The organism is Marinobacter sp. (assembly GCF_033722735.1).
In the GTDB taxonomy this organism is placed as follows: Bacteria; Pseudomonadota; Gammaproteobacteria; order Pseudomonadales; family Oleiphilaceae; genus Marinobacter.
On record NZ_JAWVYN010000002.1, the window covers coordinates 113,440 to 228,782 of the forward strand.

At 59.5% G+C, this 115,343-nt stretch carries 92 protein-coding genes and 1 other RNA gene (2 of these 93 only partly in view); 70 read left to right on the plus strand and 23 right to left on the minus strand.

The genetic code is table 11. The annotated features are described in order from the left end of the window. Together R3175_RS02390 and R3175_RS02395 are read left to right on the plus strand one after the other, a co-directional pair. On the plus strand, positions 1-924 hold the 3' portion of the coding sequence (locus tag R3175_RS02390; RefSeq protein WP_318942128.1) for a polysaccharide deacetylase family protein. Its footprint begins 45 nt before the window's first position; 924 of the gene's 969 nt are visible here — the last part of the coding sequence; the start codon falls outside the window, past its left edge; its stop codon occupies positions 922-924. A gap of 11 nt (positions 925-935) precedes the next feature. Then, positions 936-1,883, plus strand: a complete 948-nt coding sequence (locus tag R3175_RS02395; protein ID WP_318942130.1) for a glycosyltransferase family 2 protein — start codon at positions 936-938, stop codon at positions 1,881-1,883. Between the two features lie 264 nt (positions 1,884-2,147). Here the strand turns inward: R3175_RS02395 and R3175_RS02400 are convergent, their stop codons facing one another. After that, the gene (locus R3175_RS02400) at positions 2,148-3,263 is read right to left on the minus strand and encodes a hypothetical protein (protein WP_318942132.1); all 1,116 of its coding nucleotides are present in this window, start codon (positions 3,261-3,263) and stop codon (positions 2,148-2,150) included. 483 nt (positions 3,264-3,746) lie between these two features. Here R3175_RS02400 and R3175_RS02405 point away from each other — a divergent pair, with 483 nt between their 5' ends. Further along, positions 3,747-5,069 carry an O-antigen ligase family protein gene (locus R3175_RS02405; protein ID WP_318942134.1) on the plus strand — a complete coding sequence of 441 codons (1,323 nt, stop codon included), beginning with the start codon at positions 3,747-3,749 and terminating at the stop codon, positions 5,067-5,069. A gap of 62 nt (positions 5,070-5,131) precedes the next feature. Then, on the plus strand, positions 5,132-6,280 hold the full coding sequence (locus R3175_RS02410) for a glycosyltransferase family 4 protein (RefSeq protein WP_318942135.1): 1,149 nt from the start codon (positions 5,132-5,134) through the stop codon (positions 6,278-6,280). A 12-nt stretch (positions 6,281-6,292) separates the two neighbouring features. Here R3175_RS02410 and R3175_RS02415 read toward each other — a convergent pair whose 3' ends face one another. After that, positions 6,293-7,819, minus strand: coding sequence for a lipopolysaccharide biosynthesis protein (locus R3175_RS02415; protein WP_318942136.1), 1,527 nt, complete (start codon positions 7,817-7,819; stop codon positions 6,293-6,295). A gap of 549 nt (positions 7,820-8,368) precedes the next feature. Between R3175_RS02415 and R3175_RS02420 the strand changes: the two genes are divergently transcribed. Together R3175_RS02420 and R3175_RS02425 are read left to right on the plus strand one after the other, a co-directional pair. Then, on the plus strand, positions 8,369-9,394 hold the full coding sequence (locus R3175_RS02420) for a GNAT family N-acetyltransferase (protein WP_318942138.1): 1,026 nt from the start codon (positions 8,369-8,371) through the stop codon (positions 9,392-9,394). Between the two features lie 89 nt (positions 9,395-9,483). Next, complete coding sequence (locus R3175_RS02425; RefSeq protein WP_318942140.1) at positions 9,484-11,043, plus strand: exosortase/archaeosortase family protein; 1,560 nt, start codon at positions 9,484-9,486, stop codon at positions 11,041-11,043. 15 nt (positions 11,044-11,058) lie between these two features. Here the strand turns inward: R3175_RS02425 and R3175_RS02430 are convergent, their stop codons facing one another. The 7 genes from R3175_RS02430 to R3175_RS02460 form a co-directional block, all read right to left on the minus strand. After that, positions 11,059-13,014, minus strand: a complete 1,956-nt coding sequence (locus R3175_RS02430) for a PA14 domain-containing protein (RefSeq protein ID WP_318942141.1) — start codon at positions 13,012-13,014, stop codon at positions 11,059-11,061. Between the two features lie 254 nt (positions 13,015-13,268). Continuing rightward, a complete protein-coding gene (locus R3175_RS02435; protein ID WP_318942142.1) occupies positions 13,269-15,974 on the minus strand; it encodes a tetratricopeptide repeat protein in 2,706 nt (901 codons plus the stop codon). Positions 15,975-15,997: 23 nt separating this feature from the next. Then, the gene (prsR, locus tag R3175_RS02440; protein WP_318942144.1) at positions 15,998-17,383 is read right to left on the minus strand and encodes a PEP-CTERM-box response regulator transcription factor; all 1,386 of its coding nucleotides are present in this window, start codon (positions 17,381-17,383) and stop codon (positions 15,998-16,000) included. Between the two features lie 105 nt (positions 17,384-17,488). After that, entirely contained in the window at positions 17,489-19,621 is a 2,133-nt protein-coding gene (gene prsK, locus R3175_RS02445) for an XrtA/PEP-CTERM system histidine kinase PrsK (RefSeq protein WP_318942146.1), read from the minus strand. A 138-nt stretch (positions 19,622-19,759) separates the two neighbouring features. Then, entirely contained in the window at positions 19,760-20,707 is a 948-nt protein-coding gene (locus tag R3175_RS02450; RefSeq protein ID WP_318942148.1) for an SDR family oxidoreductase, read from the minus strand. Further along, positions 20,707-21,522 carry a lysophospholipid acyltransferase family protein gene (locus R3175_RS02455; RefSeq protein WP_318942150.1) on the minus strand — a complete coding sequence of 272 codons (816 nt, stop codon included), beginning with the start codon at positions 21,520-21,522 and terminating at the stop codon, positions 20,707-20,709. Before R3175_RS02455 ends, R3175_RS02450 begins: the two co-directional genes overlap by 1 nt. Further along, entirely contained in the window at positions 21,519-22,433 is a 915-nt protein-coding gene (locus R3175_RS02460; protein WP_318942153.1) for a D-hexose-6-phosphate mutarotase, read from the minus strand. Before R3175_RS02460 ends, R3175_RS02455 begins: the two co-directional genes overlap by 4 nt. Positions 22,434-22,663: 230 nt before the next feature. Here R3175_RS02460 and ffs point away from each other — a divergent pair. The 20 genes from ffs (at position 22,664) to R3175_RS02560 (ending at position 41,083) form a co-directional block, all read left to right on the plus strand. Beyond that, positions 22,664-22,760: signal recognition particle sRNA small type (ffs, locus tag R3175_RS02465), an RNA gene on the plus strand. A 132-nt stretch (positions 22,761-22,892) separates the two neighbouring features. Further along, positions 22,893-24,773 (plus strand): DNA polymerase III subunit gamma/tau, encoded by a 1,881-nt coding sequence (dnaX, locus tag R3175_RS02470; protein ID WP_318942155.1) that lies wholly within the window; start codon positions 22,893-22,895, stop codon positions 24,771-24,773. A 44-nt stretch (positions 24,774-24,817) separates the two neighbouring features. Beyond that, complete coding sequence (locus tag R3175_RS02475) at positions 24,818-25,141, plus strand: YbaB/EbfC family nucleoid-associated protein (protein ID WP_318942156.1); 324 nt, start codon at positions 24,818-24,820, stop codon at positions 25,139-25,141. 36 nt (positions 25,142-25,177) lie between these two features. Then, entirely contained in the window at positions 25,178-25,780 is a 603-nt protein-coding gene (gene recR, locus R3175_RS02480; protein WP_318942158.1) for a recombination mediator RecR, read from the plus strand. A gap of 32 nt (positions 25,781-25,812) precedes the next feature. Beyond that, on the plus strand, positions 25,813-26,934 hold the full coding sequence (locus R3175_RS02485; RefSeq protein WP_318942160.1) for a ribonuclease D: 1,122 nt from the start codon (positions 25,813-25,815) through the stop codon (positions 26,932-26,934). Next, positions 26,931-27,224, plus strand: coding sequence for a YcgL domain-containing protein (locus tag R3175_RS02490; protein ID WP_318942162.1), 294 nt, complete (start codon positions 26,931-26,933; stop codon positions 27,222-27,224). The genes R3175_RS02485 and R3175_RS02490 overlap by 4 nt, the downstream gene beginning before the upstream one ends. Next, a complete protein-coding gene (locus tag R3175_RS02495) occupies positions 27,221-27,667 on the plus strand; it encodes a YcgN family cysteine cluster protein (RefSeq protein ID WP_318942164.1) in 447 nt (148 codons plus the stop codon). Before R3175_RS02490 ends, R3175_RS02495 begins: the two co-directional genes overlap by 4 nt. Then, positions 27,668-28,009: a hypothetical protein gene (locus tag R3175_RS02500; protein WP_318942166.1), complete on the plus strand. Its 342-nt coding sequence runs from the start codon at positions 27,668-27,670 to the stop codon at positions 28,007-28,009. It abuts the gene before it with no gap. Between the two features lie 31 nt (positions 28,010-28,040). Then, positions 28,041-29,966: a VWA domain-containing protein gene (locus R3175_RS02505; RefSeq protein WP_318942168.1), complete on the plus strand. Its 1,926-nt coding sequence runs from the start codon at positions 28,041-28,043 to the stop codon at positions 29,964-29,966. Between the two features lie 113 nt (positions 29,967-30,079). Then, positions 30,080-30,922 (plus strand): MoxR family ATPase, encoded by an 843-nt coding sequence (locus R3175_RS02510; RefSeq protein WP_318942170.1) that lies wholly within the window; start codon positions 30,080-30,082, stop codon positions 30,920-30,922. Between the two features lie 84 nt (positions 30,923-31,006). Beyond that, positions 31,007-32,185: a VWA domain-containing protein gene (locus tag R3175_RS02515; protein ID WP_318942172.1), complete on the plus strand. Its 1,179-nt coding sequence runs from the start codon at positions 31,007-31,009 to the stop codon at positions 32,183-32,185. A 330-nt stretch (positions 32,186-32,515) separates the two neighbouring features. Further along, positions 32,516-33,076 (plus strand): AraC family transcriptional regulator, encoded by a 561-nt coding sequence (locus tag R3175_RS02520; protein ID WP_318942174.1) that lies wholly within the window; start codon positions 32,516-32,518, stop codon positions 33,074-33,076. Positions 33,077-33,130: 54 nt separating this feature from the next. Next, positions 33,131-34,732 carry a hypothetical protein gene (locus R3175_RS02525; protein WP_318942176.1) on the plus strand — a complete coding sequence of 534 codons (1,602 nt, stop codon included), beginning with the start codon at positions 33,131-33,133 and terminating at the stop codon, positions 34,730-34,732. Beyond that, positions 34,729-37,539, plus strand: a complete 2,811-nt coding sequence (locus tag R3175_RS02530) for a tetratricopeptide repeat protein (RefSeq protein WP_318942178.1) — start codon at positions 34,729-34,731, stop codon at positions 37,537-37,539. Before R3175_RS02525 ends, R3175_RS02530 begins: the two co-directional genes overlap by 4 nt. After that, a complete protein-coding gene (locus R3175_RS02535; RefSeq protein WP_318942180.1) occupies positions 37,529-38,158 on the plus strand; it encodes a tetratricopeptide repeat protein in 630 nt (209 codons plus the stop codon). Before R3175_RS02530 ends, R3175_RS02535 begins: the two co-directional genes overlap by 11 nt. A gap of 1 nt (position 38,159) precedes the next feature. Continuing rightward, the gene (locus R3175_RS02540; protein ID WP_318942183.1) at positions 38,160-38,477 is read left to right on the plus strand and encodes a hypothetical protein; all 318 of its coding nucleotides are present in this window, start codon (positions 38,160-38,162) and stop codon (positions 38,475-38,477) included. Positions 38,478-38,494: 17 nt separating this feature from the next. Beyond that, a complete protein-coding gene (locus R3175_RS02545; protein ID WP_318942185.1) occupies positions 38,495-39,139 on the plus strand; it encodes a MotA/TolQ/ExbB proton channel family protein in 645 nt (214 codons plus the stop codon). Between the two features lie 15 nt (positions 39,140-39,154). Beyond that, positions 39,155-39,670 (plus strand): ExbD/TolR family protein, encoded by a 516-nt coding sequence (locus R3175_RS02550; protein ID WP_318942186.1) that lies wholly within the window; start codon positions 39,155-39,157, stop codon positions 39,668-39,670. Then, entirely contained in the window at positions 39,667-40,161 is a 495-nt protein-coding gene (locus R3175_RS02555) for an ExbD/TolR family protein (protein WP_318942188.1), read from the plus strand. The genes R3175_RS02550 and R3175_RS02555 overlap by 4 nt, the downstream gene beginning before the upstream one ends. Continuing rightward, positions 40,154-41,083 carry an AgmX/PglI C-terminal domain-containing protein gene (locus tag R3175_RS02560; protein ID WP_318942190.1) on the plus strand — a complete coding sequence of 310 codons (930 nt, stop codon included), beginning with the start codon at positions 40,154-40,156 and terminating at the stop codon, positions 41,081-41,083. Before R3175_RS02555 ends, R3175_RS02560 begins: the two co-directional genes overlap by 8 nt. A gap of 11 nt (positions 41,084-41,094) precedes the next feature. Here R3175_RS02560 and R3175_RS02565 read toward each other — a convergent pair whose 3' ends face one another. Beyond that, a complete protein-coding gene (locus R3175_RS02565; RefSeq protein WP_318942192.1) occupies positions 41,095-41,580 on the minus strand; it encodes a MaoC/PaaZ C-terminal domain-containing protein in 486 nt (161 codons plus the stop codon). A gap of 296 nt (positions 41,581-41,876) precedes the next feature. Here R3175_RS02565 and R3175_RS02570 point away from each other — a divergent pair, with 296 nt between their 5' ends. The 3 genes from R3175_RS02570 (at position 41,877) to R3175_RS02580 (ending at position 48,866) form a co-directional block, all read left to right on the plus strand. Beyond that, the gene (locus R3175_RS02570; RefSeq protein WP_318942193.1) at positions 41,877-43,550 is read left to right on the plus strand and encodes an AMP-binding protein; all 1,674 of its coding nucleotides are present in this window, start codon (positions 41,877-41,879) and stop codon (positions 43,548-43,550) included. A 142-nt stretch (positions 43,551-43,692) separates the two neighbouring features. Next, on the plus strand, positions 43,693-47,616 hold the full coding sequence (gene hrpA, locus R3175_RS02575; RefSeq protein WP_318942194.1) for an ATP-dependent RNA helicase HrpA: 3,924 nt from the start codon (positions 43,693-43,695) through the stop codon (positions 47,614-47,616). A gap of 128 nt (positions 47,617-47,744) precedes the next feature. Further along, positions 47,745-48,866, plus strand: a complete 1,122-nt coding sequence (locus R3175_RS02580) for a beta-ketoacyl-ACP synthase III (protein ID WP_318942195.1) — start codon at positions 47,745-47,747, stop codon at positions 48,864-48,866. 4 nt (positions 48,867-48,870) lie between these two features. On the opposite strand, the gene R3175_RS02585 is transcribed toward R3175_RS02580, so the two are convergent. Then, entirely contained in the window at positions 48,871-49,281 is a 411-nt protein-coding gene (locus R3175_RS02585; RefSeq protein WP_318942196.1) for a thioesterase family protein, read from the minus strand. A gap of 97 nt (positions 49,282-49,378) precedes the next feature. On the opposite strand from R3175_RS02585, the gene R3175_RS02590 reads away from it, so the two are divergent. The 5 genes from R3175_RS02590 (at position 49,379) to dinG (ending at position 56,436) form a co-directional block, all read left to right on the plus strand. Then, entirely contained in the window at positions 49,379-50,146 is a 768-nt protein-coding gene (locus tag R3175_RS02590; protein WP_318942197.1) for a VacJ family lipoprotein, read from the plus strand. A 54-nt stretch (positions 50,147-50,200) separates the two neighbouring features. Beyond that, a complete protein-coding gene (locus R3175_RS02595; RefSeq protein ID WP_318942198.1) occupies positions 50,201-51,688 on the plus strand; it encodes a DUF3336 domain-containing protein in 1,488 nt (495 codons plus the stop codon). 107 nt (positions 51,689-51,795) lie between these two features. Continuing rightward, positions 51,796-53,520: an AAA family ATPase gene (locus tag R3175_RS02600; RefSeq protein WP_318942199.1), complete on the plus strand. Its 1,725-nt coding sequence runs from the start codon at positions 51,796-51,798 to the stop codon at positions 53,518-53,520. A 1-nt stretch (position 53,521) separates the two neighbouring features. Then, positions 53,522-54,277: a general secretion pathway protein GspB gene (locus tag R3175_RS02605; RefSeq protein WP_318942200.1), complete on the plus strand. Its 756-nt coding sequence runs from the start codon at positions 53,522-53,524 to the stop codon at positions 54,275-54,277. Next, positions 54,277-56,436 carry an ATP-dependent DNA helicase DinG gene (gene dinG / locus R3175_RS02610; protein WP_318942202.1) on the plus strand — a complete coding sequence of 720 codons (2,160 nt, stop codon included), beginning with the start codon at positions 54,277-54,279 and terminating at the stop codon, positions 56,434-56,436. The genes R3175_RS02605 and dinG overlap by 1 nt, the downstream gene beginning before the upstream one ends. Before the next feature lie 295 nt (positions 56,437-56,731). Here the strand turns inward: dinG and R3175_RS02615 are convergent, their stop codons facing one another. Then, entirely contained in the window at positions 56,732-59,419 is a 2,688-nt protein-coding gene (locus R3175_RS02615) for a LuxR C-terminal-related transcriptional regulator (protein ID WP_318942203.1), read from the minus strand. A 472-nt stretch (positions 59,420-59,891) separates the two neighbouring features. On the opposite strand from R3175_RS02615, the gene cysB reads away from it, so the two are divergent. Further along, a complete protein-coding gene (gene cysB, locus R3175_RS02620) occupies positions 59,892-60,869 on the plus strand; it encodes an HTH-type transcriptional regulator CysB (protein ID WP_318942204.1) in 978 nt (325 codons plus the stop codon). Between the two features lie 70 nt (positions 60,870-60,939). Here cysB and R3175_RS02625 read toward each other — a convergent pair whose 3' ends face one another. Beyond that, positions 60,940-61,662, minus strand: a complete 723-nt coding sequence (locus R3175_RS02625; RefSeq protein ID WP_318942206.1) for a phosphoadenylyl-sulfate reductase — start codon at positions 61,660-61,662, stop codon at positions 60,940-60,942. A gap of 304 nt (positions 61,663-61,966) precedes the next feature. Between R3175_RS02625 and thrH the strand changes: the two genes are divergently transcribed. Beyond that, positions 61,967-62,578, plus strand: coding sequence for a bifunctional phosphoserine phosphatase/homoserine phosphotransferase ThrH (gene thrH / locus R3175_RS02630; RefSeq protein WP_318942208.1), 612 nt, complete (start codon positions 61,967-61,969; stop codon positions 62,576-62,578). 45 nt (positions 62,579-62,623) lie between these two features. On the opposite strand, the gene R3175_RS02635 is transcribed toward thrH, so the two are convergent. Further along, positions 62,624-63,955: an anthranilate synthase component I family protein gene (locus R3175_RS02635; protein WP_318942210.1), complete on the minus strand. Its 1,332-nt coding sequence runs from the start codon at positions 63,953-63,955 to the stop codon at positions 62,624-62,626. A 160-nt stretch (positions 63,956-64,115) separates the two neighbouring features. On the opposite strand from R3175_RS02635, the gene R3175_RS02640 reads away from it, so the two are divergent. Both R3175_RS02640 and R3175_RS02645 read left to right on the plus strand, forming a co-directional pair. Then, a complete protein-coding gene (locus R3175_RS02640; protein ID WP_318942212.1) occupies positions 64,116-64,703 on the plus strand; it encodes a hypothetical protein in 588 nt (195 codons plus the stop codon). A gap of 184 nt (positions 64,704-64,887) precedes the next feature. After that, entirely contained in the window at positions 64,888-65,898 is a 1,011-nt protein-coding gene (locus R3175_RS02645; RefSeq protein WP_318942214.1) for a DUF6160 family protein, read from the plus strand. Positions 65,899-66,020: 122 nt separating this feature from the next. On the opposite strand, the gene R3175_RS02650 is transcribed toward R3175_RS02645, so the two are convergent. Beyond that, entirely contained in the window at positions 66,021-66,638 is a 618-nt protein-coding gene (locus tag R3175_RS02650; RefSeq protein ID WP_318942216.1) for a hypothetical protein, read from the minus strand. 242 nt (positions 66,639-66,880) lie between these two features. Here R3175_RS02650 and R3175_RS02655 point away from each other — a divergent pair, with 242 nt between their 5' ends. The 10 genes from R3175_RS02655 to R3175_RS02700 all read left to right on the plus strand — a co-directional run bounded on the left by R3175_RS02655 (position 66,881) and on the right by R3175_RS02700 (position 77,838). Beyond that, positions 66,881-67,867: a DUF58 domain-containing protein gene (locus R3175_RS02655; protein WP_318942218.1), complete on the plus strand. Its 987-nt coding sequence runs from the start codon at positions 66,881-66,883 to the stop codon at positions 67,865-67,867. Further along, positions 67,864-69,927 carry a DUF3488 and DUF4129 domain-containing transglutaminase family protein gene (locus R3175_RS02660; RefSeq protein ID WP_318942220.1) on the plus strand — a complete coding sequence of 688 codons (2,064 nt, stop codon included), beginning with the start codon at positions 67,864-67,866 and terminating at the stop codon, positions 69,925-69,927. The genes R3175_RS02655 and R3175_RS02660 overlap by 4 nt, the downstream gene beginning before the upstream one ends. A gap of 40 nt (positions 69,928-69,967) precedes the next feature. Further along, positions 69,968-70,975, plus strand: a complete 1,008-nt coding sequence (gene holB, locus R3175_RS02665) for a DNA polymerase III subunit delta' (RefSeq protein ID WP_413231716.1) — start codon at positions 69,968-69,970, stop codon at positions 70,973-70,975. A 99-nt stretch (positions 70,976-71,074) separates the two neighbouring features. Next, the gene (locus R3175_RS02670) at positions 71,075-71,425 is read left to right on the plus strand and encodes a PilZ domain-containing protein (protein WP_318942224.1); all 351 of its coding nucleotides are present in this window, start codon (positions 71,075-71,077) and stop codon (positions 71,423-71,425) included. 50 nt (positions 71,426-71,475) lie between these two features. After that, positions 71,476-72,393, plus strand: coding sequence for an alpha/beta hydrolase (locus R3175_RS02675; RefSeq protein ID WP_318942226.1), 918 nt, complete (start codon positions 71,476-71,478; stop codon positions 72,391-72,393). After that, positions 72,386-73,282: a DUF4892 domain-containing protein gene (locus tag R3175_RS02680; RefSeq protein WP_318942228.1), complete on the plus strand. Its 897-nt coding sequence runs from the start codon at positions 72,386-72,388 to the stop codon at positions 73,280-73,282. Before R3175_RS02675 ends, R3175_RS02680 begins: the two co-directional genes overlap by 8 nt. A 23-nt stretch (positions 73,283-73,305) precedes the next feature. After that, entirely contained in the window at positions 73,306-74,490 is a 1,185-nt protein-coding gene (locus tag R3175_RS02685) for a patatin-like phospholipase family protein (protein ID WP_413231717.1), read from the plus strand. 155 nt (positions 74,491-74,645) lie between these two features. Further along, entirely contained in the window at positions 74,646-75,551 is a 906-nt protein-coding gene (gene prmB / locus R3175_RS02690) for a 50S ribosomal protein L3 N(5)-glutamine methyltransferase (RefSeq protein WP_318942232.1), read from the plus strand. Between the two features lie 37 nt (positions 75,552-75,588). After that, a complete protein-coding gene (aroC, locus tag R3175_RS02695; protein ID WP_318942234.1) occupies positions 75,589-76,683 on the plus strand; it encodes a chorismate synthase in 1,095 nt (364 codons plus the stop codon). A gap of 66 nt (positions 76,684-76,749) precedes the next feature. Beyond that, the gene (locus R3175_RS02700; protein WP_413231718.1) at positions 76,750-77,838 is read left to right on the plus strand and encodes an MFS transporter; all 1,089 of its coding nucleotides are present in this window, start codon (positions 76,750-76,752) and stop codon (positions 77,836-77,838) included. 64 nt (positions 77,839-77,902) lie between these two features. Here the strand turns inward: R3175_RS02700 and R3175_RS02705 are convergent, their stop codons facing one another. Together R3175_RS02705 and R3175_RS02710 are read right to left on the minus strand one after the other, a co-directional pair. Beyond that, complete coding sequence (locus R3175_RS02705) at positions 77,903-79,060, minus strand: PilT/PilU family type 4a pilus ATPase (RefSeq protein ID WP_318942236.1); 1,158 nt, start codon at positions 79,058-79,060, stop codon at positions 77,903-77,905. Between the two features lie 28 nt (positions 79,061-79,088). Beyond that, positions 79,089-80,018 carry a LysR family transcriptional regulator gene (locus R3175_RS02710; RefSeq protein WP_318942238.1) on the minus strand — a complete coding sequence of 310 codons (930 nt, stop codon included), beginning with the start codon at positions 80,016-80,018 and terminating at the stop codon, positions 79,089-79,091. Positions 80,019-80,146: 128 nt separating this feature from the next. Between R3175_RS02710 and leuC the strand changes: the two genes are divergently transcribed. From leuC to cobA, 20 genes are all read left to right on the plus strand, one after another. Further along, the gene (leuC, locus tag R3175_RS02715; protein ID WP_318942240.1) at positions 80,147-81,565 is read left to right on the plus strand and encodes a 3-isopropylmalate dehydratase large subunit; all 1,419 of its coding nucleotides are present in this window, start codon (positions 80,147-80,149) and stop codon (positions 81,563-81,565) included. A gap of 20 nt (positions 81,566-81,585) precedes the next feature. Then, entirely contained in the window at positions 81,586-82,233 is a 648-nt protein-coding gene (gene leuD / locus R3175_RS02720; protein WP_318942241.1) for a 3-isopropylmalate dehydratase small subunit, read from the plus strand. 16 nt (positions 82,234-82,249) lie between these two features. Beyond that, the gene (gene leuB, locus R3175_RS02725; RefSeq protein ID WP_318942243.1) at positions 82,250-83,323 is read left to right on the plus strand and encodes a 3-isopropylmalate dehydrogenase; all 1,074 of its coding nucleotides are present in this window, start codon (positions 82,250-82,252) and stop codon (positions 83,321-83,323) included. A 177-nt stretch (positions 83,324-83,500) separates the two neighbouring features. Beyond that, complete coding sequence (gene asd / locus R3175_RS02730) at positions 83,501-84,616, plus strand: aspartate-semialdehyde dehydrogenase (protein WP_318942245.1); 1,116 nt, start codon at positions 83,501-83,503, stop codon at positions 84,614-84,616. 386 nt (positions 84,617-85,002) lie between these two features. Further along, the gene (locus R3175_RS02735; RefSeq protein ID WP_318942246.1) at positions 85,003-88,188 is read left to right on the plus strand and encodes a FimV/HubP family polar landmark protein; all 3,186 of its coding nucleotides are present in this window, start codon (positions 85,003-85,005) and stop codon (positions 88,186-88,188) included. A 140-nt stretch (positions 88,189-88,328) separates the two neighbouring features. Beyond that, positions 88,329-89,234: a tRNA pseudouridine(38-40) synthase TruA gene (gene truA, locus R3175_RS02740; RefSeq protein WP_318942248.1), complete on the plus strand. Its 906-nt coding sequence runs from the start codon at positions 88,329-88,331 to the stop codon at positions 89,232-89,234. Next, positions 89,231-89,860: a phosphoribosylanthranilate isomerase gene (locus R3175_RS02745; protein WP_318942250.1), complete on the plus strand. Its 630-nt coding sequence runs from the start codon at positions 89,231-89,233 to the stop codon at positions 89,858-89,860. Before truA ends, R3175_RS02745 begins: the two co-directional genes overlap by 4 nt. Then, entirely contained in the window at positions 89,853-91,061 is a 1,209-nt protein-coding gene (trpB, locus tag R3175_RS02750; protein WP_413231719.1) for a tryptophan synthase subunit beta, read from the plus strand. The genes R3175_RS02745 and trpB overlap by 8 nt, the downstream gene beginning before the upstream one ends. A 66-nt stretch (positions 91,062-91,127) precedes the next feature. Next, complete coding sequence (gene trpA, locus R3175_RS02755; RefSeq protein ID WP_318942255.1) at positions 91,128-91,940, plus strand: tryptophan synthase subunit alpha; 813 nt, start codon at positions 91,128-91,130, stop codon at positions 91,938-91,940. Positions 91,941-91,986: 46 nt separating this feature from the next. Then, positions 91,987-92,913 (plus strand): acetyl-CoA carboxylase, carboxyltransferase subunit beta, encoded by a 927-nt coding sequence (accD, locus tag R3175_RS02760; RefSeq protein ID WP_318942256.1) that lies wholly within the window; start codon positions 91,987-91,989, stop codon positions 92,911-92,913. Continuing rightward, a complete protein-coding gene (folC, locus tag R3175_RS02765; RefSeq protein ID WP_318942258.1) occupies positions 92,897-94,198 on the plus strand; it encodes a bifunctional tetrahydrofolate synthase/dihydrofolate synthase in 1,302 nt (433 codons plus the stop codon). Before accD ends, folC begins: the two co-directional genes overlap by 17 nt. A 160-nt stretch (positions 94,199-94,358) precedes the next feature. Continuing rightward, a complete protein-coding gene (locus R3175_RS02770; protein ID WP_318942259.1) occupies positions 94,359-94,988 on the plus strand; it encodes an SPOR domain-containing protein in 630 nt (209 codons plus the stop codon). A gap of 121 nt (positions 94,989-95,109) precedes the next feature. Beyond that, complete coding sequence (locus tag R3175_RS02775; RefSeq protein WP_318942260.1) at positions 95,110-95,655, plus strand: CvpA family protein; 546 nt, start codon at positions 95,110-95,112, stop codon at positions 95,653-95,655. A 35-nt stretch (positions 95,656-95,690) separates the two neighbouring features. Continuing rightward, on the plus strand, positions 95,691-97,208 hold the full coding sequence (gene purF / locus R3175_RS02780) for an amidophosphoribosyltransferase (RefSeq protein WP_318942261.1): 1,518 nt from the start codon (positions 95,691-95,693) through the stop codon (positions 97,206-97,208). Positions 97,209-97,252: 44 nt separating this feature from the next. Then, positions 97,253-98,476 (plus strand): O-succinylhomoserine sulfhydrylase, encoded by a 1,224-nt coding sequence (locus R3175_RS02785; RefSeq protein ID WP_318942262.1) that lies wholly within the window; start codon positions 97,253-97,255, stop codon positions 98,474-98,476. Between the two features lie 74 nt (positions 98,477-98,550). Continuing rightward, positions 98,551-101,121 carry a DNA translocase FtsK gene (locus tag R3175_RS02790; protein WP_318942265.1) on the plus strand — a complete coding sequence of 857 codons (2,571 nt, stop codon included), beginning with the start codon at positions 98,551-98,553 and terminating at the stop codon, positions 101,119-101,121. 10 nt (positions 101,122-101,131) lie between these two features. Next, positions 101,132-101,779, plus strand: coding sequence for an outer membrane lipoprotein chaperone LolA (gene lolA, locus R3175_RS02795; RefSeq protein WP_413231710.1), 648 nt, complete (start codon positions 101,132-101,134; stop codon positions 101,777-101,779). After that, a complete protein-coding gene (locus R3175_RS02800; RefSeq protein WP_318942268.1) occupies positions 101,779-103,125 on the plus strand; it encodes a replication-associated recombination protein A in 1,347 nt (448 codons plus the stop codon). The genes lolA and R3175_RS02800 overlap by 1 nt, the downstream gene beginning before the upstream one ends. Positions 103,126-103,273: 148 nt before the next feature. Continuing rightward, a complete protein-coding gene (gene serS / locus R3175_RS02805) occupies positions 103,274-104,548 on the plus strand; it encodes a serine--tRNA ligase (RefSeq protein ID WP_318942270.1) in 1,275 nt (424 codons plus the stop codon). Positions 104,549-104,598: 50 nt separating this feature from the next. Continuing rightward, a complete protein-coding gene (gene cobA / locus R3175_RS02810; RefSeq protein WP_318942271.1) occupies positions 104,599-105,387 on the plus strand; it encodes a uroporphyrinogen-III C-methyltransferase in 789 nt (262 codons plus the stop codon). A 62-nt stretch (positions 105,388-105,449) separates the two neighbouring features. On the opposite strand, the gene R3175_RS02815 is transcribed toward cobA, so the two are convergent. Then, the gene (locus tag R3175_RS02815; protein ID WP_318942273.1) at positions 105,450-106,517 is read right to left on the minus strand and encodes a 3-deoxy-7-phosphoheptulonate synthase; all 1,068 of its coding nucleotides are present in this window, start codon (positions 106,515-106,517) and stop codon (positions 105,450-105,452) included. A gap of 401 nt (positions 106,518-106,918) precedes the next feature. On the opposite strand from R3175_RS02815, the gene R3175_RS02820 reads away from it, so the two are divergent. Both R3175_RS02820 and R3175_RS02825 read left to right on the plus strand, forming a co-directional pair. Then, the gene (locus R3175_RS02820; RefSeq protein ID WP_318942275.1) at positions 106,919-108,742 is read left to right on the plus strand and encodes a DUF1631 family protein; all 1,824 of its coding nucleotides are present in this window, start codon (positions 106,919-106,921) and stop codon (positions 108,740-108,742) included. A 49-nt stretch (positions 108,743-108,791) separates the two neighbouring features. Further along, entirely contained in the window at positions 108,792-109,193 is a 402-nt protein-coding gene (locus R3175_RS02825; protein WP_318942277.1) for a PilZ domain-containing protein, read from the plus strand. 65 nt (positions 109,194-109,258) lie between these two features. On the opposite strand, the gene R3175_RS02830 is transcribed toward R3175_RS02825, so the two are convergent. The 5 genes from R3175_RS02830 to R3175_RS02850 form a co-directional block, all read right to left on the minus strand. Further along, complete coding sequence (locus R3175_RS02830) at positions 109,259-110,044, minus strand: enoyl-ACP reductase (RefSeq protein WP_318942279.1); 786 nt, start codon at positions 110,042-110,044, stop codon at positions 109,259-109,261. Between the two features lie 64 nt (positions 110,045-110,108). Further along, a complete protein-coding gene (locus tag R3175_RS02835; RefSeq protein ID WP_318942281.1) occupies positions 110,109-111,743 on the minus strand; it encodes an ABC transporter ATP-binding protein in 1,635 nt (544 codons plus the stop codon). A 1-nt stretch (position 111,744) separates the two neighbouring features. Continuing rightward, positions 111,745-112,773: an ABC transporter permease gene (locus tag R3175_RS02840; protein WP_318942282.1), complete on the minus strand. Its 1,029-nt coding sequence runs from the start codon at positions 112,771-112,773 to the stop codon at positions 111,745-111,747. A 1-nt stretch (position 112,774) separates the two neighbouring features. Beyond that, positions 112,775-113,854, minus strand: a complete 1,080-nt coding sequence (locus R3175_RS02845; protein ID WP_318942284.1) for a microcin C ABC transporter permease YejB — start codon at positions 113,852-113,854, stop codon at positions 112,775-112,777. A gap of 3 nt (positions 113,855-113,857) precedes the next feature. Then, positions 113,858-115,343: the 3' portion of an extracellular solute-binding protein gene (locus tag R3175_RS02850; RefSeq protein WP_413231711.1), read on the minus strand. It continues 332 nt past the right edge of the window; 1,486 of the gene's 1,818 nt are visible here — the last part of the coding sequence; its start codon lies beyond the right edge, outside the window; the stop codon is at positions 113,858-113,860.

Below are 115,343 nucleotides of genomic sequence, written 5' to 3' on the forward strand. Positions count from 1 at the left end.
GTCCTTGAAATGGCCCGGTTCCTATCACGAACTCACCCGCGGATTCTGATGTATCACCGAATTTCCCCTGACGGTGCTCCGGGAACAATCGGTGTCACACAGTTTCGCGAGCAGATTCGTTTAATCAAGAAATCGTTCGTTCCTATGGGGATGGACGAAATGTTCTCGGCATTCCGTAAAGGCAGGCTTCCCAACAACTTGGTGGTGGTGACTTTTGACGATGGTTATCACGATTTTGCCGAGCATGCATTTCCGGTGCTGCAGGAGTGTGGCGTACCGGCAACGCTGTTTCTGACCACCGGGTTCGTGAATGGGGAATTGTGGCTGTGGCCGGACCTTGTTCGATATGCCATTGAAGAAACCGATTTAAAACAGTTGGCCGTTACGCAACTTGGCGAGACACTAGACTTTGAACATCATCCAGACCAGGCTTGGCATACTGTTTGTGACCATTGCCTCCTGCTGGATAACCGCCAAAAAATCGATTTTGTTGACAACTTTTGTGGTCTGCTGAACGTTTCGATTCCCCGGGAGCCTGTACCGGAGTTTCGAGCTGTCACTTGGCCACAGGTTCGAGGCATGGTTGAAAAAGGGCTTGAAGTGGGCAGCCACACAGTCAGTCATCCGATACTGACCAAGCTTGATCCATCGACACTGAGGTTTGAAATCGAGAGTTCCAGAGACACGATTGCACGAGAGATTGGGGTTCCTCCAAAGGGCTTTTGTTACCCAAACGGGATGCCAACGGATTTCGATGATGCAGTTAAGGATACCGTCAGGGACGCCGGTTATGAGTATGCCCTGTCAGCGTTTCCAGGGAGCAATCCCATGGCGGACCGCTGGGCAATCAACCGGTATCCAGCGAACAGCGAGTTTGCAACCTTCGAGAAAAAGATCTACGGGCTGGAACAACTGATAGGTTAAAAAAAGATTCCATGGAAAAACGCTTGCCCAAGTGTTCAATCGTGATTCTCACCTACAATAGACCGGATGAGATAACACGCAACGTCAGGGAGCTGGTGGCTGAGTTTGATGACGATGTTGAAATCATTGTTGTCGACAATTGCTCGGAAACAGAGGTTTCCCGCCTTTTGACGGCATATTCATCCAGGATCAAGGTCATCCGATTGGCCAGGAATATGGGGGTTTCTGGTCGCAACGTCGGCATATCCGCCGCCGTTTCCGAGATCATTGTTTCGCTGGATGATGACGTTTTCGGGTTCTCCAGAGAGTCGCTGGAGAAGGTAGTGTCCCAATTTGAGAATTCAAAAAGTCTGGCGGCGCTCAATTTTAAGGTGGTAGACGATAAGACATTGCTTCAGATGAACTGGATTCATCACCGAAGGATTGAGCACTGGGGAGACAAGCCCTTTGAAACCTATGAAATCAGTGAGGGCGCGGTCGCGTTGAGGAAGCGTTCGTTCACAAAGGCGGGGGGCTACATGGACGATTTCTTCATCAGCCACGAAGGCCCGGACCTTGCCCTGCGGTTGATGAAGGCTGGAGAAACGGTGGAATACAATCCCGAGATTGTGGTGAGACATGCGCATTCGTTAGCTGGCAGAGAATCCTGGCGTCGTTATTACTATGACACCAGGAATCTTATATGGCTCACGTTACGCCATTTCCCGGTAGCACTGTTAGCTAAGAAAATGCTGGTTGGCTTAGGTGCTCAGTTTATTTATTCGCTCAGGGACGGATACTTTAAATATTGGTTGAAAGGAATCGTTGACGCCATCAAAGGGATTAAAAAAATTAAAAAGACCAGAGATCCAATTAACGGTAATGTACTTCGGGAGTACCGCAGGATTGAAAGCTACAACCCTGGGTTACCCTATATGATAAAAATAAGGCTGTTCAAAAAAGATGGCATAAAAATCTGAGGGCCGAATCCGCGAGAGTAATAAGGCAGCGATCTGTAGATCCTTGTACCTGAAACCTGGAGGGCCACCACCATCTCATCTTCGATAGCACGAGGTTGTACTGGCTATCTGACACCGTCAGAAGCCCCGGGATATTTTGAAAGGTAAAGCGGCTGTCGGTTCGAGCCGCTGGGGGGAGAGGAGTACAATTCACTCCCATGAAAGGTACTCCCCTTTAGCTAATATGCCTATCCAGGCCAAACTGACCAGTGGTGATGACCTTCGCTACTGGATGACCGGGTTGGATGGAGGGCTTGGGCATTGTGGGCAGGATGAGGTGGGCACTTCATCCAATGGATAGCCTTGGCTTGTCATATTCCCCGATGAGTCTGAAACATGAACGTACAGGTTTGACCAATCAGGAATAACATCGGCGTTTACCTGAATCTGTGAACTTCCCCAGTTGGAAGGTGGCACAGTGATCGAGCGTGTACTGTTTGATATTGTGGAAGAGTTTGTGATCATTACCCTGGAGAGAGAATTATTTCCGACCGCGATGTAAATATTGTCGTATATGCCTGAAAAATTGCTGTTATCACCGTTACCCCACCAGCCTGGCATATTGATGCGATCAAAGGTGCCGTTGCCGCCAAGTTTCGAGGACGATTCATTACCTGACCGGGTATGAAAACCTTTGCCCGAGTTGAAGTTTAAAACCCAATTGATGGAGCTTCCGTAGTCCATGTAATAGGAAATATCATTGAAGTCGGTCCAGCTCCACCACTGATCACCGTCATCAACCCAGGACAACACGCCGTCATTACCACCTACCTGAAAGGCGCCATAGCCAACATGAGTGGGAATACACAAATCGAAATTTCCGTCGCCACTGTTGTAGCCGGTGCTACCGGACATTAACCAGGACAGTTTCCAGGAACTGACGTTGGGAAAACTCTTTGGCGAAGATGATCCGGCGAAGGTATTGCCCTCCGGCACTTTGGCGGAAAACGAGAAGTATATGGTGCTGTAGGATCTGTCAAACACTTTTATTAATTGCGCCAGTCCCTTGCCGCCAGCAGCAAAGTCCCTGACATAAAATCCTGTATTCCCGTCTGATTCCTTTGCGTACTTGGCTTGTCCGTCGCCGCCATAGGACGACCAGGTGCCGTAGTTAGGACTCTCTAAACCAATCGGGGCTCCATCTTGAGATCCGGACTCAAAATTATCGAATAAAACGACATTCGGGCCAGAGGAGAAGCCGCTACCGTTAATTACAATGCTATTGCCATCAGAGGACGTCGAAATATTGGAGATGGATGGTGCGCTGTGGGCGGCAGTGGAAGAGAGAGCTATGACCAACAGGGAAGGGAATAATTTGCGAGCTAACGGAATCTGTGACATGGCGCTTTCCTTACCTAAACGATGGCGGTCATCTTTAAAAACTTTAGCAACGGCTCAAAGTTCAGAATAATACTTTTTTTGACTGAAAGCAGGTTAAGTAAAGCCTAATCGAATAAAAAGGTGCTCGATAGCTAACTGCTATCTTCCTGCCATCAGTAATTGGGTGATTGCCATCTGTGGATTGACATTGGAAACAGCAAGGTGTCTCCAAAAAATCGTGTGGACCCTTGACTGCGTAGAAACGCTTTCCTCCCAGAATCCTCAACGGCTTTGCGTTGTGGGCTTGCCGTTTTCTATTCCAAGATCAGGTATTATATAGGTGTTGTCCAATTTCCCGTGTGAAAGAGATCAGATTCGTGGGCTTGGGGCCCCAGGGGTTACCTTCGGGTCACGGTTGCAACCAGGTAGGGTTGGACTTTCACCAATTCGTGCTGTTAGAGATGGACTGGGTTAATGAGTCACTCAATTAGGAAATCGAGAAACGTGTCCGCTGACCCTGCCAGGGAAGGTAAATGGGCCTACCGTCTGTTCCTGCTATACCTCGTCAGTTTTTTTCTTCACCTACCAGCAAGGCTTCCCATACTCGGATCCATCAGGTTTGAGGTGATTCTTGTAGCCTTGATCAGTTATCAGATAATTGTGTCGAAAAAACCGGATGGCTCAAAACTGGATGCCGCTTCCAAGTATTTGATCGCAATTCTGGCGTATTCATTCATTACTTTACCTTTCGTTGAATGGCCGGGCTCCGTCATTTCCAGTGGGTTCATGGAGTTTATTAAGGGCGCTATTTTCTACTTTTTTACTGTTAACTTGATTATTACCGAAAAACGGTTAAAGGTTCTGATACTTGTTTTCTTGTTCTGCAACCTGTTCAGGGTACTTGAGCCATTATATTTACATATAACTGAGGGGTATCTAGGATCGCAAACCTATTTGGGGGTAGGGGAGTTCGCCGGTCGTTTGTCGGGAGCGCCCTCTGATGTAGTAAATCCAAATGGTTTGGCATTTATCATTGCCACAATTATACCGTTCTTTCATTACTTGCTGGTTTCCGCGAATAGAAAGAAAACCTTATGTTATCTGTTGTTGGCTCCCGTTCTGGTTTACGCGATGGTATTGACCCTTTCCAGGTCCGGCGCGCTTGCAATTGGAATCATTGCTAGTGGGATATGGCTTAAGAGTAAGCACAAAATTACCTTGGCATTAATTGGTATTGTTGGACTTGGGGTAATTTACGCGAACCTGAGTGATGTGCAGAGAGATCGCTATCTGTCCATCGTCAGCAGTGACGCGCGCCAGTCCGCTTCGGCGGAGGGAAGACTGGAAGGCTGGACGACCGACTTTCGTGTCGCCATGAACCGGCCATTGCTCGGACACGGACTTGGTACCTCGAGGGAAGCCAATTGGAATGTCGCGGGGAAAGATCAGATTTCCCACATTCTGTGGGCGGAGGTCTGGCAGGAGATTGGCTTGATCGGGCTCATCATTTTTGTGCTCTATGTAAAAACGATCATCCAGAATTTCATTACTGCCGGTCGGTTAGTGAAAGAAAAACTTACTTCGGATGATTTTCTTTACCGAACGGTTCAGGCCATGCAAGTCTGGTTGCTGATGAACCTTCTTTTCAGTTTTGCCAGTTTTGGGTTGAAGAGCTACGAGTGGTATTTCTTTGGCGGGCTTTCCGTTGCTCTCTATAGGCTCACCGTCCAAAGAGTTGAAGGAGAAAGGAGTATTGAGATATCGGCTTCAAAGGCTGTGGGATTCCAACGTAGACCACGCATCAGGAGAATAAGAAAAAGGGTATAGTTCGAAAAGTGGATGTTTAGAATTATGTCATTTTCTAATTACTTAAGACATGGATAGATAGCATGAATATTGTTATGACGGCTCTACAGCCAGGCGGAGGGATCCGCACGTTTTTCCGGTATGTCTACAGTCAGCCGGCCTTTATTGATTGCAGGTTCTTACTCATTGCCCCGGACGAAGGGTTAAGTGATTATTTAAGGCGGTTTCTTCCCGAGGGCCGGATTGAGCTGATACCAGCGCAAGCAGGAACGCTGAGTTTCGTTAAGCAGGTCCGGTCGATAGTTCGGGTTGAAAACCCGGACTTGGTTCACTCCCATGGGTTCTCTGCCGGCCTCTTAACCGAGATTGCACGTACTGGTTCCCAATGCCCCCATTTGATGACCGCCCATGACGTCTTTACGGCAGCGCAGTTTCCCGGGATAAAAGGCAGGTGCAAGCAATGGCTGCTGGCCCGAATCTTCAGGCGAATGGACGCCATCCATACGGTAACCGAAGATGCTAAAGCCAATTTCCTCGAGTTCTTCCCTTCAGTTAAGGCTACGCGCATACACGGGATATTGCATGGCATCGACACCGAGTACTTCTTGGAGGGGCGGTCCCGGGATTTCAGGGGCGAACTCGGCCTTACGGATTCCACGCCCCTGATCGGTTTTTTTGGCCGGTTCATGGGTCAGAAAGGGTTTCGAATTCTGGTGGATGCGATGGAACAGATGTCTCAGCGTGTCCTCCCGGGACGCATGCCCCACGTGTTGACCTTTGGTTGGGGCGGTTACGTTCGAGAGGATTACGCCTACCTTAAGGCGAAGGGACTCGATCAAGTCTTTCACCAAATGCCACAGACCGACGATATGCCGTCAGCCTTGAAGGGCGTGGACGTGATAGCAATGCCCTCACGCTGGGAGGCTTGCGGGCTGCTAGCGATGGAAGCGTTATCGGCCGGTGTACCCATTGTGGGCAGTGATTGTGTAGGTCTCAGAGAGGTGCTTGAGCACTCACCGGCGCAATTGATAACGACAGGCAGCAGTGAGTCACTGTCCAATGCCCTGGTGCAGGAGTTGGCTAATCTGAAAGGGCGGAGAGATGAGTTTGAGCGATTCCAGGAAGTCGCCGCCAGGAAGTTCAGTATTACTCGGCCCTCCAACGAATTGAAAGGATTGTACGAGTCGATACTGGGAAAAAGGGCCCTTGATCGTCGCCTGTCTGCCGAGTGACCCCTGATCAACTCAACGATTGCTGGGGATAAGATTGATCAGCCGCCTTGGGATCAACTTCTGCAGGTCTGATTTTTCCTGGTTTGAGAATCCGAAGATTACGCCCGAAACCACACAGAGCAGCGCCATAACGGATCCAAACACCAGTATGTCCGTGTAGGTCTCCGGGGCAACGGTAGTCATGCTGTAGAATGTCAGGCCTATGATAGGTATTACCGCCACCATGGGGCGAAGCATACTACGGTAGAAGGTGAAGACCGGAAGCTCAATGGAACGGCAGCCATAGATTGGTAAAACGATCAGGTGCAAGGCGACCATGGGGATGAGTGTCCCCATGGCCACGCCCAGTATTCCATAATAATGAACCAGAATGATGCTCAAGGGGACATTCAGTGTGACATCAACGATGTCGGCCTTGGCTACGATATTGTGTTTGCTGGCAGCCAGCATCGCTGACTTTAATGGCGTGTTAACGATATCGATCATCCGGCCTATCACCAGTACGACCATAACCCAGTACGCATCCTGAAAGTCCGGCCCCATCCAGCGATCGATAAAGGCGCTGCCGAAGATTATGAGTCCGCCGCTCGCGATCATTGCCAGTAGCAGATTGATTCTAGTGATGAACAGTAGTTTTTGATGCAATAGCTCGCGGTTATCCTGAGCATGATAGCTGGTGAAAATCGGCAGGAACATGTTGGTGGCCTGGTTCAGGAACTGGGCCAGATAATCGACAAGCCGCAGCCCTATGGCATAGTGGGTCACGCTTGAGGCTGACAGAAATGCCGCAATAACGAAATTATCAACGTTGTTTCGGAGTTGATAGGAAATTGCCATGATGAAAGACCAGGCACTATAGCCAAAGAGTTCTTTGCTTTTGCTCTTCGAAAAGAACCGAAAGCTCAGCCTCAGTTGAGGAAAGGCCGCTTTGCAGATAATAAAATACAGGATGCTCGAAACTCGGGCGGTACAAAAGGTAATCACCGCCAACGCCAGCACTCCGTATCCTTTCGAGATGAAATACCAAGTAAGGGCGGCCCCCAGGAGCGTGGCGAATATGCGTGCCAAGGCAACCTGATGGAACTTAAGCTTGGCGTTTGGCACGCCCGCCAAGGCATTGAAGGGCAGCTCAAAGGAAATGGAAAGCCCGACAATCAGTACCAGCTGCTGAACCAGGGTTTTGTCATCCGGACTGTCAATGAAAAGCCGGGATACAAAACTTATTGCAATGGTAATAAACACAATCCCACATGAGATGGCGATATATATGAACAGGGCTGTGTTGATTGTTGCGTTGGCCTCCGTGCTGTCATCCAGGCTGAAGGCGTGACTCACGTAGCGAGTGACAGCGCTGGCCATGCCAAGGTCGAATAGGTGATAGGCGGCGGCAAGGCTGCCAATGACGGTCCAGACGCCATACCAGTGGTCACCCAGTTCGTGTACCAGGAAGGGCATCATGAAGAATGCCACAAGGATACTGGTAAAGGTCTGGGATACCCGGGTGACTGACCCTTTCAATAATTCGGAGGCTGTTGTCATAAAAGCAGGCTTACGATTTTACCCATAGCATGGTGAGTTGGTATGGAAAGCGTGTCAGAGCATACCAAACGCCATACTGTAGCCGTTTTGGCAAATTACTTGGAGGGAGCAGAGCATTTAATTCCACTTGAATTAATTAAACTGTGCTCTCGCTTTCCATTCGCTTTTGCCGCCGTCTCATGGCGGTGTTGCCTATCCGGCTGATCAGGGAGGTAAGCGTCGTCAGGAACGCATAGCCATGGTCATTACCGAACCTGGCTACCAGAGTCCCCTCGGTGATTGTCGAGATGCAACCGGATGCTGATGGAGGTGACCCGGATGAGTTCAGTGGAGAGGAATTCGCCATGGGCTTATCAGGTATTATAGATCATCCTCAAGCGACGGGATTCACCCTCGGACCAAATCAAACTAGACTCAGGGTGTCGTAAAGGGTTCGCCCTAGTCCGTTTCATCAATAAAGGTGCGAGGCAGCCCCAAGGGAGATTAAAGCGGCTGTTGGATTAACCAGGCAGTTTCGTGGCAAATTCACGCAAAAGGAGTTGAGGTAGCATGGATGGGACATCGTACCCCGGATTATTTCAGACCGACGCATGGCAGACGGCATGGTGGTCCGAGTGGGGCAGCACGACTGGGTTCCAACTCGTCAAGGAACAGGGGTTCGGTCGGTCCGGGATCTATCTGGATTGCTACCGATACAAGAGGGTCATCCCTATCCGTTGTCTCCAGTTTGTAGGAACCAATTACCGGAGGCTGTCTACGCCCCGAACCGAATACAACACACTTATCGGACGTGATGGTCACCTGACAGATGGGGCGAAGGCATTGCGGGAACTGCTTTTGGAAGCACCATGGGATGAAGCGGTTTTCCGTGATCTACGGGGGGATCGTGAAGAAAAGCAACTGCTCGAAGAGCTTGCCAAAGAGTGCGGTTGGCTCTTCAGGACCGTAGCAAGGGATACCGCCTACGCAGTGAAGACCGTTGGCTCGTTTTCCGACTACCTAAGGGCGCTCGGTTCCAGTACCAGGCTTAGACTCTATAACCGGCGTAAAGTGTTGGAGTCCTGTGGAGATATCAGGGTAACCAATGCTTGGCCGGATCAGGTGGATGATTTTTTTGAGCGCTTGAATCGTTTCCATTCAAAGCGTTGGGGCCAGCCATGTTTCAATGAAGCCAGTGTGCGGTTTCATAAAGCGTTTCTTGAGCGTGTTGGAAAGGAAGGGGGGGTGCCGAAGCTATCGGAACTAACGTGCGACGGGGAAGTGATATCCCAGCTGTACAACGTTGAGTATTTGGGGTGCCTGTATAATATCCAATCCGGATTTGTTGAAGGATTCCACAAAAAAATCGCCTTGGGGACCCTGCACATTGGTTACAGTCTGGAGGAAGCTTTTGAGTCTCGCGACGTTAACGTGTTTGATATGTTGGCCGGGCAGGGAAAGAATGAAAACTACAAAGCGAGAATGGCCACTTGCAGCCAAACGCTGGAATCGGTCATGCTCGTTCAGAGCCCTGTGTTGAAGTTTCTTTATGGTCTGAAAGAATTTCTGGCTAAAAGGCATCGTCTTATTGGGTGAAGCAAGCTAATGCCAATAATGTGGTTGGGGCGTATTTTCTGCTTGAAATATATCCTTGGCCTGAACGTTAAAAAGAATGGAAGTTGGTCATGGAGCGTCGGTTAGCTGTTACCGTCCGGGACAGTGTGGTACCACTGGTTTTTATCTCTATCGTCATAGTGGGATTATGGCCGACGATTGAAGGGCTGGTTTCACGCTGGCTTAAGTTTGACGAAGCCTATTCCCATAGTTTTCTGGTTTTGCTCGTTTCGCTCTATCTGGGATACCAGAGTTGGGGCAGGGAACGTCCAAGAGTGGGATTTTATGCCATCTGGCTGATACCTTTTTTGTTATCGGCCGCCCTGTATCTGGCGGGTGTTTTTTTACTGATTGAGGTTTTCCAACAACTGGCTATTATTCCGCTGATTGCCAGCGGATTGCTGGTCATTTGGGGATGGAGGCAAACTAAGAGGTTTATTGTACCAGTTGGGTTGCTCGTACTGACCTTGCCAGTTTGGGACTATCTAGCCTGGCCACTCCAGCTTGTTACGGTTTCCATGACCCAGTTATGGCTGTCCTGGCTGGATATCGAGTTCGTCGTAAAAGGCATTCTGGTTTATTTTCCCGGTATTGGAGCATTTGAAATTGCCCATGGCTGTTCAGGCCTTCGATACCTGATTGTATGCCTGTTCATTACCGTTGTTTATGGAGAGCTTAGCTACGACAGAATAGACAGCAAAATCATACTGTCGCTGGTTGGCATATTCTTGGCGATGGCAGCCAACTGGGTCCGGGTGTTTCTGATCATCTTAATTGGATACAACTCGAAAATGACCTCATCGCTTGTCCATGAACACGATTTCTTTGGCTGGCTGATTTTTGCGGTAACGCTTATTCCGCTCTTTTTATTGGCCCGTCGCCTGGAGTCACAGGACAACGATGGCAACAATCAATCACCAAGCCGAGACCAGCATAACAAAGTGGTCCCATCGCCTTATAATCTGGTGGGGGCGGTCACCCTGACCCTGGTGGCCCTGGGCTTCACCGCGATGGTTTGGTGGGCCGTGCCAAGGGATGTCTCCCGCGCATACTCTGATCCGGTGTCCCACCATATTGAGGTCTTTCCTCCCGCTGAATGGTTGCCGCTTTTTAAAAGCAACCTGTCTGGTTGGGCTCCGGTCGTAGCCTGGCCCGACCGAACCTTTACCAAAGTGGTTATGGAGCGCTCGAATGATGACACTGGGCCTCTCGATAACCAGGAGGTTTTCATCGGCCTCTACAGCTACGATTACCAGCGACCGGGCAACGAGCTGATTCAGTATGAAAACCGGCTTTATGATTCGGGGAAGTTCCTGCCTGTAAAGACATTTACCCTGAATACCAGGGACGGCGTTGAGTTGGCAGGGTTGAGCCTGGAGGCCATAGAAGGGGGCCAGCAGGTTCATATCGCCTATGGCTACTATGTAGAGGGGCAGTGGGAGAGGGACGAACTACAGGCAAAGCTTGCTCAACTGCCGGGTATCTTCAATGCTCGTACGGACGCGACGCTGGTGGTATTGGGGTTGACTTGCAGGGAATGTGACGAGGAAGTCCGTCTGGAGAAGTTGGCGCCCTCAACTTATAAGGCGGTCCAGGAATACCTGGACCGCCTTTATCAACCTGACGTCTAGGACAGCCTTGCCTAATCACTTAACCGATCCGGCTATCACCTCTGAAGGCTCGCTGGCCAGCCCATCTGTGTCGAAGGTGGTGACAGAGAAATACCAGGTACCGGAGGCAAGACCGGTAAACTGATACGTGTCCTCGGCCCCATCAACGGTTATGGATTGATCAAGGTTGGACGAAGACTGACCGTAATGGATCTCATAGGAAGCGATTTCGCTTAGCGAGAGAGAGCTGCCGTCAACCCGGGTGGACGGAGCGGTCCAAGTTAGCGTAATGGACCCTGATGTGCCCCCTGTGCCTGTGTCCCCCCCTGAGGTGTCGTCGCCGACCGGTTCCAGGGTATAGGGGTGAAGGCCCGACTCATAGGCCTCAAGATTGGTTACGCCACTGGTGTTATTGACTTCACCAGCATCATGCACAAAGGCATTCAGTCCATAGCTGAGCTCCCAGATATCAGGGATGCCGTCCGCGTCAGTGTCCGCACTGCTGGTTCCCGACAGGTCGGGGCTTTGAATGCCGATGTCGTGACTCACGACTTCGCCGGTACTGGTATTGGTAATCGCCAATTGAGCGACGGCACCGTATTTGTTCTCATAGTATTCGACAACGATTGGCACCATGGAGCCCGCAGCCAGTGAAGTTTGATAGCTGTAGGAAGTGGGCGCCTGATCCACCCAGGCATCAATGACAGTGGCGGAATCCAGCATCAGACGCATACCGTCATCGGTGGTTATGGTGAAGTCGTAGGTTTGGTTGCCCGAACTGTGAGGTGGTACAAAAAAGCCACTCCAACGAACACTGAAACGGTCCTGTTGCATGCCGCTCAACGGAGCGCTTCTGGACCAATCAAAGTTTACGCTCTCGCCCGTACGCGTGCCGTAGAGGCTTCCAAACCCCATATCATCAAAGTACTGGCCAACAAAGGCTTGGACGTACTGCGCCTGCTCTTCTTCCGGGAAGCTCTCGGGATTATCGAGTTCGGTGCCAGCTTGATATTCCTCCAGGTTGGTGTAGCCATCACTGTCAATATCTCCAGACGCATCACTGGGGTCGAGTGGGTCCATCTGATAGGCAAATTCGGTACCGTCAGGAATACCGTCATTGTCGGAGTCGGCGTTATTTTCCCGGGTACCAATCAGGAATTCATCGGCAGCCGACAGGAAATCACCGTCCGGATCCGAAGTGGCGTCGCCGGAGTTGGTGGGGTCCAATCCGTTGACCACTTCCCAATTGTCGTAAATGCCATCCTGGTCTTGATCCAGCGGGGGAAATGAAGGAGTGAAGGCAAGGCCTTCGGTTCCGTCGACGAAGCCAACCCGATAACCCAGTGAATAGGCCTCCTGTGTGCTCTCGAGATCGCCTATCTGTGATTCTGCATAGCTATGAAGGTAAGGACCGTCTATAACCTGCTGAGAAATGCCGGGGCCCTCCCAGGCGACGCTAAAGTGATCCCCATAGCTGCCTTCCTTGTGCAATACCTCAAAATAATATCGTTGCCCTGCGGATAAAGAGAGATAGGCAGACGTCTGAGAGCTATACTTTGTGTATTCAAGATCTGAGCTGTAGCCAGGAACCGTGGCAACCAACGCCTTATCATCAGGTGATGTTGAAGTACTTAACCAGAACTGGGTCTCGTCATCGCCACTGGTGAAAAAACGGTAACTGCCGTCGACAGGAGGTTCAATATATCCCCTGATAAAAGTGCCGTAGTCATCACCTCGCCGCGCAGATTGGTGAAGGGATGTGAAATCTGCGATTTCAGTTGGACTGTCGGGATACGCAGAGGCGCTGGTGAGGTCAGAGACCTTTATGCCACTGATGCCGTCATAAAACCAAGCCTGAACCTTTCCCGGCTCACTGGTTTCGGGTAACGCGGCAGGCGCGTCGAGATCTCCCAAATCACCGTATTGCCAACTTTGACACCCAGCGAACACGGTTATTGCGCTTGTTAAGACGAGTAACTTGGCTGAGTACATAGTTCACCTGTTAAACCGGGCCTAGTTTACTAGGTAAGTATTGAGGCTGATTGCCGTAGCTGCCACTGAACCATTGGAACGTTTTGATATTTAAGTGTCAGCGTTATATCGAAGTGAAAGAGGCCGATAATTCGGCTTGAAGCCAAGTATTTCGCTTGAAGCACGATGGCGGGGAGCCACTGAGTCAGGGATACAGTTCGGGAGCCCGAGGGCTCCCGACAATTTAAGAAATGGATTGCTTTAATATGGATGGGTTACATACTTTGCAGTAGGGCACGAGCTTGCTCCTCTCGCCCCGTCGCCTTATAGGCCTCTGCCAGATGAAAGGCAATGTCGTCTGTATCGGGGTCCAGTTTATGGGCCTTCTCGAGAAGCGCAAGACTTGCTTCGTGCTGTCCGGATTTAAAGAGAATCCATCCGTACGTATCCACGATTGCCGCGCTTTCCGGCTGTATGTCATAAGCTCTCTGGGCCAGCGATACCGCTCGGTCGTCACCCTGCTCAAAGTATATCCAGGCCAGATTGTTCAGCGCCAATGCGTTGTTGGGAGCCGTCTCAACCACCACCTCATAGGCTGATCGGGCCTTTTCAATCTGGTTATTGCCCTGATAGAGCAGGGCAAGGGTCAGTTGAAGCTGGGGTTGCCGCGGGGCTTGCTCAACGGCGGTTTCCAGTACCCTGATTGCCTGGGTGGGTTGGTCGGAAAGCTGAAGCACCCGTACGTAGGCCAGGGTTATCCCTGGCTCGCGGGTTTTGGACGCCGCGATTTCCAACAACTCGGCAGCCTGTTTATACGCTCCCTGGTTTTCCAGATAGGTCGCCTCTGCGACAAAGGGTCTGGGCGACTCTGGATTGGTACGTTTCACGTCCTGCAAAATGGCTCTGGCTTTCTCAGGATCCTCTGAGCGAAACGCCAGCATGGCAGACTGGAGGCCGATATCCAGATTCTCCGGGAACAGGACACGTCCCCGGTTTAAAGTCTCCTGGGCCCGGTCCAGTTTTCCTTCCTGTATCAGAAGTTCTCCAACACCGCTGTAGATGGATGCAACCAGGGGCGCTGTTGGTGCGGGCTGGTTTTCGCTAGTCCATTCCATTAATTCAGCCGTCAACTCGTCGGCTTGACGAGCGTCACCGTTTTCAAGCGCGGTTTCAAGCAGAACGAGCTTGGGACCGGTGGCGTCGGGCTGGTCCTTGAGGATGTTTTCCATGAGTGTAATGGCTTGATCTCGCTCAAACGTCGTTGCTGCTCCCCGCAGCGCCGAGCGATTGTCGGGCGTCAGTATCACCGCCTGGCGAAAGTATTCCCGTGCCTCTTCGAGCGATCCCTGTTCTCTGGCAAGGTTGCCCAGGGCGATGAGTGGATCGGCGTTGTCGGGCGCAGCTTCCGCGGCTTGCTCAAAGTAGCGGCTCGCCTCTGCGAGGTCACCGGTCTTTGCGGCCAGGTCACCGCGGGTTAGCAAGGCGGGAACACTGTCAGGCTGCGTCTTGACCCAATCATTGGCTGACTCGATGGCCGCATTGGTCTCGCCCATGGAAAAGTAGGTGCGGATCAAGACCAGCTTGGCCTGGTCATGATCCGGCCGAGCCGCCAAAATCTGTTGGGTGAGTTCAATTGCCTTCTCAGGCTGGCCCCGCTGCGCCAGGTAGGCGGCATAACGTAGCCGCAGATCGTGATGGTCGGGCTTGAGTTCGAGTGCCTTTTCGATGAACTCCTCTCCCGCCTGACTATCCCCGCTCGCCAGGGAGGCAATGCCCACCAGGGCCAGAATGTCAGGGTCGGACTGATCCCCTTCAAGGTCTTCAAGCAGCGCCCGGGCGCCTTCCGGGTCCCGCATTTCCAGTTTGGTGGCCGCCAGCAGTTTGTTCACCGCAGTGGAATCGCCGTACTCAGCCAGTGGAGCCAGTAATGCCTCCGCTTCCTCAACCCGTCCCTGGCGAAAGCGGATCATCCCCAGCAGTAGGGTGCTCTGTTCGTGAGTCGGAGTTTGCGCGAGGATCTCTTCGAGGTAACGCGCTGCCGTTTCCAGGTCGCCCTCGCCAAACGCATCCCGGGCGGCGGCCATATTGCTTTTTATGGTGCCCGGCGCCGACTTGGCCAGAATTTCCTCGTAGACGAAAGCTTCGGAGGATTTCCCCTGTTCCCGGAGCACGCGAATCAGCGCCGACATGGTTTCATACTTGCGGTAGGTCATGACATCGTATTGTCCGATGTCTTCCAGAGCCTTGATGTAGGCGTCCTCGGCCACTTCCCAGTTACCGTTGGCTTCGGCAAACTGTGCCTTCCAGAGCCACAGCTCCGGATCTTGTGGGCTGATGCTGTTGGCTTGGTCGATGAGTGAGCGGGCCCGCTCGGGGTTGCCGTTGGCGAAGGCGACACGTGACAGGCCCACGAAGGGCTGGACCGATTCACTGTCCAGGGCCTGTGCCGCTTGGTAGGCTTTCTTTGCTTCGGCGAGCAGGCCGCTGGCTTCGTAGATTTTGCCCCGCATAAGTTCAACTTCAAGCTGTTGGGCCCTGTCCGGATTACTGACCTGATTCAGCGACATCAGCGCGGCATCGAACTCCCCCTGCATCAGCTCGGCTTCCGCCCGTAACAGGGCAGCCCGGTTACCGACCTGTTCGGTGAAAAAGCTGTCCGGCATCATTTCCCGGAGTTGGTCGAGTTGACGTTGGGCGTTGACCGCATCGCCGGCGGTGACCAGGTTGCGAACAATAATAAAATAGGGGTCTGACTTGCCCGGCTCCAGTTCGATGGCGCTGCGGGCCTCCAGGGTGCTGGCCTTGAGTTCACCCTGGCGCTGAAAAAAGCGGGCCTGGTCCAGATGGCTGATGTACTGGATTTCCGCCTGGCTCATGTTGTCGTCGTTGCCACAGCCGGTCAGACCAATGGCCAGTGCAGTGGAAACAAGCGCGGCCCGTAACAGCGGGAGGGGCTTAACGGGCGCATTCCTTCTTGTCATGGCTTACTGTATCCCTTTGTTGCCTAATGTCTGGTGCTGTTCGCTTCCGCAGACGATTCGATTTTATATTTATCCGTCAGGTTGTAGAGGGTTGGACGGGTAACGCCCAACAGGCGGGCCGCTTGGGCCATATTGAAATTGCTGGACTGCAGGGCCTGCATGATTGCCTGACGTTCAGCGGTTTCCCGAACCTGGCGCAGGTTAAGCTGGGTAGCCAGGGGATTAACGGAAGTATCCAGCTGAAGCTCCAGGTCTGCGGCGGTAACCCGCTTACCCTCGGCCATAATGGTCGCTCGTTTGACCTTGTTGATCATTTCCCTGACGTTACCCGGCCAACCGTAACTGCTGATGGCGGCTACCGCATCCTCCGTAAAGGAAAGGGCCGGGCGGTCCATCTGTTTGCCAAGGGTCTTAAGCAGCGACTGTGCAACCAGCAGTGCATCGCCATCCCGATCCCGCAGAGAGGGGACTTCCAGCGTTATTTCGCTGACTCTGTAGTAGAGATCTTCCCGGAAATCGCCGGCATCGATGAGCGCGCGAACATCCCGGTGTGTGGCGCAGACCACCCGAACGTCCACTGGAATTGGGTTAATGCTGCCAACCCGGTCGATCACCCGTTCCTGAAGAAAACGCAGCAGCTTGGCCTGCAAGGGCATGGGCATGTCACCAATCTCGTCGAGGAAGAGCGTGCCGCCATTGGCGCTTTCAATCTTGCCCTTCTTGCTTTGCGTTGCGCCGGTGAATGCGCCCTTTTCATAGCCGAACAGCTCGCTCTCAAGCAGGGTTTCGGGGATTGCTGCGCAGTTGATAGCGGCAAACGGTTTGTCGGCACGGTGACTGAGGTCGTGGAGTGCCCTGGCCAGCAGCTCTGTGCCGGTGCCCGTTTCACCGGATATAAGCGTGGTGACGTCCGTCGGCGCAACTTTCTCGATGGTTCGGCAAATGGTAAGCATCTGGGGACTGGCGGCCACAATGCCTTTGATGGACGTGCCGTTGGAGCCTTGGCTCAGTTCCTGGTTTTCCCGTTCCAGCTCTGCCAGGCGCAAAGCCCGGTTGACAACGAAGGTGAGTATGTCCGCGTCCAGGGGTTTTTGGTAGAAGTCGCTGGCCCCCATGCCGATTGCCTTGACGGCGTTCTCCTTGTCTTCTCGTCCGGTGACCACAATCACTTTGGTCTGGGGGGCAAGACGGAGAATGTCCTCAAGGAGGGCAAAGCCTTCCGAGGCCCCGCCAGGGTCCGGGGGAAGACCAAGATCAAGGGTGACAACATCCGGTTCCAGTCTCCGGAGTGCTGCCAATGCGGAGTCGCGGCTATCCGCGACAGTGACTTCCAAGTCATCGCTGAAACACCAGCGCATCTGGCTTTGAAGTCCAGGATCATCTTCAACGATCAAAAGTCGTTTACTCACAACCGCCACAAATCCTTTTTATACCGTGGAGCGTTCAACTAATAAGTGTTAGCCGTACAGTGACATAATGCAATCTCGACCGCCAGACTTTTTCTAAGTTGCCAATTATTCGGCAGTTTTTGCCTGGGAATAGGGTTGGGAATCCGGCGTTTGGGGGTGGTGTGCAGGATGTGTCTTCGGGGGCTGCGCGATGGGGAGTCTGACCGAGAAACAGGAGCCGATGCCCGGCTCGCTGGTGACATCAATGTTGCCACCTATCTTGCGCGCGTATTCGCGAGCCTGGTAGGCACCGATCCCCATTCCGGTCAAGCCCTTGGTGCTCTCAAACGGTTTAAACAGCTGAAACTTGATGAAGTCCTCGGTCATACCGCAACCGGTGTCCTGGATAAACAGGACGGCCTGCCCATGCGAGGTTTTCAGCGTCACCGTGACCTCCCCATCCGGTGGGGTTGCATCCTGCGCATTCTGCACCAGGTGACTCAGCACGTTTCTGAGTTGTTCGCCGTCCGCCTTGATCAATACTCGATCGGTAGCGCCGATAAAACGGGGGGCGGGTCGGCCACTGGCATGCTGTTCCATCAACCGGGTGACCGTCTCCTGAAGGTCAACCAGTTCCGAATCAACGGATTGATCCGCCGGCTTGCGAATGTGTTTGACCAAATTCGACATCTTTTTGATGGCGTGTTCGGTCGTCCGGATCATATCATCAATAAATTCCGGGTTATTCCGGTGCTTGGAGGCGTTATTGACCAGCAGGGTCAACTGGGCGATCAGTGTCTTGAGGTCATGCACCATAAACGCCGAAGCCTTGTTGACTGCCTCAAACTGCATCGCTCGGGACAGTCGATTCTGGGCATCCGCCTGGGCAAGCAGGTTACAGGTCTGGCGGGCGACTACCTTGATTAGGTCAAAGTTTTCCCAGTTCAGTTCTATCTTGGCGTAGGGGCTCCCCACCAGTGCCAGCCCATACAGGGCGTTGTCCAGGTACATGGGAATAATCAGCCAGCCCTCGCTGAACTTGGTAATAGCGTCCGGGATTTCCAGCAGTTTGTAACGTACCGGGTCCCGGCGGTACTCATGAAGGTTGATGATCCATTCCCGTTGACCGAGAAAACGGATCAGCTCCGATTGGCCGTCGATGGTGGTGTACTTGGGGGGCGTCATGTTGGTGGCTGCCTGCAGGGCGAAGTTGCCGTCTTCGTCCTTGAGCCAGAGGACACCGGCATTACTCTCCACCAGCCCCGCCAGTATGCGGATCACCCTTTCCGGCAGCGGCGGAGAATCGCCGAGATCCGCCAACTCCCGGGTCATTTTCAGCCATTGTTCCCGGTAGTCGTACTTGTAGTCGAAGAAGTGCTGACTGATGAAAATCATCAGTCGGGCACGTACCCGACGCGACGTGATCAGGGTGGCGAAGAACACCATGGACAGGGTAATAAACAGCACTTGCAACGCTTCGCCCCAGGCGCCTCCCATCACCTTGACGTAATACCCGCCCACCGCCAGGAAGATCAGGTAAAGGCCGGCAAAGGTAAGCGTCCCGACGTGATAGACGGCGCTGCGGGACAGCTGGAACTCCACCGGTTGCTTGCGGGTATTCACTACGTTGACCGCAAACAGGGGGACCAGCAGTGCGTTGACCAGGCCGCGAGCCGTCCAGAACGGATCGGATATTTTGCCGAACAGCAGGGCGTCGGCGTACATGAAGAAGTCGAACGCCATCACGGTGGCGGTGCCAATGCAGATGTATTTGAGGCTTGAACGACCCATTTTGCCGGCATTGCGCCAGATTTGCTCCACCAGTGAGAGCGCGAGCAGGGACAGCGCGATCTGACCGACCACTTTGGTTTTTCCGTCAAGCACGGACAGGCCGAAGCTGTACTCCAGAATGCCGGAAACCAGTAGCAGCAGAAGGAGTGAAACCGCGGCGGTGCTGAGCACAGTTCGAATCTTGCCGATGAAGTGGCCGGTGCGGGCAGCGTCCCTCAGCAAAGCAAGTAACACCGCTATCCAGGCCGCATCCCGGATGATCTCAAGCAGGTAACGTATAAAGAATCCAGGCTGTTGCCACAGCGCCTGCCCCACAAGCGAAAATGCCCACATGGCGGACACCAGGGCAGCGAGTAGCATCGTGCGGTCAACGTCACGACGGAGGTACTTGCTGGCTATCAGGACGGCCAGCAGCAGAAAAGCGAGGACTGCCGAACCATGGCTGATTACGCTTAAATTGGTCACCATCCCGTACCACAGGTTGAGAGATGAATGCGGCCTCCGATGTGGTAACGGCGAAGCTGTACGTCCATGAACAGCGATTCGCCCGCCGTGATCTGACCCGGAGGCTGTCGGGGAGCCTAAACCTTTGGTTGAACCAAAGACTTAAACGGGCTTCTTGTTCTCCCGATAATAGCGGAAAATTTCCTTCAGGGGTCGCTTGGGGGTAAACCCGAATTCCCTGGCGAACAGCCGGCCGTCGATAACCACCGGGTATTTAAAGAAGTTCATCAGGTAGGAAGGAAAGCTTTTCAGCTTCAGTGTCCGCAGGATAAAGGCGCTCAGTCCCGGCGGAATCGAAGGGATTGGAATCCGTTTGCAGCCACACAGCTTGAGCGCATGCTGAAAGGCGACCCAGTCGTCGGCAGCGACATTGAAGATGCCTTTCTTTTTCTTCTGGTACGCCAGCACAATGGCATCCGCCATGTCGTCGATGTGTATGAACTGCATCATCGGCGAGAAGCCCGCCAATACCGGGGCCCGTTCGTTCGATAGGAGCGTGCTGATGGAGTTCCGGACGCCCGGGCCCACGATGTTGCAGGGACGCAGGATGGTGATGTTCAGATCCGGGTAGCGCCACAGATAAATGTTGGCGAGGTTCTCCAATTCCACCGAATCCACCAGATCCATGGTCAGGCCGGCGCTTTTTAGCGGTGCGTCCTCATCGATCAGCGCCGGATTGTAGGCGACCGCACCATAGACGTGGTAGGTGGACAGCACCACCACTCGCGAGACACCGTATTTGTGACTCAGATCGAGCAGTTTCTGAGTGCCCAGCACGTTGGCATTGTAACGGCGCATACGGGTCAACTGGCTGGACTGGATACGTCCCAGGTGAATCACGCCATCGAACCGGTAGCGGCGAAACAGGTCCTCGAATACCCGCTTGTTGAAGTCGATGCAGTAACTGGGAATGTCGTCGCCCAGGTAAACCTGTTCCCGGAAGTCAACGGCCACCAGGTCGCAGTCGTCCCGGAGCCGGTTGATCACCTGTTGCGCAAGGGCGCCTGCCGCGCCAGTGACAAGAATGTGGGGCCTGCGTTTTTCCGTCATCAGAACAGCCTTTTCCTTTCGCTCAATCCTTTATCGATCAGTTCGCTGATGGCCGTCTTTACCTGCTCCACCCGTTCCGTGACCTGTTCCTCCTGGATGTCGGCATCGTCGAACATCATGGGATCGCCAAAGTTCAGGTAGACCTTTGCGGGCAGGATGGCGGGCAAGGCCACCGGGGCATAGGGGACGCCCAGCAGTTTGGCCAGGGGCTTGATATTGGCAATAGCGGGAATGGTCTCCTCGCAGCCAACCACCCCAACGGGGACAATGGTGGCCTTGTACTTCATGGCCAGGTGCATGAAGCCATTGCCGAAGCGCATCAGCCGGTAGCGATCCCGATAGAGCTTGCCCGAGCCCCGGACGCCTTCGGGGAACACAATAACCGCCTCGTCATTGGCGAGCATCTTGGCGCAGTTGACCGGGTCGCCCAGCACGGCTCCGAATTCGTTGAGCAGGTTGCCCAGGTAGGGGACCGTGGGGAAGAAGCGTTCGATCATGGCGCGGGGGATGCGGGGGTTCTCCGCCCGGGAAGCCAGCGCGTAACCGATCAGCAGGCCATCGATGGGAAGCTGGCCGCTGTGGTTGGCGATAATCAGTACCGGTCCCTCGGCTGGGATTTTTTCCACACCGGAGGCCTGGACCCGAAAATACCTTTCATACAGCTGCTTGGTCAGGGAAAAACCAAGCTTGACCGACTCGTTGTTGTACCCCCAGGGGTCGTAACCCAACGAACCAATGGGCTTTCGGATTCGATTGATCTGCTCATCCAGAGCAGGGGAGACAAGTTTTGATTTGATCAGTGATGCAAGGCTCATGAAAATTCCTTGGTCCCATCAGAGCGGGTGAGCATGACGCCCAACGTATGGCTTTGTCCGTTATTGAGCAGTTTGAAATCGTTCAGCGCATTGGCAGTTTCGACGCATATCATCGATTTCCAGGCCTGTGCCGGAAAGTCCGACAAGCGCGCGGCTTTCTCAGGGCCAGGATTCCAGACCACGGTGGAGCCACTGCCGTTGCTCAACAAAGTCATCCGGTGGTCGTCCGACACTACGTCAATGGGGTCACCGCCGGTCTGGTAGATGCGATCGACTTCATCGCGGATGGTCAGCTCGCCCTGTTGGCGGAAATGGCACCAGTCCCGCAGGGTGTCGGTGAAACTGGTGCCCTCCAGGCCGGTAATGACGGTCTCGAAAATGGGGGTCGGCAAATAGGTGTGTAGCGCCTGTGAGAACGCCAGCGTTGTCTTGCCCAGATTGGTAGTGGTGAGGGCGATCTGGCAGCTGCTCCCGGAGAACCGAAAGGTAATCAGGGCGCTGGCGTGACCGCGCCAGTGCGCCGCGAAATCGCCGTTGGCCATCAGGCTCAGGCTGACCTCCACCGAATCGGCCGATTCGACCACATCCTCCAGTTGCCAGACTTCGGTGCGGGCGAATCCGTGGGCTGAAGCGCTGAGGATGTGTTCCCGAACATCCGGGGGATTGCGGTCGGGCACGCCAAACCAGGGCCAGCATACCGGGATACCGCCACGAATGGCTCGCCCGGTTTCAAACCGGGCGGTATCGCTTACCCAGAGCCAGTTGGGCTGGCCAGTTGGGGCGTAATGGGTCAGGTGGGCGCCCTGCAGAAACAGGCGGGCGTGGAATGAGGGGTGACGGATTTCCAGGGCTTCCAACTGGTTGACGGTGGTCCACCGGGTAAACGACCACTGGCCTGGGACTGTTTTCAAGACAAACCTCGTTACAGCTGACGACAACGTGTGTGGCAGACAAGCTCCACGCCTGAGACTTCCAAGTATAGCGGTAGGTTAGGGGAATCATAGTCCCCTGGCGTCCGGAGATTGGCCGAACCTGGGTGGCTCAAAGAATGAATGCGTAATTTGGGATTGATCGCCTCATCGCGGCCTGTTAACATGCGCGCCGCATCTGAACGAGCAGGTTCGGATCGTTATGGTGGCCCCGCTGGTGCCTCCGCAACAATAAACCGTGAACCCGGTCAGGCCCGGAAGGGAGCAGCCGCAGCGGTGGACTTGGGTGCCGGAGTGTTGCTGGTGGGGTCACCCCCAGATTCCCGTATTTGGCTTCTTTTCCCCACGTCTTTTCAGTCAGTTGTATCCCGTGTCATTGGCTTCTTATCGAGCCGGGTCCATGCTATGGTTGAGCCCGTTCTCAATTGCAGTTGATTAAAAATGAGCTACCAGGTTTTAGCCAGAAAGTGGCGCCCCCAGACGTTTCAGGACATGGTTGGTCAGGAGCACGTGCTCCAGGCCCTGGTGCACGCCCTGGAGAACCAGCGCCTGCATCATGCCTATCTGTTTACCGGTACCCGCGGGGTTGGCAAAACCACTATCGGTCGCCTGCTGGCCCGTTGCCTCAACTGCGAGATTGGCGTCACACCCACACCCTGTGGGGAATGCACCAGTTGCCTTGAAATCCAGGATGGCCGCTTTGTCGATCTGATCGAAATCGATGCGGCCTCCCGCACCGGTGTGGATGACATGCGGGAACTGACGGACAACGTGCAGTATGCGCCCAGCCGGGGACGTTACAAGGTGTACCTAATTGATGAGGTGCACATGCTCACCAACCAGTCGTTCAACGCCTTCCTTAAAACGCTGGAAGAGCCGCCGGAGCACGTAAAGTTCCTGTTGGCAACCACCGACCCGCAGAAATTGCCGGTAACCATCCTGTCCCGTTGTCTGCAGTTCAACCTCAAGCGGATGACGCCCGAGCACATTGCCAGCCACCTGAGTCATGTACTGACCGCGGAGAACATCCCCTTCGAAGAACCAGCCCTGTGGTTGCTCGCGCGGGCCGCTGACGGCAGCATGCGGGATGCCCTGAGTCTGACCGATCAGGCCATTGCGTTCGGCAATCAGAAGTTGGCGGCCTCCGATGTCAGCAGCATGCTGGGGACCATCGACCAACGGGACATCGAGCGGATCGTTCAGGCCCTGGTGACCAATGACGGACCGACCCTGCTGTCCGAGATCCGACGAATCTCGGATTTTGCACCGGACTATGGCGTGATCCTGTCCGATCTGTTGTCCCTGTTTCACCGGGTCACCCTGGAGCAGGTGGTGCCCGGAAGTGTCGATAATGCACTCGGGGACGCCGAGCAGGTTCAGGCACTGGCCCGTCAGTTAAGTGCCGAGGATGCCCAGCTGTTTTATCAGACCGCGCTGATCGGTCGGAAAGACCTGGCGGTGACGCCGGATGCCCGGATGGGCTTCGAGATGACGCTGTTGCGGATGCTGGCATTCCGCCCCGGGGGGGAGCGGCGGGCACCACCCACCCTGCCATCCGGGGATCGCGCTGATTCCGCGTCGCAGGATGATCCCGAGCCTGCCACCGACGTCGCCACGCCCACGCCCCCCATAGTGGAAGAGCACCCCGCAGCGGACTCCCAGCCCCCGGCACCTCCGACACCGTCCGTTGACCCTCGCACCGACGGGGATCAGGGCGAAATCCGCCCAGCCCAGGCTGAGGTTGTGTCTCAGGAAGGGAGTGCACCTTCTGCCGGTTACAGCGACACCGTTGAGACTGGCCCCCGGGGCGAGCGGAGCGATTCATCCCTGGCCGCTCCGTCACCATCGCACAATGCGGAACCAGTTACAGCGACCCTCGCCGGTGAAGCGCCCGCACCATTGGCCACCGGGGAGACCGGCGCGGTGCCGGCTTCGCCGGGGGATTTCCTCTGGCCCCGGGACTTTCGCAGTCTGAATATCATCGGAATGCCTGGCAATCTGGCCAGTCACGCCGCCATGACCCGGCAAGGGGACGAGGTCGTGCTCACCCTGGACCAGGGACACGAGCGCCTGCTGACCGATCGGCATCGCGAGCGGATACTGGAGGCGTTGAAACACCGGTTTGGCGACCAGACCGTGTTGAGGGTCGAGCAGGGGCACCCCGGCGAGGATACCCCGGCGGCCTGGGAAGAACGCGCCCGACAGGCCCGCCAGCAGGCGGCTGAGGAAGCCATCCAGAACGATCCGCTGGTGCATTCGATCGTTGAACGATTCCAGGGGCGGGTGGTCGAAGATTCAATCAAACCGCTGTCCCAGGACTGAGCGATGGGCGCGGCGGTCAATGGCAAACGCAAGAGGTAGGCCAAATGATGAACGGTATGGGCGATCTGATGAAAAAAGCCCAAAAGATGCAGGAAGAGATGCAAAAGGCCCAGGAGGAAATTGCCAAGGCCGAAGTGACCGGCGAGTCTGGGGCCGGCCTGGTCAAAGTGACCATGAACGGACGACACGACGTCAGCAAGGTGGACATCGATCCGTCGCTGCTGAGTGAAGAAAAAGACATTCTGGAAGACCTGCTGGCGGCTGCCGTCAATGATGCCGTGCGTCGTGTCGAAGCGAACCAGAAGGAAAAGATGTCCGGTATGATGTCCGGTATGGGCATGCCCCCCGGCTTCAAGATGCCGTTCTGATTTCCCGCCCAATTGGTAGTCCTGTGAGGTTTAACCATGGCATTTAGCCCGCTGGTGGATGAACTGGTGGAATCCCTGCGCTGTCTGCCCGGCGTGGGCCAGAAAACGGCGCAGCGCATGGCCTTCCATTTGTTGGAAAAGGGACGGTCGGGCGGCGAACGACTGGCGGATGCCTTGCGGGGCGCAATGGAAGGGGTTCGGCGTTGTGAGCAATGCCAGAACTTTTCGGACACCCCGGTGTGCGGCATCTGCGCCAATCCCCAGCGCCACAATGGCACCATCTGTGTGGTGGAGAGTCCCTCGGATCTGCTGGCCATCGAGCAGGCAGGTGACTATCACGGCGCATATTTCGTGCTAATGGGGCATCTGTCGCCCATCGACGGTATCGGTCCGGCGGACATCGGCATTGAGAAACTGCTGGAGCGGGTGAGCGCCGAAGGGGTCTCCGAGCTGATCCTGGCCACCAACCCCACCGTAGAAGGGGAGGCGACCGCCCATTACATCGCTGATCGGCTTGATGGTCGCAACATTCTCCTGACGCGCCTGGCCCATGGTATTCCCGTGGGTGGCGAGCTGGGCTATGTCGACGGATTTACCCTGACCCATGCCTTTCGCGGGCGCAAGCCGCTTCAGGACTGAGCCCCTGCCATTCATTCAACTGACTGTGTGACATGACGTCTGAGACTTCATCCCAGGCCCACTGGATTACCGACCCGGCCGAGTTGGACCGCTGGCTGCTCAAGCATGCCGGTGAACCGCTGGCGCTGGATACCGAATTTGAACGGGTTTCTACATTCTACCCCATACCGGGACTGGTGCAGGTCGGCGCTGGCGACGGGCTGTACCTGATCGATCCCGATGTAGCGGCGGCATCGAATCAGTTCCGCCAGGTGCTGGCCGATCCCGACACCCCCAAGCTGTTGTATGCCATGAGCGAGGACCTGGAGCTGTTTCGCCACTGGCTCGACATCCGGCCCGCCGGCGTACTCGACCTGCAAATCGGCGTGGCCTTGGCCGGGGCAGGGTTTTCGGTGGGCTACGCCCGCATTGTCGAAACCCTGTTCAACCAGTCCCTGGACAAGTCGGCGACCCGTTCCGACTGGTTGAAACGCCCGCTCAGTGCCGCTCAGCAAGCCTATGCTCTCGAGGATATCCGCTACCTGGCACCGCTCTATGACTGGGTTTGCGAGCAACTCCAGGCGAAGGGATTGATGAAGGCCCTGGCAGAGGAATCCACCCGGTTCGCCGACGACCTTTACCAGCAGGACGATCCCGCCAGTCATTACCTGCGGCTGCGGGGGGGCTGGGCCTTGGACGAGCGAAGACAGCAGGTGCTGCAACGAATTACCCAGTGGCGAGAGCAGGAGTGTCGCGACCGGGACCGGCCACGAAACCGGGTCCTTCCCGATGCGGTATTGATTGCCCTGGCAGAGCGTCTGCCGCGTAACAAAGCCGAGTTGCAGTCGGTAAAGGACATGCCGGCTGTGGTGGTGCGGCGGTTTGGTGACCGCCTGCTGTCGTTGATCCAGGGCAATGGCGAATCGATAGACGCCTTTACACGAATTCGACCTCCATTGACCCGGGAGCAACAAAAGCAATACAAACAGCTCAAGCAGGTTTTTCATACAATAGCTGAAGCCAATGCAGTGCCCATAGAGTTGCTGGCCCCGCGTAAACGTTTGGAGAACCTGGTCCAGAGCAGACAAATCCAGGCCGGTCCATTGCAGGAGGGCTGGCGAGCGGCGCTGATCGCACCGGTCAGCGACAAGATTGAGGCAATACTGAACCCATGAAAGACAAAGAGTTTGTCTCCGTTTTTCGGAGTGGCAAGAAGGAAGATACTTACATTTTTGTCCGGCGCGGACAGTCCTGGGAGGAGTTGCCCGAGGCCCTTCGATCGGTGTTCGGTGAGCCTGTGCATGCCATGGACCTGATTCTTACCCCGGAGCGCCGGCTGGCCCGGACCACCGGCAAGGCGGTACTCGACGCCCTGGAAGCCCAGGATTTCTACTTGCAAATGCCCGAGGAACAAGAAGGTTACGTGGTAGAGTTCAAGCAGAAAATCAGGAAGCACCGTGAATGATAGCAGCCATCCCATTCTGGCAGCGCAAGCGCCTGCACGAGATGTCTCCTGCGGAATGGGAAGCGCTCTGCGACGGCTGTGGCAAGTGTTGCCTGGCCAAGCTCGAGGATGAGGACACCGGTGAGGTCTACCACACCGATCTGGTCTGTCGCTACATGGACAGCAAGACCTGTCGCTGCACCGTGTACCCGGAGCGCCTGCAGAGGGTACCAGGATGCACCGTCCTAACGCCTGATTCGGTAGGCAACTATGGCTGGTTGCCTTATACCTGCGCCTACAGAACGCTGGCGGAAGACCGACCCCTGGCGGCTTGGCACCCGCTGGTATCGGGAGACCCGAACTCGGTCCACGAGGCCGGAGTCTCGGTTCGTCATCGTGTCATTTCCGAAGCCGATGTGCCGGAAGATGACTGGGAAGAACACATAATACACTGGATTCTATAGATGAACGCTGACGCTCAAATTGCGTATGGAATTTTCTGGGCAGTCTATGTCGTGGGCTTTCTGCTCTTTTTCCTGATGATCAGCCGGCTGTTCCGGCTGGTTCCTTTCTATGGCATGAGGACTCTGCTGCAGGCCGTATTGGTGGCGGTATTGCTGACGCCGGTGGAATCCTCGGAAGTGGCGGGCTGGTGGATACCGGCCTGGTTGCACGGTGGTTATGAGGCCATTCTCGGTAACACCGAGGAATCCGTCAGGGCCTTTTTCAACATGGGACTGGCGGGTCTGGCTGTCCTGTTGGTCTGGATGCTGGATCTGCTGCGCTACCGGCTGGTATCACGCTAAATACATTCAAACCGCTTTCCACGGAGCTGCTATGGACCGAGTTGGACGTTACCTGGTCATCCTGGCGCTGGCCAGTCTGTTGAGCGGCCAGGCCGCCGCCCAGTCCGGGCAGAACCCCATCGACGTGCGGGTGGTGGTAGACATCTCCGGCTCGATGAAGAGTAACGACCCGTCCAACCTTCGGCAGCCGGCGGTTCGCCTCCTCGCCAGGCTGATTCCCCAGGACGCCACGGCCGGTGTCTGGACTTTCGGCCAGTACGTCAACATGCTGGTACCTCATGGCGAGGTCGATCCCGCCTGGCGCAATCGAGCCATTGATCGTTCCAGCGATATCAACTCGGTGGCCCTGCGTACCAACCTGGGGGAAGCCCTGGAGGTCGCCAGCGAGAGTTACTACAGTGGCGGCAGCCTGGAGCACACCCATTTTATCCTGCTGACCGATGGCAAAGTCGATGTCTCCGCACAGGCGCCGGACAATGAACGGGAACGTCAGCGTATCCTGGAGGAGGTGTTGCCGGGTCTTGAGCAGGCCGGCGCAACCGTGCATACCGTTGCGCTGTCCGACAACGCCGACCTGGCGTTACTCGAGGCATTTGCCGATCGCACCGGGGGCAGTTACAACTTTGCCGAGACCGCCGAAGACCTGAACAGGGTCTTCCTTCGCGCCCTGAATGCCGCAGCCCCGCAGGATCAGCTACCGATTGAGGGTAACCGGTTCCTGGTGGATGCCGGCGTCCAGGAATTTACCGCCCTGATTTTCTCCGGAGAACAAGCCTCCGCTGCAGGCAATACCGCCTTGACCCTGGTTGATCCGGACGGGCAACAGATAACGCCGGCCAAGCCGGGAGACGGCGTTCGCTGGGTTCAGGAAGCTGGCTACGACCTCATCACCATTGTCGGCCCCAAGCCTGGCGAATGGCGGTTGCGAGGGGAACTGGGGCAGGGCAGCCGTGTGACGGTGGTCAGCGATCTGCGTATGGTGGTCCCGGCGCTGCCGCCGCGTTTTCGGCCCGGTGACACGGTGACCGTGACGGCACACTTTGAGGAGAGCGAGCAGATCATCACCGACCGGGATTTTCTCGGCGTGATCGAGGTGACACTTACCCTGACCGACCAGCACGGTCGTTCCGGTACCAAGGCCCTGTCGCCAGAAGTCCCGCCGGACGATGGGGTCTATCGCGACGAGATCACCCGGTTGCCGGAGCCCGGCGACTACCGGCTCGAGTTGGTTGCCGATGGCCAGACCTTTTCGCGTAAGTTCAGTCAGGTCCTGACGTATATCTTGCCCGCCGGGGACGACCGGCCGGTCAGCAGTGCAGATACCCCGGAACTGGCGGAGTCCCTCAGCTCGGAACCCTCCGCCCAGCCGGCGGGCGAGAGCGCGGATGAGCCCTCGCCAGAACAGCCAACGGAGCCGGCAATACCCGATGGCGGGCCCATTGACCTGTCGGCAGTTGAGCCACCGCAACCCCTTGCGCCGGAGGCGCCGGACGTCGACAGGGACTGGATCCTTTACTATGCCGTGGCCGGCTCGCTCGGCGCGCTGGGACTGATCGGAGCTGGCCTTTGGTTCTGGCGCAGGAAACGGCGCGAAGACCCGGAACACCAGCCCGTGGAGGAAGCCCCGAAGGCCGTGGAGGACGTCTCTGACGAACCGGAGCCGTCCGGGGAACCCGGGGAAGAAAAGGTACCATCCGAGGAGGAGGCGAAACCGGCCGAGGACGAGGCAGAAGTGGAGCAGGAGCCTGAGGCCGAGGTGGATTCCGGGCAGGACCAGACGGAAAAAGAAACGGAACAGGAACAGCCGCCGGCCGAAGAGGAAGAGGACTTCGGGCTCGAGGACTTCGACCTCTCCGAAATAGAGGATCTGGGCGATCAGGAAGACGAAAAAAATGCGTCGGCGGATGGGGCCGAGGCTGACACTAAAGAGCAGGAAAGTGACGACGAGAAAAAGTAGCCGGCGTTTACGGGTCCTAAGAGTCGGCTGAAAGATAGCATCCTTATCAAGCGGCCTGTGAATCGATATACTCCCTCCCGGCACAGATCATCAACCGAACAGGAACAGACATCATGAAGTTCACCGGTACCGACAACTACGTAGCAACCGACGATCTGCAAATGGCGGTGAATGCCGCGATTGCACTGCAGCGCCCGCTATTGATCAAAGGCGAGCCCGGTACCGGGAAAACGTTGCTGGCCGAGGAAATGGCATCGGCACTGGGGATGCGCCTGATTCCCTGGCACATCAAGTCCACCACCAAGGCCCAGCAGGGACTGTACGAATACGACGCCGTATCCCGTCTGAGGGATTCCCAGTTGGGTGACGAGAAGGTCAAGGACATCCGCAACTACATCGTCAAGGGCAAGCTGTGGGAAGCCTTCGAATCGGACGAGCAGGTGGTATTGCTGATCGACGAGATCGACAAGGCCGACATTGAGTTTCCCAACGACCTGTTGCTCGAACTCGACCGGATGGAATTCTTTGTCTACGAAACCCAGCAGTTCGTCAAGGCAAAGCATCGGCCCATTGTGGTGATCACCAGTAACAACGAGAAGGAACTTCCGGACGCGTTCCTGCGCCGCTGTTTCTTTCATTACATCAGTTTCCCCGACCACGACACGATGAAGAACATCGTCGACGTTCACTTTCCGAACATCCAGCAGGAAGTGGTGCGGGATGCCCTGGAAGTCTTTTTCGACGTACGCAAGGTGCCCGGGCTGAAGAAGAAGCCCTCGACATCCGAGCTCATTGACTGGCTGAAGCTGCTGATGGCGGACGAACTGTCCGCCAAGGTGCTGCAGCAAGGAGAGGCCAGCTCCGCCTTGCCGCCATTGTATGGCGCCCTGGTCAAGAACGAACAGGACGTCCACCTGTTGCAGAAACTGGCCTTCATGGCCCGGCGTCGAGGCTAGGCGCATAAAGGCGTAAACTGACGGCGATAGCTTGGCCGGTTTTCCGGAAAGCGACCCAACTCAGCGACAGACCAGGAACACACGATGCTCATTGAATTTTTCCTCGAAGTCCGACGCGCAAAGGTGCCGGCCAGTCTCCGGGAGTTCCTCGACCTGCTGGAAGCGTTGAAGAGTCGGTTGGCGTTCGCCGATATGGAAGAGTTCTACTATCTGGCCCGCTTGTGCCTGGTCAAGGACGAGCGCCATTTCGACAAGTTTGATCGCGCCTTCGACGCCTACTTCAAGGGCATCGAGAACCTCGACGCTCTGCTGGAGGCCCTGATTCCCGAAGACTGGTTGCGGGCCGAGTTTGAGAAGCAGCTGTCGGAAGAGGAGAAGGCGGCGATTGAGTCCCTGGGCGGTCTGGAAGAGCTGATCGAGGCGTTCAAGCAGCGCATGGAAGAGCAGAAGGAGCGCCACCAGGGGGGCAACAAATGGATTGGCACCGGTGGCACTTCGCCTTTCGGGGCCAACGGTTACAACCCGGAAGGCTTCCGCATCGGACAGAAAGACGGCCGCCAGGGACGGGCGGTGAAGGTCTGGGAAAAGCGTGCCTTCAAGGACCTGGATGACAGCCTGACTCTGGGTATCCGCAACATCAAGGTGGCGCTCAGACGCCTGCGCAAGTTTGCCCGGCAGGGCGCGGCCGACCAACTGGATCTGGATGACACCATTGCCTCCACCGCCCGCAACGCCGGGTATCTGGACCTCAAGATGGTGCCGGAGCGACACAATGCGGTCAAAGTGTTGATCTTCTTTGATGTTGGCGGCTCCATGGACCCTCACATTCGAGTTTGCGAAGAGTTGTTCTCCGCAGCCCGGCTCGAGTTCAAGCACATGGAATATTTCTATTTCCACAACTTTATCTATGAAAGCGTGTGGAAGAACAATATCCGTCGCATGAACGAAACCACCGATACCTGGGACATTCTGCATAAGTACACCCCGGACTACAAAGTCATCTTTGTGGGGGATGCCACCATGGCTCCCTACGAGATTTCTCACCCCGGTGGGTCCATTGAACACTGGAACGAAGAGGCCGGGGCTACCTGGTTTCAACGGGTGACCGATCATTTTCGCAAGGTGGTCTGGCTGAACCCTCTGCCAGAAACCTACTGGGGGACCGGAGGCTCACTGGGCATGACCAGGCAGCTGGTCAACGATCGCATGTACCCGTTGACCATTGAGGGTCTGGAGTCGGCCATGAAGGAACTCAGTAAATAGCGGACCGGGCGACTGAAGGTAAAAAAAGCCGATGCGGTTGAGGGCATCGGCAAAGCTCGGCATATCAAGCGGTCATCACTGAATAGCATTCCCGCCAACCAGGCCAAAGCAAGCGCAGGGCCAGATTAAAAAAAAGCCTTAAAAACAATACGTTTTTGATTTTTTGAGTCAGAGCCGCATCGCCCCAATCCAGGCTCATTCCTTTACGTTGTAAAAGATCCCGACAGCTTCACTTTCCAAATTGGTGATCTGGATACCGTTCTTGCCGAGAAGCCAGTGTTACCCTTTTCTGTAAATTTGTTACAGAGTTTTGCAGGAGCGGGGACGGCTATGGAGGCGAAGGCAGTAAAGGCGTCGAAACTTGGGAAGGAATCCCGGCTCAGGTTGTCCGCACTCTGGGTTATGCTGATGGCCTGGATACTGCTCCCGGTTTCGGGGCAGGCTTCGGAGTCGCTGAATCGGCAGCTCGATCAACTGAAAGGCGAGGTTGCAGCTCTCAGCGAGCAGCTGTTTAAGCTCGAAGAAGCCATCCTTCATCCAGCGGACAGCCGGGTGTCAATTTTTCTGTCTGTCAGCGGCGGCGACACCATCGAACTGGATGCCATCGAGCTCAAGATCGACGGCCAGCCCGTTGCGTCCCACCTTTACACCGACCAGGAATACCGGGCGCTCAGCGAAGGCGGATTGCAACGGCTCTACGTTGGCAACGTGGCGCTGGGCCAGCATGAGATCACGGCCACACTGACTGCCAGAACGGGGAGCGATCGGTACGTCCGTCGTGAAAACCAGCTTCGTTTCCACAAACGGGCCGGTGAATCCCATATCCAACTGCAACTGACCGCCAGTGCCCCGGATTTCGAACCGCAGCTCTCACTGAAGGGTGGTCGTTAAGCCATGGGCTGGAAGGCTTTCCCTCGCTTTTGGTGTCTGCCCGCGTTGTGCTTGATGGTCGGCGCATCGGTAACCAATGGGTCAGCGGGACAGCTGTCTGACCAGGATCGGGCCCGACTGGCGCATTTCAGTCACGCCAGTGGCGCACCGGACCTGGTCCTGTACTGGCTATCCGGTCGCCGGATTCCAGAACCAAACCTCACCCTGGCCCACGCCCTGATCGACACCGGCCGTCGATCATTGGCGATCGCCGAGCTGGAGAAACTTACCGACCGACCGGAAGACCGGGGCGCAGCCTGGCTGATGCTGGCCCGGGAGTTAATGGCGGATGGTAGTCAGGCAGATGCAGCGCAGGCCCTGGCCAGTGCCGTCCGCCATGGCCGTGGCGAGACGCTGCAGGAGGCGCTGTTCCTGCAGGCTGAAAATGTCCGTCAACAGGACCGTCTGGATGAAGCCGGCCGGATTCTCTCCACTATGGAGCCCGGCTACTGGTCCGCCCTTGGATACCAGGCCATCGCCAGCAGCTACAGTCGGGTCGACCGCACGCCATCAAGGGCATTGGTGGCGATCCGGGTCGCCCTGGCGATGGCGGAGTCGGATCATCGCCAGTCGCGCAGCAACGAGCTGCGTTCGAGACTCCTGCTGCGGGCGGGCTATCTGGCGTTCCAGTCGGGGGACGACATCAAGGCGGCTGGGTTCCTGGAACAGGTACGGCTGGACAGTTTTCAGATCCCCCTGGCGTTGTACTACCACGGGTTAACCCAGGCCAGGCGCCAGAATTTCCGGGCGGCCATGCAGTCCTGGCATCGGGCCCGAAAATACCCGCTGGCATTGCCCGGAGTGGCGGACGCCTGGCTGGGGATGGGCAGCGGTTACAGTGACACCGGATACCTGGGACAGGCCGGAGAGGCCTACCTGGCGGCCAATGCGGCGTTTGAGGGAGAGCGGGTCACGCTCCACAGTTTGCTGGAAGCGGTTGAGAGGGAGGGGGCCTACCGGGCCATGGTCCTGGCGCCCCGGGAGCGGAACGAGGCCTGGTTCCTCGGTAATAGCCATTCGTTCAATCAACCCAGGCTGGCCTACCTGCTCCGCTTTGCCGACCGGCCTGAAAGCCAGCGAGCCATTCAGCGGATGGCAGAACTGGAGCAGATGGAGGATTGGATGACGAGCCGTATTCTGGACCTGGAAGTGTTCCGGGATGCGCTCGGGCGGCAGCTGTTGACGCTCTCCCAACCGTTACCGGCGAACGCCCAAAGCGCGATGCTGGAGCAAGGACTGGCGTCACTGCAGAGCCGGTTGCGCGGACTGGAAGGACTGGTCGATGGACAGCAGCGAACGCAACTCCAGCGCCTCAAGCTTACCCTCGAAGATATCAGTGACGGCGTCGGCCGGTTTTCCCGCCAGCGGCCCGCCCGCCGAGCGGCGCTCGAGGAACTGCTGGCGTCCGTGGAATCGGGGCTTGCTCGCCTTGATGGCCTGAAAGCCAAGGCTGCCAGCCTGCAAGCAGAGGCCGGGCTGGCGCTGGATCGACTGGCAAGGGAGTTCCTGACACAGGAGGATCGGAGGATAGCGGCCGCGTTGGAAAAAACCGAGCAGCACCTCGCCCATCTGTATGAGCACCTGGCCCTGAAGAACCTGGAAGGAGATCGACCATGAAAACGGTCTTCGTCAGGGGCTCACTGGTGTTCTTGCTGGCAGGTGCCTGGCTGGCGGGTTCGGCCTGGGCGCAGCAGGCATTTCAGGTACAACTGAATCAGGACGGCGACACCATCGCAGACATGCGTCCGGTTTATTTACAGTTTGAGGCCCAGCCGCTGCCGGCGATTTCACCTCGGGAAGTCGCCAGGCGCTATCAGCGTCTGTTCGAGCAGTCGGGGGAGCCGGAGGTACGCATCGACGCCCTGAACCGTCTCGCCAATCTGGAGGACCTCACGGCATCAGATCTGGGATACGGACCCGACGAGGAAGGGCGAGTCTACCGGGAGGTGCTGGCCAGTTACGATGCGATTCTCTCCCGTGGGGCCTTCCAGGGACGCCTGGACGAATTGTTGTACCAAATGGCCAAGGCCCATGCCTACGTAGGGCAGGACGCGAAATCCACCGACCGACTGAAGCAGTTGATTGGCCTATACCCCAATTCGCCACTGGTGACCGAAGCACGATTCCGAGTGGCCGAGTCGGCCTTCGCGGCGGCTGAGTACCCGGAAGCCGAGTCGATGTACCAAAGCGTCGTCTCCGCCACCGGGACCGAAACCGAACGGGACCTGCAGATCAAGGCCCGGTACATGCTGGGCTGGAGCCAGTACAAGCAGGGCAAGTTCCGTCGTGCGAGCGAAACCTTCCTCGCGGTACTGGAGGAGCAACGGGCGGTGACGGACGACTTCCGCCGAATCCCTTCCGCCGCGGTCGACCTGATTGACGATACCTTCAGAGTCATCGCCCTGATTGCGTTTCGGCAAGGCGGGGTGGATTTCCTTGCGGACCTGATACCCGACAAACCTGCACCCAGCTATTCCCACCTGGTTTATGACCGTCTGGCCGACCTGCATGTGTCCCGTGGCCATTCGCGGCAGGGCGTGGCGGTCACGCGGGGGTTTATTCAACGGGCACCTGAGCACTCCAGCGTCCCGGCGATGCACGCCCAGATCGTCGATGTGCTGATTGCCGCCGGCGACCAATCCGGGGCGCGCCGTGCCCGGGAACAGTACGTTGAGGGCTACACCGCCGAGGAGGCCTATCTGGGGTTGTCCTCCGAAGGGCAGAAACGCTGGCTAGACTACAGCCGGCACCTGGCTGACTCTTACTACCATCAGGCTTCGGCATCGGCGGATTCGGCGGCCAGTCGGTCGGCGTTTGTCCGCTCCGCCCGCTACTATGCCGGGCTGGTTCCACGCCTGCACACGCCCGGGCCGGTCCTTCGTCTGGTCGGGGATGCCTGGCTACAGGCAGGTCGTTCCGGCGCAGCGCTGGAGGCGTTCAAACGGGCGGCCTACGAAACCGAGGCTTACGAAGGCGCCGCGGATGCCGCCTGGGCCGAGCTGCAGATTCGCACCCAAGCGCTGGATGGGGAGCTGTCGCTGGTCAGCACCTTGGCAGATTTGGCCCTCACCGTTGAGCGGTTCACCAACCGCTTTCCGGCGGACCCCAGGGGGAGTGGGTTGCTGGCCGACCTGGCCAACCGGATGCGGGCGCAGGGTCGCGCACCGGAAGCGGAAAGATATGCCAACCTGGCCCTGGGCCATGACGCCGTAACTCCATCGGAACAATTGGCGGCCTGGTTGGTCCTTGGGCGGGTGTTTGCCCAAGGTGAGCAACATCGAGCCGCGGAGAATGCCTGGCGCAAGGCATTGGGGCTGGCCGAATCCGAGGCGGTCCGCCATATAACCGCATCCGAGCGGGAGGATATTAGGCGCCAGCTCGGCACCAGCATCTATCGGCAGGCGGAACGCGCCGAGCAACGTGGAGAAACCGAGATTGCCGTCGCCCATTACCGGCGTATCGAGTCCATCGCGGGCGGCACGGAGCTGGCCATCCGTGCCCGGTTTGACGCGGCCAACTGTTTACTCAAGGCGCAGCGTTGGCAGCCGGCTATCAACGAACTGAAGCGATTTCGTAGCGAACTCAGCGACCACCCGTTAAGCGAACGCATCAGCGACAAACTGGTGTACGCGTACACCCGTTCGGATCAACCCCAGCGTGCGGCCGAAGAACTCATCGCCCGTGCCGATCAGTCGGATGATCCTTGGGCCGCACGGCTGCAAGCGGCTGAGCTCTACCATCAGGCTGGAAATGTGGTCGCACGCAATCGGCTTTATCGCGCCTATCTGGATCCGGTGAAGCCAGCCGTGGACGCGGATGCTCACCAGAACCACCAGCGTATGCGCCAGCGGTTAATCGAGTCTGGCGAGGATCCGAACCCGCTGCGCCGGTCGCTGGTGGAAGCGGAACTGGACAGCCCATGGCATTCCGAAGAAACCCTGGCCTGGGCCGCGGCGGCGGCGATGACCCTGGCCACCCAGGCGGAGCAACGTTTTGTGGGCATCCCGCTGGACCATCCCTTGCCCCGAAGCCTGTCCCGCAAGCAGTCGGCCCTGGAAGAGGCCCTTGCTTTCTACGAGCGGGCTGAGCGCCTGGGCGACCGTGGGGTAGGTTCCCATTCCCTGTTCCGTCGAGCGGAGCTGTACCGGACCCTGGCACAGCACCTGATGGCATCCAGTCGCCCGGGTGGGCTTACCCCGTTGGAGTCGGCCCAATACGATCTGTTGCTGGAAGAGCAGGCCTACCCCTTCGAGGAGCTGGCTATCGAGCTGCACGCCCGCAACCACCGGCAGCTCGAGGACGGACACTACGACCGGTGGGTTGAGCAAAGCCTCGACGCGTTGGCGCAACTGTTTCCGGGACGGTACGCCCGGCAAATGCGACGGATGAACTGGCAGCAGGAGGAGCAGGACGGTGCGTCATAGAACTCAACCGGTGACCAGAGGCAGCGGCCAGAACAAAGCCCGAATAACCGCGGTGGCAGCGCTACTGCTGTTGTCGGGCTGTGCCAGCGGACCGGTTCATGGGCCTGTTACCCCGGAAGGCAAGCGGCACGTTGTCTCTGAGCCGCTGACTCCCCAGCAGCAGAATCAGCTTGCACTCGCGCGTCAGGCGGGGGCTGCGAAAAACTGGGCACTGGCACAAGCCCGGCTGACCTCGCTGATTGACGCCCGGCCCGACGTCGGCTGGTTAAAGGCGCGCTTGGGCTGGATTCAACAGCATCAGGGCCAGATCACGCAGGCGATCGCATCGTACCAGCAGGCTCTGACCCAGTCGCCGGCAGACGTGTTCACGGTGAACAACCTGGCGGTGTTGCTGCAGCAACAGGACCGGTTCGAGGAGGCCGGCGCTGTGCTGGAGACCGGCCTTGCCCATGCCCCCGGGGCAGCGGAGCTTCATTTCAATCTGGCGGTGCTGTGCGAACTGTACCTGCTGGAACTGCCGAAGGCCCTTGCCCATTACCGTCGCTACCAGGAGTTGGCCGGAGATGGCGATGAGCGCGTGGCCGGCTGGATTGCCGATCTGGAACGGAGGGTGAACTGACATGGCGGGTCGCTGCTGGCTGTTGGGGGCCTTGCTGGCTCTGATGGGGCACGCGGTTGCCTGGGCGGACCCGGCGGAGGAGCCCGCCCATAGGTCGCTAGGCGTGGCGGGAATCTCGTCGGCGCCCGGGGATGATGAGCCCCGGGTATTGCACATACTGCCCTGGCAACCACCACGTGTGCCCCGGCGTCCCGAATCCGAGCTCTCCAGCCAGGCGCCCGAACTCCTTGATCCGATCAATCCGCGGGTGTTCGAGCGCCACCGAAAGTTTCGCGACACCCTGGACCCAAACCTGGGTTCCCGTTTTTCCCTGCATTAATTCACCGGAGACTGTCTATGTTGGAAACCGTTGTTCGATTCTTTCAGGAAGGTGGCCCGTTTATGTACCCCATTGCGCTGGTGCTGGTGGTGGGCCTTGCCATTGCCATCGAGCGTTTCCTGTTCCTGGGGGTAGTGCACCGCCGGAACCGGCAAACGTTTGAGCGGAGCATCCTGCCGCTGCTACAGAAACGGGACTACCAGCAGGCCATGGCAGCCGCGTCCCGTTCCGACAGTGCGATCGCCAATATCCTGTCGGCCGGGCTGGCCAGGCTGCTAAACGACCATCGGCGGGAAGACATCGAGTACGCCATGGAGGAGGGCCTGATGGAGGTACTCCCTCGGCTGGAAAAGCGCACGCAATACCTCGCCACGCTGGCTAACGTGGCGACGCTGCTGGGCTTGCTGGGAACCATCATTGGCCTGATCGCGGCATTCACGGCTGTCGCCGCCGCTGACCCGTCACAGAAAGCCACCATGCTCTCGGAGAGTATCTCCGTGGCCATGAACACCACGGCCTTTGGCCTGATGGCCGCGATTCCATTGTTGATGTTCCACGCGCTACTGCAGACCCGTACCAATGAATTGGTCGACAGCTTCGAGATGGCCGGGGTGAAACTGCTGAACATCATTGCCGACAAGGCCCCAAGCCAAACCGCCTGAACGGGAACGCTCACCATGAGACGCAAGCATCGTCGACCGACCAGCAATCCGGATCTGGATATTACCGCCTTCCTCAACCTGATGATTGTGTTGGTGCCTGTCCTGCTGCTGGGGATGGTGTTCAGCCAGGTTCGCGTAATCGAGCTGAACTTCCCCGGCATGGCACCCGGTCAGACGCCCGCGGCGGAAACGCTGACCCTGGTGGTCACCCTAACGGAGGACGGTTTTGAGGTGGCGGACCGTCACCGTGGCCTGATCCGCTCGGTGTCATCCCGGGAGGGAAGGCGGGACTACGCGGCACTTCGGGAGGTGCTGAAGCAAGTCAAGCAGCGATTACCGGATAAATCCGACGTGATTCTGGAGGTGCCGCCAACCACCGATTACCAGACATTGGTCACCACCATCGACACCCTGCGTTCCTATGATGCGGTGGTGGCCGCCAGCGTGGTCAAGGCGGAGCTGTTTCCGGATGTTTCGCTGGCGGACCCCGCCGGGGGCGACGACGTCGCGGCCGCGGAGGTGGGCACATGAAATTGTCCCGTCGAGCTCGCCGTATTCAGCGGCACTACCGTCGCATGCACCGTCCCGGTGGCCTGAACCTGGTGTCCCTCATGGACATTTTCACCATCCTGGTGTTCTTCCTGATGGTGAACTCCTCAGAGGTGAAGGTCTTGCGCTCGGACAGCAGCGTCAGCCTGCCGGTATCCTCATCCGAGGCGCCGGCGGTTGAAGCCCTGACGATTCTGGTCACCGACCAGGCTATCCTGCTGGAAGGCCGCGAAGTGGTCAGACTCGACGACATTGACGCGGATCGGGACACGCTGGACGAACTGGCCCAACAGCTTGAGCAGCGGCGGTCGCAGTTGCCGACGGTACCGGATGCGGGGCTCGAGATTACCGTACTGGCCGGTCACGAAACCCGCTACCGCCTGCTCCGCAAGATCATGCAGACCTGTGTAAACGAGCACTACCGCCAGGTCCGCCTGGCCGTTGAAACCCAGCGCGAGGTGGTGAATGGCTAGCGATACCACGGTCGCCGGAACCTTGCCCTGGGCTAGCACAAGGTCCGATCAGCGGCGCTTCCTGATCGTCCTGGCGGTGCTCCTGTTGCTGGCCGGTGTGCCTGCGGCGCTGATTCCCACGGTTCAGTTGCCGCCACTTCCGACGGCGGCCCCGGAAGACACCTCGTCACACCTGGCCCGCCTGGTCCAGCCGCCGCGAGCGGCAGAGCCCGAACCGCCGCCCCCGGGCGAGAGCCCCCCTGAGTCCCGGCAAGAGCGGCCACAGCGGCCCGTCCGGGCGCAACCGGTCACGCCGCGCCCCGGGCCACAGGTCGCCCAGCCACAGAGTGTCGAGCAGGCGCGCCAGGTGGCATCCCAGTCGGGAATTCTGGCGATGCGGGAACAGCTTGCCCAGCTGCGGGCGGCGGTCCCAACCGAGCAGGGCCGGTTGTCTGCGAACCTGGCGGCGGACCGGGTAACCGGATCTGCCGACGGCACGCGTGACACCGAGGCGGCGTTGTCTGGCAGTGGCGGAGTGGAGGACCGGACGGCGCCCACCCAGGAGATCGCCTTGGCCACCCATGAAGTGGCCCAGGTGGCGGCGCCGGAAGCGGAGGTCCGCCCGGCACCGGCTACCCCGGCTCCGGCGGCGTCCCAAAGGGCCATGAGCAACATTCGCCAGGTTTTCGAAAGCCAGAAGACGGCGCTGTACTCGCTCTACCGACGGGAGCTGCGCCAGGACCCGACACTGGCAGGCAAGGTGTTGTTGGAGCTGGTCATTGAGCCCGACGGCCGGGTATCCCACTGCGAAGTGGTGAGCTCCGAGCTGGGCAATCCGGCGCTGGAGCAACGCCTGGCGAACCGGGTATTGCTGTTTGATTTTGGGGCCAGGGACGTCGAAGCCAGGACGGTCAGGTTTCCCATCGATTTCCTGCCGTCCTGATTGGCGGAGGGCTACCGTTCAATGGTGATTTTGGGCAGCCTGGGCTTGGCAAGCGTCAGCGATTCCGTCGGGGCCATGACCTTGGCCTCGCCGGTGACGACGGTCTGGCCGCCCTGATTGCGCACGTCACACCGGATAACCACCCGGTTTCTGGCTTCCTTGGCCAGCACGGTAAGGGTGACGGTCAGGGTGTCATTCAGCTTGACCGGACGTTTGAAGGCCAGGTCCTGTTCGAGGTAGATGGTCCCGGGGCCCGGAAGCACCGTCGCCAGGGCGGCCGACACGAGCGAACCGCTCCACATGCCATGGGCGATCCGTTCCTTGAAAAGGGTGCCGGCGGCAAATTCGGCATCCAGGTGAACCGGGTTAACATCGCCGGAAACGGCAGCGAACAAAACCAGCTCGTCTTCGGTGAGGGTTCGGCTAAACGTGGCGGTATCACCCACCTGGATTTCATCGTAGGTCACATTTTTGAGCTGTTCGGGAGACTGATCCATGGCTGGGCCTCTACTGTCGGTTCGTGAACGACTTGGGTCGCTGAAAACTACCTCATCGTTCTCAAAACTGCTATTCTCTCTCGACTTTTTTATGGTTGATACTTTGGTCTGGTTGTTTTTTGCCCGCTTCCCGTTTATCGGGCGGCGTCTGAACAGGGCCAGACGGGTCTCCCAGCCAACACTTTCAATAAAACTTAAACAGGGCGCTGGTAGCCTGTGCCGCTCATCAGATGCGGTGCAGTCGGCTGTGCCCGATGCATGACTAATAAGCACAAACGGAAACAGGAGATGGTGTGATGGATTTTGCACAGTTCTATCAGGACAAGTACCCGGCCGGCACGCCGCAAGAGGTGGATCTGGAAAAGTACCAGAGCATGATTGAGGTATTTGAACAGGCGGTGAAGAAATACGCGGATCGACCGGCGTTCAGCGCCGTCGGCGTGACACTGACCTATCGTGATCTGGATACCCAGAGCCGAAACTTCGCCGCCTGGCTCCAGAACAAGACCAACCTCAAGCCGGGTGATCGCATTGCTGTGCAAATGCCGAACGTGACCCAGTACCCGGTCGTGGTCTATGGTGCCATGCGCGCCGGTCTGATAGTGGTCAACACCAATCCCCTTTATACCACCCGTGAAATGGAGCACCAGTTCAACGATTCCGGCGCCAAGGCCCTGGTGGTACTGGCGAACATGGCAGAGAACGCCGAGAAGGTCCTGCCCCACACCGGCATCGAGCACGTCATCGTCACCGAAATCGCGGACATGCATTCGCCAATCAAGCGGACGCTGCTGAATGCCGTGATCAAACACGTCAAGAAGATGGTGCCGCCGTTCAACCTGCCCAAGGCGCACAAACTGCCGGCGGTGCTCAGCGCGGGCGGCAAGGAAAAGTTCACCCCGGTGGAAGCCAAGAAAGACGACATCGCCGTGCTGCAGTACACCGGTGGTACCACCGGCGTGGCCAAGGGCGCGATGCTGACCCATGGCAACCTGGTTGCCAACCTGCTGCAGACCCGTCCGATGATGGGTGAAATGATCGAAGAGGGTAAGGAAGTGGTCGTCGCGCCGCTGCCGCTGTACCACATCTATTCCTTCACCCTGAACTGCGGCATCATGCTGGAGGCGGGCTGTCACAACGTCCTGATTCCAAACCCGCGCGACATACCGGGTTTCGTGAAGGAACTGAAGAAGCACAGGTTCACCGCCTTCCTGGGCCTGAACACCCTGTTTGTGGCCTTGTGCAATAATGACGATTTCAAGGCGCTGGATTTCAGTGGGCTGAAGCTCACTGCCTCTGGCGGTATGGCGCTCACCAGTGACACCGCCAAGTTGTGGAAGCGGGTGACCGGCTGTGAAATCACCGAAGGCTACGGCATGACCGAAACCTCGCCGGTTGTGACCTTCAACCCGCCGTCAGCGATTCAGTTGGGTACCATCGGCCTGCCGATCTGCAATACCGAGATCAAGACCATTGATGAAGAAGGCAACGAAACCCCACTGGGCGAACCGGGTGAGCTGTGTGTCAAAGGTCCCCAGGTCATGCGGGGCTACTGGCAGCGTCCGGAAGACACCCAGAAGTCGTTCACCGAGGATGGCTTCCTGCGTACCGGTGACGTTGCGTTGATCCAGGAAGACGGGTACATCCGGATCGTTGACCGTAAGAAGGACATGATCATTGTGTCCGGCTTCAACGTGTTCCCCAACGAGATCGAAGACGTGGTAAGCAGCCACCCGAAGGTGGTCGAGTGTGCCGCAGTCGGTGTGCCTGACAAGAAGAGCGGCGAGGCGGTCAAGGTATTCCTGGTGCCGACCTCCGGTGATCTCTCCGAAGGCGAGCTGAAGGAATTCTGTCGCGAGCGCCTGACCGCCTACAAGGTGCCCAAGCTGTTTGAATTCCGTGAGGAGCTGCCGAAGACCAACGTGGGCAAGATCCTGCGCCGCGAACTGCGTGACGAGGCAACCAAGTAAGCCTGCCTCCGTGTATCGGGCCGACAGTGTCGGCCCAGCCCCCAAAAGACCCTGCCTCGGCAGGGTTTTTTCGTTCAATGCCGGAGCCAATAACGGTAGACTACGGTCCCGAACAAACCCAGCTCCACGGTGTTTCCTGTCCATGAAGCAGTCACGACAAGCCAGCCAGCGGTCGGCCCCGGTCTACAGCCCGGAGGCGCAGAAGCTGCTGGAGCAACTCGAGCAATGCACCCAATACGAAGCGGCAAGGATCCGCAAGCTGATCCATCGCAGCAAGGGGCAACCGGATGCGCGACAGTTGACCAGGCTCCAGGACCTGCTGGCCCGTGGGCAGGAGCGGGTTCGGTTACGGCGCGAGGGTCACCGGGACGCCACCTTTCCGCCAGCTCTGCCGGTCAGCGACAGGGTTGATGACATTGCCGAAGCGTTGGAGAAGCACCAGGTCATCATTGTGGCGGGGGAAACCGGGTCCGGAAAAACCACCCAGATCCCCAAGATCTGCCTGAACGCCGGTCGTGGGATTCGAGGCATCATCGGCCATACCCAGCCCCGGCGGATTGCGGCACGCAGCGTTGCGTCCCGGATTGCCGAAGAACTGGGCGAGCAGCCCGGCAACCTGGTGGGCTATCAGGTGCGGTTCACCGATACCACCAGTGAGGCGTCGCGAATCAAGCTGATGACCGATGGCATCCTGCTGTCCGAGATCCAGCACGATCGCTACCTGGATCGCTACGATACCCTGATCATCGATGAGGCCCATGAACGCAGCCTGAACATCGATTTCCTGCTGGGCTACCTCAAGCAACTGTTGCCCCGGCGCCCGGACCTCAAGGTCATCATCACTTCGGCCACCATCGAGGTGGAACGATTCAGTGAGTTCTTCAGCCATGCGCCGGTGATCGAGGTCAGCGGTCGAACCTACCCGGTGGAAATGCGATACCGGCCTCTGAGCGGCGACGAAGACGATCGTGATCAGGGCTGGTCGGATGCGATGCTGTCGGCACTGGCAGAGATTGAGAGCCATGAGCGGGAACACAAGCAGAATCCCGGCGATGTCCTGGTGTTTCTGCCGGGGGAGCGGGAAATCCGTAACCTGAGCAAGCAGCTTCGTCATGCCGACCTGAGGCACTGCGAGGTGTTGCCCCTCTACTCCCGCCTGAGCAACCAGGAACAGAACCGGGTGTTCCAGGCCCACCGGGGCCGGCGCATTGTCCTGTCCACCAACGTGGCGGAAACCTCCCTGACCGTCCCCGGCATCCGTTACGTCATCGATACCGGCGTCGCCCGGATCAGCCGCTACAGCGTCCGCTCGAAGATCCAGCGGCTGCCGGTCGAGCCGGTGTCCCAGGCAAGCGCCAACCAGCGGGCAGGGCGTTGTGGCCGGGTGGCGCCCGGTATCTGTTTCCGCTTGTACGATGAAACCGATTTTATCAACCGCCCGGAGTACACCGACCCGGAGATTCTCCGCACCAACCTGGCTTCGGTCATCCTGCAGATGGCCACCTCCGGACTTGGCGACATTCGCCAGTTTCCCTTTCTGGAAGCACCGGATAACCGGCTAATCAATGACGGTTACAAGTTGCTGGAAGAACTCAACGCGGTGGATGGCCAACGACGGGTCACCGCCCTGGGCCGGACCATGGCGCGACTGCCGCTGGATCCTAGGTTGGCCCGCATGCTGGTCACAGCGGCGGAGCAGGGTAGCCTGGCGGAGACGCTGGTGATCATTGCCGGGCTGAGCATCCAGGACCCCAGGGAGCGCCCGCAGGACAAGCAGCAGGCAGCGGACCAGGCTCATGCCGAGTTTGTCGACAAGGACTCCGACTTCATCAGCCTGCTCAACCTCTGGAATTTCTACGAAGAACAACGGCAGGAGCTGTCCCACAACCAACTCAAGAAACTGTGCAAGAAGTACTTCCTGTCCTGGATGCGGATGCGGGAATGGCGGGATATTCACCGTCAGTTGACATTGATCTGCCGTGAGCAGAAGCTTGCCTTCAATCAGGATGCAGCCAGTTACGAGGCAATCCACAAAGCCATCCTGGCGGGCTTGCTGGGCCAGGTGGCGGTCAAGTTGGAAAAACGGGAGTACCTCGCCACCCGCAACCGCAAGGTGGTGATCTTCCCGGGGTCCCGGGTGGCCAAGTCTTCCCCCAAGTGGCTGGTGGCGGCCGAAGTGGTCGAGACAAGCCGAGTGTTTGCGCGCATGGTGGCGCGTATCGAGCCGGACTGGATCGAGCCCCTGGCCGGCCACGTGGTCAGGCGCAACTACTTTGAGCCCCACTGGGAGCGCAAGCGGGCCCAGGTTATCGGCTTTGAGAAGGTAACCCTGTATGGCCTGGACATCGTCCCCCGCCGCCGCATCGTCTACAGCAAGGTCGATCCACAGGAATCACGCGCGCTGTTCATCCGCCGGGCCCTGGTGGAGGGTGATTTTCACACCAAGGCACCGTTTATCCAGCACAACCGGGCATTGCTGGAATCGGTGGACGAGCTGGAGCGGAAGATCCGCCGCCGCGACCTGCTGGTGGACGATGAGGTGCTGGTCGATTTCTACGACCAACGCCTGCCCGCGGATGTGGTCAGTGGCCGCCATTTCGAGCGCTGGTGGAAGAGCCTGCCCGAGCACGAACTCAAGCAGCTGGAATTGACCGAAGCGGACATTCTCCAGCGCTCGGTGGATGAGTCCGCACAGGAGCAGTATCCCGACTACCTGGAATGGGAAGGGGTCAGCTATCCCTTGTCTTATCAGTTCGAGCCCACCGGTGAGAACGACGGCGTGACCCTTCAGGTACCGGTGATGGCATTAAAGCAGTTGCCGAACCAACGGCTGGAATGGCTGGTGCCAGGACTGGTACGGGAGAAGTGCATCGCTCTGGTCAAGGGGCTGCCAAAGTCCTTGCGAAGGAATTTTGTTCCGGTACCGGACTTCGTCGATGCCGCGCTGGAAAACATGGTGCCTTCCAACGAACCGCTGGCGCTCAAGCTGGGAGAGCAGCTCCGCCGCATGACCGGCGTGCGGATAGATCCGGACGCCTGGCCGGATGAGTCGTTACCGGCCCACCTGCGGATGAACGTGAAGGTGGTGAATGACAAGGGCGAGACCATAGCCCAGGGGCGAGACACGGATCAGTTGCAGGATCGTCTGGAGGGGCAGGCCGAGGAGGCGCTGACTGCCAGTGAGACGCAAGCCCAGGATGATGCCCTCCCGGACGCCGAGGATTGGCAGTTCGGGGATATGCCGCGTGAGCTCAAGACTGAGAAAGGCGGTATGCAGGTGACCGTCTATCCCGCCTTGGAGGACCTGGGCGGAAAGGTGGGCTACACCCGCTTCCTCGATCCGGTTGCTGCCGACGATGCGACCCGCAAAGCCGTCGCCCGCCTGATATTGAACCGGCTTGGCAATACCCTGGAAGGTATCGACCGTCGATTGCCCCATTTCAAGGCCTCGGCGCTGTTGTTCGCCCCGGTTGGGCAGGCCCGGGTGCTGCTGGACGATTTCCTGTTGGCGACCGCCATGGCACACTTCCTCGGTGACGAGTTGCCCCGCGGCTCCGGGGCGTTCGATCGCGTCTACGAGGCCCATCGCGGTGATTTCATGGCAGCTTTGGAACAGGCGGACCAGGTGTTGAACGGGGCGATGAAGGGCTACCACCGGGTGATGAAGCAGCTCAAGGGCAAGATCAACCTCGCCCTGGCCAACAGCATGGCCGATCTGAAGTTTCAGATGGAGCACCTGGTTTACCCCGGGTTTCTGGTCGCCACGCCCCCGGAATGGCTGGCGGAATACGAACGCTACTTCCAGGCGGCTGACATCCGCCTCGAAAAGATGCCCCGGGAAATGGGCCGTGAGCGGGAGTTTCTGCACACCATCGAGCCGCTCTGGTCCCGCTACGCCCAGAAACTGGCGCACCAGCAGCGACAGGGCATCCGGGACCCGGAACTGGTGCAGTACCGGTGGATGCTGGAGGAGTTCCGGGTGTCCTATTTTGCCCAGCAGCTGGGGACACGAATGCCGGTTTCGGTGAAACGACTGGACAAACAGTGGGCCCAGGTGAAAATTTAGTGAGCGGGCGGGGCTTTTGGCCCCGGCAGGCCACTGCCAGATACCGAACATAACAAGCAGTTAGCCGAGAATGTGCTAGTATTCCCGGTCAACCGAAAGACGTTCAATAACACAATGTGGGGTTACGCGTGATTAAAGCCGTTATCAGCGGTACGGGACTCTATACACCGCCAGCAACAATTTCCAACGATGAATTGGTCGAGGCATTCAACGCCTTCGTGGAACTCCATAACACCCGCCATGCGGACGAGATTGCCCGTGGCGAGATGCAGGCACTGGAGCCATCTTCTTCAGCATTCATTGAAAAGGCCTCCGGCATCAAGAGCCGGCACGTCATTGATCGCGAGGGCATTCTGGATCCGGAGCGTCTGTGCCCCCGTATCCCGGAATGTGGCAACGATGAACCTTCTGTCCAGTGCGACATGTCCGTGGCAGCGTGCCAGGAAGCCTTGCAGCAGGCGGGCAAAACCGCTGCCGATGTCGATGCGGTGATCGTGGCCTGTTCCAATTTGCAGCGTCCTTATCCGGCCATTTCGGTCGAGGTCCAGGAAGCGCTGGGTATTGAGGGCTTTGCCTACGACATGAACGTTGCCTGCAGCTCCGCCACTTTCGGACTGCAAGCTGCGGTCAATGCCGTCGAGAATGGCACCGCCCGGGCAGTTCTGGTGGTGAATCCTGAGATTTGCACCGGTCACCTGAACTTCCGTGATCGCGACAGTCACTTCATCTTTGGTGATGCCTGCACCGCCATCCTGGTGGAGCGGGAAAGCGACGTAGCCGAGGGCAAGGGGTTCGACATCCTGGGGACCCGCCTGAAGACCAAGTTCTCCAACAACATCCGCAATAATTTCGGCTTCCTCAACCGGGCCGACGAAAGTGGCATTGGCCAGCGCGACAAGCTGTTCGTGCAGCAGGGCAGAAAGGTGTTCAAGGAAGTCTCACCCATGGTGGCGGAGACCATTCTGGGGCATCTGGACAGCCTGTCACTGAGCCCGACGGACCTGACTCGCCTGTGGCTCCATCAGGCCAATCTGAACATGAACCAACTGATTGCCCGCCGGGTGTTGGGGCGCGACGCCTCTGCTGAGGAGGCGCCGGTCATTCTGGATGAATACGCCAACACATCGTCCGCCGGTTCGATCATTGCGTTTCACAAGTTCAATGACGACCTGCAGCCAGGCGCATTGGGCGTCATCTGTTCCTTTGGTGCCGGCTACTCCATAGGGAGCGTGATCGTCCGTCGTCGTTAAGGGGCTAGGCCTCGGTTGCCAGGCTGCGCAGGGAGTCTGGCAACCGGGTGGACGTCCGCAGGTTCCGGTCAACCCAGACCACCTTGGCATGACCTTCGGCGTATAACTCTCCGTTATGGCTGTCGGTCAAGGTGTAGTAGGTATCCAGGCTGGAATTTCCGGCGTTTCCCACGTATGTTTTCACCTCAATTGTTGCCGGGTGCCGAATTTCTTTGAGGAAGGTAGCGCTGGTGCTGATGATGACCGGACCGGTGGGTTGGTCGTTGCCGCCCAATCCGAGGGAGGTGAACCAGTCGATCCGCGCTTCCTCGAAGAACCGGAAGTAGACGGTGTTATTGGCATGGCCATAGGCATCCATGTCGCCCCAACGGAGGGACTGGGTGATCGTGTGAACGGGATTCCCGGGAACAGACATAACGACTCCTCTGATAACAGCACAAGGCTAAGAACGTTTGTTACGTGGTGCGGTATTTTTGACGAATCGAAATGGAAAGCACAACCTCAGGACCGATATGAACCATTCTTTGGTGTTTCTCCGTAGCACGTTGATCCCTCTGCTGCTGGTGGTACTGGTTGGATCATCAACCGCGCACGCCCAGCCCAGCCCCGCCAATGGCCTCAGCAATGCCGACGCTGACCCGTACGAAAGCTGGAACCGGAAGGTGTTCCGGTTCAATGAATTCGCTGACCAGTGGTTCCTGCGCCCGGTGGCCCAGGGATATCGGACCATCACCCCCAACTTCGTCGATCGTGCCATCACCAATTTTTTCAACAACCTCACCGAGGTGCGCAACCTCGCGAACAGTATTCTCCAGCTGAAGGGGGAGTCCGCGGTGGTGGCCGCCGGACGATTCACCTACAACACCGTGTTCGGGTTGGGGGGGCTGATCGACGTGGCGACGGCGTTCGACCTGCCAGAACGGCCGGAAGATTTTGGTCAAACCCTGGGGTATTGGGGGGTGGACAGCGGGCCCTATCTGGTGATGCCCTTCCTTGGCCCCTCCAGCCCGCGGGACTTTACCGGTCTGGCCACCGATACCTTGGTGCTGCCCTCATTCTGGGACTATGTTGAAAGTCCGGAGGTCTATTACGCCCGATTTGTCCAGGTGGTCGACAAGCGAGCCGATCTCATTCCGGCGGAGAGCTTCCTTTCCGGCGACAAATATGTCTTTATCAGGAGTGCCTACCTGCAGCGGCGCGAATTCCTCATCAACGATGGTGAGCCGGTGGATGATCCGTTCGCGCAAGATGGCGATGACTTGATGCTCGACGATTTCTAAACATTCCTTCGCGCCGACTAGTGGTGGGGAAGGACGAGGACAGGAGCGCCGACGATGGCCGATTCCCGCATTCGCAAATACCGGAAGATGCTGGCGACGGCGCCGAATTACGAGGTTTGGAAGGCCGCCGCGCTGGAGTTGGATTACCTGGAGGGCAACGTCGAGTGGAAAGAAGACTTTGCCTCGGACCTGTACCACTACGAGCTGATCTACGACCGGCTCAGCAACCTGCGTCAGTACCACCAGCAGTCTGACTTCGAGCGCCTGCGGCGGGCCCTGCGGGAAGGGCTGCACCATGATCTGGGCAACATGGGCAACCCGGTGCTGTATACCCGATCCCGGGTCGGTACCAAGCACCTGATCGAGGAGTACATCAATCAGGTGTGTGAGTCGCTCAATTTCCTCTGCGACCACCCGATTCCTGATTTCCCGCTGGAAGAGAAGCTGCAGTTTTTCCGGGACACTTTCACCAGTTACGGTCGACCAACCCTGTTGCTCAGCGGTGGGGCGACGCTGGGGATGTTTCATTTCGGGGTGATCAAGGCGCTGTGGGAGAAGGGGTCGTTGCCCCAGGTGGTGGCCGGCTCAAGCATTGGCGCCATTATTGCCGGCATTCTCGGGGTGCATTCCGACGCCGAAATCCCGGACATGCTGGTGCCGGAAACCCACCATCTACAAGCCTGGAAGTGGCGAGGCCTGCTCAGCGCCATGCGCGGTGACGGCCTGATGGACCAGCAGCAGCTCAAGACCTGCCTGCGGGCCAACATTGGCGAGTATACCTTCGAGGAAGCCTTCCAAAAGACCGGCCGATCCATCAACATCAGCGTATCGCCGGTGCATACCAATCAGAAGGCCAGGCTGCTGTCAGGCTACACCTCACCGTATTTGCTGGTCTGGAGTGCCGCGCTGGCCAGTGCGGCGGTGCCGGGGGTGTTTCCGCCGGTTACGCTGATGAAGAAAGATCTCTACGGCAGTGTGCTGCCCTATATGTCCCGGCAGAAATTCGTTGATGGCTCGGTGGTCAGCGATCTACCCATCGAACGCCTGATGCACCTCTACGACGTTAATTTCACCATCGTCAGCCAGACCAATCCTCATGTGGTGCCGTTTCTCAACAAGCGGGGTAAGGATGAGAAGCTCAGCCTGGCGCAACTGCCCTGGCACCTGGTCAAGGCAGAGTTCCAGTTTCATGGCCAGGGCGTCTTTGACTTCATGCGTAAACGGGTACGCCCGGAATTGCTGCGGCAGATATCCGGGCATATGTACACCATCATGGCCCAGCGCTATTTCGGCGATGTGACGATTGCACCCCAATATTCGCTTCGTCATTATCGGCATATGCTCGCCAATCCGGATCCCAAGTTTGTCCGTCACCTCATTCTGGAAGGCGAACGCGCGACCTGGCCGAAGATCTCGATGATCCGCTCGCACGCACGTATCTCCAAGACCCTGGAGCGTTGCGTGGCCCGTCTCAAGGATCAGCAGAGACGATCCCAGCGGGACCTGCGGCTGGTCGATAACGCCGGACCCGCCGGAACTTGAGATGGCAAGCCCGTGGCCACGGCGGTATGATACGGCGTTGATTCCGGGTGAGGCGGGATCGGTCCTCATCGCCTCGGATCTTAAGCACAGCACCTGACTGGACGTCCATGTACTACGAATTCTTTGGGTTTCGCGAGCCTCCGTTTTCCATCGCACCAGACCCGCGCTACCTCTACCTGAGTAACCGCCACAAAGAGGCTCTGGCTCACCTGATGTATGGCGTGGGCGGTCAGGGCGGGTTCATTGTCATCACCGGGGAAGTGGGCACCGGCAAGACCACGGTCAGCCGGTGCTTCATAGATCAGGCCCCGGACAACGTAGACATGGCGATTGTGCTCAATCCCCGGCTGTCTGCCCGGGAACTGTTGTCCAGTATCTGTGACGAACTGGGCATCGACCATCCCGCCGGCTCCTCCATCAAACGGCTGGTGGACCTGATCAACGAAGACCTGTTGGAAGCCTATGCCGCAGGGCGTCACAAGGTACTGTTGATCGATGAGGCCCAGAACCTCTCGGCCGATGTGCTCGAACAGCTCCGACTGCTGACCAATCTGGAGACTGCGGAAAAGAAACTGCTGCAGATCGTGCTGGTGGGGCAGCCTGAACTGAATGACATCCTCGAGCAACCGGAACTGCGGCAGCTCAACCAGCGGGTGACCGCCCGCTACCACCTGGACGCCCTTGGCCGCGAAGACCTGCCGTCCTATCTGCGATTCCGCCTCAGTGTGGCGGGGGTACGTGGCGATGTGTTCAGTTCCGGCGCGCTGAAGAGCCTGTACAAACTCAGTGCCGGTATTCCCCGCCTGATCAACCTGATCTGTGACCGGGCCCTGCTGGGGGCTTACGCCGAAGGGGAACACCGGGTGAGTGCTGAGCACATCCGGGTTGCAGCCAGAGAAGTTGTCGGTAAGCAACCCGGTGCCCGCAAGAAGATCCGGCAAAAGTCGGCACGCACGCCCCGCCAGTATGGCGTGTCGGCGTTGTTGGTTTCGGGGGGCGCGGCGGTGGCAATCACGCTGGTGATCCTGAAGCTGTGGCCCGCCGGCTTGGGGCCTGGCCTCGCCGGGGTGGAACACGCGGTGGCCCATGGTCTCGGCCAGAGCCAAGCCGGGACCGCCTCCGGCACTGTGGACAGGGAAGAGGAAGGCCATCAGTCTGTCGCGGCGAGCGGCGGTGAGCCCAAGCCCGAAGAACCACATCAGAGCGAGTTCGACTTCGACGCCGATACGGCCACCCAGGGGCAAGCCTTTGAGGCCCTGTTCCAGCTTTGGGGAGAACAGTATGTGCAATCGGAGTATCCGGTGGCTTGCGAGTTCGCCAACAGTCGCAGTCTGGACTGCCTCTACCGGAAAGGAACCCGCCGCAGCCTGGAAAAACTGAACCGGCCAGCCATTCTGCAGCTACAGGATGAGCAAGGTTCCGCCCGGTATGTCACCCTGGCCTCGCTGGACAATGACCTTGCCCGGTTGGAGCTGGCGAACGGACAACAGAAGATAGTCCCGTTCGGGGATGTGGAAAACTACTGGTATGGCGATTTCACCGTGCTCTGGCGGATGCCCCCGTACCTGGCGGCGCGCCATACTGGCCAGGAAGCTAATGCTAAAGCCCTCTGGCTGAGCACTCAACTGATGCAGTTGGCCGAACTGTATGGCGAAGATGCCCAGGAGCGGGCCCGGGTCAAGGCCATGGACTATGGTGAGCAGGTCCGCTGGTATCAGCGCAAGAAGGGACTGACGGTGGACGGCATTGTTGGGGCAATGACGCTGATCCAGGTCAACAGTGACCTGAATCCGGGGGTCCCCCGATTGCTTCGGTCCGGAGATTTCAACTGATATGTCATACATACTCGACGCACTTCGGAAATCCGAGTCGGAACGTCGGCAGGGACAGGTACCGGATCTCGGTCAACAGGTTCAACTGATTCATCGGCCCAAACCCAAGTCGGTACCGGCATCTGTCTGGGTGGCCATCGCCCTGGTTCTCAACGCGGCGGTTCTGGCGTATGTTTTCTGGCCGGGGCGTCCGGTCGCGGTCACCACAACCGCGGAGGTTGCCGGGCCCGCCGGTGCACCGGTGGCTTCGGCTACCGCCGCTCCGACCGCCGCGGAGTCCTCCGCGGCTGAAACGGTTCCAGGCAGTAGGGCAACCGCCGATGTGGCCGAACGGCCCGCCCGTCAGGCACCGAACACCCCCCAGGCCGTGACTGAAGATCCTGGCCGGGAAGCTGCCACCGCCAGCGATCCGGACGTCGCCGAGCGGCCCACGGTGATCGTGCCATCCCCCCGGCGCAACGAGCACTTTGCCAACCCGGGCCTGCTGGAGCGGCCCGATGGCGGCCAGCGGGTTCCCCACCTGGTGGAGCTGCCTTTGTCGTTCCAGAAGGGGGTTCCCAATCTGATCTTCAACAGCCACATTTACGCGTCTGATCCGGCGGCCCGCCGGGTGATGATCAATGACCACTACCTGAGAGTCGGCGATACCTTCAGTGGTATTCGGGTGGACCGGATCACCGAGGAAGGGGTGGAACTGAGCAAGGACGGCAGGCGCTTTCGCGTCGGTGTCGTGCGCGACTGGATAAGCCCACGCTGATGCCCCTTACCGAATCCGTCAAACAGGAAATACAACAGGCCTACCGCAGCGTGCTGGAAGGCAAGGGGGTCCGTGCCCGCTACGGCCAGCGGTTGATGATCGCCGAGATCGCCCGCTACCTGGGGGGAATCACCGAGAACGACGGCCAGCGGACCTCGCCCCCCGCCAGTTGCGTGGTGGAGGCGGGCACCGGTACCGGGAAAACCCTGGCTTACCTGATCGCCGCCATCCCCATTGCCCGTGCCTTGGGTAAAACCTTGGTGATTTCAACCGCCACCGTGGCCCTGCAGGATCAGATCGTCAACAAGGACTTGCCCGATCTCAAGGCGCACAGTGGTCTGGATTTCAGTTGGTGCCTGGCCAAGGGACGGGGCCGTTACCTGTGTATGTCCCGCCTGGAGGCCCGGCTGCACGATGAAGGGGCCGGCGACAGCGAGACCATGCCGTTGTTCCTGCTGGACAAGGACGCCGCCGAGGCGCCGGGGTCCCGGGAGTTTTTCGAAGAAATGCTGGCCCGGTACGGGTCCCGGGATTGGGACGGCGACCGGGATCACTGGGCCACCCAGATACCCGACGAGATCTGGCGCCAGGTGACCACCGACCATCGCCAGTGCACCAATCGCCATTGCAGCTACTTTGACAGCTGTGCCTTCTTCGACGCCCGTAAAGGGGTGGAGGATGCCGACGTCGTGGTTGCCAATCACGACCTGGTGCTGGCGGACCTCGCCCTGGGCGGGGGCGCCATCCTGCCGGAGCCGGAAAACGCCCTGTTTATCTTCGACGAGGCACACCACCTCCCGGAAAAGGCGCTGAATCATTTTGCCGCGTCGGTTCCGCTGCACGGCACACGACAGTGGCTGAGGACCCTATCCCAGGCATTGGCGAAGATTCCCCCCTACCTGACGCCGGGGACCCTTGCCGCCAAAACGGTCGACAAGCTCAGTGAGGCCTCCCGGGAAGTGGACATCGTATTGCAGCAGGTCTACGAGGCGGTGGACCAGGGCACGGACTGGGAAATGAACGACGAACGGCGGTCTGCCCAATGGCGTTTCCCGGAGGGGGAGGTCCCGCCCTCGGTTGCGGCCCTTGCCGCCACGGCCCAGGTGGCGACGGCGACCCTGGTACGCCAGCTCGGGGTCCTGGTGGACGAGTTGCAGAAGGCCTTCGACGACCGCAAGGAATCCGATGTTGACCGGGAGACCGGGGAAGCCTGGTACCCGGTGATCGGCTCCTTCCACAGCCGCGCGGAAGACCAGTTGCAGTTGTGGGTGGCCTGGTGCGACAAGCCGGTCAAGACGGACAGTGAGCCCTCCAAGGCCAAGGCGCCGCCCATCGCGCGCTGGTCCGTCAAGCAGCGCTGGGACCATGCCGAAGACATCACGCTCTACAGCAGCCCGGTACTGGCGGATAACCTGCTCTACAGTCGTTTGTGGTCCCGGGCCCACGGTGCGGTGCTCACCAGCGCCACCCTGACCGCCCTGGGCAAGTTTGACCGGCTCCGTGCCCGGGCCGGATTGCCGGAACAGAGCCGCTTCATGGTGGTCCCCAGCTCATTCCGCTACGCCGAGATGGCCAGCGTGGAGGTGCCATCGATGTCGGCCCTGCCGACCGACGACGGCTTCACCGATGCCCTGGCGAAGCGGCTCCCCGATCTGTGGGCGGCGGACAAGGCCACCCTGGTGTTGTTCACCTCCCGCCGCCAGATGCACGCTGTTCGGGATCTCCTGGCGGGGCGGTTCCCCGACCTAATCACCACCCAGGACGACATGGCCAAAGGAGAGGTGTTGCGCCAGCACTGTGAGCGGGTGGATGCGGACAAGCCCAGCGTGCTGTTCGGTGTGGCCAGCTTTGCCGAGGGTATCGACCTGCCGGGACACTATCTCAGTCACGTCGTGATCACCCGGTTGCCGTTCTCGGTCCCCGACGACCCCATTGAAGCCAGCCTGGCCGAGTGGGTGACCGGGCGTGGCGGCAATCCGTTCATGGAGATCACGGTTCCGGATGCCTCGGTCAAACTGGTACAGGCGGTGGGACGGTTGTTGCGAACGGAAGAGGACCGTGGCCGCGTCACCATCCTGGACCGTCGCATCGTGACCCGTCGCTATGGTCAGCTCCTGCTGGATGCATTGCCCCCGTTCCGACGCCTGATCGAACGCTGACACGTGTCCCTGCCGCCCTCTGGCCAGCGCAACCAGACGGCAAACGGGAAGTACATACCAAAAAAAAGTGCCAACCGGTGGGATGGCACTATAGGAAGACGGGGCTGGAATACGCCCCTGGCGTTATTCAAACGCGGAACAAGAAATCTGAAGGCCTGAAATTTCAGAATTCTCCGTGAGGTTTCCCTCACCGTCAGCAACATAGTAAGGGCGTAGGGGGCGTAAGCGGATCGTCCAAAGGGCGTAGTGGCCGCACTCCAAGGCTCCTTAACGTGAGCTGCGTCACACTTTGGAGTTACAACAGCCCAATTTGGCGGGCTTTCGCCAGGGCCTCGGTCCGGCTGCGGACCGCCAGTTTGCCATAGAGATTGCGGATATGGGCTTTTACCGTGGTAGTCGCCACCGTCATGCGGGCGGCGATCTCTTTGTTGGCGAGGCCCTCGTGAATCCAGTTCAACACTTCCAGTTCCCGTTGGCTGAGTGGCTCGATCAGGTCGCCGCTGGCAGCCTTCTGAGTGGTCCCTTCACCCTGGTCAATGCCGGCCTCCAGCAGCTGTCGCAGGGTCCGGTACCAACTGCCAGGCGACTGCAGCGGATGGGCGCGGAGCATCGCCTGCCTCAGCTCGCGCGGCTCATCCGCAAACAGGCGTAGGAACCCCGCCTCCTCCCCCTGGGCGAGGGCATTGGCCAGGGCCTGTTGGGCGGACGCCTGGTTGCCCTCGGCCAGATCGAGGGCAGCCTGCACCAACCCTGCTTCTATCCGTTGTTGCACGTTGACAACCGCCTGGGTCTCCGACTCCAGGGCCTCCAGTCGTTGCCTGGCCGGTCGGAGTTGCCCCAGGTGGATTAGAATGCGGCAAGCGCTGAGTTCGTTCTGGAACCTGGTCAGGGGGCTGGCGGAGGGCTGGCCGTCAAGACGGTCAAGCCAGCCCTGTGCGTGGGCTGTATCGCCAACCGCCAGATAACAACGGGCCAGCAGGGCGCTGGTGGCAGGAGGTTCAAAGACGATGTGCTCCCGCCGTTGCCGGACGGTGGTTTCGGCATCCTCCAGCGCTGCAACTGCATCCTCGAAGCGCCCCTCACTGAAGGCGAGGTGGCCGCGCACATACTGGATAATGACGTGCTGCCCCGGCTCGGTGCCGCTCTGCAGGTGCTCCTGCAATGGAACCAGGTACGACTGGGCCAGTTGACGGTCGTTCCGTTCCCGGTAGATTTCCACCAACACACTGTTCTGCCAGCAGGAGATGAGCCGGGGTTGCTGGGGGTCGTAGTAATTCCGGTCCACCCAGCCGCGGACGTCGGCCGTGGTTTCCAGCGCCAGATCGATATCGCCTCGGTTGTACTGAATCCATGCCATCAGCCCACCGCTGGACAGCACTGTACTGGGCTTGCGTTCAAGCTGGCCGTACTGCACCGAGGAGCGAAGGGCGTCTTCGGCGGCGGTGAGCTTCCCGTTGCGAAAGTAATCCAGGCCCAGACCGTAGTAGGTCACCGATTTCAGGGGAATACGGGTGTGGTCCAGATCCTTGAGCACCTGTCGGGTCAAGTCGCTGGCGCTTTTGTCGTCGCTGCGGCTGCGGGCCAGGTAGGAGCGAATCAGGGCGATCTCACTGGCAAGTCCCAGGGCGCCCTCCGCGTCGGGGTGTGAATCCGCCACGCGACGGTCCAGCTCGTTCTCCAGCTCCACGAGCTGGGGGGCTATCCGGTCCAACCGGTTGGCAAAGAACAGTCCCCAGATCCTGAGCATCATGAGTTGGGGACTGGCCTGTAACAGCGAGACGGGTAGGCTTTGCAGCCAATCCAGTACCGGTAAATGGTATCCGGCATGAATCAGGTTGTTCCCATGTTGTTCCAGCACCCGGGCAAGCCAGGCCCATTCGCCACGGCTGACCAATTGGGTGATCGCTTCCTGAATGTGGTTGTTCTCCAGAAGCCACTCGATGCCCTTGACCTGGTTTGCCGACAGTCGGTCAGGGTCTAGCAGCTTGGCGCGCTGGAGGAGTGCGTCGCGAAACAGGTCATGGTAGCGGAACCACTCGTTCCGGTTGTCCAAAGGCACCAGGAACAGGTTATTCCTGAGCAGACGTTCCAGGTAATGTTGGCTGTCCTGGCTGAGGCGGATGGCATCACAGAGGGACGCACACAGCCTGGGGCAACTGGCCGTGTCGATCAGGAACCTGGTGACATCCGCCGGTTGCTGGTCGAGGATTTCGGTCAGCACATAATCACTGATCTGTCGGCCATCCACGGTGATTGGCGGGGCCGGGGGAGTGTTAGGGGGATGTTGTTCACGACCGGACAGGGCTGAGAGTTGCATGGCCGCCACCCAGCCTTCCGTCGCCTGCCAGATCTGTTGAACGGCCTCGTCATCGAGGGGCATTTCCATGTAATCCCGGAAAAAGTGGCCGCATTCTGACTGGGAGAACGCCAGCAGTTGAGGGTGGACGTCGGTTATCCACTGCCGCACCCGCCAACGGGAGAGCGGGAGGTCGGGCTCGACCCGGGAGGTCAGGGTCAGTGTGACCTGTGGCGGCAGGTAATCCACAAAATAGGTGAGCTGGCGGAGGATCTGGGCATCGCTTATGACATGGAAATCATCCAGAACCAGCACCCGCTGCTCCGGCGAGCTGGCCAGGGTGTTCAGCAGGGCGGTCACCGCGCCGTCGAGCTCATGGTCCTGATAGTTCTGGATCAGGCCAATGACCTCGTCCAGGGCGTCCCGGCCATCATGGGCCAGGGCGCCAGCGACATGGTGCCAGAATCGGCGAGGCAGGTTGTCGTGTTCATCGAGGGCAAGCCAGGCTACCGGTTCGGAGAGCCCGCCGCACCATTGACTGACCAGGGTGGTCTTGCCGTAACCGGCCGGGGCAACCACCAGATTGAGTCGCTTGGCCTGGGTTGGTTCCAGCAGATGCAGCAGCCGGGACCGATGAATGGCGCGCGCGTCAACCGCGGGGCGTAGAAATTTGGTGGTCAGCAGCATGGAGCCCAGTCACTCATCAGTATTTTCAGTCCCTTAAGGAGCCTATGGTTAACTACGGAGCACCAATGATAACCCTGATGGGCGCGTTCTGAAGGCTGCATCTGCGGTGTTGCGGTCTTGCCAAGGGCCATTCGCGTGCGGCTCGGGCCATCGCCGGCGAACCGCGACAGTGAGCCGCATCACTTGCAACTATCGCCTTCAGGGCACACTGAGGCGATTCTAAGTAAATCAGAGGCTCGTTAACGCCACAAATTGTGTGTTATGTGACAATGAAGTCAAGCGTCGATAGAACAAATTGCCACAAACGAAGCCAGCGAATCGGCATAATTGGTCTAAACTGACTAAGCACAGGTATCTATTCTAAAAAGGCATGAAAAATGTTCTTTATATACGTATTCTTGTGTTGGATAGGTTCCGTTACGACACTTCTAGGGATCAGAATCCGTCGGATTTCAGGGGAGCGACTGGGTAGATGAAATTACAGCAACTGCGCTATATCTGGGAAGTCGCGCATCACGATTTGAACGTTTCCGCCACGGCCCAGAGCCTGTTCACGTCTCAGCCAGGCATCTCCAAGCAGATTCGGCTGCTGGAGGATGAATTGGGCATCGAGGTGTTCGCCCGCAGCGGTAAACACCTCACTCGGATTACGCCGGGCGGCGAAACCATCATTCGAGAGGCGGGAGAGATTCTCCGGCGTGTTGAGGGAATCAAGAAGATTGCCCAGGAGTTCAGCAATCAGAAGAAGGGCGAACTGAGCATTGCAACCACCCATACCCAGGCCCGGTACGCCTTGCCGCCTGTCATCCATGGTTTCATCGAAGCCTATCCGGATGTGTCTCTGCATATGCACCAGGGCACACCGATGCAGATTTCCGAGATGGCGGCCAACGGCGCCGTGGATTTTGCGATCGCCACCGAGGCGATGGAGCTGTTCTCCGACCTGATCATGATGCCGTGCTACCGCTGGAATCGGAGTATCATCGTGCCCAAGAGCCACCCGCTGGCCAATTCCGGTGAGTTGACCCTGAAGAAGCTGGCCGAATACCCGCTGGTTACTTATGTCTTCGGTTTTACCGGACGTTCCAAGCTGGATGAAGCCTTCCAGGCTGAGGGACTAACGCCGAAGGTGGTGTTCACCGCGGCCGATGCGGATGTCATCAAGACCTACGTCAGGTTGGGGCTGGGGGTGGGTATCATCGCCAGCATGGCCTACGATCCCGACACCGATGCCGACCTGGTGCGGTTGGATGCCCAGCAATTGTTCCGTCCGAGTGTGACTCGTATCGGGTTCCGGAAGGGCACCTTCCTGAGGGGCTACATGTACGACTTCATCCAGCGCTTTGCGCCCCACCTGACCCGGGAACGCATCGACGAAGCGGTCGCCCACCAGGGCAACCGGGGGGAGCTGGAAGGGTTGTTCGACGACATCGAGTTGCCCACCTACTGAAAGCAACGAACCCCGGAAAACCGGGGTTCGTCAGTGACCTGATGTCTCCGCGGGAGATCGTTCAGGCCAGTCAGCCGTGGGCAATAATGTTCCCGGCATGGAGACCGCATTCCTTCTTGGTGGCTTCCTCCCACCACCAGCGTCCTTCCCGCTCGTGCTGTCCCGGCAGAACCGGCCGGGTGCAGGGCTGGCAGCCAATACTGACAAATCCCTGTTCGTGCAGTTTATTGTACGGAGCCTCCGTCATGCGGATGTAATCCCACACCTCCTTGGACGACCAATTGGCCAACGGGTTGAACTTGATCAGGGTCTTCTCCGGAGTGGAAAAGGCATCGTCCACCTGAACCACCGGCACATCGTTGCGGGTGCCCGGGCTTTGATCCTTGCGCTGCCCGGTGATCCAGGCATCCAGGGTTGCCAACTTGCGTCGCAGGGGGTTCACCTTGCGAATACCGCAGCATTCCTTGTGACCATCCCGGTAGAAACTGAACATCCCCTTGCGGCTGACCAGGTCCTCAACTTCTGTCGCGTCCGGGAACATGACCTCAATGTCGAGGTTGTAGTGCTCCCGTACCCGGTCAATAAACTCGTAGGTCTCCGGGTGCAAACGACCGGTGTCCAGGGTGAACACCTTGAGGTTGTCGGTGAGCTTGTGCGCAAGTTCGATGAGGGCAACGTCTTCCGCGCCGCTGAAGGAAATCGCGATGTTGTCGTAGCGGGCCAGTGCCGCCTTCAGGATCGCTCGCGGGCTTTGCCCGGCAAGTTCCTGCTGAAGCTTGTCGATGTCGGTCATAAGTCTCTAATCAGGAGTCGTTGGTCATGTCGCCAGCACTGGGCGTTGATGGGGAATCCCCGGGGCGGATTGGTGGCAAAGCCCGGTGGTCGGCAGGGACTCCCTGAAGTACTGTAAGTCATGGACAAATCTATCATTATCTGACGCATTGCCAAAAGAAGAAGGGTGCATATCGTTATGCCCGCCAGATCGCCGGTGCATTCGGCAGCGGATTTTTCTATCATACGCCCTGCCATGACGGCGATTGATCGCCAATCAACCCAGGCCGCCGTTCAGCGCGGCGCCCATGACCTAGGAGATAACTGTGGAACTCGCTTGCCTTGACCTGGAAGGGGTACTGATCCCGGAGATTTGGATTGCGTTTGCCGAGAAGACCGGCATTGAAGAGCTCAAGGCAACCACCCGGGATATTCCAGACTATGACGTCCTGATGAAGCAGCGGCTGCGGTTGCTGGACGAGCACGGCTACGGTCTTCCGGCCATTCAGGAGGTGATTGGCGAGCTGGACCCGCTGGAAGGGGCACGGGAGTTCCTGGACTGGCTGCGGGAGCGGTTCCAGGTGGTGATCCTGTCCGACACCTTCTACGAATTTGCCATGCCGCTGATGGCCAAACTGGGTCATCCGACCCTGCTGTGTCACAAGCTCGAAGTAAATGAGGAAGGGCGCATCACCGATTACCTGCTGCGCCAGCGCGACCCCAAGCGCCAAGCCGTGCGGGCGTTCCAGCTGCTCAACTACCGGGTAATTGCCGCGGGTGATTCCTACAACGACACCACCATGCTGACCCAGGCGGAAGAGGGCATCCTGTTCCATGCGCCCCAGAACGTGATCGAGGAGTTTCCGCAGTTCCCAGCCGTCCACGATTACGAGAGCCTGAAGGAAACCTTCCTGCGGCTGAGCAATCGCTTCAACTGATCAGGGCGGGTCCCACGCCTGCCGGGCGGGCGTGGGCAGGTTTCCTCAGCTCCCACCAAACGTCCGCTCCAGCTCACGCATCATGGCGCCGACCTTATCCAGGGTTTCCTGGTACTCCGCGGCCGGGTCCGAGTCCGCCACTATGCCCCCACCACCATGGCAATACAGCGTACTGCCGTCGCCGTACAGGGTCCGGATGGCGATATTGCTGTAAAGGCTGCCTTCCCCGGTAAGGTAGAACGCCGAGCCACAGTAGGGACCTCTCGGTGTCAGCTCCAGCTCCTCGATGATCTCCATCGCGCGGATCTTGGGGGCGCCGGTGATGGAGCCGCCGGGAAAGGCCTGGCGCAGCGCCGCGAGGGGAGAGACCTCTGACGCCAGGTGCCCGGTGACGGTGCTGACCAGGTGGTGGACGTTGCGATAGCTCTCCAGTGCCATCAGCTTGTCCGCCCGGATGCTGCCGGCTCGGCAGAACCGCCCCAGGTCGTTGCGCAACAGGTCAACAATCATGACGTTCTCGGCCCGGTCCTTCGGGCTGTTACGAAGCTCCTCCGACAGCCGACGGTCTTCCTCCGCCGAGGCCCCCCGGGGACGTGTGCCTTTGATGGGCTGGGTGATAACCCGGTCGCCGTCGATTTCCAGGAAACTCTCGGGGGAAATCGACACCACCGCAGTGGGGCCAAGGTTCAGGTAGGCGGCGTGCCCGGTGGGAAATTGCGTAATCAGGTGTCGATAGGCGAGCCACAGGTTGCCGGTGTAAGCACTGCGGAACCGCTGGGACAGGTTCACCTGATAACAGTCACCACTGAATATGTAATCCAGGATGCTGCCGACATTATCCTGGAACCGCCCAGGGGGCTCGTCGGGCCGGAACGGGGTGACGGAGAGGGTCTCTGCAGCCATTCTCGGGGGCTCTCCCGTGGCGGTCTCCCTGAGCAGTTGCGCCAGGGAGTCCTGAATGGCCACTGATCCGCGGTCAGCCCCATGCAACTCGAAGTCCAGCGTTCCCGCCACCGGTTGCAGCCACCACCGATAGAGTCCGGCTGCGATAACCACCTCCTCCGCCGGGGGGGCGAGAGAGGCCAGTGCCGGTTCCAGCAGATAGCCCGCCTCGTATTCGAACATGCCCGCCAACCTCGCTCCCTCCGGCATGGCCTCGCTGGCCCGCTGTAACGCTGCCAGTTCGTCTGGTCTACCGGAATGGATCAGGAAGGTGTCGTCGGGATTGGCCGCCAGCCACGGCTGGCGGCTGGGGCCTGACCCCGGGGCGCAGGGATTGCCGAAGCAGACGAACCCCGGCCAGCGGGACAACGCAATGAGAAAACGATCACGGTGTTGCTGAGACTCAGCGTGCAGGATGTAAAGGTTCTTGGACATTACTGGCTCAAGTTGATGGGTAAGGCGGTTCAAGCCGCAGCAAGCCGGCTATTATCGCAAAGTTTCAAGGCATTGAACCATGGGGGCGGGATTCCGTGTGGTCATTGCCTAGACGAAGCCTGTAACTGGCACTCAGAACAAAGACAAATCAGGAGGCCTTGTGAAAAAGACTGGAATGTTCGTATCCGTCGCGATGACCTGTGCGATGGGTTTCAGCCCATTATTCGCTGCTGATTCCGGGGCAGCAAATCCGCAACCGTCCACAGCCCAGATTGAGCAGGAGGCAAACCAGAACCTGTTGTTCCTGGGAGGGCATGCTCTCAAGAAAGCCAAGGCGTTGCTGGAGTACTACGGTGACTTTGCCCCCTTTGGCGCGGCCTTGATGCCGAATGGCGAAGTGAAATACGTCTGGGCCGTCAAACCGGGAGACGACACCTCGAACGTCAACCCGGCCCTGGTGCTGGAATCGGTGCGTACCGCCCTGCAAACCCAGGCCGCCACCGGCCGCATTCTCGGTTCCGCGGTCGTCTACAAGTACCTGCCGAGCCGGGCGGAGCAAGCGCAACCCCAGGTCAATATCGAACTGGAATACCTCAGTGGAGAGGCCCGTGTTCTGGCCACCAAGTATCAGGAAACCGATCACGGCTATGAGTATGGCGATGCGGTAAGGGGGCAGTTCGAGCCCATCGTCTTCGCCGCTGACGGTCAACCAGGGTCCCCTCAAAACGGCACCCGGCAAGGAGGGTGAACCCGTTCTGTAACAAAGAGTGAATGGGTTCTCAGAAGTATGTAAATGGGTGTAAGTGAACTGTTAATTATTGTGCGCCGCATCTCAGAAAGCGGGCATCTGCTCTGCAACACTGGCCTTGCGGTTACGGAATGAACCGCGACAAAAATAATAGATATATAAATCCTTAAATAAGGAGAACAAAATGAAAGGCCTGAAAAAACTTGCTCTGGCAACCGCGGTTGCCGCTGTACCTTTCGCCGCCCAGGCGGAACTGAAAGCCATGGACGACGCCACCATGGGCGCGGTGACCGGTCAGTCCGGTATCACCATCGAACTGGAAGCCAACGTGAGCGTTGGTGAGGTGGCGTACCAGGACGACGGTTTCCTGGCTTTCAATGACGTCACCATCGGTGGTGCCGCTAACCCGCTCGACGGTTCCGGCGGCACTGCTGGCGCCCTGGACGACGTCAAGCTGTACATTGACGTAGCCGGTACCAATGGGGTGGGTGACACTGGCGCCCAGGCAGTGGGTAACACCTATCTGGTAGGTGCTGACGCTGACGCCTCCAACGGCGTTTCCTGGGCCAACTCGGCCACTCAGGCTGACGGTAGCGCCAGCTACGAAGCCTCCATGCCTCAGATCGCCGATGGCGACTTGGTCATCGGTATCCGCTCCGTCTCCGGCCTGCCGGTTGACTTCGGTATGAGCGTGGGCTCCGTAAGCCTGGCCAAGAGCGGCGCAACCGTGGGTAACCTGAATGCCGAGCGGCGCTCCGAAGGTGGCACCAGCACCACGCTGATCTCGAACCTGGACATGACCGGTCTGTTGGGTCCGATCGACATCGTGATCCAGGAAGATACCGACGTCATGAACATCAACGCCTACTTCAACGCTCAGGGCACCCTGAATGCGGATTTCGTTGGCACTTCCATGGACTTCGAGCTGCATAACCGCCGCGGCGCCGATACCAACGGCCTGACCATCGTGGACGGCTCCGGCAACACTGTGGTGGACACCAGCTTCGCCCACGCCCAGGTGGATATCGGCAAGGCCACTAACGCTGGTGGTAACGACGCCCTGGCGTTCAACGTCAACAACTTCTCTGGTGACCTGGACCTGACCGACATTCGGATGGGTAACGGTGACTCCATCGGTGACGTGTACATGACCGACATCGCCATCGACGCTCAGATGACTGTTTACGGTCACTAAGCCAGTCAACTTCGGTTGATGGGAAAGCCACCCTGCGGGGTGGCTTTTTTATTTGCCTGACACAAAGCCAAAAAAACCTCCCTTGCGAGGGAGGCTGGCGGTTACGGCGAAGACAGGTAGGGCTACTGCTCCGGCACTTGAATGGAAAGATCAAATCCACCCCCGGGCCGAGGCGTGAGCGTCACCGGCCCTTCATTGATGCCCTGGGGCAGCGTGATCTGGTCAATGCCCGGCGGATTGCCAATGGAGAAATTCACGTTCTGCCCGTCAAACCCCACGCTTAGCTGGTCGTTCAGGAAGGTCTGGGTAAAGGGCTCGTCCGGAATGTCCGCCTGTTGCCCGAAGATGATTGGCGGCACGTTGGGAATGAAGAACTCCGGCGGTTGCGCGCTGGCCAGTTCATCCTGGGGAATCAGCAGGGCCCGGCGCAGAAACTCTTCTTCGGCCTGTTGCAGGGCATCGTCCTGGCTCAGCGCCAGGTAGTGCTGGATCGATTCCCGGTAGGCTTGTTCTTCCGCCTCCGTCATGACCGGCTCCCCAGGAGAAATGGTGAGCGATCTGAGGATGCGCCGACGGTCCTCGGCGGATTTCTGTTGCTGCCGCGGCACCACGATCACGGCAGAATCCTTGACGTAGGTCTCCACCATTTCATCGGAAGTCAGGGTTTGCACCCCGCCCCAGGCGGGCATTGCCAGGACGGCTCCGGAAATCGTGATAAACAGCGGGTGATGAGGTTTCATGGCCGGCCTCTTGCGGTTGGGCAACGAATGGATGCGTCTGAACATGCTCCTGTCAGAGGCTCTCCCTAGAAAACCACGTAACGACAATGCCTTAATTGTACATTGTATACTTGGCCTTCTCAGGTAAAGTATTCGGTTTGTGTGCCTGCTTTTCAAGCAGATCGTCCAAGCTTTGTGAACGGAATCGGCGAATCACGGTCCTTCCTGTCTGGGCGCCTATTGAGTGGACCATTGAGGTGGTAATGCCGCTACAGTCGATCAGTCAGCGCTGGCAGCAGTGGGTCAACCGGCGTATTCCCAGAACGGATGCGCAACAGTTTCAGCAGCGCAATATTTTCATCCTGCCGACGGGAATGGGCTTGATTTTCGGTGCCTTGCTGGTGGTGATGTTGCTGACAGGGATCAACTACCAGAACAGCCTGGTCTATTTACTGACCTTTGTGTTGGGCGTGGTGTTTGTGGCGGCTATGCACCAGACCCACAGCAACCTGGCCGGCTTGAAGCTGACATTGGTCCAGGCCGGAGAGGGTCATGTCGGCGATCGCATCCCGTTTGTCTTCCGCGGGGCGGCCGACGATTCCGATGCCATCGCGGTGAAGCTGATGCTTGGCGACAGTACGGTGACCAGGCACCATGTGATGGCCCATGAGACCACCGACATGGTGCTGATGGCTGAAGGTCAAAGGCGCGGTTACCTGTTACCCGACCGCATCCGGGTAGAAACCCGCTTTCCCTTTGGGTTGTTGAAGGCCTGGTCCTGGCTACGCCCGGCCAGTGCGGCGATCGTTTACCCGCGACCCATTACACCGCCGGACTGGTCCCGGATGACCGCCGACGACGGCGAGGCGTCGGAGTCGGCGGCCAAAATCGCCGGTCAAGACCAGGCTGAATTGCGCCCGTGGCGACCGGGCGACCTGAGTCAGCGGGTGCAGTGGAAACGCTTTGCCCGTTCCGGCGAAATGGTGATCGCGGACTGGGAGGGGGAGCAGGGCCATCCCGGTTGGCTGGACTTCGAGGCCTTTCCTGGTGTGGACGTGGAAATGCGCCTGAGTTACCTCACTGCCCAGGTGCTCGAGCGTGCCAAGTCCACCGAGGCCTTCGGGCTGCGACTGCCCAGTACCACCATCGAACCCGATTCCGGGGTCGCCCATACCGCGGCGTGCCTGCGGGCATTAGCGGTGCATGGCCTGACCGCACCGGTCGGCCAGTCGCCGGAGTCTACCCCATGAAGCGTCTCGCCCGATCACGGCATCGTCGCCAGGAGCCAGGCCCGCAGCCGCCGGTACCGGGTCCAGCGTTGCTCTGGCTGATCGCCGGGTTCTGGGTGCTGCTGACTCCGCAATGGGATCGGTTACCACTGTGGCTATTGGCCACTTGCGTGGTGTTGGCCGGGTGGCGCTGGCTGTCGCAGGTCGGCCGTGTGAGATTGCCCGGGCTGGGGGTCAAGAGCCTGATCATGGTGGCGCTGATCGCAACCTACGGGATCACGGTCAACGGCCACTTCACGGTGGATACAGCCGCCTCGTTCTTCGTGATCGCGGTCGCCCTCAAGTGGCTGGAAACCCGGTCCGAGCGCGACTATTACGTGTTGTTTTTCATCCTTGTCTATCTGTCGACGGTGAACTTCCTGTTCGAGCAGGGCATCTTGTGGACGCTGGTCAATCTCGGCGGTGTCCTGCTGCTGCTCATCGGCCTGCAGGTGCTCAACGCACCCGATCTGCCCCACGCCCTGCGCCAGGGCTGGCGCCGGCTCGGTGGAATGTTTCTCAAGAGCCTGCCGGTGGTGGTGCTGCTATTCCTGTTTTTCCCGCGACTGGAGCCCCTGTGGAGCGTACCGCTGGTCACCGGAACCGCCAGGACCGGGATCTCCGACACCATGGCGCCGGGGGATATCTCCAGCCTGGCGCAGAGCAGTGAACGGGCCTTCCGGGTCAGTTTTGGCAGCGAGCTGCCTCCCAGCGACCAGCGGTATTGGCGCGGGCTGATTCTGGACCGGTTTGACGGTGATCGCTGGAGCCAGTGGCAGCCGACACCGCAGCGCGCCCCCGGGCGGGTACTGGCCGATGGCGGGGTCGGCGAACTGGGGCCGGACGAGTATGACGTACTGATGGATCCGTCGGGACGTCGTTGGGCCTTCTCCCTCGAGAACTCCAGGGCGGTCTCCGACAATGTCATTGCCGGCGACTGGGGCCTGTTCCGCTTCCGCCGGCCCGCCGATACCCCGGTACGGTATCGGTTGGCCATGGCTGACCCAAAGCCGGACCAGCAGCCGCTGACCGAATTGCAGAAGCGGCGTTTTCTGCAACTGCCCACCACCGGTAATCCCCGGGCACGGGCATTCGCCGGGGAGCTTCGCAGGCAGACCCGATCATCGCAGGAGCTGATCGACCGGCTGCTGATGCGGTTCCGCGATCAGCCCTATTTCTACACCCTGCGCCCCCCGGCCATGCCAGTGAATGGGGTGGACACGCTGTTATTTGAGGCCATGCGCGGCTTCTGCGCCCACTATGCCGGTGCAACCACCTTCGTTTTGCGGGCCGCGGGTATACCGGCCCGGGTTGTGGTGGGCTATCAGGGCGGCCAGGCCGGTGCCGGCGGTGATTACCTGATCGTGCGCCAGTACGACGCCCACGCCTGGGTTGAAGCCTGGCTGCCGGATTCCGGCTGGATTCGGCTCGATCCCACGGCGGCCATCGCTCCCAGTCGGATCCAGTCGGGTTTGCGCGATGCGGTGGCGGCGGAGGGCTCGTTCCTGGAGAACAGCTGGACTTCGCCGCAGCGGTACGGCGACGTAGCGCTCATCCAGTGGGCGTCCTTGCAGCTGGACAAGCTCAATTACCAGTGGCAACGCTGGGTAGTGGGATATCAGGGGCAGACCCAGATGAACTTGATGTCGCGGTTACCGGGCAACATCAGCCTGACCGACCTGGGTTACCTCACGGCGGGCCTGGTGGCCCTGGTCCTGCTGCTGATCGGGGGAGTGACCGCCTGGCGCCAGCGCCGGCTGCTGGCCCGGGATCCGGTTGCCCGGCTGGTGGCCCGCTGGCGGCGTGACATCGGCCGGGCCGGAATTGGCCTCCAAGATGGCCAGACCCCGTTTCAGGTGGCCGACGCCGTAGCCCGCCACTCCCCCCAAGCCGGGGCGATTGCGAGGGACTTTGCCCGAACGGTGAACAATCATTACTATGGTGGCCACGATACGGACGCCCACAACGGCAGTCGGCAGACGCTGATGCGCTTGAAACGACTGCTGCAGTCCCAGAAGCAGGCCCTGAAGCTGTCGGGGTAACGGATTAAGGTAACGTCGATTGCATCCAACCATTCAATCCATGCCATGGCTGGCCAATGCCTGGCAATTCGTCGAAGGCAGCCTGCGGGCAGGGCGCCTGTCCCACGCATTGCTGATCGGCGGCGAGCGTGGTGTTGGCAAGCGGATACTTGCAGACGCCCTGGGTCACCAACTGGTCTGTGAAGCCCCCGCCCAGGGGACGGGGCTCCAGCCCTGCGGCCACTGCAAACAATGCGAGCTGGTGGCCGCCGACTCACACCCGGACATTCGGCGCTACGCCCCGGAAAAGTCCCGCATGATCAAGGTCGACCAGATTCGTGCGCTTTCGGCGTTTGCCGTCGCCTCCCCCCAGGTTGCGCGGCGCAAGGTCATTCTGGTGGATCGTGCTGATCAGCTGAACATGAATGCGGCCAATGCCCTGCTCAAGACCCTGGAAGAGCCGTCCGCGGACGTGGTGTTGCTGTTACTGCAGGAAAGCGGACGTCCCATCCTGCCCACGCTTCGGTCCCGATGCCAATGCGTCACGGTGCCCACCCCGTCCACTCAGGCCGGCTTGCAGTGGTTGACCGGACAACTGGCTGCACAATCCGCCGAGGAGGCGCCGGCGCAGGAGCAGTGCGTAAGGGCGCTGGCACTGGCTGGCTCGGCCCCCAGGCTGGCGCTGGAATACCTTACCGGGGAGTTCCTGGACCAGCGGCAGGAGGCCCTGGCGGCATTTCGTCGCTTCATGAAGCGGGAACTGTCGGTTTCGGAAGCGGCCAAAGCGTTCAAGGTCCTGGGACTGGAGGGCACGCTCTGGCTGATGGAGAGCTGGGCAGCGGATCTGGCGAGGCTGGGTGCCGGCGGTGAGCCGACTGACCCGGACGCGGTCGAGATGTTGCGCTACCTGGCCTCTGTGAATCCCCCCTGGCGGGTGCATGAATTGCTGAGGCAAATCCAGGAGGCCCGGTCGGCCGGGGTCTATAATGTCAATCCGGAGCTTGAGGCGGAGCGGCTGCTGATCGCCTGGCAGGGCTTCATGCCTTCGAAGCGTCGCCGGGCCGGGTGAGCACTTGCCGGTAGCGGGTAAATTGCGGAAATGCCTGCTATGATAGTGAAATACAAAAAGATTTAGACCCTACGGGGCATGAGCATTGAGGACGATTCTATGGGGCCGGGATTTGGTGCGCGCAGTGGCATTCTGACACTGACGATCAAGGATAAGGCGGTGTTGTATGCGGCATACATGCCCTATATCCGCCAGGGGGGACTCTTTATTCCCACCCAGAAACAGTACCAGCTCGGCGATGAGGTGTTCCTGCTGCTGAACCTGATGGACGAGCCGGAAAAGATCCCGGTCGCCGGCAAGGTTATCTGGATTACCCCCAAGGGGGCCCAGGGTAACCGAGCTGCGGGTATCGGGGTGCAGTTCAACGGCGATGACGAAACCGCCCGTACCAAGATCGAGTCATACCTGGCCGGCGCCTTGAACTCCGACCGACCCACACACACTATGTGACCGAGCGGAGCGTTATCGCACCAGCCACGCAGTTCGTCAGGAACTCCAGAATGAACGACCAAACGGTAAAGTCGCCCGTGGCAGACCATGGCACCGGATACCGGGAAATTCGCTGGCCACTGAAACACCTGGTGTTGGCCGGCCTGCATTGGCCCTGCAAGGCGCCGGGCCGGGACCGGCCGCCGGTGGTGATGCTCCACGGTTGGCTCGATAACAGCCTGACGTTTGCCAAGCTGGCACCGGTGCTGGCCGAAGGGGCGGACACCTATGCCCTGGATCTCCCCGGTCACGGCCACTCCGACCATCGCCACGCCAGCCAGTCCTACCTGTTGGTGGATTACGTCGCCGATCTGGCGGAACTGCTGGATACCCATATTAAAACGCCGGTGGACCTGGTTGCTCACTCCTTGGGCGGTGTCATTGCCATGCTGTATGCCGCCACCTTCCCGGAAAACGTCCGCAGGCTGGTGGTCATCGACAGTTTCGGCCCCCTGAGCCGTCAAGCCGATGATGTGGTTCCCCAATTGCGCAGGGCCATCCTGAAGCGGCATGCCGGCTCCGGTGCCAGCCCGCTATACCCATCGGTGGAGTCGGCGGCGAAGGTCCGGGCCGGGGGGCTCAGCCCACTGTCCCATGAGGCAGCCCACATACTGGTGCCACGCAACCTGCAGGCGGTGGACGGAGGCTATCGCTGGCGTACCGACGCCCGGCTGCGTCACCCGTCCATGATGATGTTTGATGAGCAGCAGGTGCTTGCCGTGCTCAAGACCATTGGCACCGACACCCTGTTGGTTCGCGCCGAGCAGGGCCTGCTCGCAGCCGCATCCGAGCGCTACCAGGCGAGACTCGCTGTGGTGCCAAAGTTAACCAGTGTCACTGTTCCTGGAGGCCACCATTGCCACCTGGACGGACCCATTGAACCGGTTGCCACTGCAGTGACCGATTTCCTCGGCAAACAGCATGACTAGACAGCTATTGAATCCGCTTCTGTTGATCCTCCTTGGCTGGCTGATGGCCAGCGCGCCCGCGCTGGCGGTCAATCTCATCGAGCCGTTTCCTCTGGGGACGGTGGAGGCCAACGTCACCATTCGGTCTCCGGCCCATCGGGTTATGCTCAGCCCGGTGCGGGAGGTCAACGACGAGATACGATCCGAATCGGTGGCCCGGGTGCCGGTGGACGGCAAAGGGCACTTGCTGCAGATCGATACCGATTCCAACCGGCGGGAAGCCCGGGAATATTACCGAAGGGCCCTGGCGGCACTGGGCGCCAAGATCCTCTTCGAATGCAGTGGGCGAGAATGCGGACGGAGTAACGTCTGGGCGAACCAGATTTTCGGTCAGGCCATTTTGTATGGTCGTGACGCCAATCAGGATTACATCGCGGCCGCGGTGCGGCAGAATGATACCAGCTATCTGCTGCTGGTCTATACCGTCACGCGGGGTAACAACCGGGAGTACGTCTGGACCGAACAGCTGGAACTCGGGCCCAATGCCGTGGTGCCCGGGCTTGACGGCTCGGATGGCCGGGTGCGGGGTCCCCTGGTGGTGCCCTGGAGTGGCGGCTTTACCTATCGCTTTGAGTGGGACGCCAATGACCGTCGCCAGTTGAACAACTGGGCGTCAGCAGAGAATACCGAGGTTGTGGTTATCAGCCATTCGACCCTGAGGGCCGAGGAAACCCTGGCCGCGTCATTTGAGCGGGCCGCCGGAGCGGCGGAGGCCATGGCAGCACTGCTGCAAAAGAGCGGGATCAGCGCGGAGCAGCAGCGCCGCATCGTTGCCGGGCCGACGATTCCCTCCAACGATCCGGGCCGGTCGGGGGACCGGGTGGAAATTGTGGTGATCGCCGCACCTTGAGTGGCCGAGAGGGGAATGCCATGGTGAGTGATGAGAACCAGGACAACACATCAGCGGCCGGGGCCGGCTCTGGGCCGAACCACGACTCCGGCGGTAAAACGGCCGGGCATTCGGTGACCCCGGCCCCGGCCTCCGGCACAAGCCGCAAGCGAACCGTGGCGCTGACGTTGGGCAGTGGCGGCGCACGTGGCTACGCCCACATCGGCGCAATTGAGGTGCTGGCGGAACGCGGATACGACATCATTGCCATTTCCGGCTGCTCGATGGGGGCGCTCATTGGCGGTATGTATGCCGCCGGCAGAATGAAGGATTACAAGGACTGGGTCACCGGCCTGGGCCAGTTTGATGTGCTCAAGCTGCTGGATGTCACGTTCAATTCGGTGGGCGCGATCCGTGGTGAAAAGGTGTTCTCGGTGGTCCGGGAACTCCTGGGCGATACCCGCATTGAAGCGCTGCCCATTGCCTATACCGCCGTCGCCACCGACCTGTTGGCCCATAAGGAGATCTGGTTCCAGGAGGGGCCGCTGGATCAGGCCATCCGGGCCTCCATCGCCATACCCAGTGTGATTACGCCCCTGGTCCATAACGGGCGGGTTCTGGTGGATGGGGCCTTGCTCAACCCCTTGCCGATTATCCCGACCATCTCCTCCCACGCCGACCTGGTGATTGCCGTTAACCTCAGTGGCGAGGATGACCAGCCTCAGCCAACGCCGGATGCGATCTTCCAGGAGGCTCACGAGGAACAGGGCGAGGCGGAAGAGTGGGTGAAGAAGGTTCGCGACAAGGCTTCCCGCTGGTTCGACTGGGATGCCCTCAAGGCCTTTACCGGCGCGAAACGGGACCACGAAGGCGGCTCCGCTGAAGATGCGGAACTGAAGATCAACAAGGCCCTGGAGCAAAAGGAGCCGGCCTCCAGGCGGGAGGGCCGTAAGCCTTCTGATGACGCCGGGTCCATTGACTGGGATAAGCTGGGCATAGGCAAGTTCGATATCATGAACCTGACTATTGAAACCATGCAGAGCGCCCTAGTGCAGTACAAGATAGCCGGTTATCCGCCAGACTTGCTGGTCAACGTCCCCAAGAACGCCTGCCGTACCTACGATTATCACAAGGCCCCGGAACTCATCCAGATTGGCCGGGAACGGATGGCAGCGGCGCTCGACCGCTTCGAACAGCACCACAAGAGCTCGGGGCCGTTGTCGATTTAGCGAGCCGCGGATTAACGGCGGAACCGGCTCTGCGCGATCTGTGGCTTGCCGCCGTGGCAGACCGGACCGCAAAGGGCGTATAATTCGCCTTCCGAGACTCATCCTGGTGGTACACCGGTCACCGCCATCGCATCCAAACAAGGAACTTACCCGCCGTGACTCAGCCCATTGATGACCTGCACACCGTGCGCGACTATCTGCGCTACGTTTCGTCGCAGTTCGCAGCATCGCCCCTGTTTTTCGGTCATGGAACCGACAACGTCTGGGACGAGGCGGTCCAGTTGGTGATGCGAAGCCTGCATCTGCCCATGGAGAACAACACGCTGTTCCTCGATGCCCGGCTCACCCGCGAGGAGCGGTCGCTCATCCTGGAACGGGCCCGTCGCCGCGTTGAGGAGCGCATTCCGCTGGCCTATCTGCTGGGCGAGGCCTGGTTCATGGGTATGCCGTTCTTTGTCGATGAGCGGGTGTTGGTACCGCGGTCGCCAATCGGCGAATTACTGCAATCCGGGCTGCAGCCCTGGTTGGGGGACAAGCCGGTGGGCCGGGTGCTGGACCTGTGTACCGGCAGTGGCTGTATCGGCATTGCCGCAGCGACCGTGTTCGACGAGGCGGAGGTCGATCTGTCCGATATTTCCGCCGATGCCCTGGCGGTGGCGGTGTCCAACATCGAATTCCACGAGGTGGGGGACCGGGTCCGCGCGATCCAGTCTGACCTGTTTGAAAACTTGCAGGGCCGTTATGACGTCATTCTCAGCAATCCCCCCTATGTGGACGCCCAGGACCTGTCGACCATGCCGGAAGAGTTCCACCACGAGCCGGAATTGGGCCTGGCGGCCGGCTGCGATGGCCTGGACATCGCCCACCGGATTCTGGCGCAGGCTGCCGACTTCCTGACCCCCGGTGGATTGCTGATTGTGGAAGTGGGGAACAGTTGGGTGGCGCTGGATGCTGCCTACCCGGATCTGCCGCTGACCTGGCTGGAGTTTGAGCAAGGCGGTGACGGCGTGTTCCTGCTAACGGCGGAGGACCTGTCCGCCTGGCGGGCCCGCAACAGTTAAGAGCTGGCATTCAATAACCTTTATAAGATTCTGAATTATGTCTGGAAACACCTTTGGCAAACTTTTTACGGTAACCTCCTTTGGCGAAAGTCACGGACCGGCGCTTGGCTGCATCATCGATGGTTGTCCTCCCGGCCTCGAGCTGAACGAGGCGGATCTGCAGAAAGACCTGGACCTCCGCAAGCCCGGTACCTCGCGGCATACCACCCAACGGCGGGAGCCGGACGAGGTGCGCATCCTGTCAGGGGTGTTCGAGGGCAAGACCACCGGCACGCCCATCGGCCTGCTGATCGAGAACACCGACCAGCGCTCCAAGGACTATTCCAAGATTGCCAACCAGTTCCGTCCAGCCCACGCCGACTACACCTACACCCATAAGTACGGGGTGCGGGACTACCGGGGCGGGGGCCGGTCCTCGGCCCGGGAAACCGCCATGCGGGTTGCCGCCGGCGCCGTGGCGCGAAAGTTCCTGGAGCAGCGGTTGGGCATCCGCATCCGCGGCTATCTGTCCCAGTTAGGCCCCATCACAGTCGACAAGCTCGATTGGGACCAGGTGCACCAGAACCCGTTTTTTTGCCCGGATCCGGACAAGGTGGCGGAGCTGGAGCAGTACATGGATGCCCTGCGCAAGGAGGGCAATTCCATCGGCGCCCGCATCAATGTGGTGGCGGAGGGTGTGCCACCGGGGCTGGGAGAGCCGATCTTCGACCGTCTGGATGCGGACCTGGCCCACGCCCTGATGAGCATCAACGCCGTCAAGGGCGTCGAGATTGGTGCCGGGTTCGGGGCAGTCACCCAGAAGGGCACCGAGCACCGGGACGAGTTGACCCCGGACGGCTTTGCGTCCAACCATGCTGGCGGGGTACTCGGCGGTATCTCGTCCGGCCAGCCGATTCTGGCGAGCATTGCTCTCAAGCCGACCTCCAGTCTGCGGCTGCCGGGGCGCAGTATCGATGTGAAAGGGAATCCGGTTGAGGTCATCACCACCGGCCGGCACGACCCGTGCGTGGGCATTCGGGCCACGCCGATTGCCGAGGCCATGGTGGCCATTGTGCTGATGGATCACTACCTGCGCCACCGGGCACAGAATGCCGATGTGGTGGTCAACACGCCGGACATTGAGAAGCGCTGAGGAAGGCCTATCTACTGGCGTCTGTCCAACCTCTATTTCTGGTTTTTTGCGCTACTCGGGGCGCTGCTGCCTTACTGGTCCCTCTATCTGCAGGATAGGGGGTTCAGCTATCTCGAAATTGCCACGTTGATGGCCACCATCCAGCTGACCAAGATCATCGCTCCCAGCGTCTGGGGCTGGCTCGGGGATCGCAGCGGCCAACGGGTCCGGTTGGTGCGTTTTGGCGCCCTGGTTGGGGCCTGCTGCTTTCTGGGCGTGTTTCTGGAGCCGGATTTTGTCGGCCTGGCCCTGGTGATGCTGGCCTTTACCTTCTTCTGGAATGCCATCCTGCCGCTCTACGAGGTGATCACGCTGCGGGGGCTGGGGAGCAACCGGGCTCGTTACGGCCGGGTTCGGCTCTGGGGGTCGGTGGGCTTTATCGGCACCGTGGCGGGGGTTGGCGCGGTGCTGGAGTTCGTGCCAGTTGGCTTGCTGCCATGGATCGTGCTCCCGGTGTTTGCCGGCATCGCCGTCTCCACCTTCATGCTGCCGGCGGAGAACGGCGTACGGCGGGGTCATGAGACCTCTGCCGGACTGATGGCCATTGTCGCCTCGACCTCCGTGGTCGCCTTTTTCCTGATGAACTTTCTGCTCCAGGTCTCCCACGGTGCCTACTACACCTTCTTCAGTATCCATCTGGAGCAATACGGCTACAGTAAGGTGGCCATCGGCCTGTTGTGGTCCCTCGGGGTGTTGGCGGAGATCGGCCTGTTCCTGGTCATGCACCGGGTGTTTACCCGATTCTCCCTGCGCCACATCGCGCTGACCGCACTCACGCTGACGTTGTTGCGCTGGGTGTTGATTGCCGAGGCGACAAGCCTGCTGGCGGTACTGATCTTCGCCCAGCTCCTGCACGCGGCATCCTACGGTGCCTTGCACGCGATGTCGGTGCAGTTTATCCACGACCATTTCGGTAAGGGCCATCACGGCCAGGGGCAGGCCCTCTACAGCGGGCTCAGTTTCGGGGCAGGGGGCGCGGTAGGCGCCTGGCTATCCGGGTTCCTGGTGGAGGGCTCCGGTACTGAACTGGCCTTCTGGGGCAGCGCCCTGGCCATGGCGGTGGCGCTGGTAATTGCCTGGTGGGGCCTGAGGCCTCGGCGTCACGCCGTGGATTAACCGCAAGACGCAACGCCAGACCTCTGGGCTTGTGGCGGGGGGGCAAAATTCACCGACGGGCGGGTTAGAGGGACTGCTCCGGATCCTCCTCGTCTTCGGTTTCCTCAAGGCTTAGGCTCAACCCGCTTCCGGGGGCGCCGGCGCCACTGCCGGAGGCGCCTTCATTGCCGTGGAGCTTGATCTTCAAACGCAGGTTGTTGGCCGAATCGGCGTTCTTGAGCGCCTCTTCCTCGGTGATCTTGCCATCCTTCCACAGGTTGAACAGGGCCAGATCGAAGGTCTGCATACCAATGTTGGTGGACTTCTCCATGATCTCCTTGATGCCGTCGATCTCCCCCCGCAGGATCAGCTCGCTGATGGTCGGGGTGCCCAGCAGGATCTCGATGGCGGCACATCGCTTGCCATCCACCGTCGGAATCAGCCGCTGGGAGACAAACGAACGCAGGTTCATGGCCAGATCCATGAGCAACTGGGGCCGGCGCTCCTCCGGGAAGAAGTTGATAATCCGGTCCAGGGCCTGGTTGGCGTTGTTGGCATGCAACGTGGAGATGCACAGGTGGCCCGTTTCGGCGAAAGCCAGGGCGTGCTCCATGGTCTCGCGATCCCGGATCTCGCCAATCAGAATGACATCCGGTGCCTGACGCAGGGTGTTCTTGAGGGCCTTGTGGAAGCTGCGGGTATCCACACCCACTTCACGCTGATTGATGATGCTCTTCTTGTGCCGGTGAATGTATTCCACCGGATCCTCGATGGTGATGATATGGCCGCTGGAGTTGGAGTTGCGGTGATCGATGAGGGCGGCCAGTGAGGTCGACTTGCCGGACCCGGTGGCGCCGACAAACAGCACCAGCCCGCGCTTGGACATCACCACATCTTTGAGGATCGACGGCAGGCCCAGCTTGTCCGCATTGGGGATCTCCGTCACGATGTTCCGGGCCACGATGGAAATCTCATTGCGCTGGCGGAAGATGTTGACCCGGAACCGGCCCACAGTGGGAATGCTGTAGGCCAGGTTCATCTCCAGTTCCTGCTCGAATTCCTCAATCTGCTCCGCGTCCATGACCGAATAGGCGATCTCCTTGATGGCGCCTGGTTGCATGGGGGTACGGTCGATGGGTTTCAGCGCCCCCTGAAACTTGGCGCAAGGCGGTGCACCGGTGCTCAGGTAGAGGTCAGAGCCGTCTTTCATGGCGAGGATCTTGAGGTAATCGTCGAAACCCATGGGATCTCCTGTGGTAAATAGCTGCTGTTCAGTTGGTCTCCGGCAGTTTAGCGGGATCGCTGGGAGGAGTTCCGTCTGTTTTCTGTGACTTTTCTTGATCTTCTCTTACGATGGCCTGCAATGCCAACGCGGCGGCGCTCAGTCTGCGGCCCTGTAAGCCCACCGCGCCCAACATCCTCGTGACCGGTTGCGGAATCGCCAGCCGGGTGATGGTGGTATCCAGCATGCTTAGCGGTAGCACGCTCCAGCCAAGCCCGACACTGGTCATCATCTTGATGGTCTCAAGGTAGTTGGTGGGCATTTGCGGCGTCAGGGGCAGACTCTGCTCCAGAAACAGGCGGCTAACCACCCGATAGGTCGCCGTGGTGGTGTCGGGAAGCAACGCCGGATAGCCACTAAGATCCGCCAGCGTTGGCGCAGTCAGGGAAGCGAGCGGGTGATCGGGGCCGGTGACGAACACCATCGGGTCCGGCCACTGTTCATAGACCGTGAAATGACTGCCCATGCTGTCGCTGAGGGTGACGAAGGCCAGTTCGGCATTGCGCTTTCGCATTTGCGCGTAGGCGCTCTCGGATTCCATGAATTGAAGGTTCAGGCGAACCTGGGGGTATTCCCGGTTGAACCGGCGTAGCCAGGCCGGCAGGTGGTGGAGGCCGATGTGGTGACTGGCGATGATGTCCAGCTCCCCACCAATCTCGTCTTCGCTGGCCGACAGAGCCACTTTCATGTTGTGGAATTCATCCAGGATACGGCGGGCGTGGGGCAGCAACCTGGCCCCGGCGTCGGTCAGTTGCAGGTGACGCTGGCTACGGTCGATCAGGGAGCTGCCCAACTGGCTTTCCAGGGCCGCCAGCCGCTTGCTGATGGCGGGCTGGGTCAGGTGCAGGGTCTCGGCGGCTTCCGAGAACGAGCCCAGATCCACAATGGTGACGAACGCTTTGAGGCTGTTGCTGTCCATTCCTTAGCCATCCCTGTTTCGATATTCCAATAAGGAATCCAAAATATAAAAAACATGAATTGAGGTTATTCAATGCCAGGGTATACCATATTGCCCATAATGACACCGAGAGAGCGAAGGAGCCTCCTATGGCGGGTAAAACCTTATACGACAAATTATGGGACGATCACCTCGTCAAGCAACGGGATGACGGTTCCGCCCTGATCTACATCGACCGTCAATTACTGCACGAAGTCACCTCACCGCAGGCGTTTGAAGGCCTTCGCCTGGCGGGCCGGAAGCCCTGGCGGTTGGACGCCAATCTGGCCACCCCGGATCACAACGTGCCGACAACGGATCGGGACAAGGGGATTGAAGGCATCGTTGACCCGGTTTCCCGCACCCAGGTGGAAACGCTGGACCGCAACTGCGATGAGTTCGGCATCCTTGAGTTCAAGATCAAGGACCAGCGCCAGGGCATCGTCCACGTCATTGGCCCGGAACAGGGGGCTACCCTGCCGGGGATGACCATCGTCTGCGGCGACTCCCACACCTCCACCCACGGCGCCTTCGGCACCCTGGCGCACGGTATCGGCACCTCCGAGGTGGAGCACGTGCTGGCCACCCAGTGCCTGGTGCAGAAGAAAATGAAGAACATGCTGGTGAAGGTGGACGGCCAGTTGGGGCCGGGCGTGACCGGCAAGGACGTAGTGCTCGCGGTGATCGGCAAGATCGGTACCGCCGGCGGTACCGGCTACGCCATCGAGTTCGGCGGAGAGGCAATCCGCAACCTGTCCATGGAAGGCCGGATGACCATCTGTAACATGGCCATTGAGGCCGGTGCCCGGGTCGGCATGGTGGCGGTGGACGACACCACCATTGAGTACGTCAAGGGCCGCCCGTTCTCCCCCAAAGGCGAGCAATGGGATGCGGCCGTTGCCCATTGGCGTACGCTGCACAGCGACCCGGACGCGGAATTCGACAAGGTGGTGGAACTGGACGCCAGCGAGATCCAGCCGCAGGTGACCTGGGGAACCTCGCCGGAGATGGTGACCGGGGTCGGAGGCAAGGTGCCTGACCCGGCTGCGGAGGCGGATCCGATCAAGCGGGAGGGCATCGTGCGGGCCCTCAAGTACATGGGGCTGGAAGCAAATATGCCCATTACCTCCATCAAGCTGGACCGGGTATTCATTGGCTCCTGCACCAACTCCCGGATCGAAGATCTGAGAGAGGCGGCGGCCGTGGTCAAGGGGCGCAAGGTGGCTGCCAGTCTCAAGCAGGCCATGGTGGTCCCGGGGTCCGGGCTGGTCAAGGCCCAGGCCGAGCAGGAAGGCCTCGACAAGGTCTTCATCGAGGCAGGCCTGGAGTGGCGTGATCCGGGGTGCTCCATGTGTCTGGCGATGAACGCCGACAAGCTGGGGCAGGGGGAGCACTGCGCCTCCACCTCCAACCGGAACTTCGAGGGCCGGCAGGGCTTTGGCGGCCGCACCCACCTGGTCAGCCCGGCCATGGCCGCGGCGGCTGCGGTAACCGGCCATTTTGTCGATGTCCGTGAATTGACCCACTGATCCACCAGGAGATAAGTCCCATGCGCGCATTTACGCAACACCAGGGGATTGTTGCCCCCATGGACCGTTCCAATGTGGACACGGACATGATCATTCCCAAGCAGTTTCTCAAGTCCATCAAACGCAGTGGCTTTGGTCCCAACCTGTTTGATGAACTGCGCTACCTCGATGAGGGTAAACCGGACCAGGACTGCTCCCAGCGTCCGCTCAACCCGGACTTCGTGTTGAACCAGCCCCGTTACCAGAACGCCAGCGTCTTGCTGGCGCGGAGCAACTTCGGCTGTGGCTCCAGCCGGGAGCATGCCCCTTGGGCGCTGGATGACTTTGGCTTCCGGGTCATTATTGCCCCGAGCTTCGCCGACATCTTCTACAACAACTGCTTTAAAAATGGCTTGTTACCGATTGTTTTAAAAGAAGAAGAGGTTGACCAGCTGTTTCGGGAGACCGAAGCGCAGGAGGGCTACCAGCTCAAGGTGGACCTGGAGAACAAAACGGTGACCACTCCGGGCGGCGAGTCGTTCGATTTCGAGGTGGACGATTTCCGTCGTCACTGCCTGCTCAACGGTCTCGACGATATTGGCGTGACCCTGGAAGATGCCGAATTGATCAAAGCCTACGAAGCCAAGCGTCGCCAGAGCGCGCCCTGGCTGTTTGATGCTGGACACTGACCAAAAAGGATTGAAGATGAGCAAATCTGTATTGCTGCTGCCGGGTGACGGCATTGGACCGGAAATTGTGGCCGAGGCGGAGAAGGTCCTGCATCGTGTCAATGACAAGTTCGGCCTGGGGCTGGCGTTCGAGTCCGCCCTGGTGGGCGGTGCCGCAATTGACGCAACCGGTGTGCCCCTGCCGGACGAGACCCTGAGCAAGGCCCGCCAGGCCGATGCCATTTTGCTGGGCGCCGTGGGTGGGCCCAAGTGGGATGATCTGGAAATGGCCAGGCGGCCCGAGAAAGGGCTGTTGGGGTTGCGTTCCAACCTGGAGCTGTTTGCTAACCTGCGTCCGGCGATCCTTTACCCGCAACTCGCTTCGGCCTCTTCCCTGAAGCCGGAAGTCGTTTCCGGCCTGGATATCATGATCGTCCGCGAACTTACCGGCGGTATCTACTTCGGTCAGCCGCGGGGCGTGCGTGAGCTGGACAACGGCGAGCGCCAGGGCTACAACACCTACGTTTACTCCGAATCGGAGATCCGTCGGATCGGGCGGGTGGCCTTCGAAGCGGCACAACAACGTAATGGCAAGCTGTGCTCGGTGGACAAGGCCAACGTATTGGAAGTGACCGTGTTGTGGCGGGAGATCATGAACGATCTGGCCAAGGAATACCCAGACGTGGAACTCAGTCACATGTACGTCGACAATGCCGCCATGCAGTTGGTGAAGGCGCCCAAGCAGTTTGACGTCATTGTGACCGGCAACATGTTTGGTGATATCCTTTCTGACGAAGCGGCCATGCTCACCGGCTCCATCGGCATGTTGCCATCCGCCTCGCTGAACGCTGACAAGCAGGGCATGTACGAGCCCTGTCACGGCTCGGCGCCCGACATTGCTGGTCAGGGAGTCGCCAATCCGCTGGCGACCATCCTGTCGGCGGCGATGATGCTGCGGTACAGTCTGCAGGAAGACGAGGCGGCCGAGGCCATCGAAGCGGCGGTGAGCAAGGTCCTGGACCAGGGGCTGCGCACCGCAGACATCATGTCGGAAGGCCGTCAGCAGGTCTCCACCCGGGACATGGGTGAAGCCGTACTGGCCGTACTTTAAGTCAATAGGGAGGCCCGACTCTCCGTTCGCCTTCAGTGTTGCGGGTGGAGAGGGCGATTGTAGGCGCTCCCATCAGAACCCGACGGCAACAAGACGCTGTTGCCGCGGGATCATCCATCCTGTCCTTGCCGGCGATACGGGTAAGGGCGGGCATAAAATGAGGTTCAAAGGTCGCACATGAAGCGAGTTGGACTTGTAGGCTGGCGTGGCATGGTTGGCTCCGTGCTCATGCAGCGCATGCGTGAAGAAAACGATTTCGCCGATATCGAACCGGTGTTTTTCTCCACCTCCCAAACCGGTAAGCCGGCCCCGGATGTCGGCAAAGAGGGCGTGCCGCCTCTGCAGGACGCGTTTGACATTGATGCCCTGAAGCAGATGGATGTGATCGTGACCTGTCAGGGTGGCGATTACACCCAGGAAGTGTTCCAGCGTCTGCGGGACAGCGGTTGGAACGGTTACTGGATCGATGCCGCATCCACCCTGCGGATGGCGGACCACTCGGTCATTGTCCTCGACCCGGTTAACCGGGGCGTGATCGACGAGGCCCTTGATAAGGGCGTTAAAGACTTCATCGGCGGCAACTGCACCGTCAGCCTGATGATGCTGGCCCTTGGCGGCCTGCTCGAGCAGGACCTGATCGAATGGGTGTCCCCGATGACCTATCAGGCTGCCTCCGGTGCCGGTGCCCAGAACATGCGGGAGTTGCTGTCCCAGATGGGCGAACTGCGTGACGGCGTGGCGGACCTGCTGGCGGATCCGTCTTCCGCCATCCTGGACATCGACCGCAAGGTCACCGAGACCATGCGCTCGGACAGCTTTCCCACCGACCATTTCGGAGTGCCGCTGGGCGGCAGCCTGATTCCGTTCATCGACAAGCAGCTCGATAACGGTCAGAGCAAGGAAGAGTGGAAAGCCCAGAGCGAAACCAACAAGATCCTTGGTCGCAGCGATAACCCGATTCCCATCGATGGCATTTGTGTGCGTATTGGCGCCATGCGATCCCACAGTCAGGCGCTGACCATCAAGCTGCGCAAGGATCTGCCCGTTGACGAAATCGAGTCGATCCTGGCCAAGGCCAATGACTGGGTCGAGGTGATTCCCAACGATCGCGATGCGACCATGGAGGAGCTCACCCCGGCCAAGGTGACCGGTACTCTGAGCATTCCCGTGGGACGGATTCGCAAGCTGGCCATGGGGCCGGAATATATTTCAGCGTTCACCGTGGGCGATCAGTTGCTCTGGGGTGCGGCGGAGCCGCTTCGCCGGATGCTGCGGATTCTGCAGGAGCGCTAAGCCGGTAAGGGCACGGTCGGTGTGATGTAATGCCAACTGTGTCCGGTTTCCGGAATCTGGACAGGGGCGGAGGCTGATTTCAGTCTCCGCCCCTGTTATTTTCAGGGATTGCTGGTTCACGTGGCGTGCTGCCTGGGCTAGACTGGCGTTGATATGCCCTCTGCTGGCCATGAGGTAACAGCGGGTTCCGCCGTAGAGCTAAAAAAGTGGTGGAACGAATGTGGCTGATTGATTGATAAAACACGAGTTATCAACAATACTTGCCCCAATAATCGATTCCTGAAAGCAATAATAACTAGACGTATTCTTGACGATAGTCATCCAACCTCGTCCGATTCTGTTTAAAGAAAGCAGTAAAGAATAACGGAGACTGGAAAGGAAAAAGCATGAAGGTACGCAAGCTTGCGGTTGCCCTGGCGTTGGCGGGTGGGCTCGGCTCTGGCGTCGCACAGGCGCTGGGACTTGGAGAGATTGAGCTCCAGTCCTATCTGAACGAACCCCTGGAAGCCGACATTTCACTGAGTAGTAGCGCTGGTGTCAGCCCCAGCGAGGTTTTTGTAAACCTGGCGCCGAATGACGCCTTCCGGCAAGTCGGTATCGATCGCAGCTTCTTCCTGAGCAAGCTCCAGTTCAATGTGGTCACTGCGCCTGATGGCAACCTGATGGTGAATGTCAGCACCTCGGAGCCGGTAAAGGAACCGTACCTCAATTTCCTGCTGGAAGTGACCTGGCCCAATGGCCGGTTGATGCGCGAATACGCGGTCCTGGTGGATCCTCCGGTGTATGCCGAAGAGTCCGGTCTGACGGAACAGGTGAGCGCGCCGCAGACAGCAGCTCCATCGCAACCAGTACCCGAGCCGGCTGCGCCGGTAACCCAGCAGGCTCCGGAGCGTGAGGTGCCTTCGGCGCCTGCGCCTTCCCAGCCTCGTCAGGCCGTTGACAGCTATGGCCCCACCGGGGCCTCCGATACGCTCTGGAGCATTGCCTCCCAAGTAAGGCCCAGCACCTCCGTTACCCACCAACAGGTCATGCTCGCCATTCAGGACCTGAACCCCGATGCGTTCATGGGTGGCAATATCAATCGCCTCAAGCGTGGTCAGATCTTGCGTGTGCCCACTCTGGAACAGATCCAGTCCCGGACCCGCGCCGAGGCGAATCAGCAGGTTACCGCTCAGAATGAGGCCCTCGCCAGCCGGCCGGAGCGCACAGTAGATGCCAGAGACGTCGAGCTGGCGCCCGATGCGGCGGAGCCAACCGAGGCCGCTGGCACCGACGAGCTCAAACTGCTGGTTGCGGATGACCAGGGTGAGCGCAGTGCGGAAGACGGCGGCTCAGCCGGCGGCGATAGCCAGCTGGCCGGCGGGGTAGATGCCGGCACGGCAGTCGCCATGGAGGAGCTGGAAAGTGCCCGTCGGGAGAATGAAGAGCTCAGCGGCCGGGTCGAGGACCTTCAGGCGCAAGTTGAAACACTCCAGCGCCTGCTTGAACTGAAGAACTCCCAGTTGGCAGAGATGGAGCAGGGGCTAACGGCCGCGGATCAGGCCGAACCCGGCCAACCGGTTACCGAAGGGGGCATGGCTGCCGACGCAGTTGCCCCGTCCCCAGAGACTCCGGATTCCGCAGCGGAGGACGCTGACGTGGCGGCGCTGACTGGTGAACCGTCTGCAGAAGAGGCAGCGGACCAGGGTTTGGCTCCTGAGGAGCCCGAAGCCGGGTTGGCTGCCGATGGCGACACCATGGCAGCGGAAGATGGTGCAGAAGTGGATGAATCGACGGCGGTGGATGCTGGCGAGCCGGATGCCATGGCTCAAGCCCAGGCGCCTGCGCTGGAATCCGGGGCTGACGTGATGGCTCCGGCTCCGGAGGCGCCTGCGCCTTCGGAGGCCCGGGATCAGCCGGTTCAGGCTCAACCCGCGCCGGAAGTTGAAGAGAAGGGCTTCCCAGCCAACATCATTGACTTGATCATGCGCAATCCGATGTATCAGGTCGGACTGGGCGGTGGTCTGATCGTATTGCTGTTGTTGCTGTTGCTGGTTGCCCGCCGCAACGCCAACAAAGAACAGGAATTTTACGCCCAACTGGAAGCCGAGGGTGGGGCTGACGAGTCCGATGACGACTCTATAGCGCTGAAGGCCACGTCCGCCGAACCGGATGAGGAAGAAGTGGACCCGCTCGCCGAGGCTGACACCTACATTGCCTATGGTCGCCTGGACCAGGCGGCCCAGTCGCTGGAAGCGGCGATTTCCCGGGAGCCAAGCCGTTCTGACCTGCGGGTGAAGTTGCTCGGCGTCTACGCCGATGCCCAGAATCGTTCGTCTTTCGACAAGCAGTTCGGCGAGCTCGAGGCGCTGGAAGACAATGCCGCGATTGCCGAGGCCCATGCCCTGCGCGCCCGACTGGATGAAGCTGAGGAGATGCCCAGCATCGATGACCTGGAATCGGAGTTGATGTCGGACTCCTTCTCCGCGGAAGCACCGGAAGAACCGGCTGAGGCGCAAGGAACGGCTGAACCCGCCCCCGTCGAGGAGGATATGGACGAGGCGTTTGCCGAGTTTGATCTCGACCAAGCGGGCGAGCTGGAAAGCACGGAAGCGGCGGAAGGCGCCAAAGACGAGGCGATCGAGTTTGATCTGTCCGATCTCGGGCTCGATGAGGAAAAGCCGGTGCCTGGTGTGGCTGACCACGCATCAGAGGCCGAAGATGCCCAGCCAGAGCAGGCCGAGTCGTCTGAACTGGAGGAGCTGGGCGCGGAATTTGAGCTCGAAGAGAGCGGTGCCGAGCAGGAAGTGGAATTTGACATGGACCTGGGGGACCTCGACGAGACACTGGAGGTTGAGCCTGCGGACAGCGCCGAATCCGCAGAGGAAGGAGAGTCCCTGGAAGACGACTTTGCGTCACTGGATCTGGATGAGGAGCTGTCAGAGCCCGAGCAAGGGGAGGCACCGGCAGAACTCGCCCCGGTTCAGGAGGAAGGGCTGGGGTCCCTCGATGAATCCTTCCTGGATGAACTCGATGCCGAACTTGACAAGGTGGCCGGTGAGGAAGGTGAGGATCTGAGCGAAGAGTTGGCCGAGGAAGGGCTTGAGGATCTGGAACTGGACGTCTCTGACGAAGATCTGGCGCTGATCGAACAGGCTGCGGACCTCGGTGAGGTGGAACCAAAAGAAGAGACGGCCGAGGGGGACGTCGAGTTGGATATTGATGATCTCTCCCTGGACGAGCTGTCTGACTCGGAACCGGAAACTCAGTCGCAGGCCGAACCGGAGCAAGTGCCGAGCCTGGAGGAGGAGATTCCCACTGCGGACGAGCTTGCCCCTGAGCCGGAAGCCGAAGAACCGGTTGAGGCCGAGAAGGCCGGGTACCAGGACATCGACGAGTCTGACCTGGGGGACGACGACGATTTTGATTTCCTGGCCGGCACCGATGAAGCGGCGACAAAACTGGATCTTGCCCGAGCCTACATCGAGATGGGCGATGCCGACGGTGCTCGGGACATACTGGAGGAGGTTGCCATCGAGGGTGACGACCAGCAAAAGGCGGAGGCACAGGATCTGCTTAAAACGCTGTCCTGATCGGTTATAATACCGCTTCTTAGCCAAAGCGCCGGCCACTGGAAGGGCTCAGTCCCGACCGGGTCGGCGTTTTGCGTTACCGGGCGGGGCCCAGGGGCCTGGCGGTGACCGGTTGGATTCATATCGTCTCGGAATGACCCTTGTTTATAGATCCTCCTGCATTGACAACCGATAACGCCATCGGCAACGGTCGAGTTGCCATGGTGTTTGAATACGATGGCGAGGCCTTTCACGGCTGGCAGTACCAGAAGTCCGGTGTGAGATCGGTTCAGGGCGAGCTGGCTCGGGCCGTCCAGAAGGTGGCTGCCCATCCCGTTGAGCTGGTCTGCGCCGGCAGAACCGATGCGGGCGTCCACGCCAGCTACCAGGTGATCCATTTTCACACTTCGTCGGTACGTACCCTGCGATCCTGGGTGATGGGGGTGAATACCGCGCTGCCCTTTGATATTGCGGTTCACTGGGCGGGCAATGTAGCGCCGGACTTCCACGCACGCTTCTCCGCCATCTACCGCCGCTACCGGTACATCATCTATAACGGCCCGGTACGGCCCGGAATCATGCGTCGCCAGGTGAGCTGGACCTTTCGCCCGCTGGATGCCGAGGCGATGCACCGCGCCGCTCAAGTCCTTGTGGGGGAACATGATTTCTCCGCTTTTCGGGCCGCAGGCTGTCAATCCAGGTCACCAAACCGTTATCTGGAGTTTATCGAGGTCCGGCGTCGGGGCGATTATGTCATCATAGACGTACAGGCAAATGCCTTTCTGCATCACATGGTCAGAAACATCGCCGGCGCCCTGATGGCGGTAGGCAGTGGCGAGCAGGAGGAGTCGTGGATCCACGACATCCTGATCGCCAAGGACCGACGGCTGGCCGGCGTTACCGCGCCACCTTTTGGACTGTACCTGGTGGATGTGGGGTATCCGGAGGGGGCGGGTGTGCCGTTGGGGATGGCGGGACCGGGCTTTGTGCGGCCCTGGTTCACCAGCGACGAAAACCATCCTCGGCCCATGAGCAAAGTGCACCACAAAACGGATTCGTCGGAATGAAGACCCGGATCAAGATTTGCGGTATCACCCGCAGCGAAGATGCCCGAGCGGCCTGCGCGGCTGGCGCCGATGCCATTGGCCTGGTGTTCTACGGCCCCAGCCCCCGTGCGGTCGACCTCGACACGGCTCAACGGATTGCCCGGTCCATCCCGGCGTTTGTTTCGGTGGTTGGGCTGTTTGTCAATCCTTCGGCCGAAGACGTGCGAAGGGTGCTGGAGCAAGTGCCGCTCGACCTGCTGCAATTCCATGGCGACGAATCCGCCGGTTTCTGCGATCAGTTCGACCGGCGCTGGATCAAGGCGGTTCGCGTGCAGCGCGAAGCGGATATTGCAGCCGCCTTCGACGACTACGCCAGGGCTGCCGGACTGCTGGTGGACGCCTACGATCCCCAGCTCTATGGCGGCACCGGCAAATCCTTCGACTGGGGCATGATCCCCAGTAAGCGTCCCCTGCCGGTTATATTGGCCGGTGGCCTGAACTCTGATAACGTAGCCCGCGCCGTAGCCGAGGTTGAACCCTGGGCGGTCGATGTCAGCGGTGGTGTTGAAGTCCGCAAGGGCGAAAAAGATCTTTCCAGGATTACCGCATTCATAAACGAGGTTCACCGTGTCAACCAAACTGACTAAAGAGTTGCTGAGCACATTGCCGGACACCCGGGGGCACTTTGGCGCCTATGGCGGTCGTTTCGTCTCCGAGACGCTGATGGACTCCCTGATGACCCTGGAGAAGGAGTACCTCCGGCTCAAGCAGGATCCCGAGTTCCAGGCCAAGTTCGACAAGGATCTGGCGGAATATGTGGGCCGGCCCAGCCCGCTGTACTTTGCCGAGCGGCTGACCCGTGAGACCGGAGGGGCGCAAATCTGGCTCAAGCGTGAAGACCTGAACCACACCGGGGCCCACAAGGTTAACAACACCATCGGCCAGGCGTTGCTGGCGAGTTTCCTGGGCAAGAAGCGGGTCATCGCGGAAACCGGCGCTGGGCAGCATGGCGTGGCAACCGCCACCGTATGCGCACGGCTGGGCCTGGAATGCCACGTGTTCATGGGCGCCGAGGATGTACAGCGTCAGGCGCTGAATGTTTATCGCATGAAGCTGTTGGGCGCCGAGGTGCATGCCGTGGAGAGTGGTACCCGCACCCTCAAGGATGCCATGAACGAGGCCATGCGGGACTGGGTGACCCACGTGGACGACACCTTCTACATCATCGGTACCGTGGCCGGTCCGCATCCCTATCCACTGTTGGTCCGGGATTTTCAGTGTGTCATCGGTCGCGAGGCTCGAGAACAAAGTCTTCAGCAGGCGGGCAAATTGCCGGATGCGTTGGTGGCCTGTGTCGGTGGCGGGTCCAATGCCATCGGCCTGTTCTATCCGTTCCTGACCGATGAGAGTGTGGCCATGTACGGCGTGGAAGCTGGTGGCTACGGTCTCGAATCTGGCCAGCATGCGGCGCCGCTGTGTGCCGGGCGTCCCGGTGTCCTGCATGGCAACCGCACTTATCTGATGGAGGATGAGAACGGTCAGATTTCCGCCACCCATTCGGTCAGTGCCGGCCTGGATTATCCCGGTGTTGGCCCGGAACACAGTTGGTTGAAGGACGTGGGGCGGGCCAATTATGTTTCCGTGACCGACGACGAGGCGCTCGATGGGTTCCGCCAATTGACCCGGGTGGAAGGTATCATGCCGGCGCTGGAATCCTCCCATGCGGTGGCCTATGGCACCAAGCTGGCGGCCGCCATGGAAAAGGATCAGGTGGTCATCATCAATGTGTCCGGTCGTGGCGACAAGGACATCCACACCATCGCAAAGCTCGATGGCATTGAGGTCTGATATCGCCATTCATCGAATTTGCCCCATCCGCCCGCTCGGATGAGTTGACTGAGTCAAGGAGCTTCCATGAGCCGTATTGAGGGTGTGCTCAAAACCCTGAAAGGGCAGGGCCGCAAGGCGCTGATCCCATACATCACTGCCGGTGATCCCCACCCCGACCAGACCGTTGAGCTGATGCACACGCTGGTTGCGGCCGGTGCCGATATCATCGAACTGGGTGTGCCGTTTTCCGACCCTATGGCCGATGGGCCGGTGATCCAGCTGGCTTGCGAGCGCGCACTGGTGCACGGCACCTCCCTGCGCCAGGTTATCGCCATGATCAAGCAATTCAGGGAGCGGGACGATGCGACCCCCGTCGTTCTGATGGGGTACCTCAATCCCATGGAAGCCATGGGGTATGAGGCCTTTGCGGACGCGGCGGCCGACGCCGGGGTGGACGGGATTCTGACCGTCGATTTGCCGCCGGAAGAGGCGGATGACGTGGCGCCACTGTTTGCGGCCCGCCAGTTGGATCCGATCTTCCTGCTGGCGCCAACCACCACCGATGACCGGATTCGCGCGATCAGCGAGCATTCTTCCGGTTATGTGTACTATGTTTCATTCAAGGGCGTTACCGGCGCGGCGCGAATCAACGTGGATGAAGTGGCGGAGAAGGTGCAGCACATTCACCAACTCACTGCCTTGCCGGTGGGAGTCGGGTTCGGCATTCGTGACGCGGAAACGGCCGCAGCCGTTGGCCAGGTATCCGATGGTGTAATTGTCGGTAGTGTGCTGGTCGATACAATAGCCAGGAATCAGGAGGATCCCGAGCAATTGAAGCGTGCGCTCGAGGATCTGTTGAAACCCATGCGTAGCGCACTGGATGACCTGGCTTCCTGATTGAGGAGGCTTGGGGCAGGCAGGCATCGAAGGACAGGATGACATCATGAGTAACTGGCTGGACAAGATTATGCCGAGCAAGATCCGCTCGGAATCCAAGCAGCGTACCGGTGTACCGGAGGGGCTCTGGAAGAAGTGCCCGAAGTGTGGCGCGTTCCTGTACAAGCCGGAACTGGACAAGAATCTTGAAGTCTGCCCGAAATGTGAGCATCACCTGCGCGTGTCGGCCCGCCGGCGGCTGGATATCTTCCTCGACCCGGACGGGCGCACCGAGATTGGCGCTGAGCTGGAACCCTGGGACCGTCTCAAATTCAAGGACAGCAAGCGGTACAAGGAGCGGCTGGCCCATAACCAGAAAGTCACCGGCGAAAAAGACGCCCTGATCGCCATGCGCGGTAAGACCCAGGGTCTTCCGCTGGTGGCCTGCGCCTTTGAGTTCAATTTCCTCGGGGGCTCCATGGGGCAGGTGGTGGGCGAGAAGTTCGTCCAGGCCGCCAATGTCTGTCTCGAAGAGCGTATTCCACTGGTTTGCTTCTCCGCCAGTGGTGGTGCGCGAATGCAGGAAGCCATCCTGTCGCTGATGCAGATGGCCAAAACCGCCGCGGTCCTGGAGAAAATGAAAGAGCAGGGGATTCCCTACATTTCCGTGTTGACCGATCCGGTATTCGGTGGAGTGTCTGCCAGCTTGGCGATGCTCGGCGACCTGAACATTGCCGAACCCAATGCTCTGATCGGTTTTGCCGGTCCCCGGGTCATCGAACAGACCGTGCGGGAGAAGTTGCCCGAGGGGTTCCAGCGCAGTGAGTTTCTGCTGGAGCATGGCGCCATCGACATGATTGTTCACCGGCATCAGATGCGGGACCGGATTGCGGCGACACTGGCCAAGTTTACCAATCAGCCGCGACCGGAACCAGATGCGGACATCGAGTTTGACGTGAGCGAGAAGCCCGACACGAATGTCGAAACATCCTGAGCCTTCTTCCCCGCGCCAGGCCGCCCCGGGCGCGGGCGCAAGCCTGAACCGTTGGCTGAGCTACCTTGAAGCCATCCACCCCACCGAAATCGACCTCGGCCTGGATCGGGTGCTCACGGTTCATCGACGACTCTTCCGGCGGCCGCCCAGGGGGCGCATCATTACCGTCGCCGGAACCAACGGCAAGGGCAGTGCCGTGGCCTGTGTCGCGCAGATACTGAAGCAGGCCGGCCGGCATGTAGGCACCTACACCTCCCCCCATCTCCATCGCTACAACGAACGGGTCACCATCGATGGCCACCCCATCTCCGACGGGGCGATGGTCGAGGCTTTCGAGCGTGTTGAGCAGGCCCGGGGCAATGTCAGCCTGACCTACTTCGAGTTCGGCACCCTGGCAGCCTTTGTCGCCATGGCCCAGGCCGGAGTTGAGGACTGGGTGTTGGAAGTGGGGTTGGGTGGACGGCTGGATGCGGTTAACGTGATGGATGCCGACCTGGCCATGATCACCTCGGTTGATATCGACCATGTTGCCTTTCTGGGGGACGACCGGGACGTCATCGGATTCGAAAAAGCGGGTATACTCAGACCCGGAAAGCCTGCAGTTTATGCGGATCTCTCGCCACCCAAGTCGGTGCTTCAGCAGGTCTCCGCCCAGAATGTACCGCTGCTACGGTTGGGCGCCGACTACCAGCTTGAAGACGCGGACGGTGTTGTCACCCTGCGCTGTTCCTCGCTCGACCGCTCCCTGATCCTGCCTGACATCCCCCTGCCTCAGCAAAGTGTCGCCGCAGCGGTCATTGCAGCCTGGATGCTGGAGCCGGGTCTCGACGGCGAGGTGATTCAGGATGCGCTGACGAGGGTCCGGTTGCCCGGCCGTTTCGAAAAGCTGGCCGACTCGCCCGATGTGTATGTGGACGTTGGCCATAACCCCCACGCGGCAGCCTGGCTTGCCGCTCGGCTTGCCAGACTGAAACAGCGGGGAGGTAAGGTACGCGCAATCTACGCCTGCCTTGAGGACAAAGACACTGTTGGCGTCATCCACGCCCTGGAACCCGTGGTCGACCGCTGGTACTTGTCGGGGCTGTCGTGTCCCAGGGGCGTATCGGCCGGTGAGCTTCGGTCGCGCTTCGAGTCCGCCACAGGCGGGGCACCGGCAACGGTAATGGACTCGGTGACCAAGGCGGTCGCCGTTGCGCGTGAGCAGGCAGCCGAGCAGGATCTGATCATTGCCTTCGGTTCCTTCTTTACTGTGGCGGAAGCCCGGTTGGCGGTACGGGGCCAATGAGCGGCCCGGTTGTGGCCCTGGCTGGTGCTTGGGCAGCGTCCTGGCGCGGTCTGCCTTAAAAAACAGTCATGTTCCCGCGCTCATTTTGAGTTCTCGTCAAGGCCCGGTTAGTATCTCCGGTAAATCTGGCCGACATTCTACAGACAGGGGATTAAACATCGTGGATGGACTGAAACAACGGGTCATTGGTGCGCTGGTGCTGGTATCTCTGGCCGTCATCTTTGTACCGATGCTGTTTGATGAGCCCCATTCCGAGCGCTCTTCGCGAGTCATCAACCTGCCAGAGGAGCCACCGTTCCCGGAAGTCGAGATGCCGGAGCCGGTCACGGTGGAAACGCCGTCATACCATATCGAAGAAGAGCTGGGCCCGGCAGCAAACGCGCTGCCTGCACCACAGCCGCAGGGGCCAGAGCAATCCGCCACGCAGCCCGTCCCGGTTGAAACCGCGCGGCCGGAACCGGAACCCCAGCCGGAAGCCGTTGCTCCGGAGCCCGCGCCAGAGCCTGAACCCGCTCCGGAGCCGGTGGTCCAGGAAGACTACTCACGCTCGCTGGAAGGTGCCTGGGTGGTGCAATTGGGCAGCTTCGGCAATGCCGATAACGCCCGCCGGTTGCGGGACAACGTGCGAGAAATGGGCTACGGTTCCCATCTTCAGCAAATCACCCGCGGCGATACCACCCTGACCCGAGTGTTTTCCGGGCCGTTTGTACAGAAGGTCGATGCCGAAAAGGCCAAACAGCAGCTTGATGCCAAATTTGGGCTCAACAGCCTGGTAACCTCCAACGACTAGTGTCAAGGGCCGCTAGGCACACCCTGATTCACTCCCCACACCCATTTAGAGTTTGGTGTGGGGGGGATTCCTGATAGAATTTGCGCTTCCATTTTTTACAGAGCCTTCTTGTACCGATTTCATGGACGCGCTGATCTGGATCGACTGGGTAATCATTACCCTGATAGCTGTCTCTACTCTCATCAGTCTCAAGCGCGGTTTTGTCAAAGAAGCCCTGTCGTTGGTTACCTGGGTGGGCGCTTTCATCATTGCCCGCACCTTCCATCCCCAGATGCAGTCCCTTCTTGAGAGCACGGTGGAAACGCCGTTGGTCAGGCTGATTGCTGCGTTTGCGATATTGTTTTTTGCAACGCTGATCGTTGGTGCGATCATAAACAACATGATTGCGCATTTGATCCATGCAACCGGATTAACGGCGACAGATCGGGTGCTGGGAATGGCATTCGGATTGCTGCGTGGGGCGGTGGTGGTCATCGTTGCCATCGCCTTTACCCGCTACACTCCGCTTGCCAATGATACCTGGTGGCAGACCTCCATCATGATCGACCGCCTGTCGGTCGTTGAGGATTGGTCGAGACGGACGCTGGGGGATGAGTTTGCCCAGTTTCTGGAACCGGCTGAGGAACAGTCAGAAACCTTTGTGGAACCTGCGGCAGCACACCGCTAACATTCAGCTTTAACGCTTCGGAGTAGATCCTATCCATGTGTGGAATTGTCGGTATAGTCAGCACCTCAAACGTCAACCAAACGCTGTATGATGCGTTGACGGTTTTACAGCACCGGGGCCAGGACGCAGCGGGCATTGTCACCTACCAGGATGACCGGTTTTTCCTGCGCAAGGACAACGGGCTGGTGCGCGACGTATTCCGCACCCGGCACATGCGGCGGCTGGTGGGCAATGTCGGCATCGGTCACGTGCGTTATCCCACAGCCGGCAGTTCCAGCTCCGCGGAGGCGCAACCGTTCTATGTCAACAGCCCCTACGGTATTACGCTGGCCCATAACGGCAACCTGACCAACGCCGACGACCTCAGCCGGGACCTGTTCCGCACCGACCTGCGTCACATCAACACCAACTCCGATTCCGAAGTGCTGCTTAACGTGTTTGCCCACGAGCTGCAAAAGCTGGGCAAGTTGACCCCGACCAAGGATGAAATCTTCGCGGCGGTCAAGGCCGTGCACAAACGCTGCAAGGGGGCCTATGCGGTGATCGCCATGGTGACCGGGTACGGCATCGTGGGCTTCCGCGACCCCAATGGTATTCGACCGGCCTGTTACGGGGTAAGAGAGACCGAGGAGGGGCGGGAGTACATGATCGCCTCCGAGAGCGTGGCGCTTAGTGCGGCCGGTTTCACCCTGGTACGGGACATTGCGCCGGGTGAAGCGGTGTACATCGAGACCGACGGTACCCTGTACACGCAACAGTGTGCGGACCAGTCCCACCTGATCCCCTGCATCTTTGAGCACGTGTACTTCGCCCGCCCGGATTCCATCATGGATAAGGTGTCGGTCTACAAGGCACGGCTGCGGATGGGGGAAACCCTGGCGGACAAGGTGCTGCGGGAGCGTCCCGACCACGATATCGACGTGGTGATCCCGATTCCCGACACCAGCCGGACGTCGGCCATGCAGATGGCCCATCGCCTGGGGGTGAAATTCCGCGAAGGCTTCATCAAGAATCGTTACATTGGCCGCACGTTCATCATGCCTGGCCAGAAAATGCGAAAGAAATCGGTCCGCCAGAAACTCAATCCGATCGACCTGGAGTTCCGCGGCAAGAACGTCATGCTGGTGGACGATTCCATTGTCCGGGGCACCACTTGCCAGGAAATCGTTCAAATGGCCCGGGATGCCGGGGCGAAGAATGTCTATTTTGCCTCTGCCGCGCCCCCCGTCCGTTACCCGAACGTGTATGGTATCGACATGCCGTCGGCGAGCGAGTTGATCGCGCACGACAAGAGCGTGGATGAAATCTGCAAGATCATCGGTGCCGACTGGCTGGTCTACCAGGACCTGGACGACCTCATTACCTGCGTCAACGATGTCAATCCCGAGATCGAATCCTGGGAGTGCTCCGTGTTCGATGGCAACTACATCACCGGGGATGTCGATCGTGCCTACCTCGACCGAATCGAAGCCTTGCGCAGTGACAAGAGCAAGTCCTCGAAAGGCACCAACATGGACAACGCCATCATCGATCTGCACAACGACGACGACTAATCCCTGGCCGTGCAGGCACGCCAGCGAACTGTGAGGAACTGCTTATGACCCAGCGCCGTGAAGAGCACGCCTTCATTCCGGAGTCTGATCTGGAAGGCATGTCCGTGGACACCCTGGCAGTTCGGGCGGGGCAGCTCCGGACGGCCCAATTGGAGCACAGCGATCCGATCTTTCCCACCTCCAGCTTTGTCTATGGCAGTGCCGCACAGGCTGCGGCGCGGTTTGGGGGCGACGAGCCGGGTAACATCTATTCCCGTTTCACCAACCCCACGGTCCAGGCCTTCGAGGCCCGTATTGCCGCGATGGAAGGCGGTGAGCGGGCGGTTGCGACCGCCTCCGGCATGGCCGCCATCCTGAGCACCTGCATGGCACTGCTCCAGGGCGGGGATCATGTGGTCTGTTCCCGGGGGGTGTTCGGCACCACCAACGTGCTGCTGCAAAAATACCTGGCCAAGTTCGGTGTTGAAATCACCTTCGTCAGCCTGACGGACCTCGACGAATGGCAGGGTGCCCTGCAGGACAACACCCGCATGCTGTTTCTCGAAACGCCCTCCAACCCCCTGTGCGAGGTTGCCGACCTGTCGGCGCTGTCGACGCTGGCCAAGTCGGTTGACGCGTTGCTGGTGGTGGATAACTGCTTCTGTACCCCGGTGCTGCAGCGACCGCTGGCGTTCGGCGCCGACGTGGTGATCCATTCCGCCACCAAGTACCTGGATGGCCAGGGGCGCTGCATCGGCGGCGTGGTCGTGGGCTCTAACGCCCTGATGGAGGAGGTCTACGGCTTCCTCCGCTCGGCCGGACCCACCCTGAGCCCGTTCAACGCCTGGGTTTTCCTCAAGGGTTTGGAAACGTTACCAATTCGTATGCGTGCCCACTGCGAGAATGCGTTAGAGTTGGCGACGTGGCTGGAGCAGCAGGAGGACGTGGAGCAGGTATTCTACGCCGGGCTCAAGCAGCATCCCCAGTATGAGTTGGCAGCCCGCCAACAGAGTGGGTTCGGGGGTGTTCTGTCGTTCCGGGTTCGCGGTGGACGCGAGGCTGCCTGGGCGTTTATCGACGCCACGCGGATGATCTCCATCACCGCCAACCTGGGCGATGTCAAGACCACGATCACCCATCCGGCGACCACCACTCATGGGCGTTTGTCGCCGGAGGACAAAGCAAAGGCTGGCATCACCGAAAACCTTATCCGCGTATCGGTCGGCATTGAGTCCATTGAGGACTTGAAGAAAGACCTCTCCCGTGGATTGGACGCCCTCAAGGGCTGAACCCAGCCCGGAGCCACCCGGCCCCGGCAAGGTGCCAGTCCGCGAGCATTCAGACAGGAACCGTCAGAGTTTTCATGGCAGAGCCAAAAAAAGCACAGAAGTCTCCGGAACTCACTGAAAAGCAGCAGCGTTTTCGCAAGTTGGTGGGGCAGGGCGCCCGGGAAGGGGCGGTCATCGCCCTGGTCGTGCTGGCGATTTACCTGTTCATGGCGTTGATTACGTTCAGCCCCAACGACCCGGGCTGGGCCAGCATTGGCCACCAGACAGACGTCAGCAACGCCGCAGGCCGGACCGGTGCCTGGCTGGCCAGTCTGCTGATGGATTTCTTTGGCTACGTCGCCTTTCTGTTTCCGACCATGGTGGCCGGGTACGCCATCATGCTGATCCGCCGGCGGAATGATTCCCTGGACCTGCACTGGCCCCTGTTCATGGTCCGGTTCGGGGGCTTCGCGTTGATTCTGCTCTCGGCGACCAGTCTGTTGTCGTTGTATTCCCTGTTTGGACTGAGTGCTTCCTCCGGTGGGGTGATGGGGGTGGCTGTGTCGGACGCCATGGTACAGTTCTTCAACCTGCCTGCCTCCACCCTGTTGCTGGTCGCTATCTTCCTGTTTGCGCTGACGGTCACCACCGGCCTGTCCTGGTTCTGGTTGATGGATCAGGTGGGTGGACTCACGTTGCGGGGTTATGAGTGGTGCTGGGCATCGATCCAGGCACGCCTGCTGGAGAGCGGCGATGAAACGCCGTCGCCGACCCGTCCGGAACCGGAGCCGCCCACCCTGAAGGACCGGGTGGACGAGCAACACAAGGAAGCGTCCGTACGCTGGTGGCATAAGCTGCCGCTGTTGGGACCCACGCCAGGAAAGGACGAGGTCGTTGACTCGCCAATAGAGCGCAGGGAGCCCGCAATTGGCGATTCCCTGCCGGCCATTCCGGATGAGCCGGCCCGGATCGAAAGCTTCACCTCCCGGGAGCCGGAGCCGCAGGCCAGGGCGAAACCCGCCAGGGCCAAGCCGGCGGACTCGCCCAAGCAGGACGCCAAGCCGTCGAAGTCGCTTAAAATCTCGCCGTTCAAGCGGGAAGACAAGGCCCAGCCGAAGGACTCCGGCAAGCAGCCCACGCTGTTTGAGGACATCGAGAGTCCCATTCCGCCGATTTCTCTCCTGGACCCCCCTGAGGAGCACCAGGAGAAGGGCTATTCCGAAGAATCCCTGGAGCATATGTCCCGGTTGCTGGAAGAGAAGCTGGCGGATTTCGGCGTGTCGGTGGAGGTGGTCGAGGTGAACCCGGGGCCGGTCATTACACGGTTCGAGATCAAACCGGCGCCGGGTGTGAAGGTCAGCAAGATTTCCAACCTGGCCAAGGACTTGGCCCGTTCCCTGGCGGTGTTGAGCGTGCGGGTGGTGGAGGTGATCCCCGGCAAGTCGGTGATCGGGATCGAGATACCCAACGAAACCCGGGAAATGGTCCGTCTGAGCGAGGTGCTCGGTGCGCCGGTGTTTGAGGAATCCAGTTCGGCGTTGACCCTGGCCTTGGGCAACGACATCGGCGGCAATCCGATGGTGGCCAACCTGGCAAAGATGCCGCACCTGCTGGTGGCGGGTACCACCGGTTCCGGTAAGTCGGTCGGTGTTAACGCCATGTTGATCAGCATGTTGTTGAAGGCCACACCGGAAGAGGTCCGCTTCATCATGGTGGATCCCAAGATGCTGGAACTGAGCATCTACGACGGTATCCCGCATCTGCTGGCGCCGGTGGTCACCGATATGAAGGAAGCCGCCAACGGGTTGCGCTGGTGTGTGGCCGAGATGGAGCGTCGCTACCGGCTGATGGCGAACCTGGGGGTGCGGAACATCGCCGGTTACAACCGCAAGGTCAGGGAAGCTCGGGAGGCCGGGGAGCCGTTGCTGGATCCCCTCTGGCAGCCGGATGAATACCTGAACAACGAAGAGCAGGAACGGCCGGAGCTGGATACCCTGCCGTTTATCGTGGTGGTGATCGACGAGTTTGCCGACATGATGATGATTGTCGGCAAGAAGGTTGAGGAACTCATCGCCCGAATCGCCCAAAAGGCCCGTGCCGCCGGGATTCACCTGATCCTGGCTACCCAGCGGCCGTCGGTGGATGTCATCACCGGGTTGATCAAGGCCAACATTCCCACCCGCATCTCGTTCCAGGTCTCATCCAAGATCGACTCCCGCACGGTTTTGGACCAGGGCGGTGCGGAACAGTTGCTGGGCCACGGTGACATGCTCTATTTGCCGCCGGGGACCGGGTTGCCGGTGCGAGTCCATGGCGCCTTTGTCGACGACGACGAAGTCCATCGCGTGGTCAACGCCTGGAAAGCCCGCGGTGAGCCGGTATACGTGGACGACGTCCTCAACGGGGCCGAGGGGGAGAACCTTCCGGGCGTGCCGACCCTCAACGAAGGCGGGGGCGACAGCGAGGGCGATGCACTCTTCGACGAAGCGGTTGCCTTCGTGACCGAGGGGCGTCGGGTCTCGATTTCCTCGGTCCAGCGAAAGTTCAAGATTGGTTACAACCGGGCAGCCAATCTGGTGGAGGCCATGGAGGCCTCCGGTGTCGTCAGCCCCGCGGGCCATAACGGAGCCCGGGAAGTGCTGGCACCGCCCCCACCGAGAGATTAGGAGAGCATAGATGAAGTATTGCAAGGTATTGGTCGGCCTGATGGCGCTGGTGATCGGCTGGATGGCGACGCCTGTCCTTGCCCAGTCCGAGGCATCGCCCGCCGAGGCGCTGGCTGAGACCCTTCAGGGGTATCGCACCTACCAGGCTCGTTTCATTCAGATTCTGGTCGACGAAAACGGTGGCCAGGTGCAGGAGACCCGCGGCAAGCTCAAGGCCAAGCGCCCCGGCCTGTTCTACTGGGAAACCAGCCAGCCCCTGGCTCAATTCATCGTCAGTGACGGCGAGCGGGTCTCGGTGTATGACCCGGACCTGGCCCAGGTAACCATCCATACCCTGGATGACCGCGCCTCGAGTACGCCTGCCCTGTTGCTCAGTGGTGAAGTTGAAAACCTGGCGGACAACTATGAAGTGACCACCCGCCGACTGGGCGAGGAGACCCGTGAGTTTACCCTGGTTCCCCGTAATTCGGACTCTCTGTTTGTGTCACTGCGCCTGTCTTTCTACCAGGGAGAATTGCAGGAAATGCGGATGAAAGATTCGCTGGCTCAGCTCAGCATTCTCAGTTTCGATCAGATCCGGCTCAATGAGGAATTGATGGACTCGGCCTTTACCCTGGAGTACCCGGATGACGTCGACGTCATTCAGGACGGAGCCTGATGCAGGACAGTCTGTTTGCTGAAACCGGCTTCGAGCCCCTGGCCGCTCGTATGCGCCCGGAGTCGCTGGACGACTATGTGGGACAGGCTCACCTGGTTGGCCCGGGAAGGCCACTGCGCAAAGCGATCGAGCAGGAACAGCTCCATTCAATGATTCTCTGGGGGCCGCCCGGCGTGGGTAAGACCACTTTCGCCCGGCTGCTGGCCAATGTGGGTGGCTTGAGTTTCGAGACACTCTCCGCCGTGCTCAGCGGGGTCAAGGACATTCGCGCGGTGGTCGACCGTGCGAAGTTGCGCAAACAATCCGAGAGTCGTGGCACGCTGCTGTTTGTCGACGAGGTGCACCGCTTCAACAAGAGCCAGCAGGATGCCTTTCTGCCCCACATCGAGGATGGCACCTTTATCTTCGTGGGTGCCACCACCGAAAACCCGTCCTTCGAGCTCAACAGCGCCTTGCTGTCCCGCACCCGGGTGTACGTGCTCAAGCAGTTGACCGAACCGGAAATCCTGCAATTGCTCACCCGGGTTCTGGCCTCGCCCAACGGGCTCGACAATCGGGTTGCCGTCAGCGACGAGATTCTGCAGCTCATTGCCCGGGCGGCGGGAGGCGATGCCCGGCGGGCGTTGAACATTCTGGAGATTGGCACCGATCTCGCGGAACCGGACGAGTCCGGCAAGCCCCGCATCACCCAGCAGAACCTGGAGATGGTTTTGCAAACCAGTCTGCGTCGGTTCGACAAGGGCGGCGACGTGTTTTACGACCAGATCTCCGCCTTGCACAAGTCGGTTCGGGGCTCGGACCCGGACGGCGCCCTGTACTGGCTGTGCCGAATGCTGGAGGGGGGATGCGATCCACTCTATGTGGCCCGGCGGCTGGTGCGCATTGCCAGTGAGGACATTGGTAACGCCGACCCACGGGCGCTGCGCCTCTCGCTGGATGCATGGGAGGCCCAGGAACGGCTGGGGTCGCCGGAGGGCGAGCTGGCCCTGGCTCAGGCGGTCACCTACCTGGCGCTGTCCCCCAAAAGCATCGGGGTGTACCGGGCGTTTAACCAATGCATGGCCGACATTCGCGACGACCCGGATTACGAGGTGCCCGTTCACCTTCGCAACGCCCCCACCAAGCTGCTGAAGTCGCTGGGGCACGGCGACGAATACCGCTATGCCCATGATGAACCGAACGCCTTTGCTGCCGGGGAATCCTACCTGCCGGAGGCCATTCATGGTCGCCGTTATTACCAGCCGGTCCCCCGCGGCCTGGAACTCAAGCTGGCGGAGAAACGGGCTCGGCTCGACGAGCTGAACCGTAACAGCCCCCGGCAGCGCTATTCCCCAAACCGTTCGTAATTACCCGCTGGAAACTTCTACTGCGGAATGTGTCAGCGGTAGCGGAAAGGGCGGTGTTCAGTGACGCTCCCGCAGGTATAATGCGGTCACGGTGAAGCGGCTTCCAAGCCATGTTCAATCAAACAGATACTCCAGAATCAGGATAATCATGCTCGATCCAAAACGCGTACGCACTCAGACCGAAGAGATTGCCCGTCAACTGGCGGTCAAGGGATTTGAATTTGACCAGTCGGCCTTTGAGCAACTGGAAGAGCGTCGCCGCTCGATCCAGGTGCGTACCGAGTCGCTGCAGAGCGAGCAGAACAAGCGATCCAAGTCCATCGGCAAAGCCAAAGCTGCGGGTGAGGATATCCAGCCGTTGCTGGACGAAGTAGAAAGCCTGAAGCGCCAGCGCTCCGAGGCCGAAGAGGAACTCCGCGACGTGCAGGATCAGCTGAACGACTTCCTGGCTGGCATTCCCAACGTGCCGGACGAGACGGTACCGGCCGGTGAGACCGAAGACGACAATGTGGAGATCCGTCGCTGGGGCACACCGAGGGAATTCGATTTCGAGGCCCAGGACCACGTGTCGCTGGGCGAGGCCCTGGGCGGCCTGGATTTCGAGACCGCCAGCAAGCTGGCTCACTCCCGCTTCGCGGTCATGCGCGGCCCGGTAGCGCGGCTGCACCGGGCTCTGGCCCAGTTCATGCTGGACCTGCACAGCACTGAGCATGGTTATACCGAGGCCTACGTTCCCTACCTGGTGAACGCCAATACCCTGTTCGGCACCGGCCAGCTGCCAAAATTTGAAGAAGACCTGTTTCGCATGGACGGCGAGAATCCGCTGTACCTCATACCCACTGCAGAGGTCCCGGCCACCAACCTGGTCAGCAACACTATCCTGGATGCCTCTGAGCTGCCGTTGCGCATGGTGTGTCACACTCCCTGTTTCCGCAGCGAGGCCGGCTCCTACGGCCGTGATACCCGCGGGATGATCCGTCAGCATCAGTTTGACAAGGTGGAGCTGGTGCAGGTCGTCAAACCGGAGGAATCGGACGCCGCGCTGGAGGCGCTGACCGGCCACGCCGAAAAGGTACTCCAACTGCTGGAACTGCCATATCGGGTGGTGGAGCTTTGCGGCGGGGACATGGGCTTTTCCGCTGCACGAACCTATGACCTGGAGGTCTGGCTGCCGGGGCAGGGGAAATACCGGGAAATCTCCTCCTGTTCAAACACCCGCGACTTTCAGGCACGGCGTATGCATGCACGCTGGCGTAACCCGGAAACCGGTAAGCCCGAGCCCGTTCATACTTTGAACGGTTCCGGCCTTGCTGTTGGCCGTACCCTGATTGCGGTGCTGGAGAACTACCAGCAGGCGGACGGCAGCATTCTGGTTCCCGATGTACTCAAGCCGTACATGAGAGGCATCGACAGGATCCAATGAACCAAAATGGAAAAAAAGACGGCCCAAAAAAGGGCGTCCGCACTGCATCAGTGCTTCCCCGTTACCGGACCAACCCGGTAACGGACAATCCCAATATCTCAGCCGGTGAGGTGTTCCTCGTTGGCGCAGGCCCCGGTGACCCCGAACTGCTGACGGTCAAGGCCTGGCGCATCATCACCTCCGCCGAGGTGGTGCTGTATGACCGGCTGGTCTCCCAGGATATTATCGACATGATCCCGGAATCGGCCGAGTTGATCCACGTCGGCAAGCGTCGGGCGGACCACACCTTGCCGCAGGAGCAGATCAACCAGCGTCTGGTGGAACTGGCACAGGCGGGCAAGCGGGTGGTCCGGCTGAAGGGAGGGGACCCCTTCATCTTTGGCCGTGGGGGCGAGGAAATCGAAACCCTCGCCGAGGCCGGGGTCCGCTTTCAGGTGGTGCCAGGCATTACCGCGGCGTCCGGATGTGCCGCCTATTCGGGAATTCCGCTAACGCACCGGAACTATGCTCAGTCCGTCCGTTTCGTCACTGGCCACCTCAAGAATGATACCTGCGATCTGCCCTGGAAGGACTTTGTCCAGAGCAACCAGACCCTGGTGTTCTACATGGGCTTGGTGGGGCTGCCGATCATCAGTCGCGAACTGATTGCCCACGGTATGGATGAATCGATGCCGGTGGCACTGGTCTCCAAGGGAACAACGCCGGACCAGCAAGTGGTGGTAGGTGAGCTGGGCAATATTGTTGAGAAGGTGAGGGAGAGCGGTGTCCAGGCGCCGACCATCATCATCATCGGCCACGTTGTAGCGTTGCGTTCCAGACTCGACTGGATCGGAGTCTGACCACGATCGCGTACAAGAAAGGGGGGCAGCGATGCGCTGTCCCCCTTTCTTGTACGCTTTAATTACCGGGTTGGCAGGACATCCTTCAGCTTGTCGCGCATTTCGCGAATTGCTTTTTCTGTGGTTTCCCAGTCGATGCAGGCGTCGGTAACAGACACGCCGTACTTGAGTTCGGACAGGTCCTCGGGAATGGACTGGTTGCCCCAGTTGAGATGGCTTTCCACCATCAGGCTCTGGATGGATTTGTTGCCCTCCAGGATCTGGTGGGCAATGTCCTGCATAACCAGAGGCTGCAGGCCGGGGTCCTTGTTGGAGTTGGCATGGCTGCAGTCCACCATGATGGACTTGCGCAGTCCGGCCTTGTCCAGCGCCTGCTCGCACAAGGCGACACTGACGGAATCGTAGTTGGGCTTGCCGCCGCCTCCCCGCAGCACCACGTGGCCATAGGCATTGCCCTGGGTACGAATGATCGACACCTGACCTTGCTGATTGATGCCCAGGAAGCTGTGAGGGTGAGAGACCGACTTCATGGCATTGATGGCTACGTCGAGACTGCCATCGGTTCCATTCTTGAAACCAATCGCCATGGATAGGCCGCTACTCATCTCGCGATGGGTTTGGGACTCGGTGGTGCGGGCCCCGATGGCGGACCAGGAGATGGTGTCCTGCAGGTATTGGGGAGAAATGGGGTCCAGGGCCTCCGTGGCCGTCGGCAGGCCCAGTTCAGCGATGTCCAGCAGCAGGCGGCGACCAATGTGCAGCCCCTGTTCGATGTCGAAGGTATCATCCAGGTGAGGGTCGTTGATCAGGCCCTTCCAGCCAACGGTGGTGCGCGGCTTCTCAAAGTAAACCCGCATGACGATCAACAGGGTATCGCTCACCTCATCGGCCAGGACCTTGAGCTTTTCTGCATACTCGCGAGCCGCCTTGACATCGTGAATGGAGCAGGGGCCGACGACGATAAACAGGCGATGATCCTTGCCATCCAAAATGTCATAAATCGCCTGACGTCCCCGTTCGACGGTCGCCGCTGCCTGGTCGGACAGGGGCATTTCCGCTTTCAGCGCCTCAGGGGTAATCAACGTTTCCTGGCTGGCGACGTTGACGTTCTCGAGCTTGATGCCGGACATGCTGCTTAGATCCTCGATTCGTGTCTGCTATGGGGCTGGGTCACGCGTCACGGGCCCCTTTTCTTGAAATGGTGTTACGGGCCGGAGAACATCGAGCCTCCGTGCACCAGAGAGTCAGATATACTGCGTTATTTACCCAGGGTTTGCAATGCAACCAGGGCGTTGGTGTGGGCGCTGAACCGCCGATCCCTCATGGCTTAAACCCGTTCAGGCACAAACTGATACGTGTCTCCACTGGACGCTTGGAGACGGCCGTGATGCAATGTAACGATCAGGGTTCGCGAACCTCTGCCAAGAGTTGTCAGGCTTGCTGGTCACAGCGAAACATACCGGGCGAAACCAGGGGATAAGCAACCATGTCAAGAAGGAATGAACCTGCCATTGTTTGGATTTTCAACTGAATGCCAGAGCAAGCCATAACTCCTCCCAGTGGGGACGACCAGGCGACCATCCAACGCCAGATAAACGATATTCTGACCGGAATACGCGTTCCGGGGCTGCCGTATCCGATTGGCCAGGTGGAGGAAGACCGGTTGACGGATTGGCGCCCGCTCCTGCTTTCCTGTTGGAACGAACAGCGCGATGAGTCGGTCACCCACCTTCTGCAGTCGGTGTCACTGAACTGGTCTGTGCGCCAGGTTAACTCGGCCTATATTGCCGATCGTATTATGGACGTGTTTCTGAAGACCTGCGGCCTGCATGTGCTGCTGGCCGAAAGGGTGGCGCGGTTGAGGTATTTCCTTGCCTGGCGCCTGGCCGAAGACAGCGCCATGGCCTTCGAGGACAGTATCCGGGGGTGGCTGGACAGCCTGGGCGAATGGCGGGGGTGGAGTGATTCCGGTGGCCGCTCCGCCCGCACCTTGCTGGACCAGCTCGATGCGATGGTGATCGCCGTGTCCGCCAGTTTTGAGGCCCAAGGCCTGGAACCGTTTGAAGTTTTTTGTAGTCAATGGGCTCGGGACGCCCAAGCCCGCAAGGACCGTGTCGGTAAGCTGCGTGAACGATTGCTGGTGACAGAGCAGGGCGCTGCCCGCCAGCGCCGCGCTGAACAGACCTCCCGCGCATTGGTCGGCCGGGCCCTGAGCAATCGCGAGCTTCCCGAGGCTATCTCTTCGTTCGTGCTCAATGACTGGATCAAGCTGCTTCGCCAGATCGTGGCAAGTTCTGGCGTGGAGGGCGAAGACTGGCGGCATGCCAGCAAGTTACTCGAGTGGCTGGTGTGGATTGGCGATCCAACCCTGTCCGATGGCAGTACCGACCGCCTCTATCACGTGGGTGAGCAGATTGGCGAACGCCTGAACGAGGTATGGCAGCGGGTTTTCGGCCAGCCGTTGCCGCAGCAGTCACTCGCTTCGGTGGAAGCGGTGATTGTTGAGCGGTTGCGCGGTGAGACCCCCGAACTGGCTCCGGCGCTGGCCGGCGCCAGAAAGTTTGAGTTCGACCCGGCTTGGCTGACACTGAAGGTACCTGCCGAGAGTGAATTGGCGCAGGTGCGGGGGCAATGGTATGTAGAAGGTGCTGGCGCTGGTGAGCAGCGCCGGTTTTTCCTGGCGTTTCTGGAAGACACCTGTGAAGTGATCTGGTCCAACGGTTTCGGCGTGAAACTGGGGCTGATGCCCTGGGCCGAGTTTGTACAGGCCCGCTCCACGGGCGCCCTCAAGCCCATTCCGCCACTCAACCATTTTCAGGACGTGTTGCGGGATTCGGTGGTTTCTCTGGCCAAGGTCCAGGATAGGCAACGTCGGCAAAGGGAGCAGGCGGCCCGGGATGCCAAGGCCAGGGCAGAGGCGCTGCGTCAGAAGGTGGAAGCGGCCGAGCAGGCGAAACGGCAGGAACTGGAGTCCCGACGGCGGGAACAGGAGCGCCTTGAAGCGGAGGAACAACAGCAACGTCAGCAGCAGGCCGAGGAGGAGCAGCGGCGGATCGAACAGGAGCGACATCGAGTCGCGCAGGAAGCCGTTGAGTCGCTAAAGCTGGGTGGCTGGGTCGCGTTTGCCGCTACTGACCCCGAGCAAAAGGCTACCAGGATGAAGCTGGCTGTTCGCATCAATGCCAGTCGCAAACTGGTGTTTGTCGACCGGCTTGGGTTAAACCGACAGGAGTTCCAGGAGGACGCCCTTGTCCAGGAGGTTGCGGCAGGAAGAGTACGGGTGCTGAGCGGGGGCTCTGCGGAGTTTGACGACACCCTCAGCCGGGTAGTCGGGCGGATCCGCGTAGGCCGGTGACTGGACCAGTCTGGGCGGGGCAGCCGGACTGCCAGAACGGGGAGCTAAGATGGCTAGAAGTAACGGGATTGATGAAGTGGTGGGAGCTCCGGTGGACCCAGAGCTACGTTCCGATTATCGGTTGGCCGGCAAGGTGAAGGTTTCCCTTGAGCTGGACAGTGGCGATCCGGAAGTGGGTAACCATCGGTCGACCCTGGCGGCCTTTACCACTGATTTGTCCGTTGACGGACTGTGCCTGCGATGCCACGCCCCCCTGCAGGAGGGCGCCTTGCTGCCGGCCACAGTGGTATTGGAGACAGCCGGCCGGACTTTTTCCCTGATGACGGAAGTGGTCTGGTGTCGTTCCCTCGGGGATAACCAGTGGGCCGCCGGATTGCAGATTCTGGAGAGCGACGGCACGTCCTACCTGGAATGGGTGGAGACGGTGGCAACGGCCATGGGGCAGGACTGAGTCTGGTGGCAGGCGGTAGGGACGGAATGCAGCAGCGGGCGTGCTGCATTCCGTGAATCCGGGGCTCAGTCTTCCAGATCGCCCATCGCGGTAACGTTGAAACCTGCGTCCACATGCAGGATTTCCCCGGTAATACCACTGGCCAGATCGGAACACAGAAACGCGGCCGCGTTACCCACCTCTTCGGTGGTGACATTTCGCTTCAGCGGTGCCCGCTTGGCGTTTTCTGCCAGCATGCGACGGAAGCTCTTGATGCCTGAAGCCGCCAGGGTCTTGATCGGACCGGCGGATATGCCATTCACCCGAACCCCGTCCTGGCCCAGGCCGGATGCCATGAACCGAACGTTGGCTTCCAGGGATGCCTTGGCAAGCCCCATCACATTGTAGTTGGGCAGAACCTTCTCGGCGCCCAGATAGCTCAGGGTCAGCATGGAGCTGTTGTCACTGAGCATCTTGCGCGCCCCCTTGGCCAGCGCCACAAAGCTGTAGGAGCTGATGTCGTGGGCGATCTTGAAGCCTTCCCGGGTGGTGACGTCGACAAAGTTGCCGTCCAGTTCATGGGCAGGTGCAAAACCCACGGAATGCACAATGATGTCGATGTTGTCCCAATGTTCGCCCAGCGAGGCGAAGACCTGTTCGATTTCCTGGTCGCTGCCCACATCGCAGGGAAAGGTCAGTTTGCTTCCCCAACCTTCGGCAAACTGTTCCACCCGCGACTTCAGCTTGTCATTCTGGTAGGTGAAAGCCAGCTCCGCACCCTGCTGATAGAAAGCCTCGGCGATACCAGCTGCGATGGAGTGCTTGCTGGCCACTCCAACAATCAGGGCACGCTTGCCGCTGAGTAATCCCATTTCAGTTCTCCCTGTTTGACGGTTTCAGTGCATTATCCCCGAACACAATCCGCCGGGGTAACGCTCAATTGGTCGTAGTCTCCGACGGGCCATTCCCCTGGTCGCCCGGCGTCTGATAGAAGAAGGCCGCAGTCAGGAGCTCCTGGGTGTAGGCGTTTGCCGGATCGGCGAAGATCGTATCAGCTTCGCCGTATTCGATGACCTCACCATGACGAAGCACTAACAATTTGTGGCTCAGGGCGCGAACCACGGCCAGGTCGTGACTGATGAACAGGTAGCTCAACTGGTAGCGGGACTGCAGCTTTCGGAGCAGCTCAATGACCTGGCTCTGAACCGTCCGGTCCAGGGCAGAAGTGGGCTCATCGAGCACAATCAGATCCGGCTGCAGCACCAGGGCCCGGGCGATGGCGATGCGCTGGCGTTGCCCCCCGGAAAATTCATGGGGGTAACGGTGGCGGGCCCCAGGGTCCAGCCCCACATCCTCCAGCGCCTGGATCACCTTCTGTTCGTGCGCCTCCGGCGACAGCTCCGGCTCGTGGATCTCCAGCCCCTCGCCGATGATCTCAGAGATCGACATGCGCGGACTGAGGCTGCCAAACGGGTCCTGGAACACAATCTGGATGTTGCGGCGGTAGGGGCGGAACTGTTTCTGGTTCAACGACGCAAGCGGCTCCCCGCTCAGGGAAATGGAGCCCTCGCTCCTGGTCAGCTTGAGCAAGGCATGGCCAATGGTGGTCTTGCCGCTGCCACTCTCGCCGACAATGCCCAGTGTCTCACCCCGTTTGAGGTCGAAGGTCACGTCCTGCACCGCATGGAACCAGGTGCGGGTTCGTCCGAACCAGTTCTTGGCCGTTGGAAACCGAACGTTGAGGCGCTCCACGGCCAGCAGTTGGTCGGAGGCCCCGGGGACGGCCGGGGGGCTGCCATGGGGTTCGGCCTCCAGGAGGCGTTGGGTATAGGGGTGGGAGGGGGCCGTGAACAGCGTCTGGGTGTCCGCCTGCTCCACCAGCCGTCCCTGTTCCATGACCGCCACCCGATCGGCGTAACGGCGGACGATGCTCAAGTCATGGGTGATCAGAAGGATCGCCATTCCCAGTTTCTTCTGCAACTGGCCGAGCAGCTCCAGAACCTGCTTCTGAACGGTGACATCGAGGGCGGTGGTTGGCTCGTCAGCGATCAGCAGTTGCGGTTCGTTAGCCAGCGCCATGGCGATCATCACCCGCTGCTTCTGGCCGCCAGAGAGTTGGTGGGGGTAGCTGGCCAGTCGTTGTTCCGGATTGGGGATGCCCACCAGCTCCAACAGCTCAAGACACCGTTGCCGCGCCTGCGGGCCCCGCATGCCACGGTGCAGCTCCAGGGTTTCACTGATCTGCTTTTCCACCGTATGCAGTGGGTTCAGGGAAGTCATGGGCTCCTGGAAGATCATACTGATCTTCTGGCCGCGCACCTGGCGGAGGCGGCGTTCCGGGACCTGGAGCAGGTCCTCGCCATTGAACAGGATCTTGCCGGATGGATACTCCGCATGGCGACGGTCGAGCAGCCGCAGTACCGAAAGCGCGGTGATGGATTTACCGGAGCCGCTCTCGCCCACCAGGGCAACGGTTTCGGACGGGCCAATGGACAGCGAGACCTGGTTCACCACATTGTTGCCGCCGCCGAAGCGGATGGAGAGATCGGAAATCTTGAGCAACGCCGTCATGTCAGTTCTTCCTCGGATCAAAGGCATCCCGCACGGCTTCGCCCACGAACACCAGCAGGGTCAGCATCAGCGCCAGGCTGACGAAGGCTGAGATGCCCAGCCAGGGGGCATGCAGGTTGGACTTGCCCTGCGCGATCAGCTCGCCCAGCGATGGCGATCCCGGCGGCAGGCCGAAGCCCAGGAAATCCAGGGACGTGAGCCCGGTGATGGCGCCGGTCAGGATGAACGGCAGGAAGGTGAGGGTGGCCACCATGGCGTTGGGCAGGATATGGCGGAACATGATCTTGCGATTGCCCAGGCCCAGCGCACGGGCGGCCCGAACATACTCGAAGTTGCGGGCCCGCAGAAACTCGGCCCGTACCACATCCACCAGCCCCATCCAGCTGAACAGCAGCATGATGCCCAGCAGCCACCAGAAGTTGGGCTGCACGATGCTGGACAGGATAATCAGTAGGTACAGAGCCGGCAGGCCGGACCATATTTCGATGAAGCGTTGGCCCAACAGATCGATCTTGCCGCCGTAATAGCCCTGCACAGCGCCAACAGCAATGCCCACGATGCAGCTGAGGAAGGTGAGCACCAGCCCGAACAGTACCGAAATGCGGAAGCCATAGATCACCCGTGCGGCCACATCGCGACCCTGGTCGTCGGTACCCAGCCAGTTTTCCGCTGAAGGTGGTGCCGGTGAGGGCTCATCCAGGTCGAAGTTGATGGTGTCGTAGCTGAAGCGGATCGGCGGCCATACCATCCAGCCATTGGCCTGGATCTCATCGCGGATGAACGGGTCCCGGTAATCGGCCTCGGTGGGCAGGAAGCCGCCAAAGGTTTCTTCGGGAATGGTCTGGAACACCGGGACGTAGAGCTCGTCCTGGTACGACAACACCAGCGGGCGGTCGTTGGCGATCAGTTCAGCACCGAGGGAGAGTATGAACAACGCCAGGAATACCCATAAAGACCAGTAGCCTCGCCGGTTACGCTTGAAATTGGCGAGGCGGCGCTGTTGGATGGGGGTTAGATTGAAGCCTCTCACGTCACCCCTCCCGACTCTCGAAATCGATCCGCGGATCGACCAGCACGTAGGTGATGTCGCTGATCAGCTTCAGGATCAACCCCATCAGGGTGAATATGAACAGGGTTCCGAAGACCACCGGATAATCCCGGTTGAGCGCTGCCTCGAAGCCCAGCAATCCCAATCCGTCCAGGGAGAAGATTACCTCGATCAGCAGGGAGCCGGTGAAAAACAGGGACACCAGTACCCCGGGCAAGCTGGCGATGACAATCAGCATGGCGTTGCGGAAGACATGCCCGTAGAGTACCCGGCGTTCCTCGAGCCCCTTGGCCCGGGCAGTGACCACATACTGTTTGCCAATCTCATCCAGGAAGGAGTTCTTGGTCAGCAGCGTCAGGGTGGCGAAGCCGCCGATGACATTGGCGGTAACCGGCAGGGCCAGGTGCCAGAAGTAGTCACCGATTTTGTGGAGCCACCCGAACTCCTCCCAATTGGGCGACGTGAGGCCGCGCAGGGGGAAGATGTCGAAATAGGTCCCACCGGCGAACAGCACGATCAGCAGGAACGCAAACAGGAAGCCGGGAATGGCGTAGCCCACGACGATCAGCGAACTGGTCCAGACGTCAAAACGGGAACCGTCGGTGACCGCTTTCTTGATCCCCAGGGGAATGGAGATCAGGTAGATGATCAGGGTGGACCAGAGGCCAAGGGAGATCGAGACGGGCATCTTGTCGATGATCAGTTCGATGACCGACCGGTCCCGATAGAAGGAATCGCCGAAGTCGAAGGTGGCATAATCCCCCAGCATCTTCAGGAAGCGTTCGTGGGGCGGCTTGTCGAAGCCGTACATGGCTTCGAGCTCCTGCAGCAGTTCCGGTGGAATGCCCCGGGACCCACGGCTGTCGCCGCTGGCCGTCGTGACTTCAGCGCCGCCACCGCCGCCGGCGCGGGTGAGGGCGCTACCGCCGTGGCCCTCCATTTCCGCGATGAACTGCTCAATCGGCCCACCGGGCGCGGCCTGCACAATGATGAAGTTGAGCAGCATGATGCCGATCAGCGTGGGAATGATCAGCGCAAGGCGGCGAAGTATGTAGGCGCCCATGGCTTATTGCTCAACCCACCAGTTGTCCAGGTCGACCCCATCCTTGGGCGTGATGTCAGGACGCTTGAGTGACGAATGATAGGCAATGCGATCCTTGCTCAGGTGCCATTGGGGAATGGCGTAATGGCCATGGAGCAGTACACGGTCCAGGGCTCGCACCCGGTGGACCAGTGATTCCCGGTCGGGCGCCTGGATCACCAGCTCAACCAGCGCGTCCACCACAGGGTCGTTCACCCCCATGATGTTCCGTGAGCCCACGGCATCCACGTTATGGGAGGACCAGAAATCCCGTTGCTCGTTACCGGGGGAGTCGGATTGCGGGAACACCTGGGTAATGATGTCGAAGTCGAAGTTGCGTACCCGCTGGATGTACTGGGTGGTGTCCACCAGGCGAACCTCTACATCGATACCCAGCTTCTCCAGGTTGGTTTCGAAGGGGAGAACGACCCGTTCAAAGCTCTTTTGCGCCAGCAGGATTTCAAAGCTTAACGGCTCGCCGGTTCCCGCGTTCACCATCTTCCGGTCCCGGATTTCATAACCGGCTTCCTTGAGCAATTTAAACGCCGTGCGGAGGTTGGCCCGGAGGCTGGAGCGGCCATTGGTAGAGGGCGGGGTATAGACGGTGTCAAACACCTCGGGCGGTAACTGGTCGCGGAACTGCTCCAGTATGGCAAGCTCTTCGCCTTCCGGCAGGCCGCTGGAGGCCAATTCGCTGTTCTCGAAATAGCTGTCTGTTCGGGTGTACTGATCGAAAAACAGGTTGGTGTTCGCCCAACCGAAATCGAACGCGTAGGCCAGGGCCTTGCGGACCAGGCGGTCTGAGAACTGGGGCTTCCGGGTATTGAGGGCGAAGCCCTGCAGTCCTACCGGCCGGTGGTGGGTGATGGCCTCGGTAATGAGGATGCCGTTATCGAACTTGTCGCCGGTATAGGCGGTTGCCCAGTTCTTGGCGGAGGATTCCAGGCGGAAGTCGTAATTGCCGGCCTTGAATGCCTCCAGGGCTACGGTGTCGTCGGTGTAGTAATCGTAGTGGATACGGTCGAAGTTAAAACGGCCCTTGCGGACTGGAAGATCCTTGGCCCAATAATCTTCGACGCGATGGTAGGTGATGGAGCGCCCGGCGTCGTAATCCCCAATCCGGTAGGGCCCGCTGCCGACCGGTGGTGTCAGGCCATTCTTACCGAACTCCCGGTCCTGCCAGTAGTGTTTCGGAAGAATGGGCAACTGGCCGAGAATCAGCGGCAATTCACGATTCTCGGTTTCTCCGAAATCGAACCTGATCCGATGGGGGGTTTCCACGGTCACCTCGGATACATCGGCGTAATAGTTGCGGTAAAAGGGGTGGCCCTCGGTGGTAAGCAGGTTGAACGAGAAGGCCACATCGTCTGCTGTAATCGGCTCCCCATCGTGGAAACGGGCAGCTTCCCTCAGATTGAACACAACATAGCTGCGATCCTCAGGTGTTTCCAGGGATTCGGCAATCAGGCCA

Excerpts from the sequence above, each read along its gene's own strand:
- R3175_RS02395 (WP_318942130.1), top strand. The coding sequence starts at position 936 with ATGGAAAAACGCTTGCCCAAGTGTTCAATCGTGATTCTCACCTACAAT.
- R3175_RS02400 (WP_318942132.1), bottom strand. The coding sequence starts at position 3,263 with ATGTCACAGATTCCGTTAGCTCGCAAATTATTCCCTTCCCTGTTGGTC.
- R3175_RS02410 (WP_318942135.1), top strand. The coding sequence starts at position 5,132 with ATGAATATTGTTATGACGGCTCTACAGCCAGGCGGAGGGATCCGCACG.
- R3175_RS02415 (WP_318942136.1), bottom strand. The coding sequence starts at position 7,819 with ATGACAACAGCCTCCGAATTATTGAAAGGGTCAGTCACCCGGGTATCC.
- R3175_RS02420 (WP_318942138.1), top strand. The coding sequence starts at position 8,369 with ATGGATGGGACATCGTACCCCGGATTATTTCAGACCGACGCATGGCAG.
- R3175_RS02425 (WP_318942140.1), top strand. The coding sequence starts at position 9,484 with ATGGAGCGTCGGTTAGCTGTTACCGTCCGGGACAGTGTGGTACCACTG.
- R3175_RS02430 (WP_318942141.1), bottom strand. The coding sequence starts at position 13,014 with ATGTACTCAGCCAAGTTACTCGTCTTAACAAGCGCAATAACCGTGTTC.
- R3175_RS02435 (WP_318942142.1), bottom strand. The coding sequence starts at position 15,974 with ATGACAAGAAGGAATGCGCCCGTTAAGCCCCTCCCGCTGTTACGGGCC.
- prsK (WP_318942146.1), bottom strand. The coding sequence starts at position 19,621 with ATGGTGACCAATTTAAGCGTAATCAGCCATGGTTCGGCAGTCCTCGCT.
- R3175_RS02450 (WP_318942148.1), bottom strand. The coding sequence starts at position 20,707 with ATGACGGAAAAACGCAGGCCCCACATTCTTGTCACTGGCGCGGCAGGC.
- R3175_RS02455 (WP_318942150.1), bottom strand. The coding sequence starts at position 21,522 with ATGAGCCTTGCATCACTGATCAAATCAAAACTTGTCTCCCCTGCTCTG.
- dnaX (WP_318942155.1), top strand. The coding sequence starts at position 22,893 with ATGAGCTACCAGGTTTTAGCCAGAAAGTGGCGCCCCCAGACGTTTCAG.
- R3175_RS02475 (WP_318942156.1), top strand. The coding sequence starts at position 24,818 with ATGATGAACGGTATGGGCGATCTGATGAAAAAAGCCCAAAAGATGCAG.
- recR (WP_318942158.1), top strand. The coding sequence starts at position 25,178 with ATGGCATTTAGCCCGCTGGTGGATGAACTGGTGGAATCCCTGCGCTGT.
- R3175_RS02485 (WP_318942160.1), top strand. The coding sequence starts at position 25,813 with ATGACGTCTGAGACTTCATCCCAGGCCCACTGGATTACCGACCCGGCC.
- R3175_RS02490 (WP_318942162.1), top strand. The coding sequence starts at position 26,931 with ATGAAAGACAAAGAGTTTGTCTCCGTTTTTCGGAGTGGCAAGAAGGAA.
- R3175_RS02495 (WP_318942164.1), top strand. The coding sequence starts at position 27,221 with ATGATAGCAGCCATCCCATTCTGGCAGCGCAAGCGCCTGCACGAGATG.
- R3175_RS02500 (WP_318942166.1), top strand. The coding sequence starts at position 27,668 with ATGAACGCTGACGCTCAAATTGCGTATGGAATTTTCTGGGCAGTCTAT.
- R3175_RS02505 (WP_318942168.1), top strand. The coding sequence starts at position 28,041 with ATGGACCGAGTTGGACGTTACCTGGTCATCCTGGCGCTGGCCAGTCTG.
- R3175_RS02510 (WP_318942170.1), top strand. The coding sequence starts at position 30,080 with ATGAAGTTCACCGGTACCGACAACTACGTAGCAACCGACGATCTGCAA.
- R3175_RS02515 (WP_318942172.1), top strand. The coding sequence starts at position 31,007 with ATGCTCATTGAATTTTTCCTCGAAGTCCGACGCGCAAAGGTGCCGGCC.
- R3175_RS02520 (WP_318942174.1), top strand. The coding sequence starts at position 32,516 with ATGGAGGCGAAGGCAGTAAAGGCGTCGAAACTTGGGAAGGAATCCCGG.
- R3175_RS02525 (WP_318942176.1), top strand. The coding sequence starts at position 33,131 with ATGGTCGGCGCATCGGTAACCAATGGGTCAGCGGGACAGCTGTCTGAC.
- R3175_RS02530 (WP_318942178.1), top strand. The coding sequence starts at position 34,729 with ATGAAAACGGTCTTCGTCAGGGGCTCACTGGTGTTCTTGCTGGCAGGT.
- R3175_RS02540 (WP_318942183.1), top strand. The coding sequence starts at position 38,160 with ATGGCGGGTCGCTGCTGGCTGTTGGGGGCCTTGCTGGCTCTGATGGGG.
- R3175_RS02545 (WP_318942185.1), top strand. The coding sequence starts at position 38,495 with ATGTTGGAAACCGTTGTTCGATTCTTTCAGGAAGGTGGCCCGTTTATG.
- R3175_RS02550 (WP_318942186.1), top strand. The coding sequence starts at position 39,155 with ATGAGACGCAAGCATCGTCGACCGACCAGCAATCCGGATCTGGATATT.
- R3175_RS02555 (WP_318942188.1), top strand. The coding sequence starts at position 39,667 with ATGAAATTGTCCCGTCGAGCTCGCCGTATTCAGCGGCACTACCGTCGC.
- R3175_RS02560 (WP_318942190.1), top strand. The coding sequence starts at position 40,154 with ATGGCTAGCGATACCACGGTCGCCGGAACCTTGCCCTGGGCTAGCACA.
- R3175_RS02565 (WP_318942192.1), bottom strand. The coding sequence starts at position 41,580 with ATGGATCAGTCTCCCGAACAGCTCAAAAATGTGACCTACGATGAAATC.
- R3175_RS02570 (WP_318942193.1), top strand. The coding sequence starts at position 41,877 with ATGGATTTTGCACAGTTCTATCAGGACAAGTACCCGGCCGGCACGCCG.
- hrpA (WP_318942194.1), top strand. The coding sequence starts at position 43,693 with ATGAAGCAGTCACGACAAGCCAGCCAGCGGTCGGCCCCGGTCTACAGC.
- R3175_RS02585 (WP_318942196.1), bottom strand. The coding sequence starts at position 49,281 with ATGTCTGTTCCCGGGAATCCCGTTCACACGATCACCCAGTCCCTCCGT.
- R3175_RS02590 (WP_318942197.1), top strand. The coding sequence starts at position 49,379 with ATGAACCATTCTTTGGTGTTTCTCCGTAGCACGTTGATCCCTCTGCTG.
- R3175_RS02595 (WP_318942198.1), top strand. The coding sequence starts at position 50,201 with ATGGCCGATTCCCGCATTCGCAAATACCGGAAGATGCTGGCGACGGCG.
- R3175_RS02600 (WP_318942199.1), top strand. The coding sequence starts at position 51,796 with ATGTACTACGAATTCTTTGGGTTTCGCGAGCCTCCGTTTTCCATCGCA.
- R3175_RS02605 (WP_318942200.1), top strand. The coding sequence starts at position 53,522 with ATGTCATACATACTCGACGCACTTCGGAAATCCGAGTCGGAACGTCGG.
- dinG (WP_318942202.1), top strand. The coding sequence starts at position 54,277 with ATGCCCCTTACCGAATCCGTCAAACAGGAAATACAACAGGCCTACCGC.
- R3175_RS02615 (WP_318942203.1), bottom strand. The coding sequence starts at position 59,419 with ATGCTGCTGACCACCAAATTTCTACGCCCCGCGGTTGACGCGCGCGCC.
- cysB (WP_318942204.1), top strand. The coding sequence starts at position 59,892 with ATGAAATTACAGCAACTGCGCTATATCTGGGAAGTCGCGCATCACGAT.
- R3175_RS02625 (WP_318942206.1), bottom strand. The coding sequence starts at position 61,662 with ATGACCGACATCGACAAGCTTCAGCAGGAACTTGCCGGGCAAAGCCCG.
- R3175_RS02635 (WP_318942210.1), bottom strand. The coding sequence starts at position 63,955 with ATGTCCAAGAACCTTTACATCCTGCACGCTGAGTCTCAGCAACACCGT.
- R3175_RS02645 (WP_318942214.1), top strand. The coding sequence starts at position 64,888 with ATGAAAGGCCTGAAAAAACTTGCTCTGGCAACCGCGGTTGCCGCTGTA.
- R3175_RS02650 (WP_318942216.1), bottom strand. The coding sequence starts at position 66,638 with ATGAAACCTCATCACCCGCTGTTTATCACGATTTCCGGAGCCGTCCTG.
- R3175_RS02655 (WP_318942218.1), top strand. The coding sequence starts at position 66,881 with ATGCCGCTACAGTCGATCAGTCAGCGCTGGCAGCAGTGGGTCAACCGG.
- R3175_RS02660 (WP_318942220.1), top strand. The coding sequence starts at position 67,864 with ATGAAGCGTCTCGCCCGATCACGGCATCGTCGCCAGGAGCCAGGCCCG.
- holB (WP_413231716.1), top strand. The coding sequence starts at position 69,968 with ATGCCATGGCTGGCCAATGCCTGGCAATTCGTCGAAGGCAGCCTGCGG.
- R3175_RS02670 (WP_318942224.1), top strand. The coding sequence starts at position 71,075 with ATGGGGCCGGGATTTGGTGCGCGCAGTGGCATTCTGACACTGACGATC.
- R3175_RS02675 (WP_318942226.1), top strand. The coding sequence starts at position 71,476 with ATGAACGACCAAACGGTAAAGTCGCCCGTGGCAGACCATGGCACCGGA.
- R3175_RS02680 (WP_318942228.1), top strand. The coding sequence starts at position 72,386 with ATGACTAGACAGCTATTGAATCCGCTTCTGTTGATCCTCCTTGGCTGG.
- aroC (WP_318942234.1), top strand. The coding sequence starts at position 75,589 with ATGTCTGGAAACACCTTTGGCAAACTTTTTACGGTAACCTCCTTTGGC.
- R3175_RS02705 (WP_318942236.1), bottom strand. The coding sequence starts at position 79,060 with ATGGGTTTCGACGATTACCTCAAGATCCTCGCCATGAAAGACGGCTCT.
- R3175_RS02710 (WP_318942238.1), bottom strand. The coding sequence starts at position 80,018 with ATGGACAGCAACAGCCTCAAAGCGTTCGTCACCATTGTGGATCTGGGC.
- leuC (WP_318942240.1), top strand. The coding sequence starts at position 80,147 with ATGGCGGGTAAAACCTTATACGACAAATTATGGGACGATCACCTCGTC.
- leuD (WP_318942241.1), top strand. The coding sequence starts at position 81,586 with ATGCGCGCATTTACGCAACACCAGGGGATTGTTGCCCCCATGGACCGT.
- leuB (WP_318942243.1), top strand. The coding sequence starts at position 82,250 with ATGAGCAAATCTGTATTGCTGCTGCCGGGTGACGGCATTGGACCGGAA.
- asd (WP_318942245.1), top strand. The coding sequence starts at position 83,501 with ATGAAGCGAGTTGGACTTGTAGGCTGGCGTGGCATGGTTGGCTCCGTG.
- R3175_RS02735 (WP_318942246.1), top strand. The coding sequence starts at position 85,003 with ATGAAGGTACGCAAGCTTGCGGTTGCCCTGGCGTTGGCGGGTGGGCTC.
- R3175_RS02745 (WP_318942250.1), top strand. The coding sequence starts at position 89,231 with ATGAAGACCCGGATCAAGATTTGCGGTATCACCCGCAGCGAAGATGCC.
- trpA (WP_318942255.1), top strand. The coding sequence starts at position 91,128 with ATGAGCCGTATTGAGGGTGTGCTCAAAACCCTGAAAGGGCAGGGCCGC.
- accD (WP_318942256.1), top strand. The coding sequence starts at position 91,987 with ATGAGTAACTGGCTGGACAAGATTATGCCGAGCAAGATCCGCTCGGAA.
- folC (WP_318942258.1), top strand. The coding sequence starts at position 92,897 with ATGTCGAAACATCCTGAGCCTTCTTCCCCGCGCCAGGCCGCCCCGGGC.
- R3175_RS02775 (WP_318942260.1), top strand. The coding sequence starts at position 95,110 with ATGGACGCGCTGATCTGGATCGACTGGGTAATCATTACCCTGATAGCT.
- purF (WP_318942261.1), top strand. The coding sequence starts at position 95,691 with ATGTGTGGAATTGTCGGTATAGTCAGCACCTCAAACGTCAACCAAACG.
- R3175_RS02785 (WP_318942262.1), top strand. The coding sequence starts at position 97,253 with ATGACCCAGCGCCGTGAAGAGCACGCCTTCATTCCGGAGTCTGATCTG.
- R3175_RS02790 (WP_318942265.1), top strand. The coding sequence starts at position 98,551 with ATGGCAGAGCCAAAAAAAGCACAGAAGTCTCCGGAACTCACTGAAAAG.
- lolA (WP_413231710.1), top strand. The coding sequence starts at position 101,132 with ATGAAGTATTGCAAGGTATTGGTCGGCCTGATGGCGCTGGTGATCGGC.
- R3175_RS02800 (WP_318942268.1), top strand. The coding sequence starts at position 101,779 with ATGCAGGACAGTCTGTTTGCTGAAACCGGCTTCGAGCCCCTGGCCGCT.
- serS (WP_318942270.1), top strand. The coding sequence starts at position 103,274 with ATGCTCGATCCAAAACGCGTACGCACTCAGACCGAAGAGATTGCCCGT.
- R3175_RS02815 (WP_318942273.1), bottom strand. The coding sequence starts at position 106,517 with ATGTCCGGCATCAAGCTCGAGAACGTCAACGTCGCCAGCCAGGAAACG.
- R3175_RS02820 (WP_318942275.1), top strand. The coding sequence starts at position 106,919 with ATGCCAGAGCAAGCCATAACTCCTCCCAGTGGGGACGACCAGGCGACC.
- R3175_RS02825 (WP_318942277.1), top strand. The coding sequence starts at position 108,792 with ATGGCTAGAAGTAACGGGATTGATGAAGTGGTGGGAGCTCCGGTGGAC.
- R3175_RS02830 (WP_318942279.1), bottom strand. The coding sequence starts at position 110,044 with ATGGGATTACTCAGCGGCAAGCGTGCCCTGATTGTTGGAGTGGCCAGC.
- R3175_RS02835 (WP_318942281.1), bottom strand. The coding sequence starts at position 111,743 with ATGACGGCGTTGCTCAAGATTTCCGATCTCTCCATCCGCTTCGGCGGC.
- R3175_RS02845 (WP_318942284.1), bottom strand. The coding sequence starts at position 113,854 with ATGGGCGCCTACATACTTCGCCGCCTTGCGCTGATCATTCCCACGCTG.